Here is a 115343-nt window from a genome sequence, read left to right as displayed (position 1 = left end):
AGTACCCTATGGATTCTGCAGGAACAGGCAGGGAAACTGGCTTTGCAGCTTCTGGCTCCTGTCCCAGCCTGCGGCATTCCACGCCCTGCAGTTGTGCCAGGGCTTCCCCCTGGGTGCTGTAGAGGGTCAGGTCGGCCAGGAAGCAGCCTGAGGGTTGCTTGCCGTGCCAGAGCACGTGGCACCAGATCCGGGTGGGCAACGCCTGCCAGAAAGTCACTTGCTTCATGGCGACAGGCACCACGGCCCCTCTTGCAGCAGGCACAAAGTGCAGCATGGGGTGCAGGCAGGCATCGAGCACCACTGGGTGCATCTGGTATTTCTGCGCGTCCTGCAAGGCTGCTGGAACAACAATTTCTGCCAGCAACTGATGGTCTTGCACCCAGAATTGTTTGACCCCCTGAAAAGCTGGACCATGATCGAGTTCCAGGTTTTGCAGGTGGGCATAAAGTTCTGCTCCAGGGCGGACCGGATTTTTTTGCAAAGCCTGAGGGTGCAACATCTCTGGTTGGGCTTCTGCTGCAGGCAGGCCCTGCAGGGTGAAGTGTTCCATCCAGTTGTGCTGTTTCAGGCTGTAGCCTTTCAGCTGAAAGCCCTGTGAGTGGGGTTCCAGCACCATCTGGACAGGCACTGGCTCTGCGGAGTGGAACGCCAGCATGCGCTGGAAGACCAGGTTCTGCAGGGTCCAGGGTTGTCCGGGTTGTGTTGCCTGCAGGGCCGCCAGGGCCCATTCGATGGCCGCAGTTGCAGGCAGCACAGGCTGTTCCCCCACCCGGTGCTGGGCAATGAACCAGGGAGAAGTTTCTGAGAGATGGTTTTCGTGGTGCTGCTGGGATGATCCTGCCACCCTAAGGGGTTTCCCGAGCAAAGGATGCTGGTCTGAAGCTGTTTGCACAACGGCAGCAGGTTGCTGGGGGGTGAACCAGTGGCGGTCTGGCACGAAAGGATAGGCAGGAAGGCTGTGGTGGGGCTGGGTGCTGCGGTCTTGCAGGTGGTCACGTGACCATTCCTGCCAGTTGATGGTCCCTCCTGCCACGTAATGTTCACCCAGGCTGCGCAGAAACTGCTGGTCTTCAGGGATGCCCCGCTTCAAACTGGCACACCAGCGTCCCTGCACCTGCGGCTGGCCCAGTGCAGTCAGCACCGAATGGGGTCCCGCTTCAATGAAAGCCGTGCAGCCCAGTTGCTTCAGGGTCTGCAGGCCCGCAGCGAATTCCACCCTGGAAAGCACATGCTGCACCCAGTATTCCGGAGTGGCCAGTTCAGGTCCAGCCAGCTTGCCGGTCAGGTTGGACACCACGGGAAGCTGAGGGGCATGGTACTGCACCTCACGGGCACAGCGTTCAAAAGCCTCCAGCATGGAAGACATCAGGGGAGAATGAAACGCCCGGTTCACTTTCAGCAGGGTGGCTTTTGCGCCCTGCCCTTCAAAGTGATGGATCATGCGGGCCACCGCTTCTGTTGTGCCGGAGAGCACCAGTTCCTCAGGGCTGTTGTGGGCAGCAATGGAAATGTCTGGAAGGGACTGCTTCCCGGCCACCTTCAGCACCCGGACCACCAGGTCCGCCGGAGCATGCAAAGCCATCATGCCGCCTTCAGGGGTGCTGTGCTGCATCAGGTAACCCCTTGCAGCCACCAGTTTCAGGCCATCCTGCCAGCTGAAAACCCCCGCGATGCAGGCCGCCACGTATTCCCCCAGGCTGTGCCCCATCAGCACCTCAGGCCGAACACCTGCTTTCTGCCACATGCAGGCCAGAGCGTATTCCAGCGCAAAAAGCGCAGGCTGGGCATACTGGGTCTGCTGGAGGTCCAGTTCTGGATCGTTGCCCCGCAACACGGTCAACAGAGACCAGCCCTGGTGTTGCTGCAACCACCAGTCACACCTGTCCAGCACATCCCGAAACACTTTGCTGCTCTGATGCAGTTCCAGACCCATGCCCACATGCTGAGCCCCCTGTCCGGTGAACAGCATCGCCACCCTGGGGGCCTGGGGGGCATGTCCCACCAGCACATTCTGAGGCGTCTCCCCCTCCTGCCAGTCCTGCAGGACATGCGCCGCTTCCGGGGCGGAACGGGCCAGCACGGCCATGCGGTGGGCATGGTGAGCACGTTGCCCTGAGGCACTCAGGCACAGACCCGCAAAAGACTGGCCTTCCTGCAAGGGGTGTTGCAGGCACTGCAGGTGGCTGTGGGCAAGCTGTTGCAAGGACCATTCCCGCCTGGCCGAGAACACCAGCATCTGCCAGGGTTCCGAACGGGGTTCCGGTTCCTGCACGATCACATGGGCATTGGTGCCGCCAAAACTGAAGGCACTGACCGCAGCCACCCGCATGGTGTTGCTGTTCCAGGGTTGCAGGGTGCGGGGGATGTCACAGCGGGTGCCATTCAGGGAAATCTGCGGGTTGAGCTGCTGAAAATGCAAACTTGCGGGAATCTGGCGGTGCTTCATGCACAGCACCACCTTGATCAGTCCCGCCAGTCCTGCTGCAGCCTCCAGGTGCCCGATGTGGGTCTTGGCCGATCCCATCCACAACGGCCCTGCTGCAGGCCGACCATACACCGCCTGAATGCTGCCCACCTCGATGGGATCCCCCAGGCGGGTGCCAGTGCCGTGCGCCTCCACAAAAGAAATTTCAGAGGGGGATTTCCCTGCGGCAGCCAGCGCCTGATGCATCACCTGCTGCTGGGCCAGACCATTCGGGGCGGTCAGGCCGTTGCTGCGACCATCCTGATTGACCGCAGAACCTGCAATCAGGGCCAGGATGTTGTCTCCGTCCCGGATGGCGTCACTGTGCCGTTTGAGCACCACCACCCCACACCCTTCGCTGCGCACATACCCATCTGCACGGGCATCAAAAGTCTTGCAGCGGCCATCCGGAGCCATCATGCCTGCCTGGGAAAACACGATGGTGGTGTCTGGAGAGAGGATCAAATTGACCCCACCCACCAGGGCCAGATCACAGTGTCCGGCCAGCAGGTTTTCCCGTGCCTGGTGCAGTGCCACCAGAGAAGAAGAACATGCCGTGTCCACCGCCCAGCTTGGACCCTGCAGGTTCAGGGTGTAAGAAATGCGGTTGGCGGTGAGGCTCAGGTTGTTCCCGGTGCCTGCGTGTGCACCCAGAGCAGCGCCATGCGAGCGCAGCAGGTCGTGGTAATCGTGGCTGCTCACCCCCACAAAAACCCCGGTGTTGCTGCCACTCAATGCATCCGGGTCCAGACCTGCGTTTTCCAGGGCATGCCAGGTGGTCTGCAGCAGCAGGCGTTGCTGGGGGTCCATGCTCTGGGCCTCCAGCGGAGAAATCCCGAAGAACTGGGCGTCAAATTCATCCACCCCGTCCAGAAAGCCACCCCAGCGGGTGTTCATCTTGCCCGGAGCAAGAGGACCGGACTGGTGGTGCTGCGCAGCTTCCCAGCGGGACAACGGAACTTCCCGAATGGCATCCTGTCCTGTTGAAAGCAGGTTCCAGAAGGCTTCGGGGGTGTTTGCTCCGGGGAAACGGCAGGCCATGCCCACAAGGGCTACACCTTCTCTGGATGGGGTGGATGCTGTCATGGTGGGTTGTGTGTCGGATTCTGGTGCTCTGGCAGGCGCAGGAAGGTTCTCCGGCACAGGCATCCCCCCCATCAGGTGCTGGGCCAGCAAGTGGGCAGAGGGAAACTGGTAAGGCAGGGTGGCGGGCAACCGCCGGTTCAGCCAGACGGAAAGGTCCCCGATCAGGGATTGCATGCTCAGGGAGTCCAGCCCCAAACCAGCAAAAGGCGCATGCAGGTCAAGCTGTTCCGCAGGCAGTCCGGTGTGCTCTGCCAGCCAGATGTTCAGCCAGTGCAGCACTTGCAGGTCCGGCTGGAGGGTGACCGGGTCTGGGCCAGGACTGGACTCCAGGACAGGTTGCTGGGGAGCAGACCAGACAAACAGGGGATCAAATCTGCCCTGCAGGTGCTGGTGTTTGCTGGCCTGCCGCTGGATTTTTCCACTGGAGGTCAGGGGGATGGATGCGGGTTTCAACAGCACCAGGGCGTGCAATTGCAAACCATGCTGCTCTGCCACAGCCTGCTGAACCTGCTTTAAAACCTGCTGGGCATCAAAGGTTTTGCGGCTGCTGCGGCGAATTTCCTGCACCACCACCAGTTTTTCTTCGGCACCTTCCTCAATGGAAAACGCGGCCCCCCGGCCCGGTTCCAGGTCCTCATGGGCCTCTGTGACCGTCTGCTCGATGTCCTGCGGATGGTGGTTGCATCCGCGGATCACCAGCACATCCTTGATGCGCCCCGAGATGAACAGCTGTCCTTTTTGCCGCACCCCCAGGTCTCCGGTGCGCAAGAAAGGCCCACTGCCACCTTCCAGATGGGCCTGAAAGGTGTGGGCGGTCTGCTCTGGACGCTGCCAGTAACCGGCGGCCACGGTGGGTCCAGCAATCCAGATTTCTCCCTCGGTGCCTTCAGGGCAGACTTGCCGGGTGTGCGGGTCCACCAGTTCCACCTGCAAGGTTCCGGTGGGACCACATCCCACCAGGGTGTGGGGATGGGCGTTTGCGGCAGTGCCTTCATGCAGCTGGGTGGGTTTCAGGCGAGCAGCAGCGCTGACAAACAGGGTGGCCTCTGCCAGACCATACCCTGGACTGAAGGCTGCGGGCTGAAAACCACAGGACGCAAAGCGGGCCTGAAACTTCTGCAGGGTGGAGGCATGCACGGACTCGGCGGCATTGACGGCCACCTGCCAGCTGGAGAGGTCCAGGGTCTGCAGGTCTTTTTCGGTGGCTTTGCGCACACAGCATTCATAGGCAAAATTGGGGGCAAAACTGACGGTGCCCCGGTAACGGCTGATGGCTTCCAGCCAGCGCATGGGACGCTGGGCAAAAGCAGCAGGAGACATCAGCACCAGTGTGGCCCCCAGAAAGAGCGGCTGCAGCACCGCCCCGATGATTCCCATGTCGTGGGAGAGGGGCAACCAGTTGACAAACACATCCTCCGCAGTCAGGGAAAGCAAGTCCTGCAGGTGCTCAAAATGGCTGGTGAGGTTGTGCTGGGTCACCATCACGCCCCGGGGCTGGCTGGTGGAACCCGAGGTGTACTGCAGGTAGGCCAGCCCCTGCGGGGTGATTTCAGGAGAAATCCAGCTGGAGGCGCAGGGTTGTGACAGGTCTTCCATGGGCAGCAATTCACAGGGCAGGTCTGCAGCCAGCAACTTTTGAAATTCTCCGCTGGTGTCCTGCTGGCGCAGTGCTTGCTGGCACAAAATGCCTCTGGCCTGACAGTCCAGGGCAATGTGGACCAGTCGCCGGGCGTGCAGGCTGCCCGTGGGAGGGTAAGCGGCAACAGGAATGGCTCCCGCATACAGGCTGCCCAGAAAGGCCACCACATGCTCTGTCCCGGAAGGCAGGGCCAGCAGCACAGGATGCCCTTGCAGGCATCTGGCCTGCAGGTGTGCGGCCAGATGCTTTGCCCGCTGATCCAGATCCTGATAGGTCAGGGGGTCGCCTGCCGTTTCTCCATCTTTCAGAAAAACCATGGCGGTGCGTTCAGGATGCTGCTGGGCCAGTTGCTGCAGTTGAACCACCAGGGGTTTCCACTGCTGTGGGACCATTGTTGCCGGGATCATGTCTTGCATTTCACTCCTGCCTGCGGTGTTTCAGGGGGTTCAGACCAGGATGGTCATTGTGGTGCTTTCTGGAATGGCCACGTGACCATTTCGAGCCAACAGTGCCACAGCCCAGAATCTCTTCTGGGGTTCAGATGGAGCTTTCCGGTGTGAACCGCCGCTCAATCTTCTCCACATGGCCACGTGGCCATTGTTTAAAAACAGCCATGACGGCCTGACAGCAGAAAGCTGCACCGTTTTCAAATTTTGGAGGTTGTGGTTTCGAAAGCCAGTGTAATGCAAAAGTAATTTTTCCGCAAGACCGACAACTCCAGCAATTCCCCGATCTGCCCTGCAGGATTTCCCGTACTGAACACCAGTGCATCCAGAAGCCCGCAGGATTCCCTGAAAGAAAGTTTGTTTTCTAAACTTTCAAACCAAAAACAGCAGTGCAGCTGCTCACCTCTCCACACTGCTGTTCACGCCTGACCCTGGCTCAGGTTTCAGGTTTCACCGCTGGCCCCCTGGCCCCTTCGATCTGGCATTTCACACTGCCAGACTTGACGTACAGAAACAGGCTGACCAAACCTTCAGCCGGGAAAAACGCCTCGGTGAACACCTGTTTTCCAGAGTCCACAAAGACCTCCAGTGCAGAATGGTCCAGAATCAGACGCACATCCAGCAGCCCTTTTGCAGCCAGGGGAGCCGCGTGTTTGCCCTGAAAGCCCTCCTGCCAGACCTGCCCCCTGCGGGTCAGCACGGTGGTTTCCTGATCAGGCTGGAATTCCAGGGTCCATTCCAGTTGTCCGTCACAATGCAGGCTCAGGCCATAAACGCTGTGGGGGGTGGCACTGAAAGACAGTTGTGCGTCCAGCGCAGCAGCAGGCAGGTGCAGCAGTTCAACCTGATCCAGGGCGTTCAGTTGCACCTGCTGGAGGGTCTGCAACTGGGACCAGACCCCATCCAGTTCGCGCACAGGACGCTGGACCAGCACCAGTCCACTCTCGGTCTGCTCCAGATGGATTTCCCTGGGCAGGGACATGTGACCGCTGTAGGTGCTGTGGATGTGGTCGCGGGCATACTGCCAGTTGTTCATCCAGGCCAGCCAGACGGTGCGGTCTGCTGTGTTGGCAAAAGTGATGGCAGCATAAAAATCCTTGCCGTGATCCAGCCACTTTGCCTCCTGGGTGGCTGCAAAAGCCTGACCATCGAAATGCCCCACAAAATACTGGCACCCTGAACCTCCATGCGGACCGCCGGGGTTCAAATCCACTTTCAGCACCCAGTGCTCCTGTCCAGAGTCATCAGAGAGCCTGAGCAGCTCGGGCACCTCCCAGATGCCTCCGGTGTGTCCAGCAGGTCCAAAAGTGCTGAGTTTGTGCCAGGACAGCAGATCTGCAGAACCATACAGCACCACCTGATGCTCACTGGCCAGCACCAGGGCCATCACCCACTGCTGTGTTTCCGGGTGCCAGAAGACCTTGGGGTCCCGAAAATCAGGGATGTTCTCGGTCAGCACGATGCCATATTTTGTCCAGGTTCTCCCCTGGTCCAGGCTGTAAGCGAGTTGCTGGGACTGGATTTCATTCCTGTGGTGCCCGGTGTAGAGGGCAATCAGGGGTGGGTGTAGTGGTGTGCCCAGCCCTGAAGTGTTTTCTGCATCCAGCACGCAGCAACCAGAGAAAATCATGGCCTGATCGTCTTCTTCCAGGGCCACCGGGAGTTCTTCCCAGTGCAGCAGGTCTTTTGACACTGCATGCCCCCAGCTCATGTGGCCCCAGTCGGTGCCGTGGGGATTGTGCTGGAAAAACAGGTGGTACTCTCCATTCAGGAAAATCAGGCCGTTGGGATCGTTGATCCAGTTTTTCGCTGGAGCAAAGTGCAACAGAGGACGGTGGTGGGGAGCGTAGGGTTGCACGGTGAGGGTCACAGGGTCATGGGTCATGGGGGTCCTTGGAGGAGTGGAGATGGTGGATGGGGGTGCTTGAACAGGTCATGTGTTTCGCTTGCTGCCGAGGGCTGTTTATCCCTTCACACTTGACCCCACCACCGAGGTCACAAAGTACTTCTGGAACACCAGAAACACAATGATGATCGGGAGGGTCATCAGGACGGCAAAGGCCATGATGTTGCCCCAGTAGGCCTGCTGGGTGCCGAAGAAAGCGGCCATGGCCACACCCAGCGGGCGGAATTCGGTGCCACGGGTGACCATCAGGGGCCAGAGGTAGCTGTTCCAGGCGTCCAGGAAACCCAGGATGGACACGGTGGCAATCACGGGGGTGCTTAAGGGAAAGCCAATTTTGAAGTAGATCTGGAAGAGTCTCGCCCCGTCGATTCTGGCGGCTTCGATGAGTTCCTGGGGCAGTTTGGAGAAGAACTGGTAGAACAGGAAGATCGAGAAGGTGCTGGCGATGAAAGGCACGATCTGCACCTGGTAGCTGTCGATCCAGCCGAATTTGCTGACCAGCAAGAGCAACGGGATGGTGAGGGCTTCTCCGGGAATCACAAAGACCGCGATGATCACCATCAGGTAAATCTTGCGGTACCCACCCCGGCCCCAGGCCAGGGCAAAAGCTGCTGCAGAGTTGATGAAGATGCCTGCGCCAACGGTGCAGAACACCACCAGCAGGGTGTTCAGCAGGTAACGCGCAAAGGGCTGGTAGGGGTCGTTCAGCACCTCTTTGTAATTCTGCAGAGACACCGTTTCAGGAATGAAAGCGTGGAGGGTGCCCATGTTGATCAGGATGTTTTCCTCGCTGGGGTTGAGGCTGAGGGTCACCATCATGGAGAGGGGAACCAGCACGCACAGCAGAATCACCACGGCAGCCAGGGTTCTGAGGGCTTTGTAGGGGTTGAAAATCTTCATCATGACCTCACTCGTTTTTGAGCAGCACGCGCTGCAGCACAGCCAGTGCACCCACCAGAATCACGAAAACCACGGCCACTGCAGAGGCGTAACCGACCTGCTGGGAGGAGTAACCTTCCTGCACCATGTAGCGCACCAGGGTGTTGGTGGATCCCAGAGGTCCGCCGTGGGTCAGGATGTCCACCTGGGTGAAGAGTTTGAAGGCCTGCAGGGTGGTGATGATCAGGATGAAGATGTTGGTGTTTCTGAGGCCCGGAAAGGTGATGTACCTGAACATCTCCCAGGTGCCTGCTCCGTCAATTTTGGCGGCCTCGTAGCGCTCCATGGGGATGTCTTGCAATCCGGCCAGGAAAATCAGCATCTGGAAGGGAAAAGTCGCCCAGGCAGACAGCAGCACAATGGCGGGCATGGCGAAGGTCATGTCTCCGAGCCAGTCCACGTAACCCTGAAAACCAAACAGGTGCAGGACGCTGTTCAGAAAGCCGTCCGGGATGCGGTACAGGGCGGCCCAGATCACCACGATCACGGTCATGGGGGTGACCAGGGGCAGAAGGGCAACGCTTCTGAACAGCGAGCGCAGGTGCAGTTCACTGTTCAAGAGCAAAGCGCAGAGCAGGGAAATGGCGCACTGGAAAGGCACCACCAGCACCACAAAATAGGCGGTGTTTTTGAAAGCCTGCCAGAACTCGGGGTCTCTCAGCACGGTCAGGTAGTTCTGAAAACCCACAAATTCGGTGGGGATGGGCCTGGGGATCAGGCGCTGGTCCGTAAAGGACAGGTAGCCCGCCATCAAAAAGGGCAGAATCAAAAAGGTCAGCAGCAGAACGCTGGCGGGCAGCACCAGCAGCAGTTCGTCCAGCCATTCCTGTGTTTTGAGTTTGTTGCGCCGGAGTTTCTGTCCGGCAGGTCTGGAAAGGTTGTGGTGGTTTTGCATCATCTTTTCCCCTTTCAGAGGGGCCAGGGGTGGGAAAGGGAAATCACCCCTGGCCGTGCCGTGGATTTACTTGTTGAAGGGGGGGTAGCCTTTGTTGGACTGGATGTCCTGATCGATCTCTTTTGCGGCCTTATCCAGTTCAGATTTGATGTTGGCCCCGGCGAGAATGTTCAGCACCGCATCCCCGAAGGACTTGGAAATCACCGGGTAGGCCGGGTGCACGGGGCGCACCAGGGCAATTTTGGCGGATTGTTCGGCCATCAGGGCACCTTCTGCACCTTTGCCATACAGCTTGCTCAGTCGAATGGCGGACTTGCGGGCAGGAACGTATCCGGTGGTGTCGGAGTAGAGGGCAACCTGTTTGCTGGACATGGCAAAGTCAATGAATTTTCCAGCGTCGTCTTTGTTGCTGCTGGCCCTGGGGATGGCGTAACTCCAGCCACCGTTGGGTGAAACCTGCTTGTTTCCGCAGAATTTGGGGGCAGGAATCAAGACCAGATCGTCTTTGAGGCCTTCTTTGTGGGCACGCCACATCCAGTTGCCCACCCACACCAGTGCAGCGGTTTTGTCTCCGTAGAAGCGGTTGTCTCCGCCACTGGCAGGCACAATCCATTTGTTTTTGGCCCAGCTTTGCAGGTGCTCGAGGATGTCGATGGCCGCTTCGCTGTTGATGGTTCCGGTGGACTTCCAGGTTTTGCGGTTGATCAGGTCGGCTCCGCAGGCCTGCAGGAAGGGGGAGAATCCGTAGCTGAGCCATTCTCCGGTGTAGTTGAGTTTGAGGTCCAGAGGCCAGGTCACCCCTTTGACTCTGGAGAGTTTTTGCAAAGCGTCTTCAAATTCTTTGAGGGTCCAGGCGTCTTTGAGGGTTTTGGGGATGCGGATTCCAGCTTCCTGCAGGTATTTCTTGTTGCCCCACAACAGCACGGAAGAATCGTAGGGGCTCATGGCGTAAAGGTGGCCGTCCGGGCTGTAGGTGCCCTGGTCTTTGATGGCGGGCAGGATGTCCGAGAGGGTGCTCTTGCTGAAATAGCTGTCCAGGGGAGCCAGTTGCCCGGACCACACGTAGTTGGCCATGTTGGGGCCGTCCAGCATGAACACATCGGGGAGTTTGCCACTCAGAAAGCCGGACTGGATGGCGTCGTTGATGCTGGGCACCGGTACGATTTTGGCTGTCAGGCCTTTTTTCTCGTTGGCCTTGTTGAAGGCGTCTTGCAGTTGCAGGAAGTAGGGGCGCTCGGAGTCGCCGTCAATCACCCACACGGTGATCTGTTTGGCGTGGGCAGCAGTGCTGAGGGCAAGGGTGGCGAACAGGGCAAAGGGCAGGTTTTTCATGGTCATTCCTCCGGGAACAGGTGGCAGGTTTTAAGAAATCGTTATCTTATGGCGAAGGGGAATTGCTACATGCGGATTCCTCCAGCTGCCCTGACAGCAACAACTGCAAGGCGAGGGTAAGAGAGATACAGGGGGGTTGAGGCAAGGGGTTTGTGTCTGGTGTCTTGATTTTAGCACGAGATAACGTTATCTCAAAATACCCGGTACAAAAATCCGGGGTCATCCCGAAGACCTGGGAGGGGCGGTGGATTCCCGCACCACCAGCTTTCCAGGAATGCGGAGCTGCCAGGGCGTGTCGCCATTTTGTCCTTCCACACACTGAATCAGCAGGCGGCAGGCTTCGTAGCCCATCTCGTAAGGGGCCTGGGCCATCACGGTCAAGGATGGGGTCATCATGCGCACCCAGCGCTCATCGTCCATGCCAATCAGCGAGATGTCATCGGGAATTTTCACACCCATCTGGCGGGCACAGCCCACCACACCAGCCAGCATTTCGTTGGTGGTGACCACCACGGCTGTGACCGGCAAATTGCTGTTCACCAGACGCTGGAAAGCCCGGTGCCCGCCTTCTTCGGTGAAGTCATCGCTGATCAGGAGCCTGGGGTCCACGGGCACGCCACAGTCTTTCATGGTGTGCAGGAAACCCTGGTAACGCTCCACCTCGGTGCTGACCAGTTCAATCCCGTACAGCAGGGCGATGTGTTTGTGGCCCAGCGAAATCAAATGCCTGACGGCATCTGCCATCACCTCGGCATTGTTGAGCAGCACAGCATGGCGGCTGTAATCCCCCACCGTGCGGTCCACCTCGATGATGGGAATGCGCGAGGCCAGGGTTTCCAGGTAAGGATCCGACGTGCCGGGCGGCACCACCACCATGCCATCCACCCGGTAACTGTCGAAAAGTTTGGCGTAGGTCAGTTGCCCCTGTGCCACATCCAGATGGTGGCTGGAACCCAGAATCATGGTGTAACCCAGATCAAAAGCAGCGTCCTGCACGCCTCTTGCCAGGGTGGAGTGAAAGTTGGCGTTCAGTCCGGCAGTCAGATGGGCCAGAATTCCGGTGCGCTGTTCCCGCAGGCTTTTGGCCATGCGGTTGGGCTGGTAGCCCAGTTCTTCCACGGATTTCATGACCCGCTCTTTCAGTTCGGGGGCAACGGTCTGCACCCCATTCAGAATGCGGCTGACCGTGGGAATGGACACCCCGGCGTGGCGAGCCACATCAGCAAGGCGAACAATGGTTTTCATGGCTCCTCCAGATAACGTTTTCTCAAGAGTACGGGAAAGACTGGGGGTTGTCAATGGGAGGTGTTGCAGGACAACCCGAAGTCCAATAATGCAGCAAAGGAAAAGGATCCCTGTGGCTCTGGATCCCTCTGCTTTGCCTGAAACACAAACTTAACTTTCCCAGGTCATCTGCGCTGGCCTTGCACCCTCATTTGGGTGTGGCCTGCAAGAACCTTTCCAGGTAAATGTTCCCCCAGGCAGACCATTGCAACGGCAGAACCGGAGAAGGAAAATCCGAATCGTTCACATACCCGGCATCTTCAAACAGCGAATTGCCATCGGAGGTGTAACTGGTGAAAGCAATGGCTCCATCTCCCCCACCGCCCTGCACCCATTTGCTCACAAAATCCAGAAAACCCTGCATCCACTGCAGGCTGTTGACAAAAACCACGCCGTTTTCTCCGGGGCCGTTGTCTGCACCCACCTCATCCACCACCACTGGAACAGTGTTGGCCAGACTGCCCCACTTCTGCAGGGCATCACTGGCCTGAATGCCATTCCACAAAGGGTTTTCATTGCCATAACGGTGTGCCCCATAAATCAGGTTGTTGTTGGGATCCACCAGTTTGTGGGTGGTCACCGCTTTGCTGAGGTCCCAGGAGTAATCCACCCCATTGACCAGAATCGGGTTGTTGAATCCAGCCATGCGAATGGCCTGGATGTACTGGTTGTGCTCGAATTTCCAGCGGTTCCAGTCTGAGCAGTAGATGTTGGGGTCGTCTTGCCGCAGGGCACAGTTGGGTTCGTTCATGGGGGTCAGCCACACCAGGGGGTTGGATTTGTAGCGGTTGGCCAGCAGTTGCAGGAAATTCAGGGTCTGGGTGCTGTATTCACTGTAAGAATTGCTGATCAGCACCACCAGATTGCGGCTGTTGGCCTCGGTGACCACCTGGTCCAGCATGGGCCACTGGGAGGGAGTGTGGTTGACCATTTCCGGGGTCACAAACACCCGCACCAGATTCACCCCTGATGCTTTCAACACATCGAGTTGCTCAGGCAGGTGGTCAAAATCTGTCTGTCCGTATCCTCCATCTTCCATGTCCATGAAGGTGTGGTAGGCCACGCTGGCCCCTTTGACAATGAAAGGGTCTCCGCACATGGTGAGGATCTGGCTGCCAGACACCACGTGGCCTTTTGGGGGCCGCATGCTGCAGATGGGATGGTAGATCTTTGCTGCAGAAAGCTTTTGAGCTGAAAGCTGCTGTGGGGCGGCATTCAGGGTACTGCAGGAGGCCAGCAAAGCAGGCAACAGGGACAACAACCAGGGTCTTTTCATGCGGTCAGTGTGCAGGAGTGGACTTAAAAGCAACTTAAAAACATCCTGAAACGCATCTCCCCACAAAAGGGACAGCGGCAAGAGGTGATTTCTGAAGGCCCAGCGCTGTTTTGTTCTTCTGCCAAATGCTTTAACATGGTAAGAACACACCGCTCCCGGAAAGGAGAATGATGACTTTCCCCGCGCTTTTCAGTGCCGATCCTCTGGCCCTGCAATTGCTGAATGCCCTTCGCGAACCTGCCTGCCTGATTTCTCCAGACGGTCAGCACTTTCATCACAACCGGGCTTTTCTGCAGGCTTTCGGGCAGGGCAGCACCCTGCAAGCCGTGCTGCCCCCAGAAGACTTTGCTGAAATGCTGAACGCCCTGCACCCTGCTGGGGAAAAACAGCCTGTGGTGCTGTCATGCAGGGTGAGGGGAAGTTCTGGGGAACAGGCACAGGAGCTGGACATCTCTGCCCTCTTGCAGGCAAACCGGGTGACGGCATGGCTGGCCCGCCTGCCCGCCTCTTCTGCTGCCCTGCTGGCCATGCAAGACATCAAAAAAGAGCGGGATTTCCTGCACAAACTCACCGACGAGGTGCCCGCCACCCTGCAAATCCGCGACATGGCCAGCAATGCTGTGCTGTTCACCAACCGCTACTCCACCGAGGTGCTGGGCTACACCTGGGACGAGGTGAAAGACCTCACCCCCGAGCAGGCCATTGGGTTCTTTCACCCCGATGATTTGCTGTCGCTGTTTCAGCTGGCAGAAAAACTGCAGCACCTGCAGGAAGGGGGAAGCCTGGAGGGCGAATACCGCATGCGGCACAAGGATGGAGAATGGCGCTGGATCTATGCCCGACTGAGCATCTTTGCCCGTGACGCAGCAGGAAACCCGCTGCAGTCCCTCAGTGTGGGGCTGGACAACACCCAGCGCAAGAAAGCCGAACTGGAATTGCAGGCCAGCGAAAAACGTCTGCAGAACCTGATGGAGGGCCACACCCGTTTTGTGTCGGATGCGTCACACGAGATCAAAACGCCCATTGCGGGCATCCAGGGCAACCTGGAGGTGCTGTTGCGTTACCCCCACATCCCTGAGGAAGAAAAACGGGAGATCATCCAGGACTGCCACCGGGAGGCCATGCGCCTGGGCCGTCTGGTGCAGGATTTGCTGTCCATGGCCCGCACCGGACGGGGCCTGCTGATGCTGGACACCGAGGTGCGGCTGGACCATCTGGTGCTGGACACCCTCAGGGACTTTGAATCCATCCGGGGCAACCACCACCTGCAACTGGGGGAAATTGCGGAATGCACCGTGGAGGGAGACCCGGACCGCCTGAAGCAACTGCTGGTGATCCTGACCGGCAACGCCCTCAAATACACCCCAGGTGGAGGCACAATCACCCTGGCTTTGCAATGCAATGAAGATCAGGCGGTTCTGTCCATCCAGGACTCGGGCATTGGCATTGCTGCCGAGGACCTTCCACGGGTCTTTGAGCGCTACTTCCGGGCCAGCCATGAAGCGCTGGGACAGGATCCCGGTGGAACCGGACTGGGCCTCCCCATTGCCAGATGGATTGTGGAGCAGCATGGCGGAACCATCGAATTGCACAGCCAGCAGGGTGTGGGCACCGAAGTGGTGGTGCAACTGCCCACGCGGGCCTGAACAAACAGTCCATCTGCACCGGGTCCAGCAATCTGTGCATCTTCCCTCAGGGGGATTTCAGCATGCTGGATTACAGTTGAGCCATGAACGCCTGATGAGCAGCTGTTCTGCTTGACCATGGAATCTTGCTGGACCCATTTGAGCTGGACCTGCATTCTGGTTTCACCCATAAACCCCTGATCTGTCTTTCATTCCACCTCCCTTTTTCAACACACTGATCTGCCACCCAAAGTTTTTGCGGCGCTCCCATTGGTCACCCTGCATTCAAAGCCCATCCGGCACCCACCTGCAAAGGGGGTGCCTTTATTTTTGAGGCTGGTCTGGCCGCAACACCTTGCAGGTGCGGAAAAAATGTGCTTAACTGTGGTCACGAGGCCATTGGTTTTCGCCCAGAACAAAGCCCAGACCTCACCTCCTGTGCCCCTTTGCTGGTTTCAGCACTTGCCTGCCCACCGTTTCCCAGGATTTCCCACCCGGGTTCAGGAGAGACCATGCTGCACATTTACCAAATCACACAAGACCAATGGGACCAGATGCTGCTGGAGGTTCCCCGCCTGAATGCACGGGACCGGCGCATCTTCGAGGCCGTGCTGCATGTGTTTGTCACCGCCATCCCCTGGAATGAGCTGCCTGAAGAGGTGCTGGGTGTCACCTACCGCACCTGCTGGAACCGCCACCAGCGCTGGCTGAAAGAGCAGTTGTGGTTTGATGTGCTGTTCAGTTTCCTTGGCACCCTCTCCCCTGCCGAAAAATTCCTCTGGGAAAACCGCCTGCAGCAGGGCATGCAATTGCGCAACCAGAAGTATGGCAAACGCAAAAGACCCGTGCTGACCGATCTGGTTTAACCCCTCGGTGTTGATGCTGCTGTGCAGGTTCAGGGCAGCAGCTCGTGCACCACCCCATCCAGACACCAGCGGTTCTTGCCGCTGCGTTTGGCGAGGTACATGTTGTGGTCGGCCCTTTGCAGCAAGTCTTCCGGGCTGTCCTCCAGAGAGTGCAACATGCTGAGGCCCACACTGGAACGCAATTCCAGCGCCTGGCCCTTGAGCACAATGGGGTCACGGAAACTGCCGAAGATGCGTCTGGCCACGGCTTCAAGTTCCTGCAGGGACTCCAGGGACTCCAGCAGCACCACAAATTCATCTCCACCCATGCGGGAAACCGTGTCGGTGGTGCGCACCACCTGCCTGAGGCGGTCTGCCACCTCACAGAGCAACTGGTCCCCGGCATCGTGGCCCAGGGTGTCATTGACTTCCTTGAAGCCGTCCAGGTCCAGGTACACCATGGCCAGCGATCCGCCATGCCTGCGGCAACGGGCCAGGGCCTGCTCCATGCGGTCGGTCAGCAGTTTGCGGTTGGGGAGTCCGGTCAGGGAATCGTGGTAGGCGAGGTGCCGCACCTCCTCCTGGGATTTCTGCAGGTCAACATAAGCAGATTCCAGTGCAGCAGTGCGTTCCTGCACCAGTTCTTCCAGGTGGCTGTAAATGCGGGCATGTTCAATGGAAATGGCCATCTGTGAAGACAGCAGTTGCAGCACCTGCACCTGACGCTCGGTGAACACATGGCTGGCGAGGTTGTTCTCCAGGTACAGCACCCCCTTGACCTCCCCCTGGTGCAGGATGGGCAGGCACAGCACCGAACGGGTGTCGTTGTCCCGGAAGTGGGTTTCTGCAGGGAAACGCTGGCTGTGGCGGGCGTTGCCTTCCACCACGCTTTCCCGGGTCTGGATCACGTACTGCACCACCGAGAGGGGAAGGTCTCTCAGGGGCTGGTGCAGCATCACCCTGGGGGTGCTTTGCTGGGCACTGTGCGTGGCCTCTGTGAACCAGTTTTCCCCGTCCTTGAGCAGCAAGGTGACCTGCTGTGCCCCTGCGCACTGCATCACTGTGACCATCATGCGGTTGAGCAGGTTTTCCAGCACGATCTCGCCCGAAATCACCAGCGAAGCCTGGGTGAAGGCCAGCACATCCAGCCGCGAAGCCTGCTGTTCAGAGAAGGTGGTGATGCTGGCCATCCCACTGGAGTGGCTGCCCGGAGCATCCTGCACAAAGAGGTGCGGATGCTGGCGTTCCAGTTGCAGCACCTTGACCCGTGCCCCCCATTTGCGGTAGGCCGTGTGGGCTTCTTTCAGGTACAGATCTGCCAGGGTGGAGTTGCCCCTTTCCCGCTGGAACAGGGAAAACCGCTCCAGGGTCAGGGCCGTGTCCTTGTGGTTGATGGACCCACTGAGGCTTTGCAGGGCCGCTTCAAAAGCATCACGGGCGAGGTGTGGATCTCCCTGCACCCAGGCCAGTTCGGCCTGCACCAGTTGCTGCTGGTGCAAATAATTCATGGGGGCATGTTTCGCCCACTGTTCCAGGGCCAGCAGGTTGGCTTTCACCTGCTGCAGATCCTGTTCTTGCTGCTCCGCAGTGCGCTGTGGGTGCAGGGCCAGCAGGATCAGGGCCTGACAGAAGGTGTCTTCCACATTCATCTGCAAGGACATGGAGGTGTTTTTCTGGCGGTACTGCTGGCATCTCTGGGTGTGCAGCAGTGCAGCCTCAACATCCCCACTGAGGTACAGCAGCAAAGACTGCATGCTGTGGTAACGGTGCTCCACGGGCAGGTTTTTCAGCGCCAGGATGTCCTCTTCCAGGGCCTGCTGGTAAATGCGGCTGCAGGATTCAAGCTGGCTGGTGTGGTCCCCACGCAGCAGTTCCACCAGCATCAGTTGCATGCGGGTCATCAACAAAGCGTGGGGCTTCTGGCGCACCACCTCCAGGTTTTCCTCGATGCAGCGTTCCAGGTGCTCCAGGTGGTGGCCGGCATTGAAATGGGCATAAAACATGGGCAGCACCGAGAACACCACATAGGTGGGGTCTCCGCTTTCCTGGGCCAGCCTTTTTGCTTCTTCCAGGTGGGGCAGGCTGCTCAGCGGTGGGTTCTTCCAGTGGTTGACGGTGGTGCCAAACACCTGTCTGGCGCGACTCAGGTAGAAAGGGTGCTGGTAGCGCTCAGCCAGTTGCAGGGCCACCTGCATGAAAGCCCAGGCCAGATCAATCTTGCCCGAGCCCATCAGCATCAGGGCCATGCCGTAATAGGCCACCACCGCCTGCTGGCTGTTGCCATGGTCCAGGCAGAAGCGCAACTGCTGCACCAGCAGGTACATCATCAGCGGCGGATGGCTGAAGTACCCCACCGTGACCAGCGAACTGAGCAGCCGCATCAGGACCTCACGTTCAGGCTGCGCCTCCATTTCAGGCAAGTGCAAAAGTTCTGGGACGCCCAGGGCCAGCACGCGGCCCAGCACCTGCTGCAGTTCCTGCTGGATGGCTTCCATGATGCCGGTTTCGGGAACCTGAATGCCAAAAAGCTGCAAGGCTTCCCGCCCGAGTTGCAAGCACTCGGGGTAACGGTTGTGGTGGGCCAGCAAATCCAGCTTGTGGGTGTATGCGCGGGCCAGATCGGTGGGGTTTGCTGCATGCTGCACCAGTTGCTGAAAGTGCTGTTCTGCACCCTCAGGGTCGCGGGTCAGGAACCGGGCCTGCAGGGCTTCGAGGTGCAGCAGGTACCACAGGGAATACTGGTCCAGCCAGCCCCGCTCGGGGAGGGCAGAGAGACCTGCATCCAGAAAAGCCACAGCACTGCTGTAAGCGGTGGCACTGCGGGCTTTGCGCGCCGCCTGCAAACACATTTCTGCCACCCGTTCACGCTCTGCAGGGTCAGACATCTCACCCAATCCCAGTGACAGGTGACGCACCGTCTGGAACAACAATTCAGGGTCATCTGGCAGGAGTTTGAGCAACCCCCGCCCCAGCCTGAGGTGCCGCCCTGTGCGCTCTGCTTCAGGAAGTTGCTGGTACACCCCCTGCTGGATGCGTTCATGCTGGAACTGCACCTGTTCGGTGCCGAGGGTCAGAAAACCTGCATCCACTGCAGGAAGCAGGGCAGAAACGGTGCGAACCTGAGGTTCTTCAAGCAGCCTGGAGAGCAGTTCCACCTTCACAGCACTGCCCAGGCAGGCCGCCCAGCCCAGCACCTGCAGGGTGTTTTCGGGCAACTGGCAGACCTTCTGGGCCAGCACCTCCAGCGTGTTGTCGGTGGCATGCACCTGCTGCAGGGCCTGCACATTCCACTGCCAGCTTCCGGTCTGGTGGTTGAAAGACAGCAACTGCTGCTCGATCAGGTTTTCCACAAATTCCAGGGTGAAATGGGGGTTGCCTCCAGCTTTCTGGTGCACCAGTTCGGCCAGCGGAGACAGCTGTTCTGCGGCCATGTGCAGGGTGTCCGACAGGAAATCCCGGATGTGGGACGGCTCCAGCGGCTCCAGGGGAAGGTCTGTGAGCTTGCCTCCGGCCTGCACGGCTGCCTGCGAAGTGGTCAGCAGAGGATGGTCTTCTGTCAGATCCCTGTTGCGGTAAGCGCCCAGCAAAAGCAGGTTGTGGGAGTCCGCGCTCACAAGAAGCCCAGACAGCACCCGCAAAGACACCCCATCGGCCCACTGCAAATCGTCCAGAAACAACACCAGGGGGTGGTCTTCTCTGGCCAGGGTTTGCAGGAACCGGACGAACACCCCCACAAAGCGGTTCTCATGCTCCTGAAAGGGCAACGGGGGCACTTCAGGTTGAGGACCCAGCAGCCAGAGCAATTCGGGCACCACCGCTGCAATCACCCCACCCTGGTTGCCCAGGGCCTGCTGCAAGCGGAGTTTCCATATCCTCAGGGCCTCCGTGCCTTCTGAAAGCAACTGGCGAATGGCCTGCTGCACCGCCTGAATCAGACCCTGACAGGGCTCATGTTGTTGCAGGGCACTGAATGTCCCACGGATGAAATGGCCCTGCTGGGCCGCCACGGGTTGCTGCAACTGCTGCAGGAGTTCGGTTTTGCCCACGCCTGCATACCCATGCACCAGAATCCCCTCACAGGCTCCGGCCTGCACCCGTTGCAACGCCTGTTCGAGTTGCAAGAGTTCTGCATCGCGTCCGTACAGCTTCTGGGGGAACTGGTGGTGCTCCAGACGGTCAAAAGCACCTGCAGGGGTCTCCTCTGCAGCATCCTCCAGCACACGCTGCAAATCCATCAGCACGCCATAAGCGCTCTGGTAGCGTTCTTCAGGGCTTTTGGACAGCAGTTTCAGGATCAGGTCGCCCAGCAGAGGCGGCAGACCAGGCTCCCACTGTCTGGGAGCCACTGGAGGAAGCGCAATGTGGCAGTGCACCCAGCCCACCGGATCTGCAGCCTCGAAAGGCAGCCGCCCTGTAAAGAGCCAGTACAGCACCACACCCAGGCTGTACAGGTCGCTGCGGTGGTCCACGGCACGGTTGACCCTTCCGGTCTGCTCGGGAGACATGAAAGGGAAAGAGCCTTCCATGGCCACCAGTTCGGTGTTGCGGGTGCGGCGGTGAGACAGCGGACTGGAAAGCCCAAAATCAATCAGGTGCACTTTCCCGCTGTCCGAAACCAGCACATTGTGGTACCCCACATCCTTGTGCACGATGCCATGCTGCTGCACCAGGGAAAGCTGTCCGGTCAGCTGTTTTGCCAGTTCCAGACGCTCAGGCAGGGTCAGGGCATGGGTTTGCAGGTGCTCAAAAAGGGTCTGGCCCGGCAGGTACTCCAGAAACAGGGCCGGTTGCCCCTGGTGTTCAGCGTATTCCAGCACCCGTCTGAACCCCGCGGCTTCCAGCTTGCGGGTCATCTCAAATTCCCGTTGCAGCAGGGTCAGGCTGGAGGTGCGCTGTTGCCCGGTCAGCACCTTCACCACCACCGGGATCTGGTGGGTGGCGTCCCAGGTGCGGTACATCAGGGTGTTCCGGGAAGCGTAAAGCAGGGTTTGTGAGGGATGAAGCTGCACGGCAGGGCCTTTCTGGAAAACCCGTCTCCAGAGGCAGAACCTTGACTGCACAGACAGGTTGTGTGTGAGGGGTCGAAGATCGGCCCACCTGGGCCAGTGAACCCCCACAGCATACCCATGGAAACCCAACAAAAATCTTATTTTTGCCCTGCAGGAAATCAATCAATTCTTCAGGGACATCTCAGCAAATCCCATCTGCTCCTCAAAGCGGGTGTAATCTTCTTTGCCATGCAGCAAAAGAATGTGCTGAATCTGCTGTTCGGTCAGGTCCAGTACAGAAGCCACCTGAGGGTCCTGCAAGAACAACTTCTGGTTGAGGGCCGTGACCTCTGCTGCGTCCTGCTGGTCTCTCTGGCTGAGGGCAGGCACAGCCACCGGACGGTTTTCCTGCAAGGCGATTTTCAGGGGATGCACACTGGTCCCATCCAGGCCACTCTGCACCAGCAGCACCCCCAGACCCAGCAGGGTCATCAGGCGGTCCCGCTGGACCTGCTGATGGTTGCGGAAGACCGTTCCAGGCGGAAAAGGACTGATCAGGGTGCCCCCCTGCTGCAGGATCTGGTCAATCATACGGTTCAGGGCCGGAGCAAGAGGCTGGTCCAGTCCTGCAGCCAGCACCGCCACAGATGGGACCTCCTCTTGCAAAGCCGTCTGCAGACCGATGCTGGCGCACCCCGGAACCAGCGCGGCCACCACCCCGAAGCCCTGCTGCACAAAATGCCGGGTGATGCGTTCACAGGTGATTTCACCATGCCGGGTGGGGGTGCGGGTGCCCACCACCGTGAAATGCCGGTCTGTTGCCTCCCAGTTGCCCTGCAGGTACAGCAGCAGGGGGGCATCGCTGGAAGTTCTGAGCAGATCTGGGTACTGGGGGTCCAGCAGGCTGAACACCTGCATGCCCTGTTGGTCGGCCTGCTCTTGCAGCTTCTGCACATTTTCGCTGGCCTGCTGCAGGACCTGAGGCTGAGACAGCGCCTGATACAACCTGGGGTCCAGAAATCCGAGTTCCTGCAGGTCCTGTGTGGCCTGCAAGTGCGGGTACTGCAGCAGTTTCTTGACGGTCTGCTGGCCCACTTTTGGCAGTTCCAGCAACGTGAGGATCTTGAGGGTCACTCCGGAGATGGCTGAGGTCATGGGTTCATTTTGAGGGTCAGCGGCACCTTCCGTGTGTGTTCATCTGCCCAGATGCAGCAAACGGTCCAGCAATTCACGTTGCGACAGGGAAACCGCCACCTGATGGGCCACACTCATCACCAGTTGCACGTCTGCATCTGTGAAATCGGGATCCTGCAGGCCATTCAGCACCGTGAGGGTGCCCAGCACCCTGGGGGTTTCCGGGTCCAGCAGGGGGGCCACAATCACCGAGCCGATTTGCTGCTGGCGGCGGCGTTCCTGCACCAGTGGGCTTTCCCGGTCATCTGGCACATTCTTCAGCGAGAGGGCAGGTTTGCGTTCCCGCATCACCCAGCCAGAGAGTCCAGCCTGCAATTCCTGAAAATCCAGGGCCAGAGAAAGGTTGGGGGCAGAGCGGGCCGCACCTGCTGCATTGGCCACCCCCTGACCGTCTTTTGTGAGCGTGAAAATCAGGCTCCAGCGCACCAGGAGGGCTTCTTGCACCCGCTGGGCAATGTCTTCCAGCAATCCCTGCCGGGAGCGGTGCTGGTGAATGGCCTGACTGACCCCGTACAGGGCGGTGAGCCTGCGCAGGTCATCGTTGACCCGGTGGTGCAGGGCCACGGTGTCCAGCGCGACATTCAGGTGGCTGACCACCATCTGCAGGGCCTGCAGGTTGCGCCTATTCAGGGGCAAATCCCGGCTTTCCACCATCAGGACCCCATGGGTCTGTCTGGAGCGTCCAAAAGGAACCGCCAGCAAAGAAACCAGATCAGCAGGAAGGTGCAGCCCTGCGGGGGCATTCATGGTGTTCTCAAGATGCAAAATTTCATGGGTGCTGAGGGCACGCCTTACAGCCGTGTTGGGCAGGGACAGCACGGCCGGATCGGGCTTTCCTCCTCTGGAAGGTCCCAGCCGCAATTGCCCCGCTTCTTCAAAGACCACATACACCAGCGCATGGTCCATGATCTCGAAGGTGGCATTCACCACGGTGCTGAACACCCCCTCCAGGCTGTCGTTGTGGGCCAGCAGCACTTGCAGCCGTTTCAGGAGGCCCAGTTCCTGCTCCAGCTGGTGGTTCTGCCGGGAAAGGTCTGCCACATTGCTGGCTTCAAACTGGAATTGCACACAATACACCGTGTCTGTGGAATTGGAGGCAGGCAGCAGGGTGACCTGCAAGGTGGCCCACTGCGGGCCTTCTTGCAGCTCCAGCTGCACCCGGTGCTGCTGGGCCACCCCCAGGTGCAGCACTTCACGGATGATCTGGTTGATGTCCACCGGACGGCCATTCTCAAAGGTGGTCTGCAGGTGCTGAAACCAGAAGGGAACGCTGGTGTCTCTGGATGTGGCCCCCAGCTTGCCACTGCTGGGAAAAGAGAACAGGTTGTCTGCAAAAGCCTGGTTGAACAGAAAGCATTCGGCTTCGTGGTCCAGCAAGAGCACCCAGCCAGGCATGCTGTTGATGAACATTTTCAACTGTTCCGTGTTGAGCATCCCTTCCATTTTAGGCCGATCCTGACCACAGACTGCAATGGGGTCTAAAAACACTGGATCGGGATTAGATTTTTTGCCCGGTCCTGACCCGTTCCAGACCTGCAAGCAGCAAATCCAGACCAAACTCAAAGCTTTCGGTGCGGCCTGACGTCATGATCTGGCCCACCACCCGATGAAAGTGCGGGAACACCTCTGCAGGCAAATGGGACAGAAAAGCAGCAGCGATGTCTGCAGACTGCTCAGGTTCAAAGGGCAAGTTCAGTTCCTGCAGGGCATAACCATAGATGTAGCTGTCCAGGGCATGCCAGGCATCCAGCGCATGACCCACCGAAAAACCTGCATTCAGCAGCCAGCCCAGCGTGACATCCACATAGCGCACCATCGCCGGACCAATGTTCAGCCGTGCTCCCATCAGGGCTTTCCCCCAGGGGTGGCGCAGCAGCATCTGGTGGGCAGATTGTGCCCGCTTGCGCATGGCCTCCTGCCAGTCTGCGGCTTCTGCAGGCACCTCAATTTCAGCGATCAACAGATCTGCAAGGCCGTCCAGCAGGGCTTCTTTGTTGGCCACATGCTTGTAGAGCGACATGGCCTCCACCCCCAGTTCCTGTCCCAGCCTGCGCATGCTGAGGGTTTCCAGACCGTGCTGGTCTGCAAACCTGAGTGCGGCTTGCAGCACACGCTGTTTGCTCAGGGGGGTTCGGGGGGCAGTGGGATCGCTGGGCGTGGTCATGGGGCCTCCTGCTGTGGGTTCATTGTAGGGCATTTCGGGCATCCCCCTCTTGACAGGCTTACACCGTAAGCTTAGGATTACAGTGTAAGCCTGTCAAGAGCAGAAAGCCAACTTTCTGCTCCTGCAGTCTTCAGGAGAACCCCATGAACCAGCCAACCCCCCTACCCATGTCCAGCACCACCGCCCGAATTGCAGGAAGCAGCCTGCTCCTGATGGCCCTGTTGGCCTTCTTCGCAGAATTTTTTGTGCGCTCCAGATTGATTGTTGCCGAAAATGCCACCCTGACGCTGCAAAACCTGCTGGCCTCACCGCAGCTTTTTCGGGGCAGCATTGCAGCAGATTTGCTGATTGTGGTGCTGGACATCGTGGTGGCGGTGTGCCTGTACCTGCTGCTGAAACCTACCCATGCAGGACTCAGTTTGCTGGCAGCCGCTTTCAGGCTGGTGTATGCCGCCATGTATGGCGTGGTGGCACTGAACCATGTGATGGTGCTGCTGGTTCTGAATGGCAATTTTGCCCCAGAGCAAGCCCAATCCCTGATGCTGCTGTTCCTACAAGGCTACAAATACGGCTGGGTGCTGGCCCTGGTGTTTTTTGGCATGCACTTGCTGCTGGTGGGGCATCTGGTGTACCGCTCCCGCTCCATGCCCAGACTGCTGGGAGGGTTGCTGTTCCTGGCAGGTCTGGCCTACCTGATTGATGGTTTTGCCCACCTGTTGCTCCCCAGTTATGAGCAGTACAAAACCTTCTTCCTGATGCTGGTGGCCCTGCCAGGCATGGTTTCAGAGCTGTCTCTGGCTTTGTGGCTGATTTTCAAAGGGATGCGGCCTGCCCGGCCACTGGTCACCCAGACCGCTTAAAATCCATCTGCATTCTTCCAGAGGGCCAGCAATGGCCCTTTATTGTGTTTGCAAGATGGCAATGGGTTTCCAGCAGAAAAACTTGTTTATGTTCAATTTTTATCACTTTTAATCTGCACAATTCATGCCATTTGCCGCCCACTCAAACCACAGGACCAAAACATTCGCCTGAAAACCTTCTGCTGCGAGGAGATTTCTGAAACATTTCCCTGACTGCCCTGAAAAATCCTGCAGAATTTTAAAAAATGATTGACAGTAAACAAAAATATTTGTTAGTATGAAGGGGTCAAAACACCCCTTTTCCACGAACCAGCATTTGCCTGCTGGCGTCTGCTGCATCCTGCCACCGGGTGGACGGCCTGACTGTGTCGCGGTCAGGCCTGCTTTTTGACCAGAAAGGATTTCCCTGCATGCCCTCCAGAATTGTGCTGCTGTTCACCCACCTGCTGCTGGCCCTGGTCCTGGGGTTTTCCAGTGCCCAGCAGGCCAAAACGTTTTCCAATCCGGTTCTGTCTTCCGCAGGCGCAGATCCCCACATTGTGTTTCATGAGGGGTTTTATTACATGACCTACACCACTGGAGCAGACATCCGCTTCCGCAAAGCTGCCAGCCTGGCCGGACTGGACCAGGCTGAAGCCGTGCAGGTGTTCCAGCCCACAGGAGACGGCTGCTGCAATGTGTGGGCACCCGAATTTCATCTGTTGGACGGCCCCAATGGCAAACACTGGTACCTCTATTACACTGCAGGGCCGGAGAAATGCTGCTCAGAACAGCGCATGTATGTGGCCGAAAGTGCCAGCACAGACCCCATGGGTCCGTACACCCTCAAAGGCAAAGTCTTCGATGCCCAGCATGACTTCTGGTCCATTGATGCCTCCATCCTCAAAGCAGAAGGCAAACTTTACCTGATCTACAGTGGCACCCCCCAGGACCACATGCCCTACGAGAAACCCCAGAACATCTACATCGCCTCCATGGAAAACCCCTGGACCCTTTCCAGTGAACGCAGTGAAATTTCCACTCCCAGCCTGTTCTGGGAAATGCAGGGGGCCGCAGTCAACGAGGGGCCAGTGGTGCTCTACCACAACGATGATCTGTTTCTGGCCTTCTCTGGCAGTGGCTGCTGGACCGATGACTATAAACTGGGCCTGCTGAAAGCCAATGTGCATGCCAACCTGCTGGACCCCGCCTCCTGGATGAAACTCCCCGACCCGGTGCTGACCCGCAGCGACGCCAATCAGGCTTTCGGGCCAGGGCACAACGGTTTCTTCAAATCCCCCGACGGCACCGAAGACTGGGTGGTGTACCACGCCAACGCCTTCCCCGGTCAGCAATGCGGAGGGGCCAGGCTGGCCCGTGCCCAGAAAATCACCTGGGGCGCAGATGGCCTGCCCATTTTTGGCACCCCTGATCCTTTGTGGGTGGATGTGCCTCTGCCTTCTGGAGACCCAGGCCTGCCCTGAGTTCCAGAAAATCACCCTGTTTTTTGCCCCTGTCAGTCCTCACTGGCAGGGTTTTTTGATGGATACAACATCAGAAACTTCAGATCAACAGGTAAGCTTCGCGCACGTATTCTGCAGCAGCAGTCAGCAGGTTCAGGCGTTTTGAAGATTCCGTTTTCATTTCATCCAGGCAGGACAGGGCGTCCTGAATCAAATCACGGGACCAGTTGTGGTTGAGGCGAAAATCCTGAAAGACCAGGGCCTTGTGGGGAGGGTCGAAATTCAGGTGGCTGAGGTCTGTCAGGGTCTGGTAAGCCGACAGCAAGGCCAGCCGCACATCCGGGTGGTGTTCGGGGATGGGGTCCTGCAGCAGGTCTTGTGCATCTTTCAGGCGCTTGCGGGCACTTCTGACATCCGACATGGGCTGAGTTTAACCTGAATTTCCTGTCAGAATCATGTCAAAAGGAACCTTTTTTCTGCTTCAATTGCCAGCAATGTGTCAGTGAACGGTCAAGCTGTCCAGACAGCTTTGCCTCAAACCTTGCCCCTCGAAACCTGAGGGTTTTCAGGCTTTTTCTGGCTCTGGATTTTTTTGCTGGTACCTGCCCAGGTAAAAAATCTGGGCTGTGCGCATCCGGCCCACCGTGACCACCGGAGGATCGGCAAGCGCAAGCCCCAGGATCAGGGCATCCACCCGCTGGATGCGCTGGCTGACCATGGCGCTCACCAGGTCTTGCAGGATCTGCTGGGCCAGGACCTCAGGAAGGTGGGCCTGCCTGATCACCTGATGCATGTTCTGACCGGGGGGACGGTAAAATTCCTGCAGTTCCACATCTGCAGGAAGCTGAAAGTGGCTGATGAACCAGCTGTGCTGGGCCGGAGGTTCAGGTGGCCCGTACAGCAGTCCTTTCAGGATGCTGGCACTGGAGGTGTAGCCTGCCCACACATCAATCTTGAGGATCACGCCCTCCTTTCGCAGATTCCAGAAAGAGTTTTTGTTTCTTTCTTTTGAAAGTTCTGCTGATGTCATTCTTCCATGATACGCAACTTCAACGCAAAATGGAATCCTTTCCATTTTGCGAATATCCTCATTAAAATCTTTTTGGAACGGTTTTTCCTTATGGGAACACTTTTGAAAAATCGATACTTTCGTTTCCTGGAATTCGTTTTCGATAGCGATTACAGTTCATGGCAAACAAAACCCCGTCCCACAATGGTGCTCACAGCAGGTGCATGGCTTCCAGAACATGGTCTGCCAGCTGGTTCCACATGGTCCAGCCCAGTTGCCCCTGCTGCATCTGCTGGTGCAGCTTCAGGGCAGCCTGCAGGGGTTTTCTGGCCTCTGCAGCACCCACAGACCAGTTCCTGGCATTGACAATCGGCTGGGGGATTTCGGAGAAGGGCATTTTGTTGTCCTCACGGCGGGTGTGGGGGCGGGCCAGGTGGTAGGTTTTCCACAGGGCTTCCAGACAGACCGCATGGGCATGCTGATCTGGCAGGGCCAGCTGTTTTTCGGCCTTCAGCAACTCAAAGCGGACCATGTTCAGGGTGGTGGTGGCAGCAGGAATCATGAAATCATTGTATCAAAATATGTTTACAACATAACAATGCTGCCTTCTGTCTTCATTGGCTGCGCAAACTCTGGGTATATTGGGCCCCATGACAGTTGATGCACCCTTTGAAAAACACATTGGCGATTTTCCGGTCAACCCGCTGGAAAAACCCGGTTACCAGCTCGAATTCTCCGAGGAATTTGATCAGGACACCCTGAACAGACAGCACTGGTTGCCCCGATACCTGCCCCAGTGGAGCACCCCGGACCGCACAGAAGCCCGCTACAGCCTGACCGGGCACAGCCTGAAACTGCACATCGATCAGGACCAGCAACCCTGGAACCCTGCTTTTGATGGCCCTCTGCGGGTCTCCAACCTGCAGACCGGGTGTTTTTCAGGACCTTTGGGCAGCCCGAATGGGCAGCACCGTTTCAAACCAGACCTGAAAGTCATCACCCCTCAACCCGAGGTGCACCTCTACACCCCTCAATATGGGTATTTCGAGGTGCGTCTGAAAGCCGTGCCCATTCCGGGTTACATGGCCGCCCTGTGGATGATTGGCTTTGAAGACCAGCCCGAAAAATCCGCAGAAATCTGCATCTGTGAGATTTTTGGCAACCAGATGACCCCGGACAGCGCTGTGGTGGGTTACGGGGTGCATCCTTTTGGAGACCCCGGCATCCAGGATGAATTCTACAAAGACACCCTGCCCATCGACGCCTCCTGCTACCACACCTACGCCGTGGACTGGACGGAAACCCACATTGATTTTCATGTGGACAACGTCAAAATCCGCACCATAGAGCAAAGCCCTGCTTACCCGATGCAGTTCATGCTGAATATTTATGAGATTCCCTCACAACTTGGGCCAGATTCACAACCTGATGTGTGGCCCAAAACCATGGAGGTGGAGCACCTGCGGGGGTACCGCAAGCTCTGAAGCCATAACTTTCAGGTGGCCACCTGAAAAGAAAAACCTGTGTCCTGGTGTTTGGTTTTCTCGGGTCCATGGCTTCTGGGCAGCAAACCACTGACCGTGACTTTGTGCAGTCCGGTCAGGCGGCGCACCCGCTCCACACTGCGGGGGGTGAGTTGCACCCCGGCAATCCAGAAAGAGGCCTGGCTTTCCTGATACTGGGGTTTCAAAACGTGTCCGGTGGGGGCCAGGTAATGCACCACGATCATCTGGCCAAAACGGTGGGGGTTCACTTCGATGGACAACACGGTCAACAGTCTCAGCAGGGGCAATTCTGCCTTCAGCCCCTGTTCAAAGGTGGGGTAAAGGTTCATGTCTCATGGTAGATCTGCGGACGCTTTTTGCGCATGCAGCAATCTTTTAGGGATTCAACAGCTGAAAATCAGCTGCCCAGTTCCAGACGCTCATCCTGAAAAAGGATTACAACCCAGCAGACAACCCCCTGTTCTGTCAACTGCTTTAAAACTGCACCAGCAGCTTGCCTGCCTCTTCCTGATCCAGCAAATGCATGGCAGCACGGGCCTCCACCGGATGGGAATACATGAAACCCTGCACCACATCACAGCGGGATTGCCTGAGCCAGTCCTGCTGCTCTAAGGTTTCCACACCTTCTGCCACCACCGACATGCCCAGGTTGTGGGCCATTTGAATGATGGTGCGCACCAGTTCCTGATGCTGCCTGCCCAGCTGCAATTTCTGAATGAACGAGCGGTCGATCTTCAGTGCAGAGGCCGCAAACTGCTGCAAATACCCCAGTGAGGAGTATCCCGTTCCAAAGTCATCGATGTGCAGCTTCACCCCCAGGTCCTGCAGTTGCTGGAGGTTCTGGCGCACCACGTCACCCCGTTCCAGCAGCAAACTCTCGGTGATCTCCAGCCGGAGTTGCCAGGCGGGAAACTGGGTGGCCTGCAAGATCTCCGAGACCACCGCGTAAAAATCGGGCTGGGCAAACTGCAGGGTGCTCATGTTGACGCTCAGGTGCAGCAGGTCCCTGCGGTGCTGGCTCCACTGCTGCACCTGCTGGCAGGCCTGCTGCAGCACCAGGCGGTCCAGTTGCAACACCAGACCGCTTTCTTCGGCAATGGGAATGAATTGCACGGGATGAATCCAGCCTTTGTGGGGATGGTACCAGCGGGCCAGCGCTTCAAAACCCATGATGCGCCCACTGGAGAGGTTGATGAGCGGCTGGTAATGCACCTCCAGCTGGTGCTGTTGCAGGGTCTGGCGCAGATCGCTTTCCATCTGGCTGCGTTTCAACTGGTGGTCGTGCATGTGACCTTCAAAGAACACCAGCTGTCCTGGACCCTGCTTTTTGGCCTGATACATGGCGATGTCGGCATCCCGCAAAACCGCCTCGGCCTGCTGGGGACCATGTATGTGCACCATCCCGATGCTGGCACTGGTGTGCAGCAGGTGCTTGCCCAGGGAATGCGGCTCCCTGAGCACCTCTTGCAACCGCTGGGCCACCTGCAAAATCCCACTGGCATCCACATTTTCCAGCAGGACCGCAAATTCATCTCCACCAAAGCGGGCCAGGGTGTGCAGCGGGTGCAGTTCCTGCAAGGTGGTTTTCAGACGGTTTGCCACCAGCTGCAAAAACAGATCTCCCAGGGAGTGACCGTGGGCATCATTGATGCTCTTGAATCGGTCCACATCCAGAAACACCACACCATGCCCCTCATGCCCCTCATGCCCCTGCACCTGGGGCTGGTTCAGCAACTGGGTCAGGCGGGCCTGCAAGAGGGTCCTGTTGAACAGCCCGGTCAATTCATCATGGATGGCAGCGTGCTGCAAATGCCGGTACAGGCGGTCCAGTTCCGTGGTGCGTTCATTCACCCGGCGCTCCAGGGTGCGGGCATAAGCCTGCTGCATCTGGGTCTGGTGCACATGGTACATGCCCGTGCTGATGGTGTAGCGAAAGTGGTCTCCGTTGAAAGGCTCCTGTTCGGGTTTCTGGTAGACCAGATAACCAAAATTCACCTCGCTGACAAACAGGGGCACCACCAGCAAATGGGTGCGCTGCAATTGAGGATGCATGCAGGTGGGCAAAAGTTGCCGGGTGGGAAAAGTGGCTTCTTCAGGGGTCACAAACTGGGCAGAGAGACCCACCCTGGCCTGAGGGGTCACTTCAGAGCCAAAAGTGTCGTAAAGCACCAGGGCGTACCGCTGCACCTGCACCATCCGCGCGTACTCGGTGAGGTCCTGGTACATGGAATCCAGATCGGGATGGGTGGTGAGGGACAGTTCCATCTGGCTGATGAAATGGTTGCTCTGGGTGATCTGCTGGTGGCGGCGGTGGTTGCGAACATCCCGCACCCGTTGCAGCAAACTGGCCGCCTGGTAGGCCACCCGCCGCAAAGCCAGCGGGTCCTGTTCGATGTGGGTCTGGGCTGCCGTTTCCAGCTGGTAAAGCAATGCCTCGATGTGGGCATCTTTGCCTTCATCCAGCAAACGCTCCGCCACCTGTTGCCACTGTTTCAGGAACTGCAGGGCTGCCCCTGAATTCTGTCCAGCGTTCACCAATTGGTGCAGCAGTGGCTGAAACACCTCTGCAGGCAGCACAAAAGAACCTCCAGGAGAGCTGGAACCCTCCAGGACTGCTTCCTGCATCCCTCCGCAGGACTGCCGCACCACCAGTTCCGTGTCCAGGTGTGTCACCTCTGGCGGGATCTGACCTGCCCGGATGTCCAGCAGCAGTTGCACGGCCCGTTCGGCCTGCTGCTCAATGGGTTGCCGGACCGTGGTGAGGGGTGGGGTGCAGTAACGGGCATCCTCAATGTCATCGAAGCCCACCACTGCCACATCCAGCGGCACCCTCAGGCCCATCTGCTCCAGTGCATGAATCACCCCCAGGGCCATGTCATCGTTGGCACAGACCACCACATCAAAATGCTGGCCCTGCTGCAGCAGGTGTTTGATTTCACTGGCTGCACGCGGACCGAAGAAATCTCCCTGCAACACATGGTGGTCTGGCAATTCCAGGCCATGCTGCTGCAAACACTCCCGCACCACCTCTTCCCGCAGTTGGGAATCGGAGTTGCCACGGGTGCCCCGCACAAACACAAAAGAGCGGTGTCCCTGCTGCACAATCAGGTGTTCCATCATCTGCCGCATGCCGGTCCTGTTGTCGATCAGAATGCTGGGGATCCCTGGAATTTTGCGCCCCAGGGCCACCACCGGAACCCCGCTGAATCGCTGTGCGAACTGCGCAAACTGTGCGTCATCAATGAAATTGCCCATCGAAGCCGCAGTGATGATCACCCCCAGATGCTGCCCGGGGTCCAGCAGGGTGTACACATCATTGGCTTTGCGGTAATGCGGGCTGACCGAGTGCACCTCCCGGCCCACAAAAGTGGTGGAGGCCAGTCCTGCCTGGTCCAGTGCCCGGTGGTAGCCCTTCAGCAGCTGGATCTGGTAATCGGCAAGGTAATCCATCAGAATGGCAACCGTTTGTGGGGCAGTCATGAAATTCTCCTACCAGCAACACGTGGAAAGAACAGCAGTGCAATCGGCTTTTTCCCACTGTATCCATTCTTTTCTGACAGCCTTCTGGAGCAGAATGTAAATGTTTTTTCACCAAACAATGAAAGCACCTGTTCCATGGTACAGGCCAGACCCTTGCAAAAACCCAGCCTGTCAGGACAGCAAAACCCAAAACAACACCCAGATTGGACAACTCCAATCTGGGGCAGGTGTTGAAGGATGTCAGTGGGCTGTCTTGGTGGCTCCCACCAGGGCCCCATCTGGAGCAAAGGCGCGGCGACCTTCCAGCAGTTCCAGCATGCGCTGCATTTGCTGTCCTGCAACTTGCCGCAGGGGTTCTTTGTGGCTGCCCATCATCATCTTGGTGATGAAGGTCCCGGAGAGGGTCACGTCCTGTTCAAAATGCACTTCGGGGCCTTCCTGACGCATGTCCCGTTTGATCAGCAGTTCCGTGCCTCTGGCGTAGGGAATGGAAATCACCATGCTTTCCAGCACCTGCAGTTTGATCACCGTGAAGGTCTTGTGGGTGCCGTCCCGGTACACCAGGGTCCCTGTGCAGCCCTGTTTGAAGGGGCCGGTGAGTTGCACCTCCTGCAGTTCGCCATCCCAGTTGGACCAGTTCTTGACATTGGTCCAGAGTTGCCAGAGGTTCTGTACGGTGTTGGTGGTTTGGGCCTTAAAAGTACAGATTTGCATGGGTGCTCCTCCTGAGCAGGAATCCCAGATCGGCAGGTCTGGAGGAAAGGGTCTGTGCAGGTGTTGTGGGTTGGAGTGAGCAGGTTTTCGGAGAAAGCCTGAAGAACAGGATGAACCCCATCACCTGAGAAGGTGGAAAATCAGGGACTTTGGGTGCAGTTGATGGACACGAGTCCACCCTCTTTCCCGAAGTTTTAAGCTGTCCCACACGTTTTGATCTCGTGCTCATAGTGTGGCACAGTCCGGGACTTTTGTCCACATTCCCGTGCCACACCTGAAGCTTGGCTGAAAGGTTACATTCTGGTAACGAAGCCAGCAGGCCCCGTAAAGGTTTACGCGTTTTTTGTCTTGTGTAATGGTAAATGGCGGGGATGTTTGTTCTGAGCGCTTTCAAAGCCAGCAAAAGCCTGCTGAAAACGGTTCAGGGTCTGAAAGTTTTCAGCAGGCTGTGTCATTTTGGACTGTGTTCAGATTTCTCTAGGGGTTTTCCCGGATTGCAAGCTGAAGTCAAAATTTGAGCTGTTTCAGGCATCCCTCCAGGCTATGCCAGTTGCTTTGCCACTTCTTCCAGGAAATTCAGGGCCTTTTGCATGCCCCATTCCATGCCTGAATGCAAATGGTAATCACGCTCTTCACGGTTGTTGTGCTGCACCAGCAAACTCAACAAGGTGCCGCCTGGGGCATCTGCAAAGGTGATGGTGTTGAGTGCGCCTGTGCCTTCTGGCATGCCTTCAAAGAGTTCCGTGGACACCAGCAATTCATGGGGCACAATCTGCTGGAAAACCCCATGGAAACCCACTTCCAGGCCCGTGTGCGTGACCATCACATAACGCCAGCGGCCGCCCACCTGCAAATCCACCTCTGCCAGGGTCACTTTTCCCAGGTCCGAAGCCCACCAGCGTTTCACCAGTTCAGGGGTGACCCAGGCCCGGTACACCAGATGCCGGGGGGCATCAAAAAGGCGGGTGATCAGGATTTGATCGTCGGTGGGCAGGGTGATGCTGGCAGTATGGGACGATGTGGCTGCAATGCTGACTGGGGGTTCCGGGTTGACTCCGCTCATGGTTGTTCCTCCGTTTTGAGTTCTGCAAGCAACCGGTCCATGTGGTCAAAACGCCGGGACCACAGTTGCTCATAGGGTTTCACCCATTCGTAAATGCTGCGCAAAGCATGGCTGTTGAGCCGGTAGATCCGCTGCCGTCCGTCGTCTCTGGCCTCCACCAGTCCCACTTCTCTCAGCACCTTCAGATGCTTGGAAACCTGGGGCTGGGCCAGCTGCAACTGGGCCACCAGATCGCTGACGGTGTGCTCTCCGGTGGCCAGCATGTCCAGAATTTGCCTGCGAATGGGCTCAGCCACGGCATTGAAAGCGTCGGTGGTGGTTGCTGCTCGGGCCATGTGTTTATTATATACCTATATCGGAATATATCAAGAACAGAATGATACCCCTTTCAGTCAAACATGCAAACAGAAAAGCACCCTCTCTGCTGAGGATGCCCATCGCAAACCATCCTTTGCATGGTGTTCTGTCTGGTTCTGGCAGCCAAACCCTTCCAGCCAAACCCTTCCAGCCAAACCCTTCCAGCCAAACCCTTCCAGCCAAACCCTCTCTAGCAAACCTTCCCCAATCAACGCAGCACATCCCAGTGCTCAGACAGTTTATTGTCTGACACCCGAAAAAGATCTCCCTGAACACTGTTTCCCCCAGAAAACACGAACACCAGGTCTCCATCTGCCACCACACCCACAAATTTCAGACCCGCCCCGGAAGGTCCCAGGGAACCCACAAGCCGTTTCAGGGGCAAAAGGCCATTGCCCACATAAGGGTTGTGTTGCAGGTAATTGGGGTCCCAGTTCTGGTCCAACAAATCCATCTTCAGGTCATTGAACAGACCCGCGTAGGATCCGATGACCAGCTGTTTGTTGGCTTCTTCCTGTTCCTCGCTGATCTCTGGACTGTCTTTGGGGGCAACGTAAAGGTCACTGAACAGCGAATTGCCACTTGCCGAACTGAAAGGAACCCGCTGGTGGGCACTCCAGTGTTCAATCACTTTTCCAGCACTCACCCGGTACAGATCCATGCGGGCCTCTCCGCTGAATTCATCTTCCGGGGTGGAGGAAGCCTGCCAGTGCACGGCCACCAGATCCCCATCTGCTGCAATGTGTTTGATGCTGGCCACCAGTCCGGGGGCACTGGATTTCAGCTGTGCGATGCCTTGCAAGGCAGAGGTTTTGTCCTGAAGGCCTGCTGCTGTGTGCTCCTGGACCTGATCGTCATAGAAGCTGGAGAGCGTTTCAGGATTGTCCTGCTGAAATGCTGCTTTGAACAGCTGCAGGACCACAGCCTTGTTGGCTTCTTCCTGGGCAGGGGTGTTCTGGGCCAGAGCAGCACCCAGCAGCGACAGGGCAAGGGTCAGGAATTTCAACATGATGCCTCCAAAATGGATTCAAAAAGGTCAGCGGGCTGCACAGCGCACCCACAGGGCACTTCACTCTTTTGTGGACCGAACAAAAGGGCAAATGGTGAGGGATTGTCAACTTCAGGCCCATTCTCCTTGAAAGGTGTGACATGTGCAACCCTGGGGTTTAGATTCCAGTCTGAAAACAGGTTGGTTTGTTTCAGACCACAAAAGTGGCCCTCAGAAACCTCTGCTGAAATGAACAGTGCTGCGGCTCTAAATCCGCAGCACTGTTGGGTCTGTATTGTGAGTCTGTTCTGGGTTCTCACTCTCCCCAGGGTTACTCTTTGTTCACGCTGTGCAGGGCGTTCAGAATCAGCTGGGCCACCTCTGTGGGATGGCTGACCGCCACCGCGTGTGAAGCAGCAATTTCCACCGTCTGGGCATGAATGCGCTTTGCAGCGTCCCGCTGGGCATCCGGGTTGATGGCGTTGTCCTGGGTGGTGATCAAAAACCAGGAAGGCAGTTTCTTCCAGGCAGGCTCAATGGACAGTTTCTCTCCGAACGCCAGACCTGCCACCGGACGCTGGCTGGCCCCCATGGCATCGCTGATGTCCTGGGGAACATCTGCAGCGAACACCTCGTGAAATTTATCCTGCTGGACGTAGAATTCTCCAGCGGTCCCGGCACCATTGGGGAAAGTGGCTTCTTGCAAGGCAGCATTGAGGGGAGCAGGTTTAAAGGCCTGAATGCTTTCCAGAATGTTCTGTCCCTGATCCAGCCCGAAAGAGGCCACAAAAACCAGTCCCTTTGCATTGGGTGCCTGGGTGCCTGCGTAGGTGATCACCGGACCACCATAAGAGTGACCCACCAGCAACACTGGACCGGGGATCTGGCGCACCACATTGGCGACATATTCTCCATCATTGGTGAGGCCACGCAGGGGGTTGGCCACCACTTTCACAGGAACGCCTTGCTTTTGCAGCACTTTGCTGACTTCATTCCAGCTGGAACCGTCTGCAAAAGCACCGTGCACCAGCACCACAGTGGTGGGAACAGGGGTCTGGGCCAGGGCAAAGGAACCGAGGAGCATCAGGCTGAGGGTTTGCAGGGTTTTTTTCATGGGGTTTCTCCTTTTATTCTTACCTATCAGTAGGTAGATGAGGGGGCAAAAAAATGGGATTCCTTCAAGGCAACACCGCCTGAATGGCCTGGCGGCCAATGGTCTCAAAACGGGACATGTCCCCATACGAACGGGCCAGCAACATTCCCCCTTCCAGGGTGGCCAGAAACACTGCCGCAGCTTCCTGGGGGGTGGAGGTCAGCCGGAGTTCCTGTTTCTCCAGACCCTTTGTGAACACATGGGAAAGCCAGTCTTCATTGAGCTGGAAAAAAGCCCGCACCTCCTGCTGGATGGCTTCTGGCAGCGTGATGTAATCTGCTGCCAGCGCTGCACACAGGCAGATGCGCCCATCTGCATGCACCACCGTGCGGTACCCTACCAGGTAGTTTTCCAGGGCACTGGCTGCAGGAAACTCACCCGTCTGGAACTGGGAAAGATGTCCTTCCAGACGCTCCCGATACCGGCGCACCATGGCGACCCCAAGGTCGGTCTTGCTGGGAAAATGGTAATGGATGCTGGCGTTTTTGATGCCAAGGGCCTGACCGATGTCAGCATAGCTGAAAGCGTTGAAGCCACGCTCCTGCACCAGATGCTGGGCAATGTCCAGGATGCGTTGCTGGGTGTCGGCTTTCTCGGTCATGGGAAGATTCTATACCTACTGATAGGTAGGTGTCAAGAGGTGAGCATCCAGAGCAATCCCCATCAAGCAAAAACCCTGCTGAAAGCAAACCCCCAGCAGGGAACAAAGTCGCCACAGGTCACAACCCCAGCAGTTTCAACCCTTGCTGGATGGTCACCACTGGAATTTTCTTGCTGTTGATGTCATCCAGCGTGTCTTTCAGGTGCTGCAGTTGCACGCTGTCAAATTCATCTGCAAAAGGATGCAGCATGAAAATCAGCCAGCCTTTCTGCTGGATGGCCGCATCCACCTGACCTATGTAAGAGGCCAGCGAATTGTTGCCACTGGTGAAAGCCCCAAAGGGCACCCGATTCAGGTTCAGCAGTTTGAGGGGCTGCAGATTGAGGCCTCCCCAGGCATTCAGGCCCACCTGATACTCCTGTGCAGCAGCCTGCAAAACGGCATCACTGGGACCTCCATAAGGGTAAACCAGTGTGGTCACCTTTACCCCAAGGGCCTCGAGGTCCAGCTTTGAATCGTGGAGTTCTTTTGCCAGATCCGTGCTGCTCAGGGCGTTCAACCCCACATGGGTGCGGGTGTGGCTGGCGAGTTCCCAACCTGCAGCCTGCAAATCCAGCAGGTCGGTCTGGTTCATGTGCCAGTCGTCTTTGCCGATGTAAGCCGTGACAATGCCCGCCACCGCCACTGCATTTTTTTCTTTGAAGATGGGGAGCAGTTTCAGGATGTCCTGTTTGCTGCCATCGTCGCTGACAAAGGTGACCAGGGGCCGGGCCAGACTGCCTGCAATATTGACACTGACGGACACTGCAGCACTCTGGGCCGTGATGTCTTTGCTGTAAAAGGATTTTGCCGTGTAGGTGTAGGTCCCGTTCTGACCCTCAGTGAAACCCTGTCTGGCACTGTATGGGGCCTCTGAATCGGTGAAAAAGAGGCTGCCATTGCGGTAGAACTCCATTTTGATCAGGTTCTTGGTGCTGCTGGGTGTGGCCGTCAGGGTGACCTCTCCAGCCACCTTCAGGATGGTGGGATTTGCAGCGAGTTTGAGGGTGGGATCTGGCTCAGGGGGCACCGGGGGCACCGGCTGGGTGGCGTTGCTGTTGCAACCAGTCAAGAGTCCCAGCAGGATCAAAGCCGTGTAAAGGATTTTCAAGACAACCTCTTTTCTGACTCTTTCTGAAAAAACAACCCTGCAGGATCCAGAAATTTGAATCCTGCCCGGCGGGCCAATGAATTGGTGTTCCCACTATAGAGAGAACAACCCCGGGAAAAACAAAGCATGACCCCTCCCCTGCCCTGGCATTGAGCGGAATGAGGGCAAATTTGACATTGCTCTGGAAAGTTGTCTGGTCAATGAAACCACTTGCAGGATTGGTTTTGTCTGATTTTGGCTTTCAGAGGAGGCGAAAGAGGTCTTACAAAGAGGTGAGGTGTTTAAATCAAATATGGGACAATTAACCTGAAGCACCAGATCTACACTCAAACATGAAATTCCTGTTTCTACTTGTTCTGGGAGTTGAGCTGGTTGCCTGCAGCCCTCCATCTGATGTCACTGGCAAATGGAGATGCTACGACTGCAGCAATCAGGTGGAACTTGACCTGAAACCTGAGGGAATCCTGCTGGTGAACGTAGACCAAAAAATCCAGCAAACCAGATGGTCCTTTGAGAACCACTTCCTTCACTTCGAGTTTGCCTCTGTTGGGGTGCCTCTCAAGGTCCAATTTGCATCGAGCCCACCTGATGCATTCAACACCAATCTCGGGGTCACCGTTGACGTGCGATTTCCTGATTTGAAGCCTTACTTCTGCCTGTGGATTGATGATTATTTCTGTTTTGAAAGGATGTAGTGTGGGAATATGGATGGGCAGGCCAATCATTCAAATCATTTGATCTGCACCAGACCTGATGCCTACCCCTTCACTCCCAGACCCCCACCTCGATCATCAGGTTGAGCTTCTTGCACTTCGGGCATTTGACCCTGAACACCCCGTTGTCAGAGGGTTCATGCAGAACCTCGACCTGATGCCAGACCCTTTTGGGGCAACGGGGAGGCTTCTTCTGGTCTGGGTGCAGATCAAAGAGGTGAAATTCGCGGCAGGTGGTGCAATGCACCAGCACTGTGGGGATTTGCAGCATGCTTTTGCCCAGACCGAGGTCTTCTGGTGGGGTGTAACCGCAGTGCTGGCATTCGTAGTGGTACAGGGTGCCCATGGATCTTTGTCATTGTACCGAACATGCAACAGTTTCATGAACGCCCATCTGGGCAGGTCAGCCAACCAGCACCACATCCAGCGTGCGGGGACCGTGCACCCCTTCCACCCGCACCAGTTCGATGTCACTGGTGGCACTGGGGCCACTGATCCAGGTGAGGGCCTGTCCTGCCTGCACACTGCTTTCCAGTTGCAGCACAGCGTCATGCACCCCCTGCACAATCTGGTCGGTGAAGATGATGCAAATGTGGTGGTCTGGAATCAGTGAAATCACCCGCCTGCCCTGGTGAGCCCCGGAGTCCAGCACCAGGGTTCCGGTGTCGCTGATGCCCAGTTTGCATCCTGTGATCACCACCTCCTGCAGCTTGATTTGGTGGTGGGACAGGGTTCCCGGATCACGGATCAGATCCAGGTTTTCAGGAAGCCATTCCTGAGGGAAATCTTCTGGGACAACCACTTTTTGTTTCTGGCCCAGTGCGCGCCTGATGGCCATGGGCAACTGGGACACCCCTGCAATGCGTTGCACCCGTGCCTTGTAGTCTTCCACATGTTCCACAAAACGCTCTGTGGTTTCCTGTTGGGGTCTGGAAGGTCGGGCAGGATAGGTGGGAAGAGGGGTGCGGGCAGGGTGTTTTGCAGCCCGGATGCGTCTGAGCATTTCCTCTTTCACTGTCCTTGCTCCTTCCACCATTCCCGGAAAGACTGTTTGGGCAGTTCCGGCAGGTCACGGGAATGGGTCCAGCCAGAAAGCAAGCCAGGCAGGACCGTGAATTTGCCGTTCTGTGTGAAGGGTCCCTGCCCCAAACGCCCGAGTTTCAAAGCCCCCTCAAAGCGGTGGGGTTCCTGCATCACCCACAGCATGCTTTTTAAAGCCAGCGATTCCAGGGTGGTGCCTTTCTTCTTGGTGACTTTGCCGCGCAGGTAAATGAGCACCTCTGGAATGTTGATTTTGACCGGGCAAGCATCATAACAGGCCCCACACAAAGAAGAGGCATAAGGCAAAGTGTTGGCCTTGTCGTCTTTCATTTCCAGCAACTGGGGGGTCAGGATCGCCCCGATGGGACCCGGATACACCGAGCCATAAGCGTGCCCTCCAGCCCTTTCATACACCGGGCACACGTTCAGACACGCACTGCACCGGATGCACTTGAGGGCCTGCGACCCCACCTCGTCTCTCAGCACCTGCGTGCGGCCATTGTCCAGCAAGACCAGATGAAATTCTTTTGGGCCGTCATTCTCGGTGACTCCAGTCCACATGCTGTTGTAGGGGTTCATGCGCTCTGCTGTTGAGGAGCGGGGCAGCATCTCCAGAAAAACCGCCAGATCTTCCCATCTGGGCAGCACCTTCTCAATGCCCATGATCGAGACCAGCACATCGGGGAGGGTCAGGCACATGCGCCCGTTGCCTTCCGATTCCACAATGCACACGGTTCCGGTTTCTGCGATGGCAAAGTTCGCCCCTGAAACCGCCATTTTCACACTGAAGAATTTTTCGCGCAGGTAGGTGCGGGCGGCCCCGGCAATCTGGGCAGGTTCATCTGATTCCAGCTTTGCCCCCAGCGTGGCATTGAAGAGGTCACGGACCTCGCTGCGGTTCTTGTGGATGGCGGGCACCAGAATGTGGCTGGGCCGGTCATGGGAAAGCTGCACAATCAGCTCTGCCAGGTCGGTTTCAATGGCCGCCACACCCCGACCCTGCAAAAAACCATTCAGTTCGATCTCGTCTGTGGTGATGCTCTTGATCTTGATGACTTCTTTTGCCCCATGCTTCAGGGCAATTTTCGCCACGATCTCGCGGGCTTCCCGGGCATCTGTTGCCCAGTGCACCTGACCGCCTGCTCTGGTCACGGACTCCTCGAGTTGCAACAAATAGGTCTCCAGGTTTTCCAGCACGTGCTGCTTGGTCTGGGAAGCCACCTCACGCAGGTCTTCCCAGTTGTCCACCTCGCTGACCGCTCTGGTTCGCTTGTCCCGGATGGCCGATGTGACATGGCGCAAATTGCGGCGCATCTGGGTGTTGCTCAGGGTGTCATGTGCTGCGTCCACGAAGGTCTTTGCAGGATGGATGCCACCGTCACTCATGGCCTCACCTGTTTTTCCACGCTCGCCAGAATCTCTGCATAATGCACGGTTCTGGTGCCGCTCTGCATTCTGGAGAGCCCCCCTCCGATGTGCAGCAGACAGGAATTGTCACCAGCCGTGCAAATTTCCGCTCTGGTTTGCATGATGCTGGATGCCTTGTCTGACAGCATGGCGGTGCTGGTTTCTGCGTTCTTCACAGCAAACGTGCCACCAAACCCGCAGCACTGGTCTTTCTGGGGCAATTCCAGAAGCTCCAGACCTTTGACATTGCGCAACAGCTTCAAAGGGGCCTCCCCCACCCGGAGCACCCGCACAGCATGGCAGGTCGGGTGGTAGGTGACTTTGTGGGGGTAATACGCCCCCACATCTTCAATTTTCAAAACATTGACGATGAACTCGGAGAGCTCGAAGGTTTTTTCTGCAAGTTTCAGGGTGGCTTCGTGAAGGGCATGGTCGCCTGCCCACTCTGCAGCCCTGGGGTACAGATCGCGGATCATGGCGACACAGCTTCCAGAGGGGGCCACGATCACCTCGCTGTCTTTGAAGTCTTCAACAAATTTGCGGATGAGGACCAGGGCGTCACTCTGGTACCCGGTGTTGAAGTGCATCTGACCGCAGCAGGTCTGGCTGGCATTGAATCGCACCTCCTGCCCCAGTCGCCTGAGCAGCTGCACGGTGGCCCGGCCCGTCTGGGCAAACAGGGCGTCGTTCAGGCAGGTGATGAAAAGGTCTACTTTCATGGTCTCCTCTGGAAGCCGAGGGCACAGGGCACAGGGCCGAGAGCAGTCAAGGAGCTACAGCAAGAGCCAAAGCCATCCATCAGCATGGAAAAATCTGAAACCACCATTTTATGCCCTCGGCCCTCTCTTGGTTTTACCACGTGCTTGCGGGGCGGCCCGCGTCGCACTGACCGCTCTGCCCTCGGCCCTCGGCAATGTTGTTTCTGGATGGTACACCACCGGACGGATCGAATCGATCAACATTGTTCTGATCTCTGACAAAGTCTGGCCCCGCACCTGCATGGCCTGGGTCAGGGTGTTTCCCAGCAAAGTGCCATCTGCAGGGCCAGCATGGACGGGCAAACCTGTGGCATCTGCGGTCCACTGGCAGAGGAGTTCGATGTGTGCACCTCCGCCCACCACATGCAGCACCTCAAACGTTTTGCCCGTGGTGCGGCCCAGGTCTTGCATGACCCTGCTGTACTGGTCTGCCAGGCTTTTCAGGATCGAACGCACCACTTCACCACGGCTCTGGGGAGCCTGCAAGCCGTGTTCACGGCAGTATTGCTGGATGCGCTCTGGCATGTCCAGTCCGGGGGCCAGGAAACGCCGGTCATCGACATCGAAGGTGCTGGTGTCATGGGCTTCTGCGGCTTCACGGTACAGGACCGGGTAATCCACCCCTCCCCAGCTTCTGCGGCATTCCTGCAAGATCCACAGTCCCATCACGTTTTTCAGGTAACGCACGGTGCCTGAGACGCCCAGTTCGCTGGTGAAGTTGGCCTCGAAGGCCTCTTCAGAAAGGATGGGGCTTTGCAGTTCTGTGCCCACCAATGACCAGGTTCCAGAAGAAATGAACGCCCAGTTGTCTCCGGTGGCAGGCACCGCCACCACTGCAGAGGCCGTGTCGTGGGTGCCTGGAGGCACCACCCGCGCGGCTGGGGGCAGGTGCAATTCCTGTGCCAGTTCGGGAAGCAGGGGAAAAGCCTCCTCTCCCCCTTTGCCAACTTCAGGCAGGAAGTGGGAGGGCAGGTCCAGTGCAGCCAGCAAGGCATGGTCCCACTGTCCAGTCACCGGATCGAAAAACTGGGTGGTGCTGGCATTGGTGATTTCGGTGCGTTTGATGCCCGTCAGCCAGAAGTGCAGCAGATCGGGAACCATCAGGAGGGTTTTGGCCTGGGACAGCAGGTGGGGATGGTCCCTTTTCACAGAGAGGAGCTGGTACAGGCTGTTGAAAGGCAGGAACTGAATGCCGTTTCGCTGGTAGATGTTCCAGCTTCCGTGTTCATCCTGCACCTTTTCCATGACCCCATCTGTGCGGGCATCCCGGTAATGGTGCACCCCGTCCAGCAGCAGGTCATGCTCGTCCAGCAGAGCGAAATCCACAGCCCAGGTGTCTGCGCCAATGGAGTCAATCTGCTGGCCCCGCAGCTTGCCCAGCCCGGTGATGATCTCTTTCCAGAGCGCCAGCACGTTCCAGTACAGACCTGTGGAGGTCTGCACCGGGGTGTTCTCGAAGCGGTGCAGGACCTCCAGGTTCAGGGCACCTTGCTGCACGGTCAGCACGGCAATTTTGCCGCTGGACGCGCCCAGGTCAATGCCCACATGGCGGGTGATCTCAGCGCACATAGGCGATGGGCACCCCACCATCCACAGTCAGTACACCTCCGGTGGTCTTGGCAGATTCACTGGTGGCAAAGAACTTCACGGCCTCTGCGATGTCCTCGGGGAACACGTTCACACGCAGGGTGGTGCGTTTGCGGTAGTGTTCTTCCAGCTGGTCCGGTTCGATGCCATACGTTGCCGCCCGTTCTGCACGCCATTTTCCGTCCCAGATGCTGGAACCTGAAAGCACCGCATCGGGGAGCACGGTGTTCACCCGGATGCCTGCAGCACCGCCTTCTTCGGCAAGGCAGCGGGCGAGGTGCAGTTCTGCGGCTTTGGCGGCACTGTAGGCAGCGGCATTTTTCCCTGCAGCCACACTGTTCTTGGAGGCCACATAAACCAGGCTGCCTCCCACGCTCTGCTTGCGCCAGATCTTGAAGGCTTCACGGGACACCAGAAAGTACCCTGTGGAGAGGATTTTCTGATTCAACTCCCACATCTGCAGACTGGTTTCCTCGATGGGGGCAGAGGAGGCAATGCCTGCGTTGGACACCACCACATCCACCACCCCGTAGGTTTCCAGTGTGGTCTGGAAAGCCTGCTGAATGGCCTGTTCGCTGGTCACATCACAGTGAACGGCCAGGGCTTTGCCTTTGCCATGCTTCTGCTCGATTTCTTCCACGGTTTTTGCAGAGCCCTCTGCATTGATGTCTGCCACCACCACATGCGCTCCTTCTGCAGCCAGACGGTGCACGATGGATTTGCCAATTCCGCTGGCCCCTCCGGTCACAAAAGCCACTTTGCCAGCCAGGGATCTGGGGGCGGGCTTGAGCGAGAGTTTGTACAGTTCCAGCGGCCAGTACTCGATGGCGAAGGCTTCTGCAGCACTGAGGGACACGAAACCCCCCAGGGCTTCTGCACCGCGAATCACCGCAATGGCCCGGTAATACAGCTGATTGGAAACATCTGCATTGGTGATGTCCGATCCGGTGTTGACCATGCCCAGACCGGGAATCAGGATCACACGGGGGTAAGCGGGGAACATCCTGTCTCCCTCGCCTTTGTGGGCCTCGAAGTAAGCTGCGTATTCCTGCAGGTAGTTTGCACTGGCTTCCTGGATGGCTTTTTCCAGCGCTTCCAGGCCCTGTTCAGGCTTCCAGTTCACGAACATGGGGGTGCGTTTCACGTGCACCAGGTGGTCGGGACAGGCGGCTCCCACCTGGGAGACCGTGGGGGCTTTTTCGCTGTTCACGAAAGACAGCACCTCTTCAGAGTCATCAAAGATGCTGATGAAGCTGCCTGCTTTTCCGAGGTTTGCCCGCAGCACCGGGGCAATCTGGCCGTAGACTTTTCTGCGCTCGTCTGCAGGCAGGCCCTCAACCACCTGAGGCCCGAATTCATGGCCGGTGCATCTGGCCGTGATGAAATCTTCGGCTTCCTGAATGATGCTCAGGGTCTTCAGGTAGCTTTCTTCAGAGGTGTTGCCCCAGGTGACCAGACCGTGTTTGCCCATCACCACACACTCCAGGCCGGGGTTGCCCCGCACAGCTTCACCAATCTGTTTGGAGAGCGTGAATCCGGGGCGGATGTAGGGCACCCAGGCGGCACGGTCCCCATAAATTTCACGCATCACCTGCTCACCGTCCGGGCTGCAGGCCAGGGCAATGATGGCATCCGGGTGGGTGTGGTCCACATGTTTGAAAGGAACAAAAGCGTGAAGCAGCGTTTCAATGCTCTGTCTGGGACGGCCCGGTTCAAAGGTGGTGCGGTCCAGGTAAGCGGTCATTTCCTCATCGGTCATGGATTCGCGCTCGATCAGGGGCAGCACCTCTTCAAGTTTCAGGCCAGCAAAGCCGCGTGAGGTGATGGTGGCGATGTCGCTGCCGCTGCCTTTGACCCACAGCACCTCCACATCACGCCCCACATGGTCTTTTTCGATGCTCTTGACGCTGGTGTTGCCCCCGTAGATGTTGACCAGGGTGCGGTCTGATCCGAGCAATTGAGAGCGGTAGGTGAGGGCGTCTAAACCGTCGGTCTGGGGGGCAAGTTGGGGGTTCCAGAGGTTTTTGGGCATGGTTTTCTCCTGCTTCACAAAAGGGCTTGAGGGCTCAGGGGTCATGAAGGAAAGCCGCCGCCCACATCGCTGGACTGGCGATCACGAAGTACTTTTTTCAGGTGGTCGCTTTCTTCGAGGGCTGCATAAGGGTCTGCAGGCAGGTTCTGTTCCTCCCGGAGTTCCCGCAGCAGGGGCCGCACATCTCTGTAAAAGGCGTCCATCACGATGCGGTTGGCTTTCAGGACCTCTCCCTGTTCACGGGCTTCGGTCAGCAGGTCAAAGTCCACGCTCAGGGCTTTTGCATACGCTTCCTGGCAGTTCAGCACGCTTTGCAGCATGGCTTCAAGTTTGTGTTCGATGTTGTGGCTCTGGTCGATCATGAAGGCCACCTCGGAAACGTGCTTCCTGAGCGCTTCAGAAGGGTCATTTTCGGCCTGCACGATCTCCAGATAAATGGCGAACAGTTCCAGAGGGTTGGTGGTTCCGACCACCAGGTCATCGTCTGCGTAACGTCTGGCATTGAAGTGGAAGCCTCCCAGACGGCCAGCGTCCAGTAGCGTTGAGACAATGTGTTCGATGTTGGTGCCCTGCGCATGGTGCCCGAGGTCCACCAGCACCTGGGCTTTTTCTCCGATGGACACGGCATGCAGGTAAGCGAGGCCCCAGTCTGCCAGATCGGTGTGGTAAAAGGCGGGTTCAAAAAGTTTGTACTCGATCAGCATTCTGCCGTCTTCCGGGAGCCTGTCGTGCACCTGCTGCAAAGCTTCACGCAGGTAACGTTTGCGTTTGCGCAGGTCGTCCTGCCCGAGGTAGTTGGTGCCGTCTGCAAACCACAGGCTGAGGTCACGTGACCCGGTCTGCTTCATGACCTCGACGCAATCCAGCAGGTGCTGGGTGGCTTTTGCACGCACGGCTGCATCCGGGTTGGTGACCGATCCCAGTTTGTACTGCACGTCCTGAAACACATTGGGGTTGATGGCCCCCAGTTGAATGCCCAGGTCCTGCGCGTGTTTTTTCAGTTCGCTGTAATCTTCTACCCTGTCCCAGGGGATGTGCAGGGCGACACTGGGGGCAATCCCGGTCAGGCTGTGAATGAATGCGGCATCCTCGACTTTTTCCCACACGGTGCTGGCTGCGCCCGGAGCAGGAAAGGTTTTGAAGCGGGTGCCAGAGTTGCCGTACCCCCAGCTGGGGGTTTCAATTTTTTGTTGTTTCAGGCGTGCTTTGATGGTCTCGGTGTTCATTGTTCCTCTCTTTTTAAGGGTTATGGGCAAGGTTTATGGGGCGATGATCAGGCGGGTCTGGTGGGTGTCCAGATCCACCAGCACATCGTGGGGAGGCATCTGGTCGGTGATCAGGGTGTGGACGCTTCCCATGCGGGTGATGGTGGCCATGGCCTGGCGGCCAAATTTGCTGCTGTCAATCAGGGCAATCACCCGTTTTCCGGTGGCCAGCAAGCGCTCTTTGCTGGAGACTTCCGGCAGGTAGGCATCGGTGAAACCGGTGTTGCTGCTGTACCCCAGGCAGGAAAAGAACACCTGATCCGGGTGAAGGCGAGCTTGAATGTCCTGAAACAACCCACTGATGAAACTGCGGGCGGTGGCATGAAACGTTCCTCCCACCAGCGTGAAAGGCACAGAGAACTGGCTGAGGGTGTTGGCGGCGTCCAGTCCGGTCACCAGACAGTGCACGTTTCTGCCCTGCAATAAATGGGCCAGATGCAGACTGGTGGTGCTGGAATCCAGCGCGATGGTGTCTCCATCAGAGATCAGGCCCAGGGCAGCACGGGCAAGGCGCTCTTTGGCTTCGGTCTGGGTGGAAAGCCTCTGCGAGAGGGCCACCTCGGTCTGGCTGTGGGCATGCAGTCTGGCCCCGCCATGGGTCCGTTCCAGCAAACCCTGTTCAGAAAGCAAATTGAGGTCCCGGCGGATGGTCATGTCGCTGACCCCCAGGTTCTGGGACAGTTCACGGATGCGCACCACCTCTTGCTGGGTGGCCAGATGCAGGATCTTCTGGTGGCGCTGTTGCGCCACCACCAGACTGTCGGTGTTCATGGCTCAAATATATCACAAACTTAACTTTAGTGAACATTATTTTGCAACATTGTGGGCAAAAGTCTACACGAATGAAAACCCATCAGGTCTGGTCCATTCGCGCCCCATCTTCAATTTTGCTGTTTTAAACAGACTTTTTTTCTCTGTTGCGAATTGAACACCAGACTTTTCAACCCCTCAGAAGACAGCACAGGCTTGTCCCGACAGCCAAATCAAACACCATTCGGACATGCATGCACACAAAAATGCTGCAAAAACATGCAAAAGCAGACTCTATTCAAAGCGGCTGGTGTTGTCGGCCCCCGGCACCACCCAGAAACAACTTGTGAATGACCTGCCAACCTGGATTCCAGCAACCCCTGGGGCGGTAATGTCCCGGTAATGCAGCCCGGAGATGCTGAAGGCAGCGAGGAGAGGAGGGCCTGCACCTCAAAATCCCCAGCCCCCCTCAGCACTGCCCTTCAGGAGGCACCCCCATGCTGGTTCAAGAGCGCATGACCCGAAATCCATTGACTGTCGCCCCTTCCACCCCTGCCCTGGAAGCCGCTGCCCGCCTCAAAATCAGCAGGCTGCATGTGCTGCCCGTGGTTGCCCATGGAAAGCTTGTGGGTGTGGTGAAAGAACGGGATCTGGAAGATGCGGCCCACCGGCAGGCAGAGCTGCAACAGCAGCAACTGGAGCAGGTGGGACAGCACGATTCCCTGCCTTACCTGTTCACCCGCCTCTTGCTGCAAAACCTCACGGTGCAAGACGTGATGGCAGAAAGCACTGCTGAACTGGTGCCCACCATGACCCTGGCCCAGGCCGCCCGCACCCTGTTGACCCACCATGTGCTGGGCCTCCCGGTGGTGCAGAACGGCGATCTGGTGGGGGTGCTCACGGTGAGCGATTTGCTGGGAGCCCTGGCAGAAACAGATCCCCAGGTGCAGGCCTGAACTTCATGCTTCTTCAAGAAAGGAACCTGATTCACATGCACAAAACCCTTCTGCTGCTGATGCTCGCTGGTGTCACCTCCCTGTCCCTGGCCGCCGATCCCAGAGGCAACGCTGCCTCCGGCAAAACCCTCTACTCCTCCACCTGCCAGATGTGCCACGGTGACAAAGCGCAGGGCATGGTCGGTCCGAAACTGGCTGGCGTGGTGTCCAAATGGAAGTTTGCAGACTTCAAAAAGGCCATTGCCACCGGGGTGAATCCCTCCAAGAAGACCCTGAGTGCCACCATGCCCCGTTACGGCAAGATGCCTTTCATGGGCTCCAGCAAACCCGCCACCGACCAGCAGATTGCAGATGTGCTGGCCTTCCTGAAGACACTCAAGTGATCTGGGAGAACTGACATGGAAGAGAAATCCCCCAGAGGAACCCTGCTGATTGTGGCCGTGCTGCTGGCCGCCATTGTGGGCATGTGGCTTTTGGTGTACAGCATCATGCTGAGGCAGGCCTGACATGGACCCCCACACCATCGAGCGTTTCGAGAAAGGCTGGATGCTGCTGGCCGCCACCCTGGTGCTGGTCTTGATCGGGGTGACCCTCAGCAACGTGGTGCAGGCTGCTGTGCCTGCCGTGGACATGCACCACCACACCCTGAAAAGTGTGAACCCCCAGGACCTTTCCAGCACCCCCTTCGCCACCCCCGGACTGAAACAGAATGAAATGGGACAGTACGAGCTGTACATGCTGGCCCAGGCCTTCATGTTCAATCCTCCAGTTGTGAAAGTGCCTGCAGGCAAACCCATCCAGCTTTTTGTGACCTCCACAGACGTGGTGCACGGCCTGCAGATCGAGAACACAAACATCAACATCGAGGTGATCCCCGGTGTGGTTGGGCAGGTGACCTACACCTTCAAGAAGCCCGGCGTTTACCGCGTGGGCTGCAATGAGTACTGCGGGGTGGGCCACCAGAGCATGATGACCCAGCTGATTGTGGAGGAAACCCCATGACCACGAGCACCTTCACCCCCTCCCAGGAGCAGGCCTACGCCACCCACCCGGAGAAGAAAATCGCGCTGTACTACACCGTGACCGGCCTGATTTTCCTGCTGGTCGGGGTGCTGCTTGGCCCCCTGCAGGCCCTGAATTACGCGGGCATTGATGTCTACAAGTACCTGCCCTTCCTGAAGTCCTACTACCAGGGCCTGACCCTGCACGGGGTGCTCAATGCGCTGGTGTTTACCACCTACTTCATTTGCGGCATCCTGCTGTACTTGCCTGCCCGTGAACTCAATTTGCGTCCCAACCTGAAATTCGCCTGGTTCACCTACTGGCTGATGAATTTCGGGGTGGTGCTGGCCGCCATTGCCATTCTGGGCAACAACGCCAGCGTGCTGTACACTTTTTATCCGCCGCTCAAGGGCTCTCCCCTGTTCTACATCGGGGCTGCGCTGCTGGTGGCTTCCAGCTTGCTGGTGGGCGGTCAGACCATCTACATGTGGACCGGCTGGAAACGCCAGCATCCCGGAAAAGTCACGCCCGTCACCACCTACATGAGCGTGGCCACCTGGTTCATGTGGATTCTGGCCTCGCTGGGCATCGTGGTGGAAGTGGTGGTGTACCTGATTCCCTGGTCATTGGGCTGGACCCCCACCGTGGACCCCCTGCTGGCCCGCACGCTGTTCTGGTACACCGGACACCCCATCGTGTACTTCTGGTTGCTGCCCGCGTATGTCAGCTGGTACGCCTTCATTCCCAGACAGAGCGGCGGCAAGATTGTCTCTGAACCCCTGGCCCGTCTGGCTTTCGGACTTTTCCTGCTGCTGAGTGTTCCGGTGGGATTGCACCACCAGTTCACCGATCCTGGCATCTCCAACACCTGGAAGTTGATCCAGATGTGCCTGACTTTCGCTGTGGCCGTGCCCAGCATGCTCACGGCTTTCAGTGTGGGGGCCAGCCTGGAATACGCTGCCCGACTGAAAGGTGGCAAGGGATTGGTTGGCTGGATGGGGAAACTGCCCTGGCAGGACGCCTCTTTCACTGCGCAGGTGCTGGCCATGACCAGCTTCATCTTCGGTGGGGCAGGTGGCATGGTGAATGCCAGCATGTCTCTGGACCATGTGGTGCACAACACCGCCTGGATTCCCGGTCACTTCCACATCACCGTGGGCACCGCCACCACCCTGACCTTCTTCGGGATGACCTTCTGGCTCTTGCCCCACCTGACCGGCAAGAAACTCTTCAGTCCAAAAATGGCCCTGGCGTCCTGCTGGTGGTGGTTCATCGGCATGATGACCTTCGCACTGGGGATGCACTGGGAGGGACTGCTGGGGATTCCCCGCCGTGCCCACATCGCTGCTTTGCCTGCAGAACAACTGGCCCAGTACAGCCAGAACGCCCACATCCCCATGGTGCTCACCGGAATCAGCGGCATGCTCTTGCTGGTCGGGGCCATCCTGTATTACACGGTGGTTGCTGGCACGCTGTGGGGCAACCAGCGGGATGTTAAAAATGCTCCAGAAATCCCTTTCAGTGAATCCCTGACCCCCACCGAAAGCCGCCGCAGTGTGCGGGTGCTGGACCGCCTGTGGCTGTGGTTCGGGGTGGCGTTCCTGATCGTGCTGGGCGCTTACCTGCCCGTGATCCTGCCCATGCTGCACAACCCCACCCTGGTGCCTGGAATGCGGCTCTGGTGAATCAGGAGGTTTCAAAGAAAAAGAGAACCTGCGGGTTCTCTTTTTTGGTCTGGCTTTATGTCAGTCTCGTGCCACAATCACCTTGACCTGGGCGTCCTGCAGCATCTTTTTCATGGCAGAATCGGGTTCCTGATCGGTGATCAGGATGTCCACATCGGTCAGCGGCACGATGCTGGAGAAGGCCAGCACCCCGAATTTGGTGTGGTCAATCAATGCGATCACGGTTTTGGCAGACTGAATCAGGCGGTTTTTGACCTCGGCTTCCACCAGACTGGCATCGGTCAGGCCCCCTTTCAGGCTGAGGCCACGGGCAGAAAAGAACACCCGGTCCGGATGCAACCGTCCCAGCACCAGCTCGCTGATGGGACCAGAGAAACCGCGCACCACTGGATTGAAGGTTCCGCCCACCACGGTGAAAGGAATCTTGGAGGAGGCCAGCACATTGGCTGCGTCCAGGCTGCTGGCCAGCACATGCAGGTTCTCACGGGCAGAAAGCACACGGGCAATTTCCAGGGTGGTGGTGCTGGCATCCAGCGCGATGGTGTCTCCATCCTGAATCAGTTTTAACGCCTCGGCAGCAATGCGGCGTTTGGCGTCCAGTTCGGTCTGGGCACGCATTTCGTAGGCCACATCCATCTGGGCCTGCTCGACCAGTCTGGCCCCGCCGCGCACCACTTCCAGCACCCGCTGTTTTTCCAGCTCCTGCAAATCCCGCCGGATGGTGATGTCATGCACCCCCATGGCCTGGGCAAGGTCCCGGATGGGCACGAATTTGGAGGTGAGCAAAGCTTCCAGGATTTTCTTTTTCCGCTCTGAGGCGTTCATGCAACGATTATAGCAAGATGAAACAATTTTCTGTTTTTTTGTGAAACCAAAACATGACCTGCTTCATGAAATGGTCTTAACCTGTACTGAAACATCTTCCAAGAAAGCTGTCAGACCCGGCTCTGTAAGATGAAACACAGTAGAAGTTTTCTCATTTTCTGTCTGGAGCTGACCATGAACACACCGCTGGAACATGAACAGGCCCGTCTGGAGGCCCTGCACCGACTGGAGGTGCTGGACACCGCCGCAGAAGAAACCCTGGACCGCATCACAAGGGTGACGGCGGCCCTGTTTGATGCCCCCATCAGCCTGATCAGCCTGGTGGACCGCGACCGCCAGTGGTTCAAATCCTGCCATGGGATCAATGCTTCGGGAACAACACGCGATGTGGCCTTCTGTGCCCGAACCATCCTGCTGGACACCCCCGGCGAGGTGCTGGTGGTCGAGGACGCCTTACAGAATCCTGAATTTGCACGCAATCCTTATGTGGCGGGTTTTCCCAACGTTCGTTTTTATGCTGGCGCACCTTTAAGAACCCCGGATGGTTACCATCTGGGCAGTTTGTGCATCATGGACACCCGGCCCCGCCCGGACCTCAGCCCACAGCAAAAACAGCAGCTCACCGATCTGGCCGCCACCGTGATGGATCTGCTGCTGCAAAGGCAGGCCCGCAGGCAGATGGAGCAGATGGAGCAGAAAGTCTCCAGCCAGCAGCGCAGGCTGCAAACCATCCTGCAGAAAACCCAGACAGCAGCCTGGATGGTGGACCTCGCCAGCGGAGTTCTGGAAGTGCAAGACGGCACCATGCTGACTGAACTGGGTTTCCCGGACACTGCAGAAGCCTTCAGTGCACGGGTGCAGGAAGAAGACCTGCCCGGCCTGATGGCAAGCTGGAACCACACCATTGCCACCGGTGAGGAATCCGAATCCCGCTACCGCTTCAAGGATGAAGGCCAGGAGCACCGCTGGTACAGCAGCCGTATCCACCTGGAACGCAGCCCGGAGGGGCACCCTGCACGCATTCTGGGCATCTCCCACGATGTGACGCGTGAACACGAACATGCCAGACAGCTCACCGAGAGCGAAACCAAACTGCGGGCTGTGATCGATCACAGTGTGGACGCCATCTGCATCAAAGACCTGGATGGGCGTTACCTGCTGGTCAACAAAGCCGCCTGTGAGCTTTTGCAGCGCCCCATGGAAGAAGTGCTGGGCAAAATCGACCACAGTGAGCCGCGCCTCACCCAGTTTGACTTGCAGGTGATGCAGTTGGGGCAACCCATCACCTACGAGCATCAGGTGCAAGAGCGCACCGTGCTGACCAGCAAATATCCCTTCGTGCAGGATGGTCAGGTGCGGGGGGTGGTGGGGGTCAGCCGGGACATCACCAACCTCAAGCAGATGGAGCAGTTGCTGCGCAGCCACAACCAGACCCTGGAAGAAACCGTCAAATCCCGCACCCGTGAACTGGAAATCCTGAACGCAGAATTGCAGCACCAGGCCATTCATGACCCCCTGACTGGACTGGCCAACCGTGCCCTGCTGCAAGACCGCCTCTCCCAGGTGATGCACCGCATGGAACGCCACCCCGACCAGCAATACGCCGTGATGTTTTTAGATTGCGACCAGTTCAAACGCATCAACGACACCTACGGGCACTCCGTGGGGGACCGCTTCTTGCAGGCTTTCTCTGCCCGCATCTCCTCTGCCGTGCGGCCTTACGACACCGTGGCCCGCTTTGGTGGAGATGAATTCGCAGTGCTGCTGGAAGGTTTACAGGATGCAGAGCAGGCCATCACCATCGGACAGCGGTTGCAACAGTGCCTCACCGAGCCCTTTGAAGTCGGAGGCAAGCACCTGCATGCCAGTTCCAGCATCGGACTGGTGATGGGGGCCGCCCATTACACCCACCACGACGAGGTGCTCCGGGACGCCGACACCGCCATGTACCACGCCAAGGAATCCGGTCTGGGACAGCTGAAATGCTTTGAAGACGGCATGCGTGAACGGGTTTTGCGCCAGAGCTGGCTGGAAAACGAACTGCGCCTTGCCCTGCAGGAAGAAGCCATCATGGCCTACTACCAGCCCATTGTGGACACCCGCACCGGACAGGTGCGCGGATTTGAAGCCCTGGCCCGCTGGAAGCACCCGGAACGGGGTTTCATCAGCCCAGCCGAATTCATTCCGGTGGCAGAAGATGCTGGATTGATCGTGGACCTGGACCGCCTGATCCTCAAGCAGGCCTGCCAGCAACTCAAACTCTGGAAAGCCGAACACCCCCACCTGCAGGACCTGTACCTGAACGTGAACATGAGCAGCGTGCAGTTCTCCAGACCCGAATTTGCTGCCGTGGTGCAAAGCACCCTGCAGGAAACCCAGAGCGAGGGCATCCATTTGCATCTGGAGATCACCGAGAGCCTGATGCTGCAACGCACCCAGATGGTGGCAGAACACCTGCAAGCCCTGCACGATCTGGGGGTCAAACTGCACATCGACGATTTCGGAACCGGGTACTCCTCGCTGGGTTACCTGCCCAGATTCGGGGCCTCTGCCCTGAAGATCGACCGCTCTTTCATCCGGGACATCTTGAAAGCCCCCCAGCAGGCCGAACTGGTGCGCACCATCATCACCATGGCCCACAATCTGGGCATGACCGTGGTTGCAGAAGGGGTGGAAACCATCGAGCAGCAACAATGGCTGCTGCAGGAAGGCTGCGATTACCTGCAGGGGTTTTTGTTCTCCCCACCCGTGGAGCACAGCAAGGCGAGGTCTTTTTTGATTGAGACGCTGGAAGTGTGAAACCAGACTTAACAGCATCCTGATGTCCAGGTTCCTGTCCCCTCTTCCTTAAAACACATGTTTATTTTCAGTCATCTGATGTATTCTTTAAGAGAGCTGGAGGACAAGATGGCTGTTTTTGACACCTGGGAAAAGATGGGTTTTGGCTTTTTTGAGATTTATAGAGCAGGATTTCAATTTGAAGATTTCATTGATCATACATGGAATCCAGAGTTAAGGGACAAAGTGGCTGATTATTGCAGGAATGGCATATCATTTATCAGTGCTTCGAGTGGAGAATTTATACACTGCAGCATCTGCGGCATTTATGCAGGAGAAGCAAGCTCTGTTTATTCAGATGGCACTTTTGTCTGGCCACAAATACTGTGGCACCACATCAAAGATCATGGCATAAGAATTCCAGAAAACATGTTAAGACATATTGAGTCTGTGGGTTTTAGAGCAGCCACCCTGGAAGATGTAGAACACATGGATCTGATCACAACCTCCAAAATCATATTTCAATGATTCATCTCCTCGGATGGAAATCCTGACGTTTTAATCAGAGGGCAGACAGGGTTTTTTAATGTCCCGTTCTGCCCCTTTACACCATCAACTGGCTTTCAACCCTCCAGCGAACCCCTCACTCCAGATGAAACACCTGTTCCAGCGGCACGCTGTACGGAGACTGGTCCGGGTTGGTGACCATGATGTCTGCCATGCAGGCCCACCAGCGTTGCATCACTTCCTGGGTGGGCAAATCATCCATCTGGTGGTCCCCTGAGCGCCACAGCACGGCAAAAAGCGTTGAGGTTTCCCTGTCCAGAAAGATGCTGTAATCCCGGATGCCCGCAAGGCGCAGGAGGTCGCGCAGTTCAGGCCAGATCTCATCGTGGCGTTTCTGGTATTCGGCTTCCTGACCGGGAAAAAGTTTCATCTTGAAGGCGATTTTCTGCATGGTTTACTTCTTCTTTCTGGACAGCTTCTGCAGGATGTTGGGCAGCGCAATCGCCAGAATCAGCAGGCTTCCCACCACAATGGAACCCACAATGCCGGGGATGTTTAAGAGGCCCATCCCGAAGCTGATCATGCCCAGCAGGAGGACCGCCAGTACCACGCCAGAAATGCTGCCCGTTCCACCCGCGATGCTGACCCCTCCCAGCACCACCATGGTGATCACATCCAGTTCCCAGCCCTGCCCGATGTTGGGACGGGTGGAGGAGATGCGGGCGGTGAGGAACACGGCGGCCAGACCTGCAAAAGTGCCACTGAGCAGAAACAGCACCAGTTTGTTTTTCAAAACCTGAATCCCAGAAAACCGCGCAGCTTCGGGGTTGTTGCCCATGGCGTAGAGGTTGCGGCCCAGTCGGGTCAGGTGCAAAACCCCACCCACCAGCACAGCCAGGACCAGAAACACCACAAAAGAAATCGGCAGGTAGGTGAACCAGTAGGACTGTCCCAGTGCAGCGAAAGACTCGGGGTACTCGGTGAGGGCAGTGTCGCCCAGGATCGCCTGCGAGATGCCCCGGAACAGGCTCATGGTACCCAGCGTGATGGCAATCGAGGGAATGGCAAAACGCACCACCAGAAAACCGTTCAGCAGTCCACACAGCGCTCCGGTCAGGATGCCTGCCACAATGAGCACCGGGGTGTCCAGCCCCTGTTTTGCCAGCAGGCCCATCACCAGACTGGACAGGGCAATGATGGAGGCCACAGACAAATCAATTTCACGGACCAGGATCAGCAGGGCCATGGCGAGGGCCATGATGCCTTTTTCAGCAAAGTTGGCGGTGGCATCCCCCAGATTGAAGGGGTCCCAGAAGTATTCGGTGAGGCGGCTGTTTAACAGCATCACCGCAATCAGGAACACCGTGAGGAAAACCTCCCATTTCCTGAAGAAGTTCCCTGCTTTGTTGTTTCCCTGTGCAGGGAGGGGTTTCACGAGGTCTCCTTTCATACCTGACCTGCCTGCTGGTTCTGACCGGTCTGACGCAGAATGTTCTTGCCAATGGCTTTTCTGGCCCCCTGGTTGACCACCACGGCCACCAGAATGGAAAGGCCCACCAGTGCGGTCTGCCAGAACGGGGAAACATGCACCACGGGCAGGGCGTTGTAGAGGCCCACCAGAAACAGTGAACCCAGCATGGTGCCGATCACGGTGCCCACGCCACCAGCAATGCTGACGCCGCCCAGCACACATGCAGCAATCACCTGCAGTTCAAAACCCTGTGCAACTTCAGTGTAAGCAATGGCGTAACGGGCCACCCACAACACCCCCACAATGCCAGACACCAGACCGCTCAGCACATAAAGCGCGAAGACGCGGGGTTTCTCGGGGATGCCCACGTACTTGCTGGCCGAGGGATTCCCACCATATGCGCGGATTTCCCGGCCAAAACGGGAATGATGCACCACCACAAAGAACAGACCCAGCACCACCAGAAATTCCCATTGCAGGGTGCTGAGGCCCAGAAAACGGGCGTTGGGAAAGTCCATCACATGCTGCGGTAAATCCTTGGAGGTGATCCATTTGCCCTCGCTGACCACGTAAATCAGGCCCCGGAACACGCTCATGGTGCCCAGGGTCGCCACGATGGGGGGCAAATTCAGTCCGGTGATCAGAAAGGAATTGACCATCCCCAGCAGGCTTCCGGAAACAGCTCCCACCAGCAGCAGCACAGGCATGGGAAGCCCAGGAAAATGCTGTGAGAGCAAAGCCACCAGCATCCCACTGAGGGCCAGATTGGAGGCGACAGAAAGGTCAATCCCCCGGCTCATGATGATCAGCATCTGGGCCAGGGCAAGGGTCAGCAGCAATGCGCTGTCGTGCCAGAGGGTGTCCAGGGTCTTGATGCTGAAAAAAGAGGGGGTGATCAGGCCCACCAGCACGAAACCCAGCACCAGAATCAGGAGCAGCACAGCCTCCTGGCGGTGTGTCTTCAGGAGCTTCATGCGACCTCCCCATCTGCCACACCAGCGGCCAGTTTCACGATTTCGTGGGCCTGGGCGGTTTTTGCGTTCACTTCTCCCACCACTTTTCCTTCCCGCATCACCAGGATGCGGTCTGCAAGGTGCATCACCTCGGGCAACTCACTGGACACCAGAATCACCGACAGTCCCTTCTCCACCAGTTCCCCCATGAAACTGTGCACAGCGGCCTTGGCCCCCACATCAATGCCCTTGGTGGGTTCGTCCAGAATGATCACGGCAGGCTGGGTGGCCAACCATTTGGAAATCACCACTTTCTGCTGGTTCCCTCCAGACAGCTCTGAAACATGCTGGTCGAGGTGGGCGGCTTTCAGGGAGAGGCGGGAGCTGTACTCCTGGGCCAGTTGCAGCTCACGGCGGCGGTTCAGAAAAAAGCCCAGCCGCGGCAAACTCGGCAGGGTGATGTTGTGCACGATGCTCATGGGCAAAATGGCCCCGCTGACCTGACGGTCTTCTGGCACGTACACCAGACCTGCTTTTAAAGCATCTGCAGGAGACTTCGCCCAGAGCTTCTTGCCCAGCAACTTCACCTCGCCTCTGGCATGGGGGGACAGGCCAAAAAGGGCTTGCATGGCCTCGCTGCGTCCAGCACCGATCAGGCCATAAAAGCCCAGAATCTCCCCTTTGCGCAGCTGAAAAGAAATCCCGGAAAACTCTGTGGGATGCGAGAGGTTTTTGACCTCCAGCACCACCTCTCCAGGGATCACGTCTTTCTTGGGGTACAGCGAACCCACATCCCGACCCGCCATCAGGCGAATCAGGTCGTCGCTGGTCACATCCTGGATGTTCCCATCTGCAACTTTTTCACCGTCACGCAGCACCACATAGCGGTCCGAGAGTTCAAAAATTTCATCGAACTTGTGGGTGATCAGGAGGATCCCTTTGCCCTCCTCTTTCAGCTGCCGCACAATCCGGTACAGGTCCTCGATTTCGGCCCTGGACAGTGCCGCTGTGGGCTCGTCCATGATCACGATTTTTGCATCCTGCACCAGTGCACGGGCAATCTGCACCAGGTGCTTCTGGGCCACGCTGAGGTCTTTTAAAGGGGTTTCGGGGGTGAATTTTGCGTCCAGTTTTTGCAGCACCGTGCGGCTTTTTTCCAGCATGGTTTTCCACTGGATCAGGCCCCCCGCAAAGAAACTGCGCTTCACTGGAGCCTGTCCCATGAACAGGTTTTCTGCCACGCTCAGTTCATCAAACATCACGGTTTCCTGATGGATGGCCGTGATGCCCGCATTCCAGGCATCCTGTGGGCTGGAAAGATGAATGGTGTGCCCCTCTGCCTGAATCTTGCCGCTGTCGGGCTGGTAAATCCCGGTCAGCATCTTCACCAGGGTGGATTTTCCGGCACCGTTCTCACCCACCAGGGCCACCACCTCGCCCAGACCCACCGTGAATGAAACCCGGTGGTTGGCGCGGGTGGCCCCGAAGCTTTTGCCGATGTCCTGCACAGATAAATATGGGATCATGTTGAACCTTTTGCGGGAGAGGACTTTATGAGGGACTGGGGATGTCTCGCTTGTTGCCGAGAGCCGAGAGCCGAGAGCCGAGAGCCGAGAGCCGAGAGCGTAGGGTGCTCCATGCCTTAAACGGTATCAAGGGGTTTTTGTAGCCCTTTGCGGATGCTTTAGCGAAATGTCAAACCTGCAAAGCTTTAGCAAAAGAAATCTTTTGCCCTCGGCCCTCGGCATTTTCTCAGAAAATCTTCGCGAACTTATCCACGTTGCTCTTGTCAAACGTGAAGGGCTCTGCCATGGCCGCTTCGGTGTTCTTGTCCAGGGTGATTTTGCCCATGCGTCCGATGTTGATGACCTCTCCACTTTTGCCTTTGGCCTTGCCAGTCACAAACTGGTAAGCGGCGTACACGGCAGAGTAACCCAGGTCGATGGGGTTCCAGATGGCGAAGGTGTCCACGCTGCCTGCTTTGACATAACCGGCCATTTCAGAGGGGAGGCCCAGGCCGCTCACGAAGACTTTGCCCACCAGTTTCTGGTCCACCACGGCTTTGGCGGCTGCACTGATGCCCACGGTGGTGGGGGCAATGATGCCTTTGAGGTCAGGGTACTTCTGGAACAGGGCCAGGGCTTCACGGTAGGACTTGTCAGACTGGTCATCGCCGTAAACCACGTCCACGAGGTCCAGATTCTTGTATTCGGGTTTCTTGAGGGTGTCTTTCATGGCGGCAATCCAGGCGTTCTGGTTGGTGGCCTGGGCGGTGGCGCTCAGGACCGCGATTTTGCCTTTGCCTCCGATGGTCTTGCTGATCATGTCGATCTGTTTGAAGCCAATCAGGGCGGTGTTGGAGGGGTTCAGGTGCATCAGGCGTCCGGCTTTGGCCACCCCGGAGTCAAAGGAAACCACTTTGATGCGGCGCAGCATGGCTTTTTTCAGCACGGGCACCAGGGCGTTGGCATCGTTGGCACTGATCACGATGGCGTCCACCTTCTGGGCGATCAGGTTGTTGATGACCTCGATCTGGCCTTCTGCGGTGGGACTGGTGGGTCCGGTGTAGATCAGTTCCACGTTGCCCAGCGCTTTGGCGGCTTCCTGGCCTCCATCTCTGGCAGCATCGAAGAAGCCGTTTCCGAGGCTTTTGACCACCATGGCAATGCGGTAGGTTTTCTGGGCCTGGGCTTCCTGGGCCAGAGCAGCGGTGGTGATCAGCAGGGCGGACAGCAGCAGTTTACGGTTCTTCATGGGGTCTCCTGGGGGTCAGATGCAAGTTCTTTGCAGCTTTTCAACACGATCATGTTATCTTTTGTTTCGTATGAACATTATTGTGTTCGTGCCCCCTGAATGTCAAGTCCCAAACATGACCCAGACGCAGGAAATTCTCCTTGACTCATTCTGTGAGACAACCCCTTTTGCGGCTCAATCCCATCCAGAAAGGGCTTCTGGTCCAGCAAAAGGCCAGGTGATGCTTTTCACTTTTAACATGTATTTGCAATTTTATGTTCGATTGATGTTAAATCGGCCAATCTGCTGCTTTCTCCGCTTCAAGGATCCTTATTGATCTACGCAAAAAGAACTGTAGGGGGTCTGGGTGTCCTGACCGTTCTATTCGCTTTCTTGCCCCTAAAGCGTGCTCCCCGGACGGCCGGGTTCGCACTGGGCGCTTGCTCAGCCAAAAGCACCTGCAGTGCTTTTGGCGAACATCAATAAGGGTCTTGCATGCTTGCTGCTGTGGTTCTCTTAAAATAAAGCCTGTGAAACCTGATCCCCCTTCTAAAAAATCCAGATCCCTCTTTTCTCCCCTGCTGTCCCTGTTCCTTCTGGCCATGCTGTTGCTTGCTGCAGGTGTGGTGCTCAGGGCCAGAGAAAACTCCGTTGCAGAAGAGGCCCTGGCAACCGCCACACTCCTGGCAGAAGACATCCTGGATGCCCTCAGGGAAGTGGAAACAGCCAGCCCGGATTCCAGTGGAACCGGGGGGAAATGTGAATTTGGCGTATCTCACATGACGGTTCATGCCAGCACAGCAAGCCGCTTTCTGGAGGTTCCTGAAGGGGTTCAGAATGCAGCCTGCACCAGCAACAAAACAGCCTTTCTGGTCACGGTCACCACCGCAGGACAGCAGGTCCAAAAAAGCCTGAAAAAAGTTCCACCGATTCGGGAAACCATGGAAGCCCTGGCACACAAAGGGGGGCAACTGGTTCTGGAAGCCATTTCTGCTGTAGAAACAGCCAACCCAGATTCCACAGGGGCAGAGGTCACCTGTAACTTTGACCCTGACCACAACACAGTCACCGTGTTTTCAGGCATGCACAGCAGGGTGGTGGAGGTTCCCACCCAGATCAGCTGGATTGGCTGCCACTTCGCCACCAATGCCCACGAGGTGGATGTCATGACCTTCCGCGGCATCAGGGTGTCTGAAACCCAGCCCGTAAATCCTGCCGTTCTGGAAAGAAGCCTTAAATCTGAAAACGCAGACCAGACGCTGGCCAGCAAATGGGCCCGTGAGGTGCTGCATGCCATGTTTGAGGTGGAAAAAACCAATCCCTACTCCACAGGAGCAGATGCAACCTGCAGGTTCGGCCCGGAGGGTGTCACCGTGCAGTCCGGGACCACAAAAAAGGTGGTGCCAACACCTTCTCAGACCCTCCTGGGCAGGTGCACTTCTTCCAAAACCGGGTTCAGGGTGGTCCTGAGCACTTCAAAGGGCAACACAACCTCTGAAACCTGGACAAAATAGAACATCACATCCAGAAGACACATGAAAATCTGAGCCGCTGATACATCTAAACTGCACTGTCAAATCTTTTTACAATTCCAGATCATCTGGTGCAAAAATACTTTTATATCAGAAACCAAATGCGGCATGCGCAGGTAAGAAATTTGATATGCTCTCATTCTACAATCAATTCAGGGTTTTTTCATTCAGAATTCAAAACCCAGGTAAAGGAGTTTTTATGCGCATTGACATGTCCGGAAAAGGCTTTACCCGTATGGTGCAGGTGGCCACCCTCCCCTTGCTGGGAACCCTCACAGGTTGCGGTCTGTTTTCACCCCTCCCAGCCATCACCCCAGCCCAGAAAGCCGCCACTGCTGTCCTCGCTGCCCTAGCAGACGTCGAAAAGAACAACCCCTACTCCACCGGTCTCGATGCCACCTGCACTTACCTGGACGGCAAAGTCACCGTGCAGTCTGGAGAACAAAAGAAAACCCTGGACGCTGCTGCCCTCAAGAAAATCACCTGCAGCAGCACCCAGGCTGAATTCTCAGTCACCATCATGCCCACCGTTGGCAGAGAATTCACCCAGAAAACCAGCAAAGACCCCGATCTGATGGGTGCCCGCAAAGTCGCCCTGGAAACCCTGCAAGCCATGGACAGCACAGAGTCCAGCAACGCAAATTCCAACGGAGCAGATGCCGTGTGTGACTTTACTGCCCCCACCCTGACGGTCACCTCTGGCAAGGAAACCCGCAAAGTGGCTGCCCCTGAGGCCATCATCAGCATTTCCTGCAGCAACACCATCGGGATTTACACCGTAGAAATCAAGACCAAAAAAGGTCTGACCCTGACCCAGAAGCAGAACAAACCTGAAGACCGTTTTGCTGGACTGGTGGCCCGCGATGTGCTGAAAGCCATGGCAGAAGTGGAAGAAGCCAACCTGTCATATTATCAAAGGGTTTTCGTCTGTGATTTCACTGCGCCTCAGATCACGGTGACTGCTGGAACAGCATCTCTCATTGTGGATGCTCCCCTTCCAGTCAATGGTGTCACCTGCACCAGCACTGCAACAACTTACTCGGTCACGGTCACCACCAGTGATGGTCATGCGGTCACCAGAACTGTAGCGAAAGATCCAGCCATTCTGGAAAGAGACAGGAAAGCTGCAGAAACTGTGGCCAACAGTGTGCTGGATGCCATGGCTCTTGTGGAGAAAAACAACCTGACTTCCACTGGAGCAGATGCCACCTGCAGTGCCATCGCCAGTGGATCCATCACAGTCATTTCTGGCGCAGAAGTTCAGGAGGTCCCAGCACCTCTGCCAGTCAACTCTATAACCTGTACCTCCACCCAAACCATATTTTCTGTCACAGCCAACACCACCAGAGGAGTTTCTTTCACCCTGACCCGTCCAAAAGACCCTGCCATCATGGAAAACGACAGGCTTGTGGCAGAAACCGTGGCCCAGAATGTGGCCCATGCCCTCCTGGAAGTGGAAAAAGCCAACCCTGATTCCACTGGAGCAGATGGACTCTGTGCTTACAACACCCCCACAGTCTCAGTGATTTCAGGTGCTGAGCACCGTGATGTGGCCGCTCCCCTGCCTGTGACCAGCGTGACCTGCTCCTCCTCTCTTTCTTCCATCGATGTGACGGTGTGGACCGCCAGAGGCAACCAGGCAAGCTTTTCACTGACGAAATAAACCCCTTTCCTGCATGCCCTGAAACCAAAAGCAGAACTGCCAGAGCAGTTCTGCTTTTTTGAGATCTTCAGTTTACTCAGTGTTCCAGAGCTTCCTTGATCTGCCCGAACTGTGCCCGGTGAAGGCGGCTGTACACGCCGCCAGAGTGAATAAGCTCTTTGTGGTGCCCCTGTTCGGAGATGCCTTCTTCGGTGACCACCACAATGCGGTCTGCACCCCGGATGGTGGCGAGGCGGTGGGCAATCACCAGGGTGGTGCGGCCTTTCGCCAGTTCAGCAATCGACTGCTGGATGGCGGCTTCGGTTTCGGTGTCCAGGGCAGAGGTGGCTTCATCCAGAATCAGGATGGGTGGGTTTTTCAGGAACATGCGGGCAATGGCCAGCCGCTGTTTCTGGCCTCCAGAGAGCTTCACGCCGCGTTCTCCGATGAGGGTGTCCAGTCTGTCCGTCTGGGCTTCAATGAAGTCTGAGAGTTTTGCCCTTCTGGCTGCGTCCCAGATCTGTTCTTCGGTGGCATCGAGTTTGCCGTACAGGATGTTCTCCCGGATGGTGCCTGCAAAGAGAAACACGTCCTGCTGTACAATCCCGATGTGCTGCCTGAGGGAGGCCAGGGTGAAATCCCTCAGGTCTGTCCCGTCTATGGTGATGCGGCCCGAATCCACCTCGTAGAACCTGGGGAGCAGGCTGCACAGGGTGGTCTTGCCTGCCCCGGAGGGTCCCACAAAGGCCACAGTCTCACCAGCATGGATGGTGAGCTGGATGCCGCTCAGGACGGATTTCTGTCCTTCATAACCGAAAGTGACATCCTGGTAAACAATTTCTTGCTGCAACCCTGGAAGCTCCCAGGCACCTTCGCGGTCCTGCACGTCTGGAAAGGTGTCCATCAATTCCAGGTAGCGTTTGTAGCCAGCAAAGCCCTGGGGATAAAGCTCGATGATGGCGTTAATTTTCTCGATGGGACGGAAAAACACGTTGGTGAGCAGCAGAAAACCCACAAATTCACCGTAGGTGAGCTGCTTCTGGATCACAAACCAGGTGCCGCACACCATCACGAACAGACTGATGAAACGCATCATCATGTAGCTGATCGAGTTGTTTCTGGCAATCAGCTGGTAGGACTGCAGCTTGGCTTTCCTGAAACGCTGGTTGTTGACTTCAAATTTGGCTTTTTCATGTTTTTCGTTGGCAAAGGCCTGCACCACCCGGATGCCTGAAATGTTGTCTTCCACACGGGCACTGAAATCTGCAATGTCAGACAGCAGTTGCTGGATGGCTTTTGTCATCTTGCCATTGAAGTACAGGACCAGCCAGATGATCAGGGGCACCACCACAAAGGTCATCAGGGCCAGCTTCCAGTTGATGCTGAGCATCAGGGCAAAAGCGCCAACCAATGTCATCACAGCAATGAACAGGTCTTCCGGGCCGTGGTGGGCCATTTCACCAATTTGCATCAGGTCATTGGTGAGGCGGGAAATCAGGTGTCCGGTTTTGCTGTTGTCAAAGAAACGAAAAGACAGTTTCTGGATGTGGTCGAAGAGTTTGCGCCTGAGGTCGGTCTCGATGTTGATGCCCAGCATGTGACCCCAGTACACCACCACATAGGTTAAATAGGTGTTCAGGGCGTACAACGCCAGCAGTCCGGCTGCTGCCCCCAGAATCCAGGCCCAGTTGGAGGTGGGAAGCAGGTGGTCCACCAGGTGGTTGATCACCATGGGGAAACTGAGTTCGAGCAATCCCAGAATCACCGCACAGCCAAAATCCATCATGAAAAGGGTTTTGTAAGGCTGGTAGTGGGCAAAGAAACGGCGAATCATGGGCGCACCTGTGTGGCACGCTGTTCAGAACAGATTGAATGCATGTTTTTGGCCTCTCAGAAAGGCAAAAGGGTTCCCTTTGGGAGAGGGCAGGGTGGGGAATGCCTTTTGCAGTTTAAAAACGCAGGACGGAAGCAGAGGTTTTTAGGGGAAGGACGAGGCTTTTCATGGTTCCTATTGTGGAGCACGGCAAGAAAATTGGAATCCGCCAAAGCAAGTAGCCCTCTCAACAGACAGCAGAACTTCAGAAAGACCCGTAGAACTGAAGCCACGCTGTAAGAGTCTTGTAAGATGAGCTCAAATCGCTCAAGGTCATCCCAGGACCCAAAACCCTCCATTTTCCCGTAAAAATATCGTTACAAATCAACACTAGACTGAGGGCATGGACACCCCGATCTCTGCGCCTGAAACCGGAACACTGGCCACCCTGCTCACCCCCAAAGAGATCATCAGAATGCAACGCAAATACCCCACCCTGGAAGAATGCTGCACAGAGACCGGGTATGAGTTTGCTTCCTTGCGTGCCCGCACCATCCGCCTGAACACCCGCTGGAAGTACGAGCGCAAAGCAGATGTGCCTGCGGTTCAGGACAGCTGGGGTTACTGAGACTGGTTGCTGAGACTGGTTGCTGAGACTGGTTGCTGAGATTGGGGCCTGGGTTTGCACCCAGACCTCACACCCTGGGAAGCAGCACCTGCATGGTGGTTCCTCGCCCTTCCTGACTCTGGGCCAGGATTTTTCCGCCGTGCAGTTCCACAATGGAACGGGCAATCGCCAGCCCCAGACCGCTGCCTCCCGCCTGATCGTGGCTGCGGGATTCATCCACCCGGAAAAAGCGATCAAAAATGAACGGCAGCTTTTCTGCAGGAATGCCTTTTCCGGTGTCCTGCACCTCCAGCATCACGTGTTCAGGGGTGCTTCTGGCTTTCACCTGAATCTGGCCGCCTCTGGGGGTGTGGTTCAGGCTGTTGGACACCAGATTGCCCAGCACCTGCCGCATGCGTTCCTGATCGATGTTCACTTCGGGCAGGTTGGCTTCACACTCGGCTTCAAGCTGGATGCCTGCTTTTTCGGCCCTCAAAGAAAAAGCCTGCTGGATGCCTGAAACCAGTCTTGATGGGGGCACACCGTCCATGCTGAGTTTGAGGGTGCCTGCATCTGCCAGAGACAGCAAACGCAAATCGTCCACCAGGTTCTGCATGAGCAGCAGTTCGTCGTAAATCACGTCCAGGCGTTCCTGGGTGGGTTTCAGTTTGCCCTGCTGCATGGATTGCACATACCCGGAAGCCACCGTTAAGGGGGTTCCCATGTCGTGGGCGATGTCGGCAATCATCTGGCGGCGTTGCTGTTCTCCCTGCGCCAGGTTTTTCAGCATTTCATTGAAGGCACGGGTGAGGTCTCCCACTTCGTTTTGCAGGGTGACGGGCACCTGCTGGATGCGTTCTTTGCGCATCACCGCCTGGGCTGCGCGGGTCAGGCGCTGCAGGGGCAGGGTCAGGAAGTAGGCAATCACCACAGCTCCAAGGAGGGCCACCACCAGTCCCATCGGTAGGGTGACTTTGACGGTTTCGTACACGCTGTTCAGCAGGGCTTTTTCATCGGTGGTGTAGCCGTTCTGGACTTTGGGTTTGAGCTGCACGGCTGTGGCATACACCTGACCATTGGTCTTGAGCACACGCTGGGTTTGCAGCTGTTCTGTAGGCACTTTTTCCCCTGCCTTGAATTTTCCCAGTGGGGTGAGCAATTTGCCCTGTGCATCCAGCACCCCCATCGAGGCAGCAGGCTTTGCAGGTGCAGTGCTGTCCAGCACCACCGGGGCATCCACCACCCGCAGCCCTTGCAGTGAAGGATGGGTCCGGTGGTAAGCCTCAATCTGCTGAACAAAGGCATCAAAATGGGTTTGCTGAATGTACTCCCGGTGGTTTTTGACGGTCAGGCCAGGCAGCATCAGCAGGAAGAAAGCATAGCCAGCAATCCGACTGAACAGAAAAGCCAGGGCCAGCTGGGACTGCATGGAGAGAAAAAATTTCTTCAGGGAGAACATGGGGCACTTCCAGAGGAGACAGCAGCCTGAACGTCAAAAGAACCGGGAGCAGGTTTCATGGGGCTCAGGGGCAAGTCAGCAGACACTCATTCCATGTTAACGGTTCTTCCCAACTGCGGATGAACATCAGGCTGCCCGCTCTCCTGCCTGCCTCAGCCCTCAATCTTCCAGCCAGATCGGGAGCCGCACTTCTACAGTGGTGCCCTGTCCCAGTTCGCTTTGCAGGTGAATTTCTCCGCCATGCCCATCCACAATCCATCTGGCGATGGGCAGGCCCAGACCGGTCCCTCCGGGGTCTTCTCCACGGTAACGGCTGGGGTCTGCACGGTAAAAGCGTTCAAACACGCGAGGCAAGTCCTCCTGAGAAATGCCCATGCCGGTGTCTGCAACGCGCATCACGGCAGTGTCGCCTTCGCGGGTCAAAGCAAGTTGCACCCGGCCTCCTGCAGGGGTGTACTTCAGGGCGTTTTCCAGCAGGATGATGGCCAGTTGCCTCAGGCGGTCTGCATCTCCGATCAGTTCAATGGGGTGCAATTCAGCCACGGTGAACTGGTGATGGCAACCCATCCGCTCCATGTCCCGAAAAGCGTCCAGCAACACTTCAGAGAGCTGCAGATGGTCTTCGTGCAGCCCTGCACCGCTGTCTCCGCGGGCCAGTTGCAGCATGTCGTGGACCAGACGGCCCAGACGGCTGGCTTCTTTCTGCACATCCTGGATGATGTCTTTCTTTTCCTCTTCGGGGATGTCCTGGTAGCGCACCAGCAAATCCATGTTGCCCTGAATGGCGGTCAGCGGGTTGCGCAACTCATGGGCAGCATCAGCCACAAAACGCTTCTGGGATTCAGAGAGCTCCCGCAATTTTTGCTCGCTGTCCTGCAAGGCGGCTTCGGTGGTTTTGCGGTCATGGATGTCAATGCAGGCCCCAATGAACCCCAGAAATTCCCCATTGCAACCGAAGCGCCGGGTGCCCCGGTTCACCAGCCAGCGGTACTGCCCATCATGGCGTTTCATGCGAAATTCCATGGAGAAGTCCTGCATCTGGTCGTAAGCTGCCTTGCAGGTGTGGGCACAGGATTCCAGGTCATCGGGATGGACCAGCGCAAACCAGCCATACCCCAGGTCCTCTTCGCGGGTGCGTCCGGTGTAATCCAGCCACACCTGATTCAGAAACGTGGTTTCCTGCTGCAACCCGGACATCCAGATCATCACGGGTGCCCAGTGGGCAATTTCCTGAAACTGGGGATCTTCTGCAATCGGAGAAGGTGCAACAGGTTCTTGCTGCGTTTGAGGGGTCAAAACCAGCAGACCGTGGGGCAACCCATCCAGCAGCAACGAGGACAGGTGCAAATCTGCTGCAGTTCCAGCCACCCGCACAGGCACCTGCACATTCCCAGAGAAAGCATGCAAATGGGCCATGAGGGCTGCACGGTCCTGATCCGAACACCAGATTTCCCTGTCCCACATCTGGGGAACCGGAAAATGTTTCAGCCAGTGGGCATTGCACAGCATGGTCTGGTCTGCGCCCCACAGGGCGGCAGGCAATGGAAATGCTTCGATCATCAGTTGTGCAGTGGAAACAGATTCAAGTTTCACGGACATGGCGCACCCCACTCAGTGTAAACAAAATCCTGCACTGCAAATTGTAAGCCGTCTGGCAACTTTTGTTCTGCTGTTCCTGGTTGCAAGTTTTGCCTTTTCCTGCACCGCCCCTCAGGCCACCACCACTTCAGGAACCATATTTTTCCAGTCAGGCATCTCTCTGTCTGTGACCAGCACATCAATGTCTGAGACGGGGGCCACAAAGCAGGCCGAGACCAGACCGAGTTTGGTGTGGTCGGTGAGCACCATGCGGTGGGCACTGCTGGCAAAAATGGCCCGTTTGACCAGGGCATCTTCCTGATAGGGGGTGGTGTTTCCTGCAGTGGGATGCAGGGCAGCAGCACCGATCAATGCCACCTCGCAGCGGTATTCCTGAATGGCCTGCACCGTGGTGTGCCCGGAAAAGTGGGCCAGGGTGCGGTTCCAGATGCCTCCCGTCACGATCAGGCGCACTTTTTCGCTGTTGTGAAACACCTCCGAGACCTCCAGGGAGTTGGTGAGGACGGTCAGGGGGATGTCGCGGGATTTGAGGCTGCGGGCGGCGGCCAGGGTGGTGCTTCCTGCATCGATGAATACGGTCTGGTCCGGGTGGATCAGGGCAGCAGCAGCGTGTCCGATGCGCACCTTGTCGGTGTTGAGGACATCTGCACGTTGCTGGTAGGTCAGACGGGGGGTGTCCAGCATGACCGCCCCTCCGTGGGTTTTTTGCAGGTAACCGTGGTCTGCAAGGTGCTTGAGGTCGCGCCTGACGGTGTCTTCGCTGACCTGCAATTGCTCTAAGAGGTCCTGCACGGTGACCCGCCCCTGGCGGATCAGGCAATCCAGAATGAGTTTTCGGCGTTCTTCGGCAAACATGGGTGACTCCAGTATACATAAACGCAAAAACCAGCAGCATCTTTGCGTTTTTTGCGCTATAATTTATGGCATGAACGATTTTGCGCCGATTTATGCAGGTTTAAAAGCTGTGCTGTTTGACATGGACGGGGTGCTCACCCACAACGCCCGCTTCCATGAACAGGCCTGGCAGGAGTCTCTGCAACAGGAATACAGTGTCCAGATCGAAAAAAACAGCCTGGTGATCCATGCAGGTCACACCTGGGAAATCCTGCAGAAGGTGCTGGGAGGCCCGGTCTCCGCCGCAGAAACCCGCAGGTTTCATGACCTCAAAGAACGCCGTTACCGGGAACTGGCCCAGGGACAACTGCAGCCCACCTCTGGTCTGTATGGCTACCTGCACTGGCTGAAACAGCAAAAACTGCGCACTGCACTGGTGACTGGATCCGACCAGACCAATGCAGCTTTCGTGCTGGAAGCCCTGGGACTGGAAGATGCCTTTGAATTTCAAATCACAGCAGAGCAGTTTCAGATGGGCAAACCCAGCCCGGAATGCTACCTGCTGGCCCTGAGCAAACTGGGCCTCACCCCAGAACAGGTGCTGGTCCACGAAGACTCGCCCGGAGGCGTGCAGGCCGCCACCCGTGCAGGGTGCCAGGTCATTGGGCTTTCCACCACCACCACGCCCGAAAACCTCAGGCAAAATGGAGCACAGTGGACTGTTCCCGATTTTGAAAACCTTCTCTCCGAACTGCAAGCCAGCAGGCTGCAGACCCAGTAAGGACCCCCATGACCCCCATCCCCCTCGAACTGAGAAACGCCCGCATCGCTGTCTCCACCGTCTTTTTTCTGCTGGGTGTGTTGTTCGCCACCTGGGTGTCGCGCATTCCCGCCATCAGCCACAAACTGCAGCTCAATGAAGCCCAGCTTGGCATTGCCCTGCTGGGTCTGGCCGTGGGGGCACTGCTGGCCTTTCCCCTCTCTGGATGGGGAACAGCCAGATACGGCTCCAAACTCACCACCACCATCGGCATCATCCTGATGGCCCTGGCCTTGCCCCTGATGACCCTGGCCCCCGACATGGTGACCCTGACCCTGGCGCTGGTGCTGTTCGGGATGGGCAACGGCGGCACCGATGTCGCCATGAACAGCCAGGCTGTGGACGTGGAAAAAGACTACGGCAAACCCATCATGTCCAGCTTTCATGCCCTTTACAGTGTGGGCGGCATTGCCGGATCGCTGGTGGGCGGTCTGATGGCAGGCATTGAACTGGCCCCCATCTGGCACTTTCTGCTGATCACCGGCATCTCGCTGCTGCTCACGGTTTACGCCAGCATGAACCTGCTGAAAGTGCCAGGAAGCGGTGAAACCGGCCCTGTGTTCGCTGCCCCCTCCCCCAAACTGCTGGGTCTGGGCGTGGTGATTTTCTGCGTGGCTGTGGGAGAAGGGGCCATGGCAGACTGGTCTGCCATTTACCTGAAAGACTCACTGGGCACCACCGAACAGATGGCCACCGCTGGCTACCTCGCTTTCTCTGGAGCCATGGTGCTGGGCCGCATTCTGGGAGACAGCATGCGCACCCGACTGGGCGCGGTGGTGCTGGTCAGCACCGGAACCATCCTCTCTGCCGTGGGCCTCTTGCTGGGTCTGATTTTCCCCCACCCTTACGCCGCCCTGATTGGGTTTGCCTGTGTGGGATGGGGTCTGTCCAGCGGATTCCCTGTGGCCTTCAGCGCTGCAGGAAACGTTCCAGGGGTGCACCCCAGCATTGCCATGGCCGCCATTGCCACCATGGGTTACACCGGATTCCTGCTCGGTCCACCCATCATTGGGTTTGTGGCCCACGCCAGCACCCTGGCCTGGGGTCTGGGACTTGTGGTTTTGCTGTGCCTGATTGCAACGGTGTTTTCCAGGAATGTCAGGATGGCGGATCTGAAAGGGTGAATCAGGCCAAAAGTCTGTAGGGGCGCAGCGTGCTGCGCCCTTTTCATGTCCCCCTGTTCTGCACAAGACGCGTGCCGCGCCCACTTTTCATGTTCCCGGCTTTTGTTGCCCCTCAATGGTTTACAATCCGAACATCAGGCATCCACCTGCGTAGGGTGGATTTAATGTGGGAAACTCCGGTGAAGTGCCCTGAAACCCTCAGGCTCCAGTCCGGGACTGACGCGCAACGGTGACTGCTGAATTCACATCAGCAGAAGTCCGAATGCCCGCCTGACATGAAGCTTTTTGCTTCAGCCTCGCGATTTGGGCGTGCTGTGCTGCTGTCGGGCTGTGTTGTTTTGCACTTTCAGCTTTCCTGCACCAATTCAAACCAGATTGCTTCAAGGATGGGATGTCTCGTTCCAGAGTGACCCGTGCCGATGGCCGGACTGTGCAAGTGATCCAGCGCCGTGGGCACCTCAGCTATTGTTTTTCCGGGTGCTGTTGTGGGCATGTGAACCGGGGGTATCCACCAGTTCCGGTGGATGCTTTCAAGAATGAGTGGCTCAGACGCAAACTCAGGCACACCGTACACCTGACCAAAGCCGGATGTCTGGGACCCTGCACCCTGGCCAATGTGGCCTCACTGGTCTTCGATGGGCAGTCGGTGTGGTTCCATTCGGTGAATTCGCCCGAGATGGTCACCCTGATTTTTGATCACATCGAGCAGATGGTGACCGAGGACCGTTTTCTGGCCCCTCCTGCCGAATTGCAGGAGTACGTGTTTCAGTTTTACGACTGGGACGCCCGTGATCTTCCAGTCCTCCCTCAGGCAAATGCAGAAGTGCGACCTGCAGGAATGGCTTTTGTTTCCCATGCAGACACCGATTTGCTGGCATTGCGCAGTGCTGTCCAGCATGTGCCAGAACTGCAGGTCACCCCTTACGCCATGCCCAGAGGAGACCAGGAAGCCACCAGAGCACTTTTAAGTCGGGTGCTGAAAAAGCATGAACTTGTGGTCCTGAGCTTGCTGTCCAGTCAGGATTTTACAGAAGACCTGCTGGACCTGAAAAAGCAGGCTCTGGCACAGGGCACCCATCTGCTGGTTTTGAAAGGCACCTTTGAACTGGGGCCAGACACTTTGCAGGCCAGCACCGTGAAAGCCCAGATGGTGCAGCAGGTCAGCCGTTACCTGCAGGCAGGAGGGGTGCAGAATTGCACGGAAATGCTGCGGTTCCTGGGTGCAGAAATTCTGGATTTGCCTTTGCAACCTGCCCTCCCTGAGCCCCTTCCAGAGCTGGGCATTTACCACCCGGAATTTCTGCAGGTCCTGACCTTGCCAGAGTGGGAGCAGTTGCAGAATGGGGTTCGTCCGGTGGTGGCGGTGGTCTTTTACCGGGCCCATTTTCTGAGCGGCAACACCGCCTTTGTGGATGCCCTGCTGCAAAAACTGGACGATGCAGGCCTGTGTGGAAAAGCCATCTTCACCCCCAGCCTGAAACATCCACATCTGCAAAGCTGGCTGGCTGGATCAAACCTGATCGTCAGCACCCTGAGCTTCGCTGCAGGTGAGGGGGTTATTTCTCTGTTTCAGCAGCTCAATGTTCCAGTGGTGCAAGCCATCACCTCTGCCTCCAGAAAAGCAGCCTGGACGGTGTCTTCACGGGGTCTGGGGGCACTGGACACCCTGATGAACGTCACCCTTCCAGAGTTTGATGGCAGGCTGATGGGAGACACAGTGGCCTTCAAGGAGCAGGAGCGCTTCGAGCCGTTCCAGGAGGGCATTTCACAACTGGTGCAGAGAATTCAGAAGTGGCTGCTGTTGCAACAAAAGCCCAATTTTGAGAAGAAAGTGGCTTTTGTGCTGACCAACTCGGGGGCCAAGGCCGCGAAGGTGGGGAATGCCGTGGGTCTGGATGCTCCACGCAGCCTCCTGAACCTCTTGCAGGCCATGCGCTCTCAGGGGTACACGCTGCCAGAATTGGACTTCACACCAGACGACCTGATCCACCAGATCATCTTGCAGGGCACCTACGACGGGGACGTTCCGGTGCACAGCCACACCCCTTTAAAAGTCCCAAAATCGGTGTATCAGGGCTGGTTTGAGGCGTTCCCTGAAGTTCCCAGACAGAAGATGCTGAAACAGTGGCAGCTGGAAAAAGAGCCTTACAGCACACAAAAAGACCTGCTGTTTTCCGGGCTGGAACTGGGGCATGCAGTGATCTGCCTGCAGCCTCCACGGGGTTACGGAATGGATCGGGACGCGATTTACCACCAGCCTGATTTGCCTCCCACCCACCACTACGCGGCGTTTTACCAGTGGCTCACCCGCCCCGCAGCAGAAGGCGGCTGGGGGGCAGATGCCATAGTGCATGTCGGGAAGCACGGAACCCTGGAATGGTTGCCCGGAAAAGGGGTGGGCCTGAGCGAAGCCTGTTTCCCGGAACTCCTCCTGAACGGCGTTCCTCTGCTGTATCCCTTCATTGTCAACGATCCTGGAGAGGGCACCCAGGCCAAACGCCGGGGGCACGCGGTGATTGTGGACCACCTGATGCCGCCCCTCACCCGCGCAGACACTTACGGGAACCTCGCACAACTGCAGCAATTGATTGACCAGCATTACCAGCTGGAAGCCACCGATCCGGGCAAATTGCCTGCTTTGCAAAAAGACATCTGGCAACTGATTGAGGACACCCACCTGGAGAGCGACCTGGATTTGCAGCAGTTTCTGACCCAGGACCACGGAGACCACAAACACGACTGGGACGAAACCCTCAACCCGGATGGAATCCCGGTGACCCTCTCAGAGATGGGCAGTTTTGACCTGAAGCACCTGCTGGAAGACATCGATGGTTATTTGTGCGAACTGGGCATGCTGCAAATCCGGGATGGCCTGCACGTGCTGGGGGAACTGCACCAGTTGCCAGACACCCTGCGTGCCCTGACCCGACTGTCTTCTTTCCAGCAAAAAAGTGTCAGCCAGGTGCTGGCCCTGCATTTCGGGCTGGACTGGGAGGAGCTGTTGCAGCACAAGGGCAAACGATTTGAGCGCAAGATCAGTCTGCTGGACACCGAAGTTTTCAGCCATGCAGACGCCCTGGAGGTGCTGGACGACCTGACCTTGCAGCTTTACCAGGGTCTGGAAGCCACAGGATTTGACCCCGAGCAGGTCAAAAATGTGCTGCAGGACACCCTGCAGACCCAGAATTCCCATCTCGAAGCCGCTCTCTGCTGGGTCTGCAATGATGTGTTGCCAAAACTGGAAGGTGTGGATCAGGAAATCTGGGGGGTGCTCAGGCTGCTGAATGGTGAATTCCTGTCTCCCGGTCCCAGTGGAGCACCGTCCAGAGGGGCTTTGCATGTGCTGCCCACTGGACGGAATTTTTATGCCATTGACCCCAAATCGGTGCCTGCACCCACCTCCTGGGAAGTGGGCATGCAACTGGCAAACGCCACCCTGCAGCGTTACCTCAAACAAGAAGGCAGGCACCCGGAAATGGTGGGCCTGAGCGTGTGGGGCACCTCCAACATCCGCACGCATGGAGATGACATCGCGCAGATTCTGGCTTTTCTGGGGGTGAAACCGCTGTGGAACCCGCACACCCGCAAAGTGGAAGGCCTGCACATCATTCCGCTTGCCGAACTGGGCCGACCCAGAATTGATGTGACGGTCAGGATTTCGGGGTTCTTCCGGGACGCTTTCCCACACGTGATTGACCTGCTGGACGAGGCATTTGAAAAGGTGATGGACCTTGAAGAAGACCCGGAGCAGAACTTCCCCAGAAAGCATTGCCTGCAGAGCCTGCAAAAAGACCATCCTGAACAGTCTCCAGAACAGCAGGAGATGCAGGCCCGATACCGCATTTTCGGAGCGAAACCGGAAAGTTACGGGGCCGGGATCCTGCCCCTGATTGAAGAAGGCAACTGGCAGAACGAACAGGATTTCCTCAGGGCTTACCTGACCTGGGGAGGGTATGCCTACTCCAGATCCAGCATGGGCGAGGAAGCCCAGCAAAGCTTTCAGGATTGTCTGGAGCAGATTCAGGTGGCCCTGCACAACCAGGACAACCGGGAACACGATCTGCTGGACAGTGACGATTACTTCCAGTTTCACGGTGGGATGGTGGCCAGCATTCACGCCCTGACCGGCAGCAGACCAAAAGCTTACTTTGGAGACAGCAGCAACCCCGATCAGGCCCAGGTGCGGGACCTCAAACAGGAAATCCTGCGGGTCTACCGGGCCAGGGTCATCAACCCGAAATGGCTGTCTGGCATTCAGCGGCACGGTTACAAGGGGGCACTGGAAATGCTCGCCACCGTGGATTATCTGTTTGGTTTTGATGCCACCACCGGGACCATTGAAGACTTCATGTACCAGGAGGTGGCGCAGCAATACGCACTGGACCCTGACATCCAGCAGTTTTTTAAAAACAGCAACCCCTGGGCTTTGAAAAACATCACGGAAAGGCTGCTGGAAGCTGCTGAGCGCCAGTTGTGGGAAAACCCCGACCCTGAAACCCTGCAGCAATTGAAAAACACCCTGCAAAACAGCGAAAACTGGCTGGAAGAGGTGCAGGAATGAGCAGGCTTTACCCTTTCAGCGCCATTGTGGGCCAGCAGGACATGAAACTGGCCCTGATCCTGAATGCCATTGATCCTTCACTGGGAGGGGTGCTGCTCAGGGGAGACAAGGGGAGCGCCAAGAGCACCGCCGCCAGATCCCTGGCACAGCTGCTGGGAGAGATGCCCTTTGTGAACCTGCCCCTGGGTGTCACGGAAGACCGCCTGCTGGGAGGCCTGGATCTGGAAAAGACCCTGCAAGGCCAGCCCACCCTCAAGCCCGGTTTGCTTCAACAGGCCCACCTGGGGGTTTTGTATGTGGATGAGGTCAATTTGTTGCCTGATTTTGCAGTGGACGCTTTGCTGGATGTGGCTGCCTCTGGCGTGGGGCATCTGGAACGGGAAGGCTTCAGCTTGGATTACCCGGCCCGATTCACCCTGGTGGGAAGCATGAACCTGGAAGAGGGAGAACTCAGGCCGCAACTGCTGGACCGTTTCGCCCTCTCTGTGGAGGTGGAAGCTCCCAGAGATCCCGAAATCCGAAGGCAAATTCTGGAATCCCGCATGGCTTTTGAAATGGATCCTCAGGGGTTCATGGAAAAGCAGCAGGAGCAGCAGGAAAGTTTGAAAACCAGCATCCAGAGTGCAAGAAGCAGATTGCTAGACGTGCAGATTCCAGATGCTGTGCTGCAACAGATTGCGGATCTGGTGTGCCAGCATCAGGTGACTTCTTTGCGGGCAGACCTCGCCCTGCTCAAAGCCGCCAGGGCACACGCTGCATGGCAGGATCAGCAGGAAATCACACCAGAAGACATCCAGCAGTTGTTGCATCTGGTGCTGAACCACCGCACCCCTGAGAAAATCAGTCCTCCTCCAACTCAAAATCAGGAACAGCCTCAACAGCCTGAAAACCAGCAGGAAAACCCCATCAGCAGATCACAGGTTTTTGAGCCCGTGCTGCAAACCCAGGCTCCTGACCTGCAGCCAGTTCAGGCCAGAAGCTCAAACATGCAAGCTGAAGCATCCCTCAGAACCCAGGTGCGCAAAACCGAGCAGCCCGCCGTTTTGCATCTGCGCAGTTCCCTGACCCATGCGCTCACCCGCGGCGGCAACCTGCACCTGACCCGTGAAGACCTGCATGAAGCTGTGCCCACCTCCAGACCGCCACACCGTGTGGTTTTTGTGGTGGATGCCAGCGGTTCACTGGGAGCCCAGGCACGCATGGGCGCAGTGAAAGGGGCGCTTTTGAAGATGCTGGAACGGCAGGAGGAGGTGGCCCTGGTCACTTTTCGGGGCCAGCAGGCCCAGGTGGCTTTGCCTCCCACCCGCAACCTGGAGGAAGCCCGCAAGGTGCTGTCTTACCTGCCCACCGGAGGGCGCACCCCGCTGCTGCACGCCCTGCAACTGGGCCGGCAGCTGCTCAACAGGCACTCCAGTTTGATTCTGATCACCGATGGGAAGGCCAACGTGGGCAGTTGGGAGGACACCCTGCAGGCCGCAAAACACTGGCCCTGCCCTGCTGCGGTGATCGGCACCGATCCTGCTGCAACCTCCCGAACCCTGGAACTGGCCCGCGCCATGAACGCCCACCACCAGACTCTGCAGCACCCGGACAGTGAAAACCTGCTGGAACAGTTGCCTGTCAAACTTTGATCTTTTGAAGGGAAAAACAACATGAAATGGAACACAAACTTTGTCTGGGTGGTCCTTGGACTGCACCTTCTGGGCCTTGGTTTTCTGGTTGCCGGAGCATGGCAACATCCCCTGATGTGGGGCATGGGACTGGCAGTGTACGGGCTGGGCCTCAGGCACGCCTGGGACGCAGACCACATTGCCGTGATTGACAACAGCAGCCGAAAACTCTTGCAAGACAACAAAAACGCAAAAGCCGTGGGTTTTTATTTTGCGGTGGGACATGCCCTGGTGGTCTTCCTGATGAGCATCGGAGCGGCTTTGCTGGGCCAGCACCTGACCGGAGAGGAAAGCCCTCTGACCCGTGTGGGAGGCTGGGTGGCTCCGCTGGTGGGCGGTCTGTATCTGCTGCTGCTGGCCCTGGTCAACCTGCGGGCTTACCTGCAAACCCTGAAAGGTCGGCACACCCATGGAGGGCTGCTCAGCCGTCTGGTGCTGCCCCTCACGCGCATCACCCGTGAACCCTGGCACCTGTTGCCGGTGGGTTTCCTGATGGGTCTGGGCATGGAAACCGCTTCTGAAGTCACCTTGCTGGCTTTTTCAGGCTCTGCTGCCCAGCAAGGTGTGAACTGGACAGCCATCCTGGCTTTGCCCCTGCTTTTTGCTTCTGGAATGGTCCTGATGGACACCCTGGATGGCCTGCTGATGACCCGCGCTTACCAGCAAACCCTGCAGGGCAGCGACCATCGCCGCAGGTACAACCTGACCCTGACCCTGGTTTCGGGGGTGATTGCCCTGATCATCGGGGTGTGGACCGTGCTGGGCTGGATTTCCGGGCATGTGCATGCCCTGCCCCTGATTGACCGCATCGATGTGTCCAGCCTGGGCTTTGTGCTGGCTGCTTTTGGTCTGGGCAGCCTGATCCTGATGGCCCTGAGACCAGGAAGGCCCCTTTCCAGATGACAGCCCGCCTGATGGTTGCTGCGGCCCATTCGGGGGCAGGCAAGACCACCGTGAGCAGCCTGATCTGTGCAGGCCTGAAAGCACAGGGCCTGCAGGTGCAGCCGTTTAAACTCGGGCCAGATTACCTGGATCCCACCCACCTGAGCCACGCTGCAGGCATGAAAGCCCGCAACCTGGACAGTTACCTGCTGCCTCCCGAGCGCCTGCAAAGCCTGTTTCATCTGGGGTCCAGAAATGCAGATTTATGTGTACTGGAAGGGGTGATGGGCTTTTTTGATGGAAAAAGCCCTCTTTCAGATGAGCATTCCACTGCAGATCTGGCCCGACTTTTGAACTGTCCGGTGGTGCTGGTGCTGGACGCTGCTGGCACAGCAAGAACCATTGCAGCTGTGGCACAGGGTTTGATCCAGTTTGCAGAGGGGATTCAGGTGTGCGGGGTGATCCTCAACCAGGTGGGGTCTGCCCGGCATGCAGAACTCTGCGAAATGGCTTTAAATCAGGCGGGCATTCGCTGTTTTGGTTTTCTTTCAAAACAACCTGAACTTGCCCTGCCCAGCAGGCATCTGGGGTTGCTGGAGGCAGAGCAGCACCATGTGCCACTGAAAACCCTGATTCAGGCCTCTTCCACCCTGGATCTGCAGGGTTTGCTGGAGGTGGCAAAGTCTGCACCTGCACGTTCAGGAAATCCAGAACACCTTGAGCCTCTTGCCAAAGTCCGTCTGGGCATCGCGCAGGATGAGGCGTTCAGTTTTTATTACCAGGATGCGCTGGACCTCCTGCAGCAGCTGGGCGCTGAACTGCTGCCCTTTTCCCCCATCCGGGATGCCGGGGTGCCCGATTGTGACGGCCTGTTGATCGGAGGGGGATATCCGGAAGCCCACGCCGCAGAACTCAGCCAGAACAGCAGCATGAGAGAAAGCATCCGGGCCTTTGCTGCCTCTGGAAACCCCGTGGTCGCAGAGTGTGGGGGCCTGATGTACCTTTCAGAGCAACTGACCGATCAGGATGGAAAAGTCTTCGAGATGTGTGGGGTGGTGCCTTACCAGACCCACATGACCTCCAGGCTCACGCTGGGGTACCGGGAGGTGACTTTTCTGCAGGACACTCCTCTGGGAAGGGCAGGAACACAGGTCCGGGGCCATGAATTTCACCATTCCAGCCTGCAACACGTTGCTTTCCAGCCTGCATATCAGACCGAACAGGGGCCAGAAGGCTATGCCAGTGGGAACATATTGGCCAGTTATGTGCATCTGCATTACGCAGGCTTTCCAGTGCTGGCAGAGCATCTGGTGGGGGCGCTGGAAGGTGCTGGACATCACCCATGAGGCAGTTTTCTGCCAGACCTCAAAAGAGACCCGGAGGAACGCCTCCGGGTCTCTTTTTTGCCTCTGTTTTGTGCTGATTTTCAGTGCTGGGCCACTTTTTGCAGGAATTTCTCTTTGTTGTACTCGGCGTACTCCTGCACGGTGTAAGGGGTTTTTCCGGTCAGTTCCTGCACGTCAGGGGTTGTTGCAGCGGCCCAGCCTTGCGCCACCACCGAGAAGATGTAGGCCAGGTTGCGGGCATAATCTTCAGGAATGCCCCGCTGCACGGAGGTCTGCACGAATTCCTCGGGGGTGCTGGCTTCGTAGCGGATGGAGCGTCCGGCCACTTCAGAGAGCACCTGGACGGCCTCTGCATAGCTGAGGCCGTCGGGGCCAGTGAGCACAAAGGCACGGCGATCAAACTGGCCGCTGGTCAGGGCTGCAGCGGCAGAAAGGGCAATGTCGCGGGCATCAATGAAAGAGGTTTTGGCATCTGCAGCGGGCAAACGGACCAGTCCAGCAGCCACATCTGCTGCCCAGTAGCTGTGGAAGTTGTCAGAGAACCAGTTGGGCCTGAGGACCACGTAAGGCAGTCCAGATTGTTCCAGCAGCAATTCCAGACGGCGCAGGGGGATGTTGTCGTCTGCGTCCACACCGATGGCGGTTTGCAGCACGATCTTGATGCCTTTTTGCTGGGCAGCCTGCAGAACAGGAGCCAGCAGGTCGTAGGCTTGCAGCACGCCTCCGGGAGACACCGCGAACAGGCGGTCTACGCCTTCCAGGGCAGCTTCAAAGGTGCTGGGGTCCTGGAAATCCAGGTGAACTTTCTGCAGTCCAGGCTGGTCTGCAAGGTGTTCAGGGTGACGGCTGGCGGCTTTGACCTGTTCGCCCTGGTCCAGCAAAATCTGGGTCAGGACGTGTCCGACGGTTCCGGTGCTGCCGAGAATCAAAATCTGAGAAGTGTGTTGTGACTGGGTCATGGTTGCATCTCCTTTGTGCTATACATTCTATAGTGCATTTTTCAGACAGTCTATGCCAAAAAGTCCAGGTTTCTTTGCAGATCATCTTGCGGTGTTGCCCGGATTGCTTTAAAATCAGGGCATGACAGGCAACATGGATGTGCTTTCCGACTGGGTGAGGGTGCTGGAAACCCAGAGCACCCTGCTGGCCCGCAGCAGCATGAATCCAGGCTGGGGCATGCATGTTCCGGCCACCCAGCACATGGTGCTGCACCTGATGCAGGGCGGAAATTTCTGGCTCAGCAGGCCCGGACATGACCCGCTGGAAATCCTGGATGGCGAAATCCTGCTGCTGACCCACAGCACCTCCCACGGTCTCACCGACACCCAGGATGGTGAAACCATCTCGCTGGAAGACTTCATGCAAAAGTCACCTCCAGATCTGCAAAAACCCATCTCCACCCTGGTGTGTGGGCTTTTTCAGGCCGAGGTGAGGCTGGGCAAACATCTGGTGCAGGGCCTCCCCGAAACCATCCACCTGACAAAAGCAGAAATTGCCCGGAACCCCCAGTTGCAACTGACCCTGCAACTTCTGTGGCTGGAAATCCATGAGCTGGGGGCAGGCAGCGAACTGCTGATCACCCACCTGTTTGACACCCTGTTCCTGTATGTCTTGAGAGAAGTGATGCAGCGTTCCAGGCAACCCGGATGGCTGACCGCCACCCGCGACCCCCAGGTGTCCCGTGCCCTGCGCAGCATGCATGCCACACCCGAAACCCCCTGGACGGTGGAAAGCCTGGCCTCTGTGGCAGGTCTTTCCAGGGCAGCTTTCGCCAAACGTTTCTCAGATGCTGTGGGACAGGCTCCTCTGGCCTACCTCACCGACTGGCGCATGAATCTGGCCGCCAAAATGCTCTCCCGTGGCGACACCCCGGTGTACCAGGTGGCCACCCACGTGGGGTACACCTCGGAAGCAGCCTTCAGCAGGGCTTTCAAGAAACATTATGGTGCACCTCCTGCGTCTTTTCGCAGGGGTCCAGAATCCAGAGGACCTGTTTCCTCTGCTGCCGCAGCAGGCACCGACTGAGTTTGTTGCTGGAAACGCAGTCCATAACGGCTGCTGTCTTGGTCGCCTGTCTTCTGGGTTTGTCTTTGCCGTTGACAAACCTTTTTTCATGATCTAGTGTATTATTTAGCTAGTATACTAGATTTCAGATACACAACAGCCATCTTGGGGGGCCTTCTACCACAGCTCTGTCCATGCCCCATGCCTCAGGGAGAGCACCTGCATGAATCCATCCACAACGCATTTCAAAAACCTGGGCGGTCTGTCCGCCCTCATCAACGGAATTGCCTACATCATTGGTCTGGGACTGGCCCTGACCCTGCTTGCGCCCACCATGCAGGCCGATCCAGCCACCCAGGTGGCTTTCATGGCCCAGAACCAGACCTTGCTGGCCCTCTGGCACCTGTGCATTTACCTGATTGCAGGGGTCTTCATGGTGCCGCTCTCGCTGGCTTTCCATGAACGCCTGAAAGCTGGATCTGTGGCCCTGGTGCAAACCGCCACGGCTTTTGGACTCATCTGGGCCGTGACCATCATTGGCAGTGGCATGCTCAACATCAACGACCTGGGCGTGGTTTCCAGACTGCACAGCCAGAACCCGGAGCAGGCCGTCACGGTCTGGATGGCCCTTTCTGCCGTGGAGCGGGGTCTGGGCGGAGCCATCGAACTTCCAGGAGGCATCTGGACCCTGCTGGTCAGCCTGGCTGCCCTGCAAACCCGACAACTCCCCACCGCCCTGAACGTGCTGGGCATCCTGGTGGGCAGTGCTGGCATTCTGACCGTGCTCCCTGTCCTGAGCGACCTGGGATCTGTTTTTGGTCTGGGCATGGTGCTGTGGTTCCTCTGGGCCGGAATTGTGCTGATGGGCAAACCCAGCCGCAAAGCTGTGCTGGCCTGATCGATCCTGCACAACCAAAACCCGGACAGCACCATCAAACTGCTGTCCGGGTTGCTTCTGGTTTCTGTCTGGGGTTCTGCTCAGCCCAGCAAATCCACCCGGCCATCGTCCAGGTTGTAGCGGGCAGAAACGATCTTCAGTTTTCCAGATTCCAGTTTTTCGTGCAGGATGCTGCTTTCATGCATCAGCTGTTCGGCCACATGCAGGGTGTTTTTGCGCACCACCACATCCACCCGGTCTGGGGTGTCTTTGGACACTTCTTTTGCAACAGGCTCAATGGCGGCCACCAGCGTGTCGATGTGTCTGGGCACAGTGGCTCCGCTGTCCATGGCACCCAGGGTGGCACTGATTGCCCCGCAACGGGCATGACCCAGCACCATGATCAGCGGCACACCGAATTCCTCCACGGCAAATTCGATGCTGCCCACCGCATCGTCAGAAGCAATGTTCCCGGCCACCCGCACCACAAACAGATCTCCCAGGCCCTGATCAAACACAATTTCCGGGGCCACCCGTGAATCTGCGCAACCCAGAATGATGGCAAAAGGATGCTGTCCTTTGGCCACTTCAGAGATGCGGTCCGGGCGCTGGTTGGGGTGACGCAGCCTGCCACGGATGTACCTGGAGTTCCCATCCAGCAGGGCTTTCAGGGCAGTGTCGGGGGTGGGGGGTCGCTCGGTGGTGAAAGGGGCGGCCTGCGCTGTTTCGGGCAGACCAATGGTGGTGGCGGCAAGGGTGGTACCGAGGGCAAGGCGCAAAAAGCTCCGACGGGAACGTTGAACTTCAGGCATGCTGGTTCTCCTTCAGCACCATTGTACCCTCTGGGTGGAGGATGTTCGCCCTTCTACGGGTTTACCCTGCAGGCAAGCCAAAAAGACAGCACCCCCAAGGGTGCCGCCTGCAATCAAAACTCAAAACTTGACCAGAAACGCGGTGAAGTACATCACCATCACGCCCGTGGCAAATCCGGCGAAATTCGTCCAGTTGAGGGGGTGTTTTCCGGCTTTCTGCTCGTCTTTGCTGACCAGCAGACCCACCTCCCACACCACCTGCAGGATCGCTCCCACCCCGATGGCCAGGAACAATGTGGCCAGCACCGGGTTGAAGGCAAACCCACCAATCCAGGTGCCCAGCACAGCGGGGAACCCTGCAATGAAGACCAGCAGCATGAAGTGCTTCAGGCCAGGATTTTTCTTGAGGATGGGGGCAGCAATGCCCACCCCTTCGGTGATGTTGTGCAGCGTGAAACCGATCACCAGAAAGGTGCCCAGCGCGGCTTCTCCGGCAGCAAATGCAGCGCCAATGGCCAGTCCTTCCCCCAGGTTGTGCAGCCCGATGCCCATGGCAATGCGGTAACTGATCGAGAGGTTGGAGGGTCTTTCTCCTTCTTTTTTCTCGCGCCTGCCCAGCAAAAGCAGCGTGAACAGCACCAGCAAAGCAATCAGGATGGTGACGGGCAGTCCCTGAATGAAGGTGGGGAGTTCTGCAGCAAATTCGGTGGCATCCAGCCAGGTGCCAATCGCCAGGTAAACCAGCAGTCCCACGGTCAGGGAGAGGATGAAATTGACTGCACTTCTGGAGAGGCCCCGCATCCAGGGGTACCACAGCACCCCCAGAGCGATGGGCACAATGCCCACGTAAAGGCCAATCAGGGCGAAACGCCACAACAAATCCCCTGAGAAACGGGGGGTTTGCACAGCCACTGGAATTTCATGCTCGAAGACGGTCCCGGTGGAACTCATCAGGGCCACCAGGTGGGCTTCTTCTGCAACCCAGTGGTACGGAATCGTGAAAACGGCACTGCCAAAGCGGGGAATGGTGTTGGAGGGTTTTGCCGTGAAATTCCAGAAGGCATCATCGACCATCAGTTGTGGAATGGTGATGGCTTCAGGGCCGTCGTTGACCACAGTCAGCTGGATGGTGCCCGGATCGGGCAAAGTGACCCGTTGCACTGTGACGTGTTCCACGGGAGGGCCAGAAAGGGATCCCAGGCCGCCTCCGGTGGTGAGCAGGTAAGCCAGCAAGACCCCCAGCAGCACCAGGGGAATGATCAGGAAACCCCAGGCTCCGCCTTTCGGGGAAGTGTTTTCAAGGGTGGGTCCGCTGCTCATTTTGCGCCCCCTTTTGCTCCAGCTTTGCTTTTTCTGTCCCAGGCCATGTCCACGCCGCTCTGCTGCAGGGCATCCGCATAGTCTTCGGGTTTGACCACATTGAAATGGCCCATCCAGCCCAGTTCGGTGAATTCGCTGATGTGGGGGTGGAACATGTACTGACCGGGGTACCTGTAGGCAAATTCCAGAATGCCCCGCTGGCCCTGCACCTGGGAAATGGTGTCCACGGTCTTTAAGGTGGGGGTCAGGGTGGTGCCGTGGTCGTAATAATCGAACATGTTGGCGTGCAAGTGAAAGGAATTGATGAAATCAAATTCCAGAATGTTGATCAGGTAGACGCGCACCCGTTCACCCACCTGCAGCGGAATGGGGGTGTTGGCATAGGCGAAAGCCACGGTGTTCACGGCATAAACGTCGTTGGCATTGTCAAAATTGGTGTCGAAGGCATTCATCACCATGATGAGTTCTTTGGCGGGCGGTCTTCCCCCTCTGGGATCGATGATGAACGCCCCATACAGCCCCTTGTGGATGTGGCGCTTCAAGGGCAAAGCATGGCAGTGATAAAGGTGGCACCCAAAAGGCTCTGCGTCAAATTCGTAAGTGAAGGTGCCTCCTGGCTGAATTTCAGGGCCGTTCAGGATGGTGCCGTCCATCTCTGCCGGGTGGATGCCGTGAAAGTGGATGGTGTGGGGGTGGCTGCTGGTGTTCACGAACCTGATGCGCAGGCGGTCCCCTTCGGTGCAGCGGATGGTGGGTCCGGGCACCCGACCGTTGTAGGTCCAGGCGGCAAATTTCACTCCGGGGGCAATTTCAATTTCTCGGTCCTCGGCGTAGATGGTGTATTCCCTGAGCGTCTGGCCGGAAGGCAGGGTGCTGACCTTGCCGTAATCAAAATCAACGAGCATCTGCATGGGATCAAAGCCGTTGGCAACATGGTCCACGGTGCCCAGCATGTGGTTGTTGCCTGCAGGGTGTCCGGCATGGGAGGGGGCGTTTGCGGTCTGGTGTCCACTGTGGTTCTGGCTGTGGTTCTGGGCTTTCACCAGTGCACCCAGGCCCAGGAAACCCAGGGTGCCTGAGAGTCCTTTCAGCACATTGCGTCTGGAGAGAAGTTCTGGAAGAAGATGCTTCATGGAGTGGTGCTCCTTTGGGTGAACCTGGTGGGGGGGATGGGCAGGCCTTCGAGGTCCAGCAGGGGCCGTCCCAGCCGCTCGTAAAGCTGGTGTTCTAGTTTGTGGCTGATGTGGTGCTCCAGGGTTTCTGCTTCCTGATGGGCTTCTTCTGGTGAATACCCCAGCACCCGATGCAAATACAGCACCAGAAGCTGGTGGTGCCGCAAGAGGTCCCAGGCCAGTTGCAGTCCTGCAGGTGTGAGGCTGACCGGGCCATAGGGAAGCTGCTCGACCAGACCGCACTGTTTGAGTTTTTTCAGCATGCTGTTCACCGAGGCAGGGGCAAGGCAGAGGTGCTCGGCCAGTTTTCCTGTGGTGGAACGACCTCCCAGATGGTGGAGGTGTTTGAGGCAATCCTGACTGGAGGGACTCAGGTCCAGAAATCTCATAAACCAATTATTAGGCATACCTAAATTTTTTACAAGAGCCATATAAAAATTGTTCTGAGTGCACCACAACAAAATCTGACTTTTGCCGAAGATGAAGTTTTTGCAGGCCCAGAAAAGCACTGCCTTCTTCTCTTCCAGCCAGCACATCAAGGCAACCCTGCAAAGCCTTGCAAAACAACCCCACTTCTGGACAAACACATTGACAGCACACATTGTTAGGACTATAGTTAGCGCAAACATTGGTGAATGCTGCAGGGGTATCTTCCCACAACCTGCAGGTGCTCCCATCTGGAAAGGACCCACCATGCCCAGACAATCGCTGACTTGCCCGGTTGCACACCTCGAACTTGCAACTGGCCATGAACCCCCCCTTTCCAGCAGCACATCACAACGCGCCTTGCCTGAAGAGGAGGCAGCCGTGGTGCGTCTGGGCATGGTGGCTCCACTGGACCACCCCCTCAGCAGCGAAATTCTGCAAGGCATTCAGCAGGAGGTGGGCTCAGCCCTGTGCTGGTCGGTGGTGGCAGGCCAGCCCTGGCAAACCGCCCCTGGCCTCTCTGCAGTGCTGGGGGAGTCTCTGGATTTGCTGATCCTGCTGGACGGGGCTTTTCATCCCACCGAATATGCAGCCCTGGCTGCGCAGTACCCCACCCTCACCATCGGGCCCCATTCCCATTTCCGGGACAACCATGTGCAACTGGATGCGGTGGCCGCCTCTGAACTGGCCACCCGTCACCTGCTGGAGATGGGACACCAGCACATCGCTTTTGTGGGATCCTGCCAGCATGGACTGCTGGCATTGCACCAGAAAGGGTTCCTGGATGCCATTGGGAAAACAGCTGCTCCCCTGCTGCTGGCAGGAGATGGGAGTGAGAAATCAGGACATGACGCCGTGCTGGATTTGCTGGCTCGACAGATCCCCTTCACCGCCCTGATCACCAGCAATGCCCGCATGGCCAGCGGAGCCCGACTGGCCCTGTACCGCAGAGGCCTGCAGGTGCCCCATGACGTTTCCCTGCTGGCCCTGGAAGACACCTCCAGCACCCCCTGCATGATTCCTCCGCTCACCACCGTGCACTTTCCCGGAGAGCAACTCGGACAGCACATCGCCTGTGCCCTGCTGCTGAACCAGATCCAGCCTCCCCTGCCGCATGTTTTGCTTCCTGCCCTGCTGTTGCGGGAATCCACCACTTCACCCAGAACATCCTGAAAGGACCCCACATGCCACACCTGCACAACCCCATCCTCAAAGGCTTCAATCCTGACCCCAGCATCCTGCGGGTGGGAGAGGATTATTACATCGCCACTTCTACATTTGAATGGTTTCCCGGAGTGCAAATCCACCACTCCCGTGATCTGGTGAACTGGCGGCTGCTGACCCGCCCCCTGAATCGACTTTCCCAGCTGGACATGCGCGGAAACACCGACAGTGCAGGCATCTGGGCCCCCTGCCTGACCCATGATGGGGAAAAATTCTTTCTGATTTACACCGATGTCAAACACTGGAAACCCGACAGCCCTTTCAAGGACACCCACAATTATCTGGTGACTGCTGAAAACATTGAGGGTCCCTGGAGTGAACCCATCCACCTGAACAGCAGCGGTTTTGACCCCAGCCTCTTTCACGATGACGACGGCAAAAAGTGGCTGCTGAACATGCGCTGGGACCACCGTCAGGGCAACCATCCCTTTTCTGGCATTGTGCTGCAGGAATACGATGCAAAACGGCAAAAACTGGTGGGCGACATCCACACCATCTTTTACGGCACCTCCCTGCAAGTCACCGAAGGACCGCACATCTACAAAAAAGACGGCTGGTATTATTTGCTCACTGCAGAGGGCGGAACCACCTACGAACATGCCGTGACTTTTGCACGCTCCAGAAGCCTGTTCGGTCCTTACGAGGTGCATCCAGAGAACCCCCTGCTGACCAGCTTCGGGAAGCCTGAACTGGCCCTCCAGAAAGCGGGACACGGCTCACTGGTGGACACCCCCACCGGAGACTGGTATCTGGCCCACCTTGCAGGTAGACCGCTGGAAGGCCCGGAAGCCCCCAGCAGGCACTGCAATCTGGGACGGGAAACCTCCCTGCAACCCGTGCGCTGGGATGCAGATGGCTGGCCCAGGGTGCCGCATGGCAACCACCCTGAATTGACTGTGGAAGTCAACCTTCCTGCCCACCCCTGGCCTGCAGAACCTGTGCGGGATGAATTTGACACCGAAACCCTCAGCATCCACTGGCAATCCATGCGGGTGCCCATGGAGGAAAACTGGGTGAGCCTGCATGCACGCCCCGGACACCTGCGCCTGATCGGACGGGAATCTCCGGTGTCTGCCCACCAGCAAAGCCTGATCGGTCGCAGGTTGCAGGCCCACCATGCCCGTGCCCGCACCGTCCTGGAATTCCAGCCCCACAACTTTCAGCAGATGGCTGGACTGAGCGCTTACTACAACACCAGCAACTGGGTTTTCTTGCACCTCACCCACGATGACGTGCTGGGCAGGCACCTGCGTCTGGGCCAGTGCGAGAACGGCAAGTACAGCGAATGGACCGAAACCCTGCCCGTTCAGCAAGTTCCCATTCATCTGGGTGTGACCTTTCAGGGAGAGCACTTCGGGTTTGAGGTCAGCCTGAACGGACAGGACTGGCAGCCTTTTGGACCCCAGTACGACAGCTGGAAACTCTCTGATGAGCACTGCGGTGGGCTGTCCTTCACTGGAACTTTTGTGGCCCTCTCTGCCCACGACATGAGCGGGCAGGGATGCCCCGCAGATTTTGACCACTTTGAGTACCAGGAGTTTGATGGGGAAACAAACCTGCAGCAAACCCTGCTGGAAGTCGAAGCCTGATCCAATTTCAGTCAAGAATTTTGCGAAGAGATTCTTTCTGCTGCACGACATTTTTCACTTAGAATAACGTTATTCTAAATGCGTTTTGAGGGGCCAAAACAGGGTTTCATAGGACAGCATCCCCTGCAGTTCTTTGCCCTGCAAAGCCAACAGGACCAGATTTTTCTGCTGGTCCTGTTGGCTTTGAGATGGCTGAATCAGGCGTTCTGGTGCTCTCTGTACATCAATTCTGCAAAATCCACAGCATGGGCAGCCGCCAGAAAGTCCACCGTTCCGTGTTCCTGCACCTCTATGGCCGCTCGGGTGAAAGCGGCCAGCGCTGCTTTGGCCAGCCCTCCTCCCAGGCTGACCCGTTTGACCCCCACCTGCTGCAAATCCGCCACAGAATGCGGAAAGCCTTTGCTGCCTGCATTGACATTCACGGGTTTTTTGATGGCCTGACAGATGAGTTTGATCTCCTCCAGCGAACGCAGCCCTGGAGCGAACAGCACATCTGCCCCGGCCTGTTCATAGGCCTGCAGCCTGCGAATGGTGTCATCCAGATCCCGGACGCCATGCAAAAAGTTCTCTGCACGGGCCACAAAAGTGAAAGGAAAGGGCAGGGCACGGGCCGCTTCTGCTGCGGCAGCAACCCGCTCCACACTGAGTTGGAAATCATAAATCGGTTTTTCGGGACGGGTGGTGGCATCCTCAATGGACCCACCCACCATGCCCCCTTCCAGCGCAGACAGACGGAGGGTTTCTGCTGCATCTTCCGGGCGGTCACCATAACCGTTCTCCAGGTCTGCAGCCACAGGCAGATGGGTGGCATCCGCAACAGCACGGGCATTGAGAATGTTCTGTTCTCTGGAAAAACCGGCCGTGCAATCCTGAACCCCCAGGGTGTAGGCCAGCCCTGCACTGGTGGTGGAGAGGGCCTTGAACCCCAGAGCGGTCAGGATGCGGGCGGTTCCAGCATCCCAGGGGTTGGGCGTGACCAAAATGCCCGGAGCTTCATGGAGGGCTTTGAATTGCTGGCCTTTGAGGATCTGCTGCTGAATGAAAGCATCATGGGTCATGCTTCACTATAAGAAGCCGCGGTCAGGCCGCAAAGAACCAATGTGAGGCAAAAAGACTGGACCAATGCAACTGTTTTTCTCACAGGCTATGAGACACCCAGCGCAAACACCCCCTGTGGGGTGAAGTAAACCTCCAGAGCATGTTGAATGGCAGCACCACTGTCCTTGCGGAAAAATTGTCCCTGCAAAAAAGGGTTGTACCCGATCTGCACGGCTTCTGCAGGCACAGGCTGGTCTGCGATGCGATCTCCGACCACAAAGGCATGCACCTCTTTCTGGCCCCGACGCATCACCCGCTGTCGGGTGGTTTCGTTCACCTCGAAGGTGCAGTGCTGCAAGGTGAGGGTGCTGGCATAACCCACCACCCGGCCCTTTTCGCGCAGGCTGTACTGGCGTTTGTGCAGGTTTTTCGCCACCTTGACCATGGGGCCTCCAGTGCTTTCATGGTGGGCCAAAATGGGCAGATTTTCCATAGGGATTCCTGCGGTCTGCTGCAAACCAGGGAGCATTCTGGCCCTCACACTTGTTTCTCTTTACTTCTTCAGGGAGCGTGTGACAGAAACCCCACCTGAAGTGGTGACGGTGACATCAAACTGCGTCAGGGTGCTGGTGCAGGAAATGCTGTTCACTGGAGCGGGGGCAGACACCAGAACCGATTGTGCACCAGACAGTACACTGACGGCTTGCTGGGTGCTGGAATAAATGCAAATGGCATCTGCTCCGGTGGAATCCGGGTTGCCTGTTTCCACTGCATCCATGGCGGCCAGCAGGATCTGAGCGACTTTGTTGGCCAGAACCTGCTCAGGGTCTTTCTGCAAAGTCATGGTGATCGATGCACCACTTTTTAGGCTGACTGTGGCATTGAAGGTGGTTTCCGTAGAGGTGCAGTTGTAAGACGCCACCTGGGGATCCACTTTCAGCTGGCGCACCTGATTTCCCGAAGCCACTGTGAGGGTGGGAGGTGTCCCACTGCAATTCGCATCGGCACCAGAGGAGAAAGGATTGGTGTACTCGGCGTCTGCCATGGCATACACCAGGTTGCTGGCCACTGCACGCGCCAGTGACGTTGCACTGCTTCTCGTCCAAAAACCAAAGAGGTATTGCGCGCTCAGGGCTTTGGGATCTGCATAAGTGACGTTGCTCTCGGACCAGCCCTGCAGACTGCCCTGGCAATCCACATCATAAAATTGGACCACTTCAGGGAGTTTGAGGGTCTTTTTGTACAGCCCAGCCAGCATGATCTCGAGGATGCCATCCGGGGAGGGGTTCAGGCAGCGGGAAGCCTGGTCGGTGATCTCCGGATGGGCGGCAGACAGAGACGCTGCTGCATAAGCCACATTGTCGGCCACGATCTGCGCCACGAATTGTGCAGGGTTTTTCGTGTCTTGCAAGCTGTAAGACTTCCCACTGCTGCTCGAAAGCGTGACCGAAACCGTGGTGGGGGTGGAGGTGCAGGTCAGGCCCGTCACCTGGGCAGACAGGGGCAACACCACCCGCTGCAAGCCCGAGTGGATCGCCACCTGGGGCAGAAACGCAGAGCAGGTGGCATCACTGTCCGTGGACGTGGGGTTGAAAGCCTCCACGGCCATCATGGCCCTCAGCACATTCCGCGCCAGTTCCACGAAGGTGCTCTTCTCAGACGTCATCCCCTGCTTGGATGTGCCTTCAGCTGAAGTTTCAAACACCAGTTGATACCCATCTCCGATGGTGGTCACCAGACCACCATCGGGCAGCAACGTTGCCTCAGGGGCAGGATGTGGGTGGGTGCTGCAGGCGGTCAGTACCCCCAGGCAGATGAGGGCCAGCAAGCCCTCGCGCAAACGAATTTCCTTTTTCATCCAGGATTGAATCATGGGGTGCTCCTGTCCCTGTCAGCAAGAAGCAACTTTCAACAGCGAAAACATAAGCTGACCCCTCCAGTTTAAACAGAAAAATCTGCAGTGACGGTGTTGAATGTGCCATCAACATTCCTTGCATCCACTGGCAGATCACATCACAGAAACACCCCGCTGGCATAGCGTTTCCAGGGAATCTGCATCCCTGAGGTGACCTGCCAGCGCTCTGTGATGTAAGCCGTCAAGGCCCGCTGGAATTCCAGGGTGTCTGAACCCAGCATCCTGAAGTATTGCCCTCCTGATCTGGTGACACCCCAGCCCGCAAGCTGTGCTCCATCCTGAAAAGCGGCAGGCAACACAGGAAGACCATGCCAGAACCCGCTGGCCCACAGGGTGTGCTGGTCGGTCAGGCCTTCCAGGGGATGCCCTGCAAGGTGAAAAGCATCCCTGTAGAGGGGCTTCCCTTGCAGGTTCACCTGAATGTGGCTTTGCAAAGACTGGAATTCCCACTGTTCTCCGCGCTCCAGGCGACCAGCACTCCAGCTTTCCAGCATGCCGAATTGTGCCCCAGCAGCAAGCTCAATTCGGGTTTTTTGCTGGTAATGCGCATCCATAAAAGGGATGGTCAGGCCCGGATAATATTCCAGATGTGCCCCTCCTGCAACCTGAATCTGGATGTCGTGCAGGGCACAACCGGCCCGCTTGCCATGCAATTTGGTGGCAGACTGGTTCAGCAAAATGACCTTTGCACCCTCTTGCAGACTTACAGACAGTTCATACCGGTCCCCATTGTGAATGCCCGGCGTAACACTGGCGATCTGCAGCAGGGCGTATTCCCCCGCCTCGAAGGGACGCACCACCTTCATGGCTCCAGAGGCGTACTGCTGCTTCAGAACCGTGCGGCCCGCTTTGAGGCCAAATTCCAGACGCAGCACACTGTGCATGGATCAGTGTCCTCCCAGTGAAAAGGAGGAGTCCTCGAAGAGCACATCCTGCTTGATCCACTGGATCACCGCATTCAGACCATCTTCGTTTTTCAGGCTGGTGAACACATGTGGGCGCGTTCCACGCTGCACCCGGGTGTCCCGTTCCATCACTTCCAGGCTTGCGCCCACCAGAGGGGCCAGGTCGATCTTGTTGATGACCAGCAAATCCGAGCGCACTATGCCCGGTCCGCCTTTTCTGGGCACTTTCTCTCCTCCGCTGACATCCAGCACAAAAATGAACACATCCACCAGTTCCGGACTGAAAGACGAGGCGAGATTGTCCCCTCCAGACTCGATGAACAGGATGTCCAGATCGGGAAGGGCTTCCAGCATTTCATCCACAGCCTCCTGGTTGATGCTGGGGTCCTCACGGATGGCGGTGTGCGGGCAGCCTCCGGTTTGCACGCCCCGGATGCGGTGCAGGGGAAGCGCCTCTGCACGGGCCAGAATTTCTGCATCTTCATAACAGTAGATGTCGTTGGTGATCACTGCAATGCTGTATTCATCGCGCAGTTTCTTGCAGAGCTTCTCCAGCAGGGCGGTTTTGCCGCTGCCAACGGGTCCTCCCACACCAATTTTGACGGTCATGTGTTCTCCTTGAGGGCCAAGGGCCGAGGGCAACAAATGCTTAAACTTACGACTGGAACAGCCTCGTGTACAGAAAAGCCTGCTGATGGGAACGCAAATCCAGGGCGGGCATGGCACTGCTCAGTTCGGGCTGCTGGATGCGTTGCAGGGTTTCTGAGAGCAGGGTGTCTTGCAAACCCAGCAGGATTTCCTGGGCCTGTTCGGGGCTGAGGGGCATGCAGCGCGTGCAGGCCGAGAGCATGCTGGTGATCTGGGCCTGGCTGTAGGCCAGACACAAATCTTCCAGGGGGAGGTGCAACTGCCGTCCCAGCAGGGCACACTGGAGGGCAAAGTGCTGTTCAGAAAGCTTTGGCAATTCCACACCCCACAGGCGTCTGGCCAGTTTGATCAGGCGTTTTCCCAGTGCGGTGCTGGCGTGCAAACTGGTGGGGGTGGATTTCCAGGCGGTCAGTTCCTGGGCCAATTGTTCCGGGTCACTGTCCGCATAAACCAGGGCCATGGCACTGACCTCCAGCCTGAGCCCTCCCAGACGGATGTGGTTGCCCAGCAAGGCCAGGAGTTGCGGGGGTTTCAGGGGCTGTGCCGTGTAAGATTCCAGCCCTCCAGAGTGGGCAAACCCCCCCAGAGGGAACTGGGAATCAAACATCTGTTGCAGGATCAGGCGGTGTTTCATGCGTTGCCGTCCAGGTCCATCAGAAAAGAAAATACCGCTGGGACATGGGCAGCTCTTTTGCAGCCTCTGAATGGATGGGTTCGCCGTCGATGGTCACCTCGTAGGTTTCGGGGTTCACCTTGATGTTGGGGAGGAGGCCATTGTGTTTCAGGTCAGATTTCTTCACTGAACGGCATCCTTTGACCGCCAGGCAGGTGCGGGACAGTTCAGGCAAATTCCCCTGCTCCAGCGACACCTGAGACACAAAATGCACACTGGTTTTTGAGGTGGCCTTCCCGAACGCCCCGAACATCGGACGGTAACGCACCGGTTCAGGGGTGGGAATGCTGGCATTGGGGTCTCCCATCAAAGACGCCGCAATGAAACCACCTTTGATGATCAATTCGGGCTTGATGCCAAAAAAGGCAGGGTTCCACAGCACCAGATCGGCCAGTTTGCCCACCTCGATGCTGCCCACATGGTCTGCAATGCCGTGCGCCAGTGCAGGGTTGATGGTGTATTTGGAGACATACCGTTTGATGCGTGCGTTGTCTGCATCTCTGTCCCCATCCAGGGCACCCCGCTCCAGTTTCATCTTGTGGGCGGTCTGCCAGGTGCGCAGGATCACCTCACCGACCCGTCCCATGGCCTGGGAGTCACTGGACATCATGCTGATGGCCCCCAGGTCGTGCAGCACATCTTCTGCACCCATCGTTTCAGGCCGGATGCGGGATTCTGCAAAAGCCACATCTTCCGGCACCTGGGGCGAGAGGTGGTGACAGACCATCAGCATGTCGAGGTGTTCTTCCAGCGTGTTGATGGTGTAAGGCATGGTGGGATTGGTGCTGCTGGGAAGCACGTTGTCGAAGGCAAGCACACGCAGAATGTCTGGAGCGTGGCCTCCCCCTGCACCTTCAGAGTGGTAGGTGTGGATGACCCGGTCCTTGAAAGCCTTCAGGGTGTCTTCCACATACCCGCTCTCGTTGAGGGTGTCGGTGTGGATGGCGACCTGCACGTCATATTTCTCTGCCACACTCAGGCAGGTGTCGATGGCAGAGGGGGTGGTGCCCCAGTCCTCGTGGAGTTTCAGGCCGATGGCTCCAGCCAGAACCTGTTCTTCCAGAGCTTCAGGCAAGCTGGCATTCCCTTTGCCCAGCAGTCCGAAATTCAGCGGGAAGGCCTCTAAACTTTCCAGCATGCGGTGCAGGTTCCACAGACCCGGTGTGCAGGTGGTGGCCTTGGTGCCTTCTGCAGGTCCGGTTCCCCCACCGATCATGGTGGTCACACCAGAGTACAGGGCTTCCCAGGCCTGCTGAGGAGCAATGAAGTGAATGTGGGTGTCAATGCCACCAGCGGTCAGAATTTTGCGTTCCCCGGCAATAATTTCGGTGCCTGGCCCAATCTCCAGTCCTGGCGTCACCCCATCCTGAATGTCCGGGTTTCCCGCCTTGCCGATGGCCACAATCCGTCCATCCCGGACCCCCACATCGGCCTTCACGATGCCCCACCAGTCCAGCAAAATGGCATTGGTGATCACCAGATCAGGACTGCCCGAAGCACGGGTGTTCTGGCCCTGTCCCAGGCCATCCCGGATGACCTTCCCGCCTCCAAACACCACTTCCTCGCCGTAGGTGGTGTAATCCTCCTCGATCTTGAGCAGCAGTTCGGTGTCTGCCAGACGGATCCGGTCTCCTTTGGTGGGACCATACAGACGGGCATAATCTGAGCGTTTCAGTTTCATTTCCACTCCTCGAGTTTCTGCAACGCTTCTGCTTTCTTCCCATCCAGAGGTCCAGCCACCAGCGCATTCATGCTGTGCACGATGCGTTTTCCACCGTAGGGAATGAGTTCCACTTCGGTGCTGATGCCAGGCTCAAAACGCACTGCCGTTCCAGCAGGCAAATTCAGGCGCTTGCCGTAAGCCTCTGCACGGTCAAACTTCAGGGCGCGGTTCACCTCGAAGAAATGCGTGTGGCTCCCCACCTGAACCGGACGGTCTCCGGTGTGGGACACCTTCAGGGTGGTGACGGGTTTGCCAGCGTTGAGTTCTATTTCGCCGTCTTGCAGGAAAGATTCACCTGGGATCATTTAAGCACCTCCGGGATTGCCGAGAGCCGAGGGCCGAGGGCCGAGGGCAAAACATCCTGCATGTGACTATCCTCCAGCTGCCTCAAAGGACAATCAGGCAAATGCTTAAGCGTTTTTAATGCTCTCAGCCCTCGGCCCTCGGCCCTCGGCCCAGCCTCCCCTTGCAGGGGAGGAGCGAAGCGGATGGGGTCAGCGAATCGGATCATGCACCGTCACCAGTTTGGTTCCATCGGGAAAGGTGCCTTCCACCTGGATTTCGTGCAGCATTTCCGGGATGCCTTCCATGACATCTTCGCGGGTCAGGACGGTGGTGCCCAGGCTCATGATGTCTGCAACGGTGCGGCCATCGCGAATCCATTCCAGAATTTCTGCGGTGATGATGGCACTGGCTTCGGGGTAATTGAGTTTCAGGCCCCTGGCCTGTCTTTTGCGGGCCAGTTCTGCCGCCAGGTGAATCAGGAGTTTTTCGGTTTCGCGTTCGGTCAGTCGCACACTCTGCTCCTTTTTGGAAAGTCCGTTCAAGCCTATGGGGTTAATCTTACATTTTGTGCATCAATTTGTGAACACTTTGCATAAATAAAAGAAAAATGCTCTGGAAATTTTACTTAAATCTCCAGAGCGTCACAAATTCAGAACACAAGCAACAACAAAATCAAACGGTGATGAACCTGCTGACCGTGTCCACATCGTCGGTGTGGGTTTCTCCGGTGTGGGTGATCACCCCGCGTTGCAGCACGTAATAGCGCTCGGCAAAATTCCAGGCAAAATCCAGGTATTGCTCCACCAGCAGCACCGAAACTTTCAGTTCACCCCGCACCACCTTGAGGGCCTCTCCAATCTGCTGGACCACATTGGGCTGAATCCCTTCGGTGGGTTCATCGAGCAGCAGCATCTTGGGGCGCATGGTGAGGGCACGGCCAATGGCCAGTTGTTGCTGCTGGCCTCCAGAGAGGTTGCCCCCTTTGCGGTGCAGCATCTCTTTCAGCACCGGAAAAAGGTCGTAAATGAAGTCCGGGATGCCTTTCTGTGGGGTGGCATTGAGGCCCATCAGGAGGTTTTCCTCGACGGTCAGGTGGGGCAGGATGCCCCTTCCCTGAGGGACATAAGCCAGTCCCCCTCTGGCCCTTTTGTGGGGGGCATGGCGGGTGATGTCCGATCCATCAAACACCAATTTTCCATCCTGCACGCCATGCAGACCGGCCAGCACCCGCAGCATGGTGGTCTTCCCCACCCCATTGCGGCCCAGAAGCGCCACACCCTCACCGGGCTTCACTTCCAGATTGACATTCCACAGCACGCGGGATTCGCCGTAACTGGCATTCAGGCCTTCCACTTTAAGCATGGGCTTCCTCCTTGTGGCGGCCCAGGTACACGGACTGCACTTCCTCGTTGTTCCTGACGGTGTCCAGATTGCCCTCGCAGAGCATTTTGCCCATGTGCAGCACGCTCACATCGGCCTGCAGCAGTTCAATGAAGGTCATGTCGTGGTCAATCACAATGATGGTGTGCTCTTTTGCAAGTTCCTGAATGAGCTGAGCGGTCAGGGCGGTTTCCTGCACGGTCATGCCTGCGGTGGGTTCATCCAGCATGATCAGGGGCGGGTTGGCCGCAAGCACCATGCCGATCTCCAGCCACTGCTTTTCACCGTGGGCGAGGTGGCGGGCCTGCATGTCTGCTTTTTCTTCCAGACGCACCTTTTTCACGACATCTGATACCCGGTCTGTTTCTTCTTTCGCCAGGCGGGTTTTCAGGCTGCCCCAGAACCCTTTGCTTTTTCGGGCAGCAAGTTCCAGGTTCTCTTTCACAGACAGGTTTTCCAGCACACCTGGGGTCTGGAATTTGCGACAGATGCCCAGTCCGGTGATGCGGTACTCGGGCGTTTTAGAGATGTCTTTCCCCTGAAAGAAAATCTGCCCCTGGTCTGCCCGCACCTTGCCGATCACGGTGTCCATCAGGGTGCTTTTGCCTGCCCCGTTGGGACCCATCAGGATGCGCACCTCTCCAGGCTTCACCGAGAAATTCACGTCGTTCAGGGCCACAAAGCCGTCAAACGAGACGGTGAGCCCTCTGATTTCCAGCAGTGCGCCCGTCTGTTTCTGCATGAGATCAGTCACCGTGAACCTCCTTGAAGGTGGGTTTCTTGCTGGCTTTAAAAAGTTTAGGCAGCTTCCAGCTCTGGGGAGGGAACAACACCACCAGCATGAACAGTGCCCCCATGATGTAAAGCCAGGCATCAGGGAGGGCGGTGGAGATGCGGTCCTTGGCGAAGTTGATCAGGACCGTTCCCAGGATGGCCCCCATCAGGCTTTCGCGGCCTCCGATGGCGGCCCAGACCACCATTTCGATGCTGGGCACCACGCCCACCATGGCTGGGCTGATCACGCCCACATGCAGGGTGAAGAGGGCTCCTGCCACCCCTGCCAGAATCCCGGCCAGGGTGAAGGCAAACACCTTGTAAGGCACAGGGTCATACCCGAGGTAACGGGAGCGGTTTTCTCCGTCCCGGATGGCCAGCAGGGTTTTGCCGAAATAGGTGCGCTCCAGCAGGATGCCCACCCCAAAGGTCAGGGCCACAAAGCCCACCGTGATCCAGTACAGGATTTTCTGCATTTCGGGGGTGCCGTAACTGGCCCCGAACAGGGTGGTGAAGTTGGTCAGGCCGTTGAACCCTCCGGTCACGCCTTGCTGGCTGGTCAGGAGGGTGGCAAACGCCAGGGCCACCGCCTGGGTGATCAGGGACACGTAAACGCCCGTGATGCGCCTTCTGAACAGCAAATTCGCCATGATGAAACTGGCAATCCCTGGGATCACAAAGATCATGGCCACAGCAAAGACAGGACTCTTGAAGGGAGCCCACCATGCAGGGAGGTCACTCATGCCGTTCCACATCATGAAATCGGGAATTTCACCTGCAGGGAGGCCCATGAGTTTCAGGTGCATGGCGATGGCGTATCCACCCAGCCCAAAGAACACCCCCTGACCCAGTGAGAGCACCCCACCTTTTCCCCAGCACCACACCAGACCGAGGGTGACCAGGGCCAGGGCCAGAAAACGTCCGAGCAGAGACAGGTTGTAGCCGTCCAGCAGCGCTGGAGCGGCAGCCAGCACCAGAAACAGTGCGGCCATGAAAGGCAACGTGAGCTTTTTCATGTTACGCCTCCTCCAGGGCACGGGATTTGACCACCACAATGCCCCTGGGTTTCCATTGCAGGAAGGCCACCACCACAACCAGCAGCAGCACCTTGGCGAAAGAAACACTGGTGAAGGTCTGCAAACCTGCAGAGAACAAACCCACCACGAAAGAAGCAATGGTGGTTCCGGCCAGGCTGCCCAGACCACCCAGAATCACCACCAGGAAGGCGTCCACGATGTAGCTCTGTCCCACGGTGGGGGTCACGGGAGAGATCAGGGCCAGTGCAGCGCCCCCCAGTCCGGCCAGTCCTGCACCAATGGCAAACACGGTCATGTCGATCAGGCGGGTGTTGACCCCCAGTGTGGAGGCCACTTCACGGTTCTGGTTGACGGCCCGCACCAGCATGCCCAACTTGGTTTTGTTGATGAGCAGCAGCAGGCCTCCCAGAATCAGCAGGGCCAGCACGATCACAAAAATCCTCACGTGGGGGATGGTCAGACCAGACAGTGCACCAGAGAAGTTGATGGCCCCACTCAGCCATGCAGGGGCCGTCACTTCCACCCCGGTGGGGCCGAAAATCTGGCGTGCAGCCTGTTGCAGGATCAGGCTGAGGCCCCAGGTGGCCAGCAGGGTGTCCAGCGGTCTGCCGTAAAGCCTGCGGATCAGGGTGCTTTCCAGAACTGCACCCAGCAGGAAGGTGCCCACAAAAGCCAGAGGCAGGGCCAGCCACAGGGAAGCTCCACTGGGGATGATCTGGTGGGCCAGGAAGGCGAGGTATCCGCCGATCATGATGAATTCGCCGTGTGCCATGTTGATCACGCGCATCAGCCCAAAGCTGAGCGCCAGACCGAGGGCCGCAATCAGCAGGATCGAGCCAACGCTCACCCCGTTGAAAAGCTGTCCCAGAAAAAGTGCGGTTTCTCCCATAAATGACTCCTTCAGAAGGTCAGGGGCCTTTAGCGTTTTACCCGCCCAGTGCTTTTCAGGCATCTGGACGGGTGAAAACCTGTGGGGCAAAGCCCCTGTGAAATCAGGGTTTGCAGGTCTTGCCAGGGAAGGCCAGGGCGTCGTAGGGCTCGGGTTTCAGGTTCTTCTTGCTGTCCCAGAGGATCTTGAACTGACCGTCTGCTTTGAGCTGGCCCACGTAGGCGGTCTGGTACAGGCTCTGGTTGGCATCGAACTTGATCTTGCCCATGGGGGTGGTGATTTCCTTGATGGACACGGCGGCTTTGCGCACCTTGTCGGGCTCAAAGCTCTTGGCTTTTTCCACGGCGGCTTTCCAGATGTACACGTCCACATAACCGTGAATCATGGGGTCGGTGATCAGCTGTTCTTTGCCGTACTTGGCGGCGTAAGCCTTGATGAAAGCCTTGTTGCTGGTGTTGGGCAGGCTCATGAAGTAGTTCCAGGCGGCATAACTGCCTTCCAGCAGCTTCGGACCGATGGCCTTGGCTTCCTGCTCTGCGATGGAGAAGCTCATCACGGGGTAGTCCTTGGCCGTGAGTCCTGCAGCGGCCAGTTGCTTGAAGAAAGCCACGTTGGAGTCGCCGTTGATGGTGTTGAAGATGATGGCCGGACCACCCGCTTTGATCTTGTTGATCACGCTGGAGAAGTCGGTTCCGCCCAGGGGCACGTACTCTTCACCGGTCAGGGTGAGCTTGTCGTTCTCGATGTGCTTTTTCACGATCAGGTTGGCGGTTCTGGGAAACACGTAGTCAGATCCGACCAGGAAGTACTTCTTGAAGCCTTTTTCCACGGCCCAGTCGAAGGCTGGCAGGATCTGCTGGTTGGGCTGCGCACCCGAGTACATGATGTTGGGGCTGCACTCGTTGCCCTCGAACTGCACGGGGTACCACAGCAGGTTGTCGAGGCGCTCGAACACCGGCAGCATGGCTTTGCGGGAGGCGCTGGTCCAGCCGCCGAACACAGTGGAAACCTTGTCCTGCTCGATCAGTTTCTGGGCTTTCTGTGCGAAGGTGGCAGGTTCACTGGCCCCGTCTTCGATCACTGAGGCAATGGTCTTGCCCATCACGCCGCCTTTTTTGTTGATCTCTTCGATCGCCAGCAAGGTGGCGTTCTTCACGGTGATCTCGCTGATCGCCATGGTTCCGGTGAGGGAGTGCAGCACACCCACTTTCACGTCTTCTGCCTGGGCTCCTGCGAGCAAACCCACGCTGAGACTGATGATGGCAGACCCAGCAACTTTATGCAGTAAACCTCGGCTTTGTTTTGCGAAAAAATGCATGTACCAACCCCCTGATGCGATTTTATGCAGACTTTCATCCACGCCTGCAGTATAGGGAGGGAAACACAGAATTGTCAACAAAATGACTGATCTTGAAAAATTTTTATTTGCAATCAAATGTTTTTCAGGGCTTTTCGTCGTCTCATAGGGAATTTCCTAGATTCTATACATTTGCAGAAAAAAGTTCAGTCAAAATAAATTTGCCATTCCAGAAGATTCGTGCTTAAATATACCTTGGAAGAGTATCCGCTGCGAAAAGCAAGAAAATACACCCAGATCATGCCTCTGGGCGCTTTTTGCTGTCTGCAGGTTGTGCGATTTACAGGTGCGGTTTGACTTGCAGGTACAATGCACCCAAAGGGGAACCTCTGAATGGAAACCGCAGGAAAAACCTCCAGCCCACCCCTCGCTTTTGAAACCCAGGAGCAACTTGAAGCCTGGCTGCAACAGCACCACCAGACCCACACCGAATTGTGGGTGCGCATGTACAAAAAAAGCTCGGGGATCCCCAGCGTCACCTGGGACGATTGCGTGGTCGCCGCATTGACCTGGGGCTGGATTGATGGCATCCGCAAATCCCTGGACGAAACCTCCTTTGTGCAGCGCCTGACCCCACGCCGCTCCAGGTCCAGCTGGTCCCAGAGAAACTGCGAGATTGCAGAACGCCTGATTGCAGAAGGCCGCATGCAACCTGCGGGTCTGGCACAGGTGGAGGCCGCCCGGCAAGATGGACGCTGGGAGCAGGCTTATGCCGGTCCCGCCAGCATGGTGATCCCGGAGGATTTTCTGGCAGAGTTGCAAAAGCACCCTGCAGCCCAGCAAGCCTATGAACAACTGGAACGCAGCACCCTGTTCGCCATCTACCACCAGCTCCAGACCGCCAGAAAACCCGAAACCCGCCAGAAACGCATGGCAAAGTGGATCGAGCAGCTCTCTCAGGGCAACAAGTCTTCCTGATCTTGCAGGTCACAGGCATGACCTGTTCACCAGAAAACCGCTGAAACACCTGCCTCCCATGGGCCAAAAAGCTCCAGGAAAATCCGCTCAGGACCTCAAGTTGATGCGGGTTTGATCCTTCACTGACCGTGGGGCCAGAGCCCAGATCTGCCAAGGATTGTTTTCTGAACAACAGAAGACTATCCTTGGAACATGACCGGTAAATCCAAAACCAGCAGCCCCACCGTGCGGGACATTGCCCAGAGGGCAGGGGTGTCGCTGGGCACCACTTCACGGGCGCTCAACAACCAGCTGGGCATCAACGACGACCTCAAAGCCCGCGTCCTCAAAGCAGCGGAAGAACTTGGTTATGATTTTTCAAACCTGCGGCAGTCGCGGTCCATCAAAAGGATCACCTTCATCTACGACCGCCAGCACAACACCCTCTCCAACAACCCTTTCTACTCCACCGTGCTGCACGGCGTGGAAGATGCTTGCAATGCAGAAAAGATCTCCCTGACCTTCACCTCCACCAGCCAGGAAGAGGGCATCACCGACCGCCTGAAACGCGACGAGAGCGACGCGCTGCTGTGTGTGGGGGCTTTTGAACCTGAGCAACTGCAGGAAATCCGTGAACTGGGCATTCCGGTGGCGCTGGTGGATTTGTGGCACCCCGAAATGAACAACGTGAACAGCGACAACTTCGGGGGGGCTTACCTGCTGACCGAGTTTCTGATTCAGCGGGGCTACAAAAGGATTGCTTTTGTGTGCGGTCCAGAATCCCATTACTCGATCACCCAGAGGCGTCAGGGCTACCGCTACGCCCTGATCACCCACCACCTCGAACAGGACCCGGATCTGGAGGTGTTCCGCGATCCCATCATGTGGGAGGTGGAAGGCACCGACAATGCGGTGAAGAAACTGCTGAAGCTGAAAAACCGCCCGGATGCCATTTTCTGCTGGAACGATGCCACGGCCATTCAGGCCATCCAGACCTGCATGGAGGCCGGTCTGAAAGTGCCCGAGGACATTGCAGTGGTGGGGTTTGATGATTTGCCCACCGCCCGCACCTGCTTTCCGCCACTGACCACCGTCCGGATCAACAAAGAAGCGCTGGGACGGCGTGGCGTGGAACTGCTGTTGCAGCGTCCCAGTGAACCCACCCAGGTGATTGTGCCCACCAGTCTGGTGATCCGTTCCAGCACGCGCTGATGTTCTGCAAATGATGCTCTGAAAAAACACCCCCCACAGGAAACGCCTGTGGGGGATTGTGGTTCAACGCCGGTAGCGGATCAGCCAGTTGAAAGCGTCCATGGTGCCATAAGCGGTTTCCCATCCAGCCTGATGGTCTCCGGTGGGCACCTCTGTGAATTTCACCTTGTTGCCTCCTGCGGCCAGAATGCCGTTCACCATGTTGCGGGTGTACTGCACGCTGGTGGTGTTGTCATTGGTGGCATGGAAAGCCCACACGGCCAGATCTTTCAGGCGGGAAGCGTGGTTGGGACTGCCTGAACCTGCAATGGGAAGGATGGCCCCCCACTGGTTCGCACGGGTCATTGCGGCCCACCAGACCCCCTGACCTCCTCTGGACAGGCCTGCGAAGTACACCCGGTCCGGGTCCACGTTGGGCAGGGTCGCCACCAGGTTTTCAATGAGTTTCTGCAAGGCGGTCATGGAGACGGTTTCCGGGGTGGTGTCCAGGTTATACTCGGGAATTCCGGTGCTGGCCCAGCGAATGGCCACGGGCGTTTGAGGGGCCAGCACATAGGCGGCCTGCACCTTCTGGTAATTGGGGTCTGTGAAGTACTGAGGGCCGTTGTGGGTGCCAGCCATCATTTGCAGCACATTGTCTGTGCCTGCTTCTCCAGAGCCGTGCAGATGGATGATCAGGGGGAGTTGGTTGCTGCTGGGCTGGGTGGTGGGTGTGTAAAGCTGGTAAGGCAGGTTGAAATTGTTCACCGTGATGCTGTTTTTGGCCCAGCTTCCTCCGGTTCCCACCGTGGTCGCTGCGGCCAGTCTGGAAATGGCATTGCTGCCCGCCACAGGCTGAATGCGCCCGTAAACCCCCATTTCCCACAGGGAGGAGCCGTAACTGGTGGCCCGCTTGATGCTGTAAAGGCGCACATAGCGGGCCTGGGTGGGCGCAAGGTAAATCTGGTCGGTGCCCCCATCTGCTGCGTAGTTGCTGTGCACGGTGGTGAAGGTGGTTTTGTCCAGCGAGACCTGCACCTGGTACTGCGAGGCGTAGGCCGCTTCCCACTTGAGTTCAACCCTGTTGATGGTGCGGGTCTGGCCCAGATCGATGGTGAGCGACTGGTTGTCTGCGTAACTGCTGCTCCAGCGGGTGTTCAGGTCACCATCTGTCACGTTGGCAGGTGCGTTCTGGGTCGATTCCTGCGAAGAGGCCGTGACCGGGCGGTTCAGGGCCAGATTGAGGTTGATGTTGAGGTCGGTGCGGTCCTGCGAGACGACTTTTGCGTCGCTGTAGGTGGTGTTCAGGGCAGCAGTGGTGTTGCTGTTCTGGGCGCTCTCAGCCCACACCATGAACCAGGACCAGCGGGGCTGGGCGGCCAGCAGTGCAGGACTGGGCACCTGGGTGACTTCGGTGAGGGCAATGGGACGGCCCCCAGACAGGGACACCAGGGTGCTGTAGTCTGTGCTGGAAGGTGCGGCTTTGCTCCAGACATTCAGGCCCAGAGCGTCCACATAGCCCTCTCCCGGCCAGTAATCCGACACCGTGCCCATGTTCACGTCTTTGACGTTCCACACCCAGATCAGGTTGCTGAGGCCCTTCGTTCCGGTCAGGTAATCGCGGGTGATCTGGTAGAGTTTGCGGCTGCCGTTTGCCCCCGGACGACCCCCCCACCAGCTCCAGCCATCGTTGAGGTCCCGTCCAAAACGCCACAGCACGGGCACATTGTTGTTTTTGAGGTCCTGCAAAGAAGGCACAATCCTGTCCAGGCGGGCCAGCCATGCGTTGTACAGGCCCGTTCCAGGGGTGATGAGTTGCGACCACTGGGCGTCCGTCAGGTCGGCCAGAATGCCGTTTGAATCCCAGTTGCAGGGCTCTGTCACTGTTGGGGGGCAGACATTCCAGGTCAGGGTGACCAGGGATCCTGCCTGCCACTGTCTTTTGGCTTCGGCAATCAGGGTGGGGCGGGCCGCAATGTCACTGCTGCTGAAGAGGAAATCTCCGCCCCACACTGCAGGGGTCTTGCCCGTGGTGCTTTGCACATAACGGGTCCACCTGGTGGGATCGCTGTTGGGCTCCCGGTTGTGCTGCCCGGACAGGACTTTCACGCCACGGGTGGTTTTCAGGGTTTCCAGCAACTGGCTGGTGGTGTCCGAGATCAAATCCTGAGGGATCACCTGACTGGATCGTTCCGTGTGGGTCTGGGGGTTCAGGCTGCCACAGGCACCCAGCAAGACGGGAAGAAGAAGGAGGGCTGTTTTTTTCATCGTTTTCCTTTCGCCAGAAAACCAGACCCGAAAAAATCGGATCTGTTTGCAGGTTTAATGCATGGATCATTGGAATGGGAGGCATCAAAAGCCGCCTCCCATTCCAGAAATCACTTGTTGAAAACGGACACGTCCCACAGAGAGAAACCGTAAGCGTTGGACCGGGTGATGCACTGGATTTTGATGTAGCGGGCGCTGGTGGCCGTGAAACTCAGGCTGTCGTTGCCGCCATCTCCTGCGGTGGTGCTGTACACGGTGCTCCAGGTGGTCTGGTCGTTGGAGACCTGGATCTGGTAGCTTTTGGCATAAGAGGCTTCCCAGGCCAGTTGAACGTTGTTGAAGGTCCTCTGGCTGCCCAGATCGATGGTGATGGACTGGTTGTCGCTGAAAGCACTGCTCCAGCGGGTGGTCAGGTTCCCATCTGTCACATTGCTGGCTGGGTAACTGCTGCTTTCCACAGAAGAGGCAGCTGCAGGACGGCCATAGGCGATGTTCAGCTCATCTCGGGTCAGCACGTTGGCGGCCTGATGGGTGGCGGTCAGGGTGGCGGGGGTGTTGACGGTCTGGGCATACTCGGCCCAGGTCATGAAGTAGGCCCAGCGGGGCTGTGAGGTCAATTGTGAGGGGCTGGGAACTTTGCCCACTTCTGCCAGAGCAATGGGTTTGCTGCCTGCAATGGAGAGCATGGAATTGTAATCGCTGCTGGTGGGGAAATCCTTGTACCACATGTCCACGGAGGCCACATCCACGTAATCTGCTCCGGGGTAGTAGTCTGCAAGGCGGTCCATGCCCACATCTTTGACGTTCCACACCCAGATCAGGTTGGTGATGCCTTTGGTTTTGACCAGGTAATCGTAGGTGATCTGGTAGAGTTTTTTGCTGCCATTCACGCCGGGACGCCCACCCCACCAGCTCCAGCCATCGTTCATTTCGTGGATGGGTCTGAACAGGGCCTGCACCCCGTTGTTCTTGAGGTCCTGCAGGTAGGGCACAATTTTGTCCAGGCGGACCTTCCAGGCGTTGTTCAGGGCACTTCCTGGGGTGATCAGCTGGCTCCACTGGGCATCACTGAGGTGGCTGAGGATGCCGCCCGAGTCCCAGTTGCAGGGCTCACTGACGGTGGGGGGGCACACGTGCCAGGTCAGGGCCACCACAGCCCCACTCTTGAACTGCGCTTTGGCCTGGTTGACCATGGTCTGGCGGTTGTTGATGTCGTCCTGCAGAAACAGGAAATCTCCGCCCCACAGGCCAGGGGTTTTTCCGGTGGTGCTCTGAATGTAGCGGGTCCATTTGGTGGGGTCGCTGTTGGGTTCCCGGTTGTGCTGTCCTGCAATGGTGTACTTGCCCGAAATGCTCTTGATGTAATCCAGCACGCTGGACTGTCCAGGAGAGAGGGCCTGTGGAGCGGCAACCTCGGGGGCTGTGGTGGTGCTGCAGGCGGCCAGGGCAAGCGGGAGCAGTAAGGCAATCCAGGGGTGTTTCATGTTTCTCCTTGGGCGAAATGAGAGCAGGCCAATGAACAAAAAGACTTGTTCATGCGTAGTTATGGGTTTTTGGAAGCCCACAAGCGCATGGTTGGCATATGGTTGGCATGCTGTCTGCATCAAGGAGAACAACATGCCAGATCATCCCCCATCAAATGGTGTGTGGGATGCACTTGGGTTGTTGGAACAAAAACAGTGTACAAATTGTTTCAGGAATTGTCAAGATTTGTTTTCAATACAATTAATATATTGTTCATGAACAAAACAAAAGGGGTGGCCAGAGCCACCCCAGAATTGCTGTCCAATGGATTTGTGCTGCAGCGTTTGTTTTGAACGTCAGCGGTTCACCAGCATCCTGAATTCCAGCGGTTCTGCAGCACCCAGTGCAGACACCCGCACGGCTGCCGTTTTCAGGCCCGCTGCATGCACCACGCGCACCTCTCCCGGACGCAAATCCAGGAAATTGTCCGACCAGGACACCCCTGCACCAGCGCTGAGCCACACACCCTTGACGGGATGGTCCGAAGAAAGCTGCACCACACCATCCTCCTGAACATCCACCTTCAGGGAACGTGGAGCAAAGTCAAAATGCTTGTAGGGCTCGGGGAAATGGCTGGCCCGGGCCACCACTTCATCCTGGTCCAGCAGCTCTGCAAAATACACCATCGGCTGCTCAGACACCTGCCAGGAAGACACATCTGTGCGGCGGGCAGGAAGGGCATTCACGGCCTGCACAGCCTCTGCCACTTTTTCACCTTGCAGGGTGTAAGCGTAGCGTTTCAGCTGCAGGGTGCGGCTTTCCCGCAGGCTGCTGCACAGCCAGGTTTCCAGCACACCATCTTGCAAGTGAATTCCCACCGTGAGGTCCTGCAATTCCCGTTTGATGGTGTGGTAAGCAGGTTTCACAATGCCAGCAGAGTCAATGATGGCCCAGCTGGAAACCGGCCAGCAGTCGTTGAGTTGCCAGACCAGCGCACCAGACACCGCATATTTGCCCGGACCCTCAAAGCGCCGCCTGAAATCCCGGTAGGCGTAACGCATGGCTTCTGCCTGAATGAGTTGCGTGTTGTACACGTACTCTTCCAGGTTCCGGTGTCCCCGCACATTCTCTGCCTGATACACCGCCAGCCTTCTGGCCCCATCCGGTTTGAAGTTCGGACCCAGTGCACGGGTATGGTGCACAAAGGTTTCGCTTTCCGGGAAGCGTTCATGCTCGGGCATGGATTGCTGCACAACCTCCACCGAAGGGGCAGACATCAGACCAAACTCGCTGACAAAGCGGCCCTCGTAATTTTTGTATTCCTGGTAAGGGGCCATGGGTCCGTGCCAGATCTCCCAGGTGTGTCGGTCTCCGATGGTCTTGTCGAAGACATCCGCGCCGCCATAAGGGCTGCCCGGCCAGTACAGGGTCTGGGGGTCCAGGGTTTCGCAGACCTCACGCAGCAGCACTTCATAGATGTGCTGGGCATGGAATTTGCTTTCGTCTCCGCCTGGACCATAAGCCCCAACGGCCTGGGCGATCTGGTAGTCCTCGTTGTTGCCACACCACAACGCCAGAGAAGCGTGGTTCCTCAGGCGTTTGACCTGCTGTTCAGCTTCCAGACGCACGCTGGCCCTGAACTTTTCATCTCCGGGGTACATGCCGCAGGCGAACATGAAATCCTGCCAGACCATGAGGCCCAGTTCATCGCAGAGGTCATAAAAGACATCGGCTTCGTAGATGCCCCCACCCCACACGCGCACCATGGTCATGTTGGCATCCCTGGCCTGCACCAGTCTGGCCCGGTACTGTTCATCGGTGACGGTGTTCAGCAGGAGGTGTTCAGGAATCCAGTTGGCTCCGCCCACAAAGAAAGCCTCGTTGTTGACCTCGAAAGTGAAACTGCTGCCCTTTTCTCCACGAACCGCTTCCTGCACCACCCGGATGCGCCTCAGGCCCGTGCGGATGGATTTTTCTTCCAGCAGTTTGCCGTGCTGGTGCAATTCCACCTGAACGGTGTACAGGGGCTGGTTTCCGCGACCACTGGGGTACCAGAGTTGTGGGCCATCCACCTCAAAAAGAAAAGAGGTCGGGGCCTGGGCAGCAAGGGTCTGTGACTGCACTTCGATGCCCTGCGGATTCAGCAGGCGCACATGCACCTGGGCCTCTTGCACATCACCTTCGAGTTTCACGTGTACTGGAATGAAGGCGGTTTGCAGATCTGGCGTGACCTCTGCAGGCACATGCACATCAGCGAGCTGCACGCTGTAGGCTTCCAGTTTCACAGCCTTCCAGATGCCAGAAGTCAGGATCACAGGACCCCAGTCCCAGCCGTAATGGTACTGGGCTTTTCTGAGGTACAGGCGGCTGGTGTCTCCGTTCCAGGCGGCCCGCACCCCTCCCTCTTTTTCCAGGGCATGGCCCACTTTGAGGGGACTTTCAAAGAGCACCTGCAGGGTGTTCTCTCCGGGCAGCAGCAGCCCTTTCACATCCAGCGTGTGTTCTGTGAACATGTTGTCGCTCCTGAGCACTTCCTGTCCGTTCAGAAACACTGTGCTGATGGTGTCCAGTCCCTCAAAAGTCAGGTGCAGATGGGGAGCTTCCAGGAGGTCTGCAGACACCTGGAAGGCGCTGCGGTACAGCCAGTCTGCTTCCCCGATCCATTGCACCTCCCGTTCATTGAGGCCGTAATAGGGGTCAACGATCAGCTGGTGCTGCAGCAAATCCTGCTGCACGGTGCCAGGGACTGTGGCACCATTCCAGCCTGTGTGGCTCCTGAAATCGTCCTGCAAAGCAGCAGCAGGATCGCGTTGTTTGAATTCCCAGTGGGTGTGCAGGGTCAGCGAGGTCATGGTTCATCCTCCGTGGGGATGGCATTGCCCCTGCAGGATGTTCCTGTCAGGGGAAAGAGGGACGGGAGGGTCAGTGGGTTTCCTCGAACAGCACAAAGGTGCCCTCGGAAACGGTGAAGGTGTTTTGCTGGGCAGACTTGACCCATTTGCGGGTTTCGGGGTCGTAAAAACGCACACTGAACTTCTGGAACGGCACCTGCACTTTCAGGTGCCCTCCTGCAGCATAAGCCGCAATGGTGGGGCCGAAACGGTAAGCATAGCCACCTTCGGTGCCTACATCCCCTTGCGGTCCAGCCTGGGCAAACAGTTCGGGCAGGAAACCCAGTTTCTGGTAGGCCACCCACTCTTCATCGGTGACATCGCCGAACTCGTCGTTCTTGTGGGTCCACAGCAAACTGGTGCTTCCGGTGGCAAAAGAGGCCAGGATCGCTGCAGTGATGAAATCCGCACGGGTCTGACCATCCAGCGCTTTCAGGGGAGCGTACTCTCCAATCATGGAGGGCTTCTGGAAGGTTTCCTGGGCCCAGCGGATGTAATTGCGGGCCACACTGGCCGCACGGTCCGGGTTTCTGACATCCCGGTAGGTGTGGATTTGCACCAGATCCACCAGCGGATCGCTCCACAGCTCTTCCCAGCGCACATCTCCGGTCAAGCTCTCGGTGATCAGGTGCTTGCTGTCGATCTTCTTGATCTCGGCAACGGCAAAGTGCAGCCAGCTGAGAGCTTCCTCGTGCTGGCCGGGGTAATCTGCAGCCACCCCATTGAGCTCGTTCATGGGTTCCCAGGCCAGGATGGCCGTGCTGTCCTTGTAACGGGAAACAATGTCCTGGATGCGCCTGGCCTGGTAGGGACGGGCGGCTTCACTGGTGTAGAAATCCTTGCCGGTCTTCAAAGGCCCACCGTTGGTGATCCCATACACGCTGGTGTCCAGCACGTTGCGGAACACCCAGTGGTCAAACAGGCACACGATCAGTTTGACGTGGTACTTCTCGGCCAGTTGCACGGTGAGGTCCAAACGCCGCACCTGCTCCCGGTCATACACCCCAAGTTGCTCTTCGTACTGGGGTTCAGGCACAAACACCCGCAGGGTGTTGACCCCCCGGTTGGCGGCCTGCCGGATGTAGGCTTCGGTGGACCAGGAGTCCCGGTTGTTGTCGGGGTTCATCACGGCGAAACGGTTGAGGCCATACGGAACGAAAGGTTTGCCGTCCAGTTCCAGCGTCCAGGGCTGGGTGGCAGAGCGGGTCACAAATCCTTCCGCCAGGGCTGCACCCCCCATCAGGAGGGTGCAGAGGAGCAGGCGGGAAAAGGTGTTCACTTGCACTGGCATTTTTAGTTGGCATCTCCAGTGTTTTTGAGGACCGGCACATCGGACAGAACGGTTCCGGTGATCTTCTGGTTGGGGTAAATCAGCAGCCCCACTTCACGCAACTGGTTCATGTTGCGCAGGGTCAGGTTGCTGGCCCAGCCGGAACGCTCGGCTTTGAAGGTGCTGGCTTTCAGGTCAAAGACAAGGGTGTTCCAGCCGGGTTTCACTTCCAGAGCGCTGGATTCCTGCCATTCTTTGGGCTCTCCAGTCATCAGGGCAAAGGCGGCTTTGATGGTATCGGTGGTGTTGTTGTACAGCTGGAAAGTGAGGGTTGCCGCTTTGCTGTAGTCCTGAGGGCTCTTGAAAGCGTTCATGGCGTAAGCCTTGTAATACTGACCATCCGGGGTTTTGGAGTTGTCGTAGTCGATTTTCAGCAGCGCAGTGGGTTTGTTGTCTCCCGTGTAGGCACCCAGGGCTTTTTTGGCCAGGCTGTCCCCCAGGGACAGCGGAGCAACCTTGACGGTGGCATTGTTGCCGAACCACTGGGGTTCACCCGCACGCCACTGGGACACCCCCAGAGGATTGAAAGGCACGCCTGGAGTCTGGGAGCAGCTGGCGAGCAGGAGAAGGGCAGAAACAGAAATCAGCATTTGGATTTTCATGACAGGCTCCTTGAAGGGATGAGAAGGGCAAGACGATGCCTGGAAGGGTTATTCCGTCACGGTGGTGTCGGTGGAGGGGGCAGACACCAGCACGTAATTCTTGATGCCCTGGTGCGGGTAGACCATCAGGGCCAGCCCCCGCACATCCTGCAAATCCCGCACTGCAACGGTGTTGGCCCAGCCTGAACGCTCTGCTTTGAAGGTCTGTTCGGTCAGGTTGAAGTTGATGCGGGACCAGCCGGGCTGGAAGCTGATCAGCTTGGATTCCTGCCATTCCTTGGTGGCGGTGGTGCTGACGGTCAATGCTGCGTCCAGGGCAATGCTGGTGGGGTTGAACACCTCGAAGGTCACGGTTTTCACCCCAGTGAAATTCAGGGATTTGCCAAAGTCCACCAGGGCATAGGCTTTCTTGAGGTCCTGGTCGGGATCGGATTTGGTGTTGTCAAAATCAATGCGGATCAGGCTCTCGGGTTTGCTGGCACCAGGGTAGCTGCTGAGGGCACTGGCGGCTTCAGGGGCACTGGCAGAAACCGCAGAAACCCCACTGGTGCTGTTGTACCCGAAACCGGAAAGTCCGGGTTTCCAGCTGGCCGGACTGGCAGCCTGCAGGGTGTTCACCGGAGCCGCACTCTCTTTGGTGATGGGCGCAGTGGCAGGGCTCTGGCTGACGGTGGGGGCGCAGGAAACGGTGAGGAGCAGCAGGGCGGTGGTCAGGTGCAGTTTGTTCATGATGGACTCCTTTTGAACGAGAAGATGGAGGGTTTCGGGCCATGAAAACCAGCAGCCAGCATCAGCCCTGAGAAAGGAGAGGGAGAGGTGCTGAAACGGACTGCTGGAGGAAAAGGGGCTTATGGGGTTTTGTGGATGGGTTCCTCATTCGAGGGGAAGACAGTTGACAGTTCACAGCGGGAAGATCTTTTTGCTCTCTGCCTTCTGCCTTCTTCTGCTCAGCCTTTGATGCCCGTGAAGGTCACACCTTCCACGAAGTAACGCTGGGTGAAGAAGAACAACACGAACAGGGGCAAAGTGAAGATCGTGGCGCAGGCCATCAGCGGTCCCCATTCCTGTCCGTTGGCTCCCTGAAACTGCTGCAACCCCAGAGACAGCGTGTACTGTGAGGGGTCGTTCAGGTAGATCAGCGGTCCCATGAAGTCCTTGAAGGCCAGCAGGAATTGCTGCAAAAACACCACGGCCATGGCAGGTTTGATCAGGGGCAGGATGATGCGAGAGAAAATGCCGAACTCACTGCACCCATCGATTCGGGCGGCCTCGGCAAGTTCATCGGGCATGGTCTGGATGAATTGCCGCATCAGAAAGATGTAGTAGGCGTTGCCGAAGAAAGAAGGCACGATCAGGGGCAGCAGGGTTCCGGTCCAGCCCAGGTCCCGGAAGATCAGGTAGGTCGGAATCAGGGTGACCACTCCGGGCAATAGCATGGTGGCGAGCACCACATTGAACACCCATTCCCGGCCCACCCAGCGGATTTTGGAGAACCCGTAAGCCACCAGGGCGGAAGAGAAAGCCGAGCCGATGCTGGAAAACACAGCGTAGTAGAGGGTGTTTTTCAGGTAATCAAAAAACGGGATGTTGTTCAGGGCTTTGTTGAAGTTCTCCCAGACCAGGGTGTGAGGGTAAAGGGTGGGCGGGTTTAAGAACACCTCGCTGTCTCCCTTCAGAGCGGTCACGATCATCCAGTACAGCGGCACTGCAAAACTCAGGGTGATCAGGCTCGCCACAATGAACGCAATCACGGTTCCGGTGACACGGCTCTTGTTGACGGAGATGCTGGACTGGCCAGCCGTTTCTTTAAGCTCGGTCATAAACCACCCATTTCTTGCTGGCGCGGAAAACGATGCCGGTGAAGGCCAGGATGCCCAGGAACAGCACCCAGGAAA

Annotated in this window: 95 protein-coding genes and 1 riboswitch (1 of these 96 running past the window's edge); of the genes, 28 read left to right on the top strand and 67 right to left on the bottom strand. The window is 57.3% G+C overall.

Annotated features, from left to right (window positions below; genetic code table 11):
* The 7 genes from IEY52_RS15645 to IEY52_RS15615 form a co-directional block, all read right to left on the bottom strand.
* A protein-coding gene (locus IEY52_RS15645; protein WP_189003975.1) for a type I polyketide synthase crosses the window boundary here: on the bottom strand, positions 1-5605 show its 5' portion. 1808 nt of this gene lie to the left of the window's left edge; 5605 of the gene's 7413 nt are visible here — the first part of the coding sequence; it begins with the start codon at positions 5603-5605; its stop codon lies beyond the left edge, outside the window.
* A 466-nt stretch (positions 5606-6071) separates the two neighbouring features.
* A complete protein-coding gene (locus IEY52_RS15640; protein ID WP_189003973.1) occupies positions 6072-7520 on the bottom strand; it encodes a glycoside hydrolase family 32 protein in 1449 nt (482 codons plus the stop codon).
* 78 nt (positions 7521-7598) lie between these two features.
* The gene (locus IEY52_RS15635) at positions 7599-8444 is read right to left on the bottom strand and encodes a carbohydrate ABC transporter permease (RefSeq protein WP_229684833.1); all 846 of its coding nucleotides are present in this window, start codon (positions 8442-8444) and stop codon (positions 7599-7601) included.
* Positions 8445-8448: 4 nt separating this feature from the next.
* Entirely contained in the window at positions 8449-9378 is a 930-nt protein-coding gene (locus IEY52_RS15630; protein ID WP_229684832.1) for a carbohydrate ABC transporter permease, read from the bottom strand.
* Positions 9379-9441: 63 nt separating this feature from the next.
* A complete protein-coding gene (locus IEY52_RS15625; RefSeq protein WP_189003971.1) occupies positions 9442-10707 on the bottom strand; it encodes an ABC transporter substrate-binding protein in 1266 nt (421 codons plus the stop codon).
* A 219-nt stretch (positions 10708-10926) separates the two neighbouring features.
* Positions 10927-11952, bottom strand: a complete 1026-nt coding sequence (locus IEY52_RS15620) for a LacI family DNA-binding transcriptional regulator (protein WP_189003969.1) — start codon at positions 11950-11952, stop codon at positions 10927-10929.
* Between the two features lie 187 nt (positions 11953-12139).
* Entirely contained in the window at positions 12140-13267 is a 1128-nt protein-coding gene (locus tag IEY52_RS15615; protein ID WP_189003967.1) for a cellulase family glycosylhydrolase, read from the bottom strand.
* Between the two features lie 170 nt (positions 13268-13437).
* Between IEY52_RS15615 and IEY52_RS15610 the strand changes: the two genes are divergently transcribed.
* Together IEY52_RS15610 and IEY52_RS15605 are read left to right on the top strand one after the other, a co-directional pair.
* Positions 13438-14913: a sensor histidine kinase gene (locus IEY52_RS15610; RefSeq protein WP_189003965.1), complete on the top strand. Its 1476-nt coding sequence runs from the start codon at positions 13438-13440 to the stop codon at positions 14911-14913.
* Between the two features lie 491 nt (positions 14914-15404).
* A complete protein-coding gene (locus tag IEY52_RS15605) occupies positions 15405-15758 on the top strand; it encodes a transposase (RefSeq protein WP_189003963.1) in 354 nt (117 codons plus the stop codon).
* Positions 15759-15787: 29 nt separating this feature from the next.
* On the opposite strand, the gene IEY52_RS15600 is transcribed toward IEY52_RS15605, so the two are convergent.
* The 4 genes from IEY52_RS15600 to IEY52_RS15585 all read right to left on the bottom strand — a co-directional run bounded on the left by IEY52_RS15600 (position 15788) and on the right by IEY52_RS15585 (position 24083).
* Complete coding sequence (locus tag IEY52_RS15600) at positions 15788-20746, bottom strand: diguanylate cyclase domain-containing protein (protein ID WP_189003961.1); 4959 nt, start codon at positions 20744-20746, stop codon at positions 15788-15790.
* Between the two features lie 162 nt (positions 20747-20908).
* Positions 20909-21880 carry a DNA-processing protein DprA gene (locus IEY52_RS15595; protein ID WP_189003959.1) on the bottom strand — a complete coding sequence of 324 codons (972 nt, stop codon included), beginning with the start codon at positions 21878-21880 and terminating at the stop codon, positions 20909-20911.
* Between the two features lie 39 nt (positions 21881-21919).
* Entirely contained in the window at positions 21920-23353 is a 1434-nt protein-coding gene (locus IEY52_RS15590) for a GAF domain-containing protein (protein ID WP_189003956.1), read from the bottom strand.
* A gap of 64 nt (positions 23354-23417) precedes the next feature.
* Entirely contained in the window at positions 23418-24083 is a 666-nt protein-coding gene (locus IEY52_RS15585) for a TetR/AcrR family transcriptional regulator (protein ID WP_189003954.1), read from the bottom strand.
* A gap of 143 nt (positions 24084-24226) precedes the next feature.
* Here IEY52_RS15585 and IEY52_RS15580 point away from each other — a divergent pair, with 143 nt between their 5' ends.
* Positions 24227-24943: a DUF4386 domain-containing protein gene (locus tag IEY52_RS15580; protein ID WP_189003952.1), complete on the top strand. Its 717-nt coding sequence runs from the start codon at positions 24227-24229 to the stop codon at positions 24941-24943.
* 410 nt (positions 24944-25353) lie between these two features.
* Positions 25354-26406, top strand: a complete 1053-nt coding sequence (locus IEY52_RS15575; RefSeq protein WP_189003950.1) for a glycoside hydrolase family 43 protein — start codon at positions 25354-25356, stop codon at positions 26404-26406.
* A 79-nt stretch (positions 26407-26485) separates the two neighbouring features.
* On the opposite strand, the gene IEY52_RS15570 is transcribed toward IEY52_RS15575, so the two are convergent.
* The 3 genes from IEY52_RS15570 to IEY52_RS15560 form a co-directional block, all read right to left on the bottom strand.
* On the bottom strand, positions 26486-26806 hold the full coding sequence (locus IEY52_RS15570; protein ID WP_189003948.1) for a hypothetical protein: 321 nt from the start codon (positions 26804-26806) through the stop codon (positions 26486-26488).
* A gap of 144 nt (positions 26807-26950) precedes the next feature.
* Positions 26951-27349 (bottom strand): hypothetical protein, encoded by a 399-nt coding sequence (locus tag IEY52_RS15565; RefSeq protein WP_189003946.1) that lies wholly within the window; start codon positions 27347-27349, stop codon positions 26951-26953.
* A 256-nt stretch (positions 27350-27605) separates the two neighbouring features.
* The gene (locus IEY52_RS15560; protein ID WP_189003943.1) at positions 27606-27956 is read right to left on the bottom strand and encodes a hypothetical protein; all 351 of its coding nucleotides are present in this window, start codon (positions 27954-27956) and stop codon (positions 27606-27608) included.
* An 88-nt stretch (positions 27957-28044) separates the two neighbouring features.
* On the opposite strand from IEY52_RS15560, the gene IEY52_RS15555 reads away from it, so the two are divergent.
* The gene (locus IEY52_RS15555) at positions 28045-28878 is read left to right on the top strand and encodes a glycoside hydrolase family 16 protein (protein WP_189003941.1); all 834 of its coding nucleotides are present in this window, start codon (positions 28045-28047) and stop codon (positions 28876-28878) included.
* Positions 28879-28889: 11 nt separating this feature from the next.
* Here IEY52_RS15555 and IEY52_RS15550 read toward each other — a convergent pair whose 3' ends face one another.
* The 9 genes from IEY52_RS15550 to IEY52_RS15510 all read right to left on the bottom strand — a co-directional run bounded on the left by IEY52_RS15550 (position 28890) and on the right by IEY52_RS15510 (position 38405).
* The gene (locus IEY52_RS15550; protein WP_189003939.1) at positions 28890-29228 is read right to left on the bottom strand and encodes a hypothetical protein; all 339 of its coding nucleotides are present in this window, start codon (positions 29226-29228) and stop codon (positions 28890-28892) included.
* Between the two features lie 145 nt (positions 29229-29373).
* Positions 29374-32379, bottom strand: coding sequence for an EAL domain-containing protein (locus IEY52_RS15545; RefSeq protein ID WP_189003937.1), 3006 nt, complete (start codon positions 32377-32379; stop codon positions 29374-29376).
* Between the two features lie 240 nt (positions 32380-32619).
* Entirely contained in the window at positions 32620-33093 is a 474-nt protein-coding gene (locus IEY52_RS15540; RefSeq protein WP_189003935.1) for an SRPBCC family protein, read from the bottom strand.
* Positions 33094-33634: 541 nt separating this feature from the next.
* Positions 33635-34156 carry an SRPBCC family protein gene (locus IEY52_RS15535; protein WP_189003933.1) on the bottom strand — a complete coding sequence of 174 codons (522 nt, stop codon included), beginning with the start codon at positions 34154-34156 and terminating at the stop codon, positions 33635-33637.
* The gene (locus IEY52_RS15530; RefSeq protein WP_189003931.1) at positions 34153-34491 is read right to left on the bottom strand and encodes an ArsR/SmtB family transcription factor; all 339 of its coding nucleotides are present in this window, start codon (positions 34489-34491) and stop codon (positions 34153-34155) included. Before IEY52_RS15530 ends, IEY52_RS15535 begins: the two co-directional genes overlap by 4 nt.
* 230 nt (positions 34492-34721) lie before the next feature.
* A complete protein-coding gene (locus IEY52_RS15525; protein WP_189003929.1) occupies positions 34722-35522 on the bottom strand; it encodes a nuclear transport factor 2 family protein in 801 nt (266 codons plus the stop codon).
* Between the two features lie 310 nt (positions 35523-35832).
* Positions 35833-36615 (bottom strand): alpha/beta fold hydrolase, encoded by a 783-nt coding sequence (locus IEY52_RS15520; protein ID WP_229684831.1) that lies wholly within the window; start codon positions 36613-36615, stop codon positions 35833-35835.
* 64 nt (positions 36616-36679) lie between these two features.
* Positions 36680-37255, bottom strand: a complete 576-nt coding sequence (locus IEY52_RS15515) for a TetR/AcrR family transcriptional regulator (protein ID WP_189003927.1) — start codon at positions 37253-37255, stop codon at positions 36680-36682.
* Between the two features lie 118 nt (positions 37256-37373).
* Positions 37374-38405, bottom strand: a complete 1032-nt coding sequence (locus IEY52_RS15510; protein WP_189003925.1) for a polysaccharide deacetylase family protein — start codon at positions 38403-38405, stop codon at positions 37374-37376.
* Positions 38406-38737: 332 nt separating this feature from the next.
* On the opposite strand from IEY52_RS15510, the gene IEY52_RS15505 reads away from it, so the two are divergent.
* Entirely contained in the window at positions 38738-39100 is a 363-nt protein-coding gene (locus IEY52_RS15505; protein WP_189003923.1) for a hypothetical protein, read from the top strand.
* Between the two features lie 70 nt (positions 39101-39170).
* On the opposite strand, the gene IEY52_RS15500 is transcribed toward IEY52_RS15505, so the two are convergent.
* From IEY52_RS15500 to IEY52_RS15465, 8 genes are all read right to left on the bottom strand, one after another.
* Positions 39171-39464: a hypothetical protein gene (locus tag IEY52_RS15500; protein ID WP_189003921.1), complete on the bottom strand. Its 294-nt coding sequence runs from the start codon at positions 39462-39464 to the stop codon at positions 39171-39173.
* 57 nt (positions 39465-39521) lie between these two features.
* The gene (locus tag IEY52_RS15495) at positions 39522-40133 is read right to left on the bottom strand and encodes a LutC/YkgG family protein (protein WP_229684830.1); all 612 of its coding nucleotides are present in this window, start codon (positions 40131-40133) and stop codon (positions 39522-39524) included.
* Complete coding sequence (locus tag IEY52_RS15490) at positions 40130-41545, bottom strand: LutB/LldF family L-lactate oxidation iron-sulfur protein (RefSeq protein ID WP_189003916.1); 1416 nt, start codon at positions 41543-41545, stop codon at positions 40130-40132. The genes IEY52_RS15495 and IEY52_RS15490 overlap by 4 nt, the downstream gene beginning before the upstream one ends.
* Complete coding sequence (locus IEY52_RS15485) at positions 41542-42285, bottom strand: (Fe-S)-binding protein (protein ID WP_189003914.1); 744 nt, start codon at positions 42283-42285, stop codon at positions 41542-41544. Before IEY52_RS15485 ends, IEY52_RS15490 begins: the two co-directional genes overlap by 4 nt.
* Positions 42286-42393: 108 nt before the next feature.
* A complete protein-coding gene (locus IEY52_RS15480; protein ID WP_189003912.1) occupies positions 42394-43893 on the bottom strand; it encodes a rhamnulokinase in 1500 nt (499 codons plus the stop codon).
* A complete protein-coding gene (locus IEY52_RS15475; protein ID WP_189003910.1) occupies positions 43883-45943 on the bottom strand; it encodes a bifunctional aldolase/short-chain dehydrogenase in 2061 nt (686 codons plus the stop codon). The genes IEY52_RS15480 and IEY52_RS15475 overlap by 11 nt, the downstream gene beginning before the upstream one ends.
* Before the next feature lie 41 nt (positions 45944-45984).
* Positions 45985-47169, bottom strand: a complete 1185-nt coding sequence (gene rhaI, locus IEY52_RS15470; RefSeq protein WP_189003908.1) for an L-rhamnose isomerase — start codon at positions 47167-47169, stop codon at positions 45985-45987.
* Between the two features lie 33 nt (positions 47170-47202).
* Positions 47203-47979 (bottom strand): DeoR/GlpR family DNA-binding transcription regulator, encoded by a 777-nt coding sequence (locus IEY52_RS15465; RefSeq protein ID WP_229684829.1) that lies wholly within the window; start codon positions 47977-47979, stop codon positions 47203-47205.
* 476 nt (positions 47980-48455) lie between these two features.
* On the opposite strand from IEY52_RS15465, the gene IEY52_RS15460 reads away from it, so the two are divergent.
* The 5 genes from IEY52_RS15460 to IEY52_RS15440 are packed head-to-tail and all read left to right on the top strand — an operon-like array spanning position 48456 to position 51601.
* Entirely contained in the window at positions 48456-48914 is a 459-nt protein-coding gene (locus IEY52_RS15460) for a CBS domain-containing protein (RefSeq protein WP_189003906.1), read from the top strand.
* 35 nt (positions 48915-48949) lie between these two features.
* On the top strand, positions 48950-49297 hold the full coding sequence (locus tag IEY52_RS15455) for a c-type cytochrome (protein WP_189003904.1): 348 nt from the start codon (positions 48950-48952) through the stop codon (positions 49295-49297).
* 15 nt (positions 49298-49312) lie between these two features.
* Entirely contained in the window at positions 49313-49420 is a 108-nt protein-coding gene (locus tag IEY52_RS15450) for a cytochrome c oxidase subunit 2A (RefSeq protein ID WP_189003902.1), read from the top strand.
* Position 49421: 1 nt separating this feature from the next.
* Positions 49422-49916 (top strand): cytochrome c oxidase subunit II, encoded by a 495-nt coding sequence (locus IEY52_RS15445; protein WP_189003900.1) that lies wholly within the window; start codon positions 49422-49424, stop codon positions 49914-49916.
* On the top strand, positions 49913-51601 hold the full coding sequence (locus IEY52_RS15440) for a b(o/a)3-type cytochrome-c oxidase subunit 1 (protein ID WP_189003898.1): 1689 nt from the start codon (positions 49913-49915) through the stop codon (positions 51599-51601). Before IEY52_RS15445 ends, IEY52_RS15440 begins: the two co-directional genes overlap by 4 nt.
* 60 nt (positions 51602-51661) lie before the next feature.
* Here the strand turns inward: IEY52_RS15440 and IEY52_RS15435 are convergent, their stop codons facing one another.
* Complete coding sequence (locus IEY52_RS15435) at positions 51662-52426, bottom strand: DeoR/GlpR family DNA-binding transcription regulator (protein ID WP_189003896.1); 765 nt, start codon at positions 52424-52426, stop codon at positions 51662-51664.
* Between the two features lie 174 nt (positions 52427-52600).
* Between IEY52_RS15435 and IEY52_RS15430 the strand changes: the two genes are divergently transcribed.
* Together IEY52_RS15430 and IEY52_RS15425 are read left to right on the top strand one after the other, a co-directional pair.
* The gene (locus IEY52_RS15430; protein ID WP_189003893.1) at positions 52601-55225 is read left to right on the top strand and encodes a sensor domain-containing phosphodiesterase; all 2625 of its coding nucleotides are present in this window, start codon (positions 52601-52603) and stop codon (positions 55223-55225) included.
* Positions 55226-55333: 108 nt separating this feature from the next.
* Positions 55334-55732, top strand: coding sequence for a hypothetical protein (locus IEY52_RS15425; protein ID WP_189003891.1), 399 nt, complete (start codon positions 55334-55336; stop codon positions 55730-55732).
* Between the two features lie 115 nt (positions 55733-55847).
* Here IEY52_RS15425 and rhaM read toward each other — a convergent pair whose 3' ends face one another.
* The 5 genes from rhaM to rhaS all read right to left on the bottom strand — a co-directional run bounded on the left by rhaM (position 55848) and on the right by rhaS (position 60889).
* Positions 55848-56162 (bottom strand): L-rhamnose mutarotase, encoded by a 315-nt coding sequence (gene rhaM, locus IEY52_RS15420; RefSeq protein WP_189003889.1) that lies wholly within the window; start codon positions 56160-56162, stop codon positions 55848-55850.
* 3 nt (positions 56163-56165) lie between these two features.
* A complete protein-coding gene (locus IEY52_RS15415) occupies positions 56166-57146 on the bottom strand; it encodes an ABC transporter permease (protein ID WP_229684828.1) in 981 nt (326 codons plus the stop codon).
* An 11-nt stretch (positions 57147-57157) separates the two neighbouring features.
* Positions 57158-58156 (bottom strand): ABC transporter permease, encoded by a 999-nt coding sequence (locus IEY52_RS15410; protein ID WP_189003885.1) that lies wholly within the window; start codon positions 58154-58156, stop codon positions 57158-57160.
* Positions 58153-59661 (bottom strand): sugar ABC transporter ATP-binding protein, encoded by a 1509-nt coding sequence (locus IEY52_RS15405; RefSeq protein WP_189003883.1) that lies wholly within the window; start codon positions 59659-59661, stop codon positions 58153-58155. The genes IEY52_RS15410 and IEY52_RS15405 overlap by 4 nt, the downstream gene beginning before the upstream one ends.
* 226 nt (positions 59662-59887) lie before the next feature.
* Complete coding sequence (gene rhaS / locus IEY52_RS15400; protein WP_189003881.1) at positions 59888-60889, bottom strand: rhamnose ABC transporter substrate-binding protein; 1002 nt, start codon at positions 60887-60889, stop codon at positions 59888-59890.
* Positions 60890-61398: 509 nt separating this feature from the next.
* Between rhaS and IEY52_RS15395 the strand changes: the two genes are divergently transcribed.
* Positions 61399-62382 carry a hypothetical protein gene (locus IEY52_RS15395; RefSeq protein ID WP_189003879.1) on the top strand — a complete coding sequence of 328 codons (984 nt, stop codon included), beginning with the start codon at positions 61399-61401 and terminating at the stop codon, positions 62380-62382.
* A gap of 217 nt (positions 62383-62599) precedes the next feature.
* A complete protein-coding gene (locus IEY52_RS15390) occupies positions 62600-64063 on the top strand; it encodes a hypothetical protein (protein ID WP_189003877.1) in 1464 nt (487 codons plus the stop codon).
* A 76-nt stretch (positions 64064-64139) separates the two neighbouring features.
* On the opposite strand, the gene IEY52_RS15385 is transcribed toward IEY52_RS15390, so the two are convergent.
* On the bottom strand, positions 64140-65876 hold the full coding sequence (locus IEY52_RS15385; protein WP_189003875.1) for an ABC transporter ATP-binding protein: 1737 nt from the start codon (positions 65874-65876) through the stop codon (positions 64140-64142).
* 382 nt (positions 65877-66258) lie between these two features.
* Here IEY52_RS15385 and IEY52_RS15380 point away from each other — a divergent pair, with 382 nt between their 5' ends.
* On the top strand, positions 66259-66483 hold the full coding sequence (locus IEY52_RS15380) for a hypothetical protein (RefSeq protein ID WP_189003873.1): 225 nt from the start codon (positions 66259-66261) through the stop codon (positions 66481-66483).
* Positions 66484-66550: 67 nt separating this feature from the next.
* Here IEY52_RS15380 and IEY52_RS15375 read toward each other — a convergent pair whose 3' ends face one another.
* The 3 genes from IEY52_RS15375 to IEY52_RS15365 all read right to left on the bottom strand — a co-directional run bounded on the left by IEY52_RS15375 (position 66551) and on the right by IEY52_RS15365 (position 70375).
* Positions 66551-67921, bottom strand: a complete 1371-nt coding sequence (locus IEY52_RS15375; protein WP_189003871.1) for a sensor histidine kinase — start codon at positions 67919-67921, stop codon at positions 66551-66553.
* 159 nt (positions 67922-68080) lie between these two features.
* Complete coding sequence (locus IEY52_RS15370; RefSeq protein WP_189003869.1) at positions 68081-69520, bottom strand: PAS domain-containing sensor histidine kinase; 1440 nt, start codon at positions 69518-69520, stop codon at positions 68081-68083.
* A 111-nt stretch (positions 69521-69631) separates the two neighbouring features.
* Positions 69632-70375 carry a DeoR/GlpR family DNA-binding transcription regulator gene (locus IEY52_RS15365; RefSeq protein WP_189003867.1) on the bottom strand — a complete coding sequence of 248 codons (744 nt, stop codon included), beginning with the start codon at positions 70373-70375 and terminating at the stop codon, positions 69632-69634.
* Between the two features lie 70 nt (positions 70376-70445).
* Here IEY52_RS15365 and IEY52_RS15360 point away from each other — a divergent pair, with 70 nt between their 5' ends.
* From IEY52_RS15360 to IEY52_RS15335, 6 genes are all read left to right on the top strand, one after another.
* Positions 70446-71135 (top strand): HAD family hydrolase, encoded by a 690-nt coding sequence (locus tag IEY52_RS15360; protein ID WP_189003866.1) that lies wholly within the window; start codon positions 70446-70448, stop codon positions 71133-71135.
* Between the two features lie 8 nt (positions 71136-71143).
* The gene (locus tag IEY52_RS15355) at positions 71144-72298 is read left to right on the top strand and encodes an MFS transporter (protein WP_189003864.1); all 1155 of its coding nucleotides are present in this window, start codon (positions 71144-71146) and stop codon (positions 72296-72298) included.
* 119 nt (positions 72299-72417) lie between these two features.
* A riboswitch (cobalamin riboswitch) is annotated at positions 72418-72586 on the top strand.
* Positions 72587-72689: 103 nt separating this feature from the next.
* Positions 72690-76859 (top strand): cobaltochelatase subunit CobN, encoded by a 4170-nt coding sequence (gene cobN, locus IEY52_RS15350; protein ID WP_189003862.1) that lies wholly within the window; start codon positions 72690-72692, stop codon positions 76857-76859.
* Positions 76856-78490, top strand: coding sequence for a VWA domain-containing protein (locus tag IEY52_RS15345; protein ID WP_189003860.1), 1635 nt, complete (start codon positions 76856-76858; stop codon positions 78488-78490). The genes cobN and IEY52_RS15345 overlap by 4 nt, the downstream gene beginning before the upstream one ends.
* 21 nt (positions 78491-78511) lie before the next feature.
* A complete protein-coding gene (locus IEY52_RS15340) occupies positions 78512-79432 on the top strand; it encodes a HoxN/HupN/NixA family nickel/cobalt transporter (protein WP_189003858.1) in 921 nt (306 codons plus the stop codon).
* Positions 79429-80757, top strand: a complete 1329-nt coding sequence (locus tag IEY52_RS15335; RefSeq protein WP_229684827.1) for a cobyrinic acid a,c-diamide synthase CobB — start codon at positions 79429-79431, stop codon at positions 80755-80757. The genes IEY52_RS15340 and IEY52_RS15335 overlap by 4 nt, the downstream gene beginning before the upstream one ends.
* Before the next feature lie 80 nt (positions 80758-80837).
* Here the strand turns inward: IEY52_RS15335 and IEY52_RS15330 are convergent, their stop codons facing one another.
* A complete protein-coding gene (locus tag IEY52_RS15330) occupies positions 80838-81716 on the bottom strand; it encodes an NAD(P)H-binding protein (RefSeq protein ID WP_189003856.1) in 879 nt (292 codons plus the stop codon).
* A gap of 121 nt (positions 81717-81837) precedes the next feature.
* On the opposite strand from IEY52_RS15330, the gene IEY52_RS15325 reads away from it, so the two are divergent.
* A complete protein-coding gene (locus tag IEY52_RS15325; protein ID WP_189003854.1) occupies positions 81838-82782 on the top strand; it encodes a helix-turn-helix transcriptional regulator in 945 nt (314 codons plus the stop codon).
* A 202-nt stretch (positions 82783-82984) separates the two neighbouring features.
* The gene (locus IEY52_RS15320; protein WP_189003852.1) at positions 82985-83659 is read left to right on the top strand and encodes a DUF4386 family protein; all 675 of its coding nucleotides are present in this window, start codon (positions 82985-82987) and stop codon (positions 83657-83659) included.
* Positions 83660-83739: 80 nt separating this feature from the next.
* On the opposite strand, the gene IEY52_RS15315 is transcribed toward IEY52_RS15320, so the two are convergent.
* The 4 genes from IEY52_RS15315 to IEY52_RS15300 form a co-directional block, all read right to left on the bottom strand.
* On the bottom strand, positions 83740-84450 hold the full coding sequence (locus tag IEY52_RS15315) for a carbonic anhydrase (protein WP_189003850.1): 711 nt from the start codon (positions 84448-84450) through the stop codon (positions 83740-83742).
* A gap of 120 nt (positions 84451-84570) precedes the next feature.
* The gene (locus tag IEY52_RS15310) at positions 84571-85770 is read right to left on the bottom strand and encodes a ZIP family metal transporter (protein WP_189003848.1); all 1200 of its coding nucleotides are present in this window, start codon (positions 85768-85770) and stop codon (positions 84571-84573) included.
* Positions 85767-86903, bottom strand: a complete 1137-nt coding sequence (locus IEY52_RS15305) for a multicopper oxidase domain-containing protein (protein ID WP_189003846.1) — start codon at positions 86901-86903, stop codon at positions 85767-85769. Before IEY52_RS15305 ends, IEY52_RS15310 begins: the two co-directional genes overlap by 4 nt.
* Positions 86900-87331 carry a metal-dependent transcriptional regulator gene (locus IEY52_RS15300; RefSeq protein ID WP_189003844.1) on the bottom strand — a complete coding sequence of 144 codons (432 nt, stop codon included), beginning with the start codon at positions 87329-87331 and terminating at the stop codon, positions 86900-86902. The genes IEY52_RS15305 and IEY52_RS15300 overlap by 4 nt, the downstream gene beginning before the upstream one ends.
* Before the next feature lie 304 nt (positions 87332-87635).
* On the opposite strand from IEY52_RS15300, the gene IEY52_RS15295 reads away from it, so the two are divergent.
* Complete coding sequence (locus IEY52_RS15295) at positions 87636-88541, top strand: LacI family DNA-binding transcriptional regulator (RefSeq protein ID WP_189003841.1); 906 nt, start codon at positions 87636-87638, stop codon at positions 88539-88541.
* Positions 88542-88552: 11 nt separating this feature from the next.
* Positions 88553-90181: a glycoside hydrolase family 43 protein gene (locus IEY52_RS15290; protein WP_189003839.1), complete on the top strand. Its 1629-nt coding sequence runs from the start codon at positions 88553-88555 to the stop codon at positions 90179-90181.
* A 197-nt stretch (positions 90182-90378) separates the two neighbouring features.
* On the opposite strand, the gene IEY52_RS15285 is transcribed toward IEY52_RS15290, so the two are convergent.
* From IEY52_RS15285 to urtA, 14 genes are all read right to left on the bottom strand, one after another.
* On the bottom strand, positions 90379-91239 hold the full coding sequence (locus tag IEY52_RS15285; RefSeq protein ID WP_229684826.1) for an isocitrate lyase/PEP mutase family protein: 861 nt from the start codon (positions 91237-91239) through the stop codon (positions 90379-90381).
* Positions 91240-91325: 86 nt separating this feature from the next.
* Positions 91326-91712, bottom strand: coding sequence for a L5-gp82 domain-containing phage-derived protein (locus IEY52_RS15280; RefSeq protein ID WP_189003837.1), 387 nt, complete (start codon positions 91710-91712; stop codon positions 91326-91328).
* Between the two features lie 60 nt (positions 91713-91772).
* A complete protein-coding gene (locus IEY52_RS15275) occupies positions 91773-93092 on the bottom strand; it encodes a hypothetical protein (protein WP_189003835.1) in 1320 nt (439 codons plus the stop codon).
* A 140-nt stretch (positions 93093-93232) separates the two neighbouring features.
* Complete coding sequence (locus IEY52_RS15270; RefSeq protein WP_189003833.1) at positions 93233-94018, bottom strand: urease accessory protein UreD; 786 nt, start codon at positions 94016-94018, stop codon at positions 93233-93235.
* Between the two features lie 3 nt (positions 94019-94021).
* Entirely contained in the window at positions 94022-94648 is a 627-nt protein-coding gene (gene ureG, locus IEY52_RS15265; protein WP_189003830.1) for an urease accessory protein UreG, read from the bottom strand.
* A 46-nt stretch (positions 94649-94694) separates the two neighbouring features.
* Positions 94695-95321, bottom strand: coding sequence for an urease accessory protein UreF (locus IEY52_RS15260; RefSeq protein ID WP_189003828.1), 627 nt, complete (start codon positions 95319-95321; stop codon positions 94695-94697).
* A 19-nt stretch (positions 95322-95340) separates the two neighbouring features.
* A complete protein-coding gene (locus IEY52_RS15255; RefSeq protein ID WP_189003826.1) occupies positions 95341-97041 on the bottom strand; it encodes an urease subunit alpha in 1701 nt (566 codons plus the stop codon).
* Complete coding sequence (locus IEY52_RS15250) at positions 97038-97388, bottom strand: urease subunit beta (protein ID WP_189003824.1); 351 nt, start codon at positions 97386-97388, stop codon at positions 97038-97040. Before IEY52_RS15250 ends, IEY52_RS15255 begins: the two co-directional genes overlap by 4 nt.
* Positions 97389-97577: 189 nt before the next feature.
* Positions 97578-97880 (bottom strand): urease subunit gamma, encoded by a 303-nt coding sequence (locus tag IEY52_RS15245; protein ID WP_189003822.1) that lies wholly within the window; start codon positions 97878-97880, stop codon positions 97578-97580.
* Between the two features lie 160 nt (positions 97881-98040).
* Positions 98041-98730 carry an urea ABC transporter ATP-binding subunit UrtE gene (gene urtE, locus IEY52_RS15240; RefSeq protein ID WP_189003820.1) on the bottom strand — a complete coding sequence of 230 codons (690 nt, stop codon included), beginning with the start codon at positions 98728-98730 and terminating at the stop codon, positions 98041-98043.
* Positions 98723-99502 carry an urea ABC transporter ATP-binding protein UrtD gene (gene urtD / locus IEY52_RS15235; protein WP_229684825.1) on the bottom strand — a complete coding sequence of 260 codons (780 nt, stop codon included), beginning with the start codon at positions 99500-99502 and terminating at the stop codon, positions 98723-98725. The genes urtE and urtD overlap by 8 nt, the downstream gene beginning before the upstream one ends.
* Positions 99495-100538, bottom strand: a complete 1044-nt coding sequence (gene urtC, locus IEY52_RS15230) for an urea ABC transporter permease subunit UrtC (RefSeq protein WP_189003818.1) — start codon at positions 100536-100538, stop codon at positions 99495-99497. Before urtC ends, urtD begins: the two co-directional genes overlap by 8 nt.
* Position 100539: 1 nt before the next feature.
* Positions 100540-101448 (bottom strand): urea ABC transporter permease subunit UrtB, encoded by a 909-nt coding sequence (urtB, locus tag IEY52_RS15225; RefSeq protein ID WP_189003816.1) that lies wholly within the window; start codon positions 101446-101448, stop codon positions 100540-100542.
* A 103-nt stretch (positions 101449-101551) separates the two neighbouring features.
* The gene (gene urtA, locus IEY52_RS15220; RefSeq protein WP_229684824.1) at positions 101552-102694 is read right to left on the bottom strand and encodes an urea ABC transporter substrate-binding protein; all 1143 of its coding nucleotides are present in this window, start codon (positions 102692-102694) and stop codon (positions 101552-101554) included.
* 444 nt (positions 102695-103138) lie between these two features.
* Between urtA and IEY52_RS15215 the strand changes: the two genes are divergently transcribed.
* The gene (locus IEY52_RS15215) at positions 103139-103723 is read left to right on the top strand and encodes a YdeI/OmpD-associated family protein (RefSeq protein ID WP_189003812.1); all 585 of its coding nucleotides are present in this window, start codon (positions 103139-103141) and stop codon (positions 103721-103723) included.
* Positions 103724-103915: 192 nt separating this feature from the next.
* A complete protein-coding gene (locus IEY52_RS15210; protein ID WP_189003810.1) occupies positions 103916-104914 on the top strand; it encodes a LacI family DNA-binding transcriptional regulator in 999 nt (332 codons plus the stop codon).
* Positions 104915-104977: 63 nt separating this feature from the next.
* Here IEY52_RS15210 and IEY52_RS15205 read toward each other — a convergent pair whose 3' ends face one another.
* The 7 genes from IEY52_RS15205 to IEY52_RS15175 all read right to left on the bottom strand — a co-directional run bounded on the left by IEY52_RS15205 (position 104978) and on the right by IEY52_RS15175 (position 115268).
* Positions 104978-107161, bottom strand: a complete 2184-nt coding sequence (locus IEY52_RS15205) for a glycosyl hydrolase (RefSeq protein WP_189003808.1) — start codon at positions 107159-107161, stop codon at positions 104978-104980.
* A 110-nt stretch (positions 107162-107271) separates the two neighbouring features.
* Positions 107272-108645 carry a glycosyl hydrolase gene (locus IEY52_RS15200; RefSeq protein ID WP_189003806.1) on the bottom strand — a complete coding sequence of 458 codons (1374 nt, stop codon included), beginning with the start codon at positions 108643-108645 and terminating at the stop codon, positions 107272-107274.
* A 336-nt stretch (positions 108646-108981) separates the two neighbouring features.
* Positions 108982-111477, bottom strand: a complete 2496-nt coding sequence (locus tag IEY52_RS15195) for a glycoside hydrolase family 2 protein (RefSeq protein ID WP_189003804.1) — start codon at positions 111475-111477, stop codon at positions 108982-108984.
* A gap of 70 nt (positions 111478-111547) precedes the next feature.
* Positions 111548-112807, bottom strand: coding sequence for a cellulase family glycosylhydrolase (locus IEY52_RS15190; protein WP_189003802.1), 1260 nt, complete (start codon positions 112805-112807; stop codon positions 111548-111550).
* 2 nt (positions 112808-112809) lie between these two features.
* The gene (locus IEY52_RS15185) at positions 112810-113448 is read right to left on the bottom strand and encodes a hypothetical protein (RefSeq protein WP_189003800.1); all 639 of its coding nucleotides are present in this window, start codon (positions 113446-113448) and stop codon (positions 112810-112812) included.
* A 48-nt stretch (positions 113449-113496) separates the two neighbouring features.
* Positions 113497-114177, bottom strand: coding sequence for a hypothetical protein (locus tag IEY52_RS15180; protein ID WP_189003798.1), 681 nt, complete (start codon positions 114175-114177; stop codon positions 113497-113499).
* A gap of 218 nt (positions 114178-114395) precedes the next feature.
* Positions 114396-115268 carry a carbohydrate ABC transporter permease gene (locus IEY52_RS15175; protein ID WP_189003796.1) on the bottom strand — a complete coding sequence of 291 codons (873 nt, stop codon included), beginning with the start codon at positions 115266-115268 and terminating at the stop codon, positions 114396-114398.
* Between the last annotated feature and the right edge of the window lie 75 nt (positions 115269-115343).

The sequence above is a fragment of the Deinococcus roseus genome (genome assembly GCF_014646895.1).
GTDB classification, from domain to species: domain Bacteria; phylum Deinococcota; class Deinococci; order Deinococcales; family Deinococcaceae; genus Deinococcus_C; species Deinococcus_C roseus.
The sequence above is the reverse complement of the archived record's forward strand: the minus strand, read 5'-3'. Positions and strand labels throughout refer to the sequence as shown.

Bases quoted from the DNA above. Each gene is read 5' to 3' on its own strand.
- IEY52_RS15380 (WP_189003873.1), top strand. From the start codon at position 66,259: ATGGACACCCCGATCTCTGCGCCTGAAACCGGAACACTGGCCACCCTG.
- IEY52_RS15200 (WP_189003806.1), bottom strand. From the start codon at position 108,645: ATGAAACACCCCTGGATTGCCTTACTGCTCCCGCTTGCCCTGGCCGCC.
- IEY52_RS15275 (WP_189003835.1), bottom strand. From the start codon at position 93,092: ATGATTCAATCCTGGATGAAAAAGGAAATTCGTTTGCGCGAGGGCTTG.
- IEY52_RS15445 (WP_189003900.1), top strand. From the start codon at position 49,422: ATGGACCCCCACACCATCGAGCGTTTCGAGAAAGGCTGGATGCTGCTG.
- IEY52_RS15605 (WP_189003963.1), top strand. From the start codon at position 15,405: ATGCTGCACATTTACCAAATCACACAAGACCAATGGGACCAGATGCTG.
- IEY52_RS15255 (WP_189003826.1), bottom strand. From the start codon at position 97,041: ATGAAACTGAAACGCTCAGATTATGCCCGTCTGTATGGTCCCACCAAA.
- IEY52_RS15300 (WP_189003844.1), bottom strand. From the start codon at position 87,331: ATGAGATTTCTGGACCTGAGTCCCTCCAGTCAGGATTGCCTCAAACAC.
- IEY52_RS15440 (WP_189003898.1), top strand. From the start codon at position 49,913: ATGACCACGAGCACCTTCACCCCCTCCCAGGAGCAGGCCTACGCCACC.
- rhaI (WP_189003908.1), bottom strand. From the start codon at position 47,169: ATGAACACCGAGACCATCAAAGCACGCCTGAAACAACAAAAAATTGAA.
- IEY52_RS15360 (WP_189003866.1), top strand. From the start codon at position 70,446: ATGAACGATTTTGCGCCGATTTATGCAGGTTTAAAAGCTGTGCTGTTT.
- IEY52_RS15205 (WP_189003808.1), bottom strand. From the start codon at position 107,161: ATGAAAAAAACAGCCCTCCTTCTTCTTCCCGTCTTGCTGGGTGCCTGT.
- IEY52_RS15185 (WP_189003800.1), bottom strand. From the start codon at position 113,448: ATGAAAATCCAAATGCTGATTTCTGTTTCTGCCCTTCTCCTGCTCGCC.
- IEY52_RS15505 (WP_189003923.1), top strand. From the start codon at position 38,738: ATGAAATTCCTGTTTCTACTTGTTCTGGGAGTTGAGCTGGTTGCCTGC.
- IEY52_RS15320 (WP_189003852.1), top strand. From the start codon at position 82,985: ATGAATCCATCCACAACGCATTTCAAAAACCTGGGCGGTCTGTCCGCC.
- IEY52_RS15330 (WP_189003856.1), bottom strand. From the start codon at position 81,716: ATGACCCAGTCACAACACACTTCTCAGATTTTGATTCTCGGCAGCACC.
- urtE (WP_189003820.1), bottom strand. From the start codon at position 98,730: ATGCTTAAAGTGGAAGGCCTGAATGCCAGTTACGGCGAATCCCGCGTG.
- IEY52_RS15460 (WP_189003906.1), top strand. From the start codon at position 48,456: ATGCTGGTTCAAGAGCGCATGACCCGAAATCCATTGACTGTCGCCCCT.
- IEY52_RS15475 (WP_189003910.1), bottom strand. From the start codon at position 45,943: ATGCCCAAAAACCTCTGGAACCCCCAACTTGCCCCCCAGACCGACGGT.
- IEY52_RS15610 (WP_189003965.1), top strand. From the start codon at position 13,438: ATGACTTTCCCCGCGCTTTTCAGTGCCGATCCTCTGGCCCTGCAATTG.
- IEY52_RS15290 (WP_189003839.1), top strand. From the start codon at position 88,553: ATGCCACACCTGCACAACCCCATCCTCAAAGGCTTCAATCCTGACCCC.
- IEY52_RS15580 (WP_189003952.1), top strand. From the start codon at position 24,227: ATGAACCAGCCAACCCCCCTACCCATGTCCAGCACCACCGCCCGAATT.
- IEY52_RS15630 (WP_229684832.1), bottom strand. From the start codon at position 9,378: ATGATGCAAAACCACCACAACCTTTCCAGACCTGCCGGACAGAAACTC.
- IEY52_RS15260 (WP_189003828.1), bottom strand. From the start codon at position 95,321: ATGAAACACCGCCTGATCCTGCAACAGATGTTTGATTCCCAGTTCCCT.
- IEY52_RS15560 (WP_189003943.1), bottom strand. From the start codon at position 27,956: ATGATTCCTGCTGCCACCACCACCCTGAACATGGTCCGCTTTGAGTTG.
- IEY52_RS15325 (WP_189003854.1), top strand. From the start codon at position 81,838: ATGACAGGCAACATGGATGTGCTTTCCGACTGGGTGAGGGTGCTGGAA.
- IEY52_RS15620 (WP_189003969.1), bottom strand. From the start codon at position 11,952: ATGAAAACCATTGTTCGCCTTGCTGATGTGGCTCGCCACGCCGGGGTG.
- IEY52_RS15365 (WP_189003867.1), bottom strand. From the start codon at position 70,375: ATGTTTGCCGAAGAACGCCGAAAACTCATTCTGGATTGCCTGATCCGC.
- IEY52_RS15195 (WP_189003804.1), bottom strand. From the start codon at position 111,477: ATGACCTCGCTGACCCTGCACACCCACTGGGAATTCAAACAACGCGAT.
- IEY52_RS15410 (WP_189003885.1), bottom strand. From the start codon at position 58,156: ATGAAGCTCCTGAAGACACACCGCCAGGAGGCTGTGCTGCTCCTGATT.
- IEY52_RS15375 (WP_189003871.1), bottom strand. From the start codon at position 67,921: ATGTTCTCCCTGAAGAAATTTTTTCTCTCCATGCAGTCCCAGCTGGCC.
- IEY52_RS15545 (WP_189003937.1), bottom strand. From the start codon at position 32,379: ATGACTGCCCCACAAACGGTTGCCATTCTGATGGATTACCTTGCCGAT.
- IEY52_RS15465 (WP_229684829.1), bottom strand. From the start codon at position 47,979: ATGAACACCGACAGTCTGGTGGTGGCGCAACAGCGCCACCAGAAGATC.
- IEY52_RS15485 (WP_189003914.1), bottom strand. From the start codon at position 42,285: ATGAAAGTAGACCTTTTCATCACCTGCCTGAACGACGCCCTGTTTGCC.
- IEY52_RS15210 (WP_189003810.1), top strand. From the start codon at position 103,916: ATGACCGGTAAATCCAAAACCAGCAGCCCCACCGTGCGGGACATTGCC.
- IEY52_RS15315 (WP_189003850.1), bottom strand. From the start codon at position 84,450: ATGCCTGAAGTTCAACGTTCCCGTCGGAGCTTTTTGCGCCTTGCCCTC.
- rhaM (WP_189003889.1), bottom strand. From the start codon at position 56,162: ATGCAGAAAATCGCCTTCAAGATGAAACTTTTTCCCGGTCAGGAAGCC.
- IEY52_RS15310 (WP_189003848.1), bottom strand. From the start codon at position 85,770: ATGAGCAGCGGACCCACCCTTGAAAACACTTCCCCGAAAGGCGGAGCC.
- IEY52_RS15490 (WP_189003916.1), bottom strand. From the start codon at position 41,545: ATGAGTGACGGTGGCATCCATCCTGCAAAGACCTTCGTGGACGCAGCA.
- IEY52_RS15250 (WP_189003824.1), bottom strand. From the start codon at position 97,388: ATGATCCCAGGTGAATCTTTCCTGCAAGACGGCGAAATAGAACTCAAC.
- IEY52_RS15590 (WP_189003956.1), bottom strand. From the start codon at position 23,353: ATGCTCAACACGGAACAGTTGAAAATGTTCATCAACAGCATGCCTGGC.
- IEY52_RS15295 (WP_189003841.1), top strand. From the start codon at position 87,636: ATGCCCAGACAATCGCTGACTTGCCCGGTTGCACACCTCGAACTTGCA.
- IEY52_RS15635 (WP_229684833.1), bottom strand. From the start codon at position 8,444: ATGATGAAGATTTTCAACCCCTACAAAGCCCTCAGAACCCTGGCTGCC.
- urtC (WP_189003818.1), bottom strand. From the start codon at position 100,538: ATGAAAAAGCTCACGTTGCCTTTCATGGCCGCACTGTTTCTGGTGCTG.
- IEY52_RS15640 (WP_189003973.1), bottom strand. From the start codon at position 7,520: ATGACCCATGACCCTGTGACCCTCACCGTGCAACCCTACGCTCCCCAC.
- IEY52_RS15435 (WP_189003896.1), bottom strand. From the start codon at position 52,426: ATGAACGCCTCAGAGCGGAAAAAGAAAATCCTGGAAGCTTTGCTCACC.
- IEY52_RS15455 (WP_189003904.1), top strand. From the start codon at position 48,950: ATGCACAAAACCCTTCTGCTGCTGATGCTCGCTGGTGTCACCTCCCTG.
- IEY52_RS15345 (WP_189003860.1), top strand. From the start codon at position 76,856: ATGAGCAGGCTTTACCCTTTCAGCGCCATTGTGGGCCAGCAGGACATG.
- IEY52_RS15305 (WP_189003846.1), bottom strand. From the start codon at position 86,903: ATGAAGCATCTTCTTCCAGAACTTCTCTCCAGACGCAATGTGCTGAAA.
- IEY52_RS15555 (WP_189003941.1), top strand. From the start codon at position 28,045: ATGACAGTTGATGCACCCTTTGAAAAACACATTGGCGATTTTCCGGTC.
- IEY52_RS15390 (WP_189003877.1), top strand. From the start codon at position 62,600: ATGCGCATTGACATGTCCGGAAAAGGCTTTACCCGTATGGTGCAGGTG.
- IEY52_RS15180 (WP_189003798.1), bottom strand. From the start codon at position 114,177: ATGAACAAACTGCACCTGACCACCGCCCTGCTGCTCCTCACCGTTTCC.
- IEY52_RS15595 (WP_189003959.1), bottom strand. From the start codon at position 21,880: ATGACCTCAGCCATCTCCGGAGTGACCCTCAAGATCCTCACGTTGCTG.
- IEY52_RS15615 (WP_189003967.1), bottom strand. From the start codon at position 13,267: ATGAAAAGACCCTGGTTGTTGTCCCTGTTGCCTGCTTTGCTGGCCTCC.
- IEY52_RS15480 (WP_189003912.1), bottom strand. From the start codon at position 43,893: ATGTGCGCTGAGATCACCCGCCATGTGGGCATTGACCTGGGCGCGTCC.
- IEY52_RS15280 (WP_189003837.1), bottom strand. From the start codon at position 91,712: ATGGAAAATCTGCCCATTTTGGCCCACCATGAAAGCACTGGAGGCCCC.
- IEY52_RS15370 (WP_189003869.1), bottom strand. From the start codon at position 69,520: ATGTCCGTGAAACTTGAATCTGTTTCCACTGCACAACTGATGATCGAA.
- IEY52_RS15425 (WP_189003891.1), top strand. From the start codon at position 55,334: ATGGCTGTTTTTGACACCTGGGAAAAGATGGGTTTTGGCTTTTTTGAG.
- IEY52_RS15500 (WP_189003921.1), bottom strand. From the start codon at position 39,464: ATGGGCACCCTGTACCACTACGAATGCCAGCACTGCGGTTACACCCCA.
- IEY52_RS15585 (WP_189003954.1), bottom strand. From the start codon at position 24,083: ATGACCACGCCCAGCGATCCCACTGCCCCCCGAACCCCCCTGAGCAAA.
- ureG (WP_189003830.1), bottom strand. From the start codon at position 94,648: ATGACCGTCAAAATTGGTGTGGGAGGACCCGTTGGCAGCGGCAAAACC.
- IEY52_RS15335 (WP_229684827.1), top strand. From the start codon at position 79,429: ATGACAGCCCGCCTGATGGTTGCTGCGGCCCATTCGGGGGCAGGCAAG.
- IEY52_RS15430 (WP_189003893.1), top strand. From the start codon at position 52,601: ATGAACACACCGCTGGAACATGAACAGGCCCGTCTGGAGGCCCTGCAC.
- IEY52_RS15530 (WP_189003931.1), bottom strand. From the start codon at position 34,491: ATGGCCCGAGCAGCAACCACCACCGACGCTTTCAATGCCGTGGCTGAG.
- rhaS (WP_189003881.1), bottom strand. From the start codon at position 60,889: ATGAAGAACCGTAAACTGCTGCTGTCCGCCCTGCTGATCACCACCGCT.
- IEY52_RS15190 (WP_189003802.1), bottom strand. From the start codon at position 112,807: ATGCCAGTGCAAGTGAACACCTTTTCCCGCCTGCTCCTCTGCACCCTC.
- IEY52_RS15215 (WP_189003812.1), top strand. From the start codon at position 103,139: ATGGAAACCGCAGGAAAAACCTCCAGCCCACCCCTCGCTTTTGAAACC.
- IEY52_RS15540 (WP_189003935.1), bottom strand. From the start codon at position 33,093: ATGCAAATCTGTACTTTTAAGGCCCAAACCACCAACACCGTACAGAAC.
- IEY52_RS15355 (WP_189003864.1), top strand. From the start codon at position 71,144: ATGACCCCCATCCCCCTCGAACTGAGAAACGCCCGCATCGCTGTCTCC.
- IEY52_RS15340 (WP_189003858.1), top strand. From the start codon at position 78,512: ATGAAATGGAACACAAACTTTGTCTGGGTGGTCCTTGGACTGCACCTT.
- IEY52_RS15570 (WP_189003948.1), bottom strand. From the start codon at position 26,806: ATGTCGGATGTCAGAAGTGCCCGCAAGCGCCTGAAAGATGCACAAGAC.
- IEY52_RS15625 (WP_189003971.1), bottom strand. From the start codon at position 10,707: ATGAAAAACCTGCCCTTTGCCCTGTTCGCCACCCTTGCCCTCAGCACT.
- urtB (WP_189003816.1), bottom strand. From the start codon at position 101,448: ATGGGAGAAACCGCACTTTTTCTGGGACAGCTTTTCAACGGGGTGAGC.
- IEY52_RS15515 (WP_189003927.1), bottom strand. From the start codon at position 37,255: ATGACCGAGAAAGCCGACACCCAGCAACGCATCCTGGACATTGCCCAG.
- IEY52_RS15535 (WP_189003933.1), bottom strand. From the start codon at position 34,156: ATGAGCGGAGTCAACCCGGAACCCCCAGTCAGCATTGCAGCCACATCG.
- IEY52_RS15385 (WP_189003875.1), bottom strand. From the start codon at position 65,876: ATGATTCGCCGTTTCTTTGCCCACTACCAGCCTTACAAAACCCTTTTC.
- IEY52_RS15550 (WP_189003939.1), bottom strand. From the start codon at position 29,228: ATGAACCTTTACCCCACCTTTGAACAGGGGCTGAAGGCAGAATTGCCC.
- IEY52_RS15450 (WP_189003902.1), top strand. From the start codon at position 49,313: ATGGAAGAGAAATCCCCCAGAGGAACCCTGCTGATTGTGGCCGTGCTG.
- IEY52_RS15520 (WP_229684831.1), bottom strand. From the start codon at position 36,615: ATGAAAAAAACCCTGCAAACCCTCAGCCTGATGCTCCTCGGTTCCTTT.
- cobN (WP_189003862.1), top strand. From the start codon at position 72,690: ATGTCTCGTTCCAGAGTGACCCGTGCCGATGGCCGGACTGTGCAAGTG.
- IEY52_RS15270 (WP_189003833.1), bottom strand. From the start codon at position 94,018: ATGCACAGTGTGCTGCGTCTGGAATTTGGCCTCAAAGCGGGCCGCACG.
- IEY52_RS15525 (WP_189003929.1), bottom strand. From the start codon at position 35,522: ATGTTGAAATTCCTGACCCTTGCCCTGTCGCTGCTGGGTGCTGCTCTG.
- IEY52_RS15285 (WP_229684826.1), bottom strand. From the start codon at position 91,239: ATGACCCATGATGCTTTCATTCAGCAGCAGATCCTCAAAGGCCAGCAA.
- IEY52_RS15175 (WP_189003796.1), bottom strand. From the start codon at position 115,268: ATGACCGAGCTTAAAGAAACGGCTGGCCAGTCCAGCATCTCCGTCAAC.
- IEY52_RS15575 (WP_189003950.1), top strand. From the start codon at position 25,354: ATGCCCTCCAGAATTGTGCTGCTGTTCACCCACCTGCTGCTGGCCCTG.
- IEY52_RS15405 (WP_189003883.1), bottom strand. From the start codon at position 59,661: ATGATCCCATATTTATCTGTGCAGGACATCGGCAAAAGCTTCGGGGCC.